The 112,884-nt window shown below is 34.6% G+C and carries 142 protein-coding genes and 4 pseudogenes (1 of these 146 cut by a window edge); 114 read left to right on the top strand and 32 right to left on the bottom strand.

Features of this window, described 5'->3' with window-relative positions:
• Positions 1–812: 812 nt before the first annotated feature.
• On the bottom strand, positions 813–935 hold the full coding sequence (locus tag ACIP9C_RS15875) for a hypothetical protein (RefSeq protein WP_318285805.1): 123 nt from the start codon (positions 933–935) through the stop codon (positions 813–815).
• A gap of 338 nt (positions 936–1,273) precedes the next feature.
• Here ACIP9C_RS15875 and ACIP9C_RS15870 point away from each other — a divergent pair, with 338 nt between their 5' ends.
• The 5 genes from ACIP9C_RS15870 (at position 1,274) to ACIP9C_RS15850 (ending at position 5,763) form a co-directional block, all read left to right on the top strand.
• A complete protein-coding gene (locus ACIP9C_RS15870) occupies positions 1,274–1,786 on the top strand; it encodes a hypothetical protein (RefSeq protein ID WP_401012159.1) in 513 nt (170 codons plus the stop codon).
• Between the two features lie 241 nt (positions 1,787–2,027).
• Complete coding sequence (locus ACIP9C_RS15865; protein ID WP_401012158.1) at positions 2,028–3,209, top strand: multidrug effflux MFS transporter; 1,182 nt, start codon at positions 2,028–2,030, stop codon at positions 3,207–3,209.
• A gap of 366 nt (positions 3,210–3,575) precedes the next feature.
• The gene (locus tag ACIP9C_RS15860; RefSeq protein WP_401012157.1) at positions 3,576–4,298 is read left to right on the top strand and encodes an SDR family NAD(P)-dependent oxidoreductase; all 723 of its coding nucleotides are present in this window, start codon (positions 3,576–3,578) and stop codon (positions 4,296–4,298) included.
• A gap of 567 nt (positions 4,299–4,865) precedes the next feature.
• The gene (locus tag ACIP9C_RS15855) at positions 4,866–5,087 is read left to right on the top strand and encodes a hypothetical protein (RefSeq protein WP_401012156.1); all 222 of its coding nucleotides are present in this window, start codon (positions 4,866–4,868) and stop codon (positions 5,085–5,087) included.
• A gap of 19 nt (positions 5,088–5,106) precedes the next feature.
• Positions 5,107–5,763: a Type 1 glutamine amidotransferase-like domain-containing protein gene (locus ACIP9C_RS15850; RefSeq protein WP_401012154.1), complete on the top strand. Its 657-nt coding sequence runs from the start codon at positions 5,107–5,109 to the stop codon at positions 5,761–5,763.
• A 129-nt stretch (positions 5,764–5,892) separates the two neighbouring features.
• On the opposite strand, the gene ACIP9C_RS15845 is transcribed toward ACIP9C_RS15850, so the two are convergent.
• Positions 5,893–6,123: a hypothetical protein gene (locus tag ACIP9C_RS15845; protein WP_401012152.1), complete on the bottom strand. Its 231-nt coding sequence runs from the start codon at positions 6,121–6,123 to the stop codon at positions 5,893–5,895.
• A gap of 452 nt (positions 6,124–6,575) precedes the next feature.
• Here ACIP9C_RS15845 and ACIP9C_RS15840 point away from each other — a divergent pair, with 452 nt between their 5' ends.
• The 5 genes from ACIP9C_RS15840 to ACIP9C_RS15820 all read left to right on the top strand — a co-directional run bounded on the left by ACIP9C_RS15840 (position 6,576) and on the right by ACIP9C_RS15820 (position 9,856).
• The gene (locus tag ACIP9C_RS15840; RefSeq protein WP_401012151.1) at positions 6,576–6,992 is read left to right on the top strand and encodes a topoisomerase; all 417 of its coding nucleotides are present in this window, start codon (positions 6,576–6,578) and stop codon (positions 6,990–6,992) included.
• A 469-nt stretch (positions 6,993–7,461) separates the two neighbouring features.
• A complete protein-coding gene (locus ACIP9C_RS15835; protein ID WP_401012149.1) occupies positions 7,462–7,863 on the top strand; it encodes a DUF4181 domain-containing protein in 402 nt (133 codons plus the stop codon).
• 315 nt (positions 7,864–8,178) lie between these two features.
• Entirely contained in the window at positions 8,179–8,613 is a 435-nt protein-coding gene (locus ACIP9C_RS15830; RefSeq protein WP_401012147.1) for a YxiJ family protein, read from the top strand.
• 326 nt (positions 8,614–8,939) lie between these two features.
• The gene (locus ACIP9C_RS15825; protein WP_401012145.1) at positions 8,940–9,551 is read left to right on the top strand and encodes a hypothetical protein; all 612 of its coding nucleotides are present in this window, start codon (positions 8,940–8,942) and stop codon (positions 9,549–9,551) included.
• A 137-nt stretch (positions 9,552–9,688) separates the two neighbouring features.
• Positions 9,689–9,856 (top strand): hypothetical protein, encoded by a 168-nt coding sequence (locus ACIP9C_RS15820; RefSeq protein WP_401012143.1) that lies wholly within the window; start codon positions 9,689–9,691, stop codon positions 9,854–9,856.
• A 579-nt stretch (positions 9,857–10,435) separates the two neighbouring features.
• Here ACIP9C_RS15820 and ACIP9C_RS15815 read toward each other — a convergent pair.
• Positions 10,436–11,065 (bottom strand): LysE family translocator, encoded by a 630-nt coding sequence (locus ACIP9C_RS15815; RefSeq protein WP_401012142.1) that lies wholly within the window; start codon positions 11,063–11,065, stop codon positions 10,436–10,438.
• Positions 11,066–11,263: 198 nt separating this feature from the next.
• Positions 11,264–11,407 (bottom strand): YjcZ family sporulation protein, encoded by a 144-nt coding sequence (locus ACIP9C_RS15810; RefSeq protein ID WP_401012140.1) that lies wholly within the window; start codon positions 11,405–11,407, stop codon positions 11,264–11,266.
• 1,009 nt (positions 11,408–12,416) lie between these two features.
• Between ACIP9C_RS15810 and ACIP9C_RS15805 the strand changes: the two are divergent.
• From ACIP9C_RS15805 to ACIP9C_RS15790, 4 genes and pseudogenes are all read left to right on the top strand, one after another.
• Positions 12,417–12,902 (top strand): annotated as a pseudogene (locus ACIP9C_RS15805) (hypothetical protein); the annotation flags it as partial.
• A 600-nt stretch (positions 12,903–13,502) separates the two neighbouring features.
• The gene (locus ACIP9C_RS15800) at positions 13,503–13,661 is read left to right on the top strand and encodes a hypothetical protein (RefSeq protein ID WP_401012138.1); all 159 of its coding nucleotides are present in this window, start codon (positions 13,503–13,505) and stop codon (positions 13,659–13,661) included.
• Between the two features lie 842 nt (positions 13,662–14,503).
• Positions 14,504–15,403: a hypothetical protein gene (locus tag ACIP9C_RS15795; RefSeq protein WP_401012136.1), complete on the top strand. Its 900-nt coding sequence runs from the start codon at positions 14,504–14,506 to the stop codon at positions 15,401–15,403.
• Positions 15,404–16,519: 1,116 nt separating this feature from the next.
• Positions 16,520–16,786, top strand: a complete 267-nt coding sequence (locus ACIP9C_RS15790) for a hypothetical protein (protein WP_401012134.1) — start codon at positions 16,520–16,522, stop codon at positions 16,784–16,786.
• 885 nt (positions 16,787–17,671) lie between these two features.
• Here ACIP9C_RS15790 and ACIP9C_RS15785 read toward each other — a convergent pair.
• The 3 genes from ACIP9C_RS15785 to ACIP9C_RS15775 all read right to left on the bottom strand — a co-directional run bounded on the left by ACIP9C_RS15785 (position 17,672) and on the right by ACIP9C_RS15775 (position 19,402).
• Positions 17,672–17,926 carry a hypothetical protein gene (locus tag ACIP9C_RS15785; protein WP_401012132.1) on the bottom strand — a complete coding sequence of 85 codons (255 nt, stop codon included), beginning with the start codon at positions 17,924–17,926 and terminating at the stop codon, positions 17,672–17,674.
• Between the two features lie 534 nt (positions 17,927–18,460).
• Positions 18,461–18,970: a DUF3231 family protein gene (locus tag ACIP9C_RS15780; protein WP_401012131.1), complete on the bottom strand. Its 510-nt coding sequence runs from the start codon at positions 18,968–18,970 to the stop codon at positions 18,461–18,463.
• Positions 18,971–19,093: 123 nt separating this feature from the next.
• Complete coding sequence (locus ACIP9C_RS15775) at positions 19,094–19,402, bottom strand: hydrolase (RefSeq protein WP_401012129.1); 309 nt, start codon at positions 19,400–19,402, stop codon at positions 19,094–19,096.
• A gap of 481 nt (positions 19,403–19,883) precedes the next feature.
• On the opposite strand from ACIP9C_RS15775, the gene ACIP9C_RS15770 reads away from it, so the two are divergent.
• The 19 genes and pseudogenes from ACIP9C_RS15770 to ACIP9C_RS15680 all read left to right on the top strand — a co-directional run bounded on the left by ACIP9C_RS15770 (position 19,884) and on the right by ACIP9C_RS15680 (position 31,526).
• Positions 19,884–20,111: a hypothetical protein gene (locus ACIP9C_RS15770; RefSeq protein ID WP_401012127.1), complete on the top strand. Its 228-nt coding sequence runs from the start codon at positions 19,884–19,886 to the stop codon at positions 20,109–20,111.
• Positions 20,065–20,310 carry a LuxR C-terminal-related transcriptional regulator gene (locus tag ACIP9C_RS15765; protein WP_401012125.1) on the top strand — a complete coding sequence of 82 codons (246 nt, stop codon included), beginning with the start codon at positions 20,065–20,067 and terminating at the stop codon, positions 20,308–20,310. Before ACIP9C_RS15770 ends, ACIP9C_RS15765 begins: the two co-directional genes overlap by 47 nt.
• Before the next feature lie 357 nt (positions 20,311–20,667).
• The gene (locus tag ACIP9C_RS15760; RefSeq protein WP_401012123.1) at positions 20,668–21,648 is read left to right on the top strand and encodes a DMT family transporter; all 981 of its coding nucleotides are present in this window, start codon (positions 20,668–20,670) and stop codon (positions 21,646–21,648) included.
• Positions 21,649–22,460: 812 nt separating this feature from the next.
• On the top strand, positions 22,461–23,099 hold the full coding sequence (locus ACIP9C_RS15755; protein WP_401012121.1) for a DUF6241 domain-containing protein: 639 nt from the start codon (positions 22,461–22,463) through the stop codon (positions 23,097–23,099).
• 211 nt (positions 23,100–23,310) lie between these two features.
• Positions 23,311–23,709 carry a VOC family protein gene (locus tag ACIP9C_RS15750; protein WP_401012119.1) on the top strand — a complete coding sequence of 133 codons (399 nt, stop codon included), beginning with the start codon at positions 23,311–23,313 and terminating at the stop codon, positions 23,707–23,709.
• A gap of 196 nt (positions 23,710–23,905) precedes the next feature.
• Positions 23,906–24,031, top strand: a pseudogene (locus ACIP9C_RS15745) (phage terminase small subunit-related protein); the annotation flags it as partial.
• A gap of 24 nt (positions 24,032–24,055) precedes the next feature.
• Positions 24,056–24,202 (top strand): hypothetical protein, encoded by a 147-nt coding sequence (locus tag ACIP9C_RS15740; RefSeq protein WP_401012117.1) that lies wholly within the window; start codon positions 24,056–24,058, stop codon positions 24,200–24,202.
• A gap of 257 nt (positions 24,203–24,459) precedes the next feature.
• Complete coding sequence (locus tag ACIP9C_RS15735; protein ID WP_401012115.1) at positions 24,460–24,783, top strand: hypothetical protein; 324 nt, start codon at positions 24,460–24,462, stop codon at positions 24,781–24,783.
• Between the two features lie 65 nt (positions 24,784–24,848).
• Positions 24,849–25,562 (top strand): MraY family glycosyltransferase, encoded by a 714-nt coding sequence (locus ACIP9C_RS15730; protein WP_401012113.1) that lies wholly within the window; start codon positions 24,849–24,851, stop codon positions 25,560–25,562.
• A gap of 669 nt (positions 25,563–26,231) precedes the next feature.
• The gene (locus tag ACIP9C_RS15725) at positions 26,232–26,564 is read left to right on the top strand and encodes a hypothetical protein (RefSeq protein ID WP_401012111.1); all 333 of its coding nucleotides are present in this window, start codon (positions 26,232–26,234) and stop codon (positions 26,562–26,564) included.
• Positions 26,565–26,849: 285 nt separating this feature from the next.
• A complete protein-coding gene (locus ACIP9C_RS15720) occupies positions 26,850–27,056 on the top strand; it encodes a helix-turn-helix domain-containing protein (RefSeq protein WP_401012109.1) in 207 nt (68 codons plus the stop codon).
• A 157-nt stretch (positions 27,057–27,213) separates the two neighbouring features.
• Positions 27,214–28,014: a DnaD domain-containing protein gene (locus ACIP9C_RS15715; RefSeq protein ID WP_401012107.1), complete on the top strand. Its 801-nt coding sequence runs from the start codon at positions 27,214–27,216 to the stop codon at positions 28,012–28,014.
• On the top strand, positions 27,935–28,780 hold the full coding sequence (locus ACIP9C_RS15710; RefSeq protein WP_401012106.1) for a DnaA ATPase domain-containing protein: 846 nt from the start codon (positions 27,935–27,937) through the stop codon (positions 28,778–28,780). Before ACIP9C_RS15715 ends, ACIP9C_RS15710 begins: the two co-directional genes overlap by 80 nt.
• 34 nt (positions 28,781–28,814) lie before the next feature.
• Complete coding sequence (locus ACIP9C_RS15705; protein ID WP_401012104.1) at positions 28,815–29,207, top strand: protein kinase family protein; 393 nt, start codon at positions 28,815–28,817, stop codon at positions 29,205–29,207.
• Between the two features lie 12 nt (positions 29,208–29,219).
• Positions 29,220–29,411 (top strand): hypothetical protein, encoded by a 192-nt coding sequence (locus ACIP9C_RS15700; RefSeq protein WP_401012102.1) that lies wholly within the window; start codon positions 29,220–29,222, stop codon positions 29,409–29,411.
• Positions 29,404–29,628 (top strand): hypothetical protein, encoded by a 225-nt coding sequence (locus tag ACIP9C_RS15695; protein ID WP_401012100.1) that lies wholly within the window; start codon positions 29,404–29,406, stop codon positions 29,626–29,628. The genes ACIP9C_RS15700 and ACIP9C_RS15695 overlap by 8 nt, the downstream gene beginning before the upstream one ends.
• Positions 29,610–29,798, top strand: a complete 189-nt coding sequence (locus tag ACIP9C_RS15690; RefSeq protein ID WP_401012098.1) for a hypothetical protein — start codon at positions 29,610–29,612, stop codon at positions 29,796–29,798. Before ACIP9C_RS15695 ends, ACIP9C_RS15690 begins: the two co-directional genes overlap by 19 nt.
• 363 nt (positions 29,799–30,161) lie before the next feature.
• Positions 30,162–30,977 (top strand): DNA adenine methylase, encoded by an 816-nt coding sequence (locus ACIP9C_RS15685; protein ID WP_401012096.1) that lies wholly within the window; start codon positions 30,162–30,164, stop codon positions 30,975–30,977.
• Positions 30,978–31,124: 147 nt separating this feature from the next.
• Complete coding sequence (locus tag ACIP9C_RS15680; protein ID WP_401012094.1) at positions 31,125–31,526, top strand: YhfM domain-containing protein; 402 nt, start codon at positions 31,125–31,127, stop codon at positions 31,524–31,526.
• A 39-nt stretch (positions 31,527–31,565) separates the two neighbouring features.
• Here ACIP9C_RS15680 and ACIP9C_RS15675 read toward each other — a convergent pair whose 3' ends face one another.
• The gene (locus ACIP9C_RS15675; RefSeq protein ID WP_401012093.1) at positions 31,566–31,802 is read right to left on the bottom strand and encodes a hypothetical protein; all 237 of its coding nucleotides are present in this window, start codon (positions 31,800–31,802) and stop codon (positions 31,566–31,568) included.
• 126 nt (positions 31,803–31,928) lie between these two features.
• On the opposite strand from ACIP9C_RS15675, the gene ACIP9C_RS15670 reads away from it, so the two are divergent.
• Together ACIP9C_RS15670 and ACIP9C_RS15665 are read left to right on the top strand one after the other, a co-directional pair.
• Positions 31,929–32,129 (top strand): hypothetical protein, encoded by a 201-nt coding sequence (locus ACIP9C_RS15670; RefSeq protein WP_401012091.1) that lies wholly within the window; start codon positions 31,929–31,931, stop codon positions 32,127–32,129.
• Positions 32,130–32,175: 46 nt separating this feature from the next.
• Positions 32,176–32,376 carry a LuxR C-terminal-related transcriptional regulator gene (locus ACIP9C_RS15665; protein WP_401012089.1) on the top strand — a complete coding sequence of 67 codons (201 nt, stop codon included), beginning with the start codon at positions 32,176–32,178 and terminating at the stop codon, positions 32,374–32,376.
• Positions 32,377–32,442: 66 nt separating this feature from the next.
• Here the strand turns inward: ACIP9C_RS15665 and ACIP9C_RS15660 are convergent, their stop codons facing one another.
• Both ACIP9C_RS15660 and ACIP9C_RS15655 read right to left on the bottom strand, forming a co-directional pair.
• Complete coding sequence (locus tag ACIP9C_RS15660) at positions 32,443–33,066, bottom strand: DUF3885 domain-containing protein (protein WP_401012087.1); 624 nt, start codon at positions 33,064–33,066, stop codon at positions 32,443–32,445.
• Positions 33,067–33,096: 30 nt separating this feature from the next.
• Positions 33,097–33,894 carry a hypothetical protein gene (locus ACIP9C_RS15655; RefSeq protein ID WP_401012085.1) on the bottom strand — a complete coding sequence of 266 codons (798 nt, stop codon included), beginning with the start codon at positions 33,892–33,894 and terminating at the stop codon, positions 33,097–33,099.
• Between the two features lie 532 nt (positions 33,895–34,426).
• On the opposite strand from ACIP9C_RS15655, the gene ACIP9C_RS15650 reads away from it, so the two are divergent.
• From ACIP9C_RS15650 to terS, 4 genes are all read left to right on the top strand, one after another.
• Positions 34,427–34,789: a hypothetical protein gene (locus ACIP9C_RS15650; protein WP_401012083.1), complete on the top strand. Its 363-nt coding sequence runs from the start codon at positions 34,427–34,429 to the stop codon at positions 34,787–34,789.
• A 33-nt stretch (positions 34,790–34,822) separates the two neighbouring features.
• Positions 34,823–35,266 (top strand): hypothetical protein, encoded by a 444-nt coding sequence (locus ACIP9C_RS15645; RefSeq protein ID WP_401012081.1) that lies wholly within the window; start codon positions 34,823–34,825, stop codon positions 35,264–35,266.
• 343 nt (positions 35,267–35,609) lie between these two features.
• Positions 35,610–35,837 carry a DUF4177 domain-containing protein gene (locus tag ACIP9C_RS15640; protein WP_401012079.1) on the top strand — a complete coding sequence of 76 codons (228 nt, stop codon included), beginning with the start codon at positions 35,610–35,612 and terminating at the stop codon, positions 35,835–35,837.
• A 73-nt stretch (positions 35,838–35,910) separates the two neighbouring features.
• Entirely contained in the window at positions 35,911–36,741 is an 831-nt protein-coding gene (gene terS / locus ACIP9C_RS15635; RefSeq protein ID WP_401012078.1) for a phage terminase small subunit, read from the top strand.
• On the opposite strand, the gene ACIP9C_RS15630 is transcribed toward terS, so the two are convergent.
• Complete coding sequence (locus ACIP9C_RS15630; protein ID WP_401012077.1) at positions 36,692–36,985, bottom strand: hypothetical protein; 294 nt, start codon at positions 36,983–36,985, stop codon at positions 36,692–36,694. The genes terS and ACIP9C_RS15630 overlap by 50 nt on opposite strands.
• A 42-nt stretch (positions 36,986–37,027) precedes the next feature.
• On the opposite strand from ACIP9C_RS15630, the pseudogene ACIP9C_RS15625 reads away from it, so the two are divergent.
• Together ACIP9C_RS15625 and ACIP9C_RS15620 are read left to right on the top strand one after the other, a co-directional pair.
• Positions 37,028–37,531, top strand: a pseudogene (locus ACIP9C_RS15625) (terminase large subunit); the annotation flags it as partial.
• Between the two features lie 239 nt (positions 37,532–37,770).
• Positions 37,771–37,920 (top strand): hypothetical protein, encoded by a 150-nt coding sequence (locus tag ACIP9C_RS15620; protein WP_401012075.1) that lies wholly within the window; start codon positions 37,771–37,773, stop codon positions 37,918–37,920.
• Here ACIP9C_RS15620 and ACIP9C_RS15615 read toward each other — a convergent pair.
• Entirely contained in the window at positions 37,912–38,097 is a 186-nt protein-coding gene (locus ACIP9C_RS15615; RefSeq protein WP_401012073.1) for a hypothetical protein, read from the bottom strand. The two genes, ACIP9C_RS15620 and ACIP9C_RS15615, sit on opposite strands and share 9 nt — an antisense overlap.
• A gap of 396 nt (positions 38,098–38,493) precedes the next feature.
• Here ACIP9C_RS15615 and ACIP9C_RS15610 point away from each other — a divergent pair, with 396 nt between their 5' ends.
• Both ACIP9C_RS15610 and ACIP9C_RS15605 read left to right on the top strand, forming a co-directional pair.
• The gene (locus tag ACIP9C_RS15610) at positions 38,494–38,958 is read left to right on the top strand and encodes a hypothetical protein (protein ID WP_401012071.1); all 465 of its coding nucleotides are present in this window, start codon (positions 38,494–38,496) and stop codon (positions 38,956–38,958) included.
• Between the two features lie 586 nt (positions 38,959–39,544).
• On the top strand, positions 39,545–39,904 hold the full coding sequence (locus ACIP9C_RS15605; RefSeq protein ID WP_401012070.1) for a hypothetical protein: 360 nt from the start codon (positions 39,545–39,547) through the stop codon (positions 39,902–39,904).
• 233 nt (positions 39,905–40,137) lie between these two features.
• Here ACIP9C_RS15605 and ACIP9C_RS15600 read toward each other — a convergent pair whose 3' ends face one another.
• Positions 40,138–40,923 carry a hypothetical protein gene (locus ACIP9C_RS15600; RefSeq protein WP_401012068.1) on the bottom strand — a complete coding sequence of 262 codons (786 nt, stop codon included), beginning with the start codon at positions 40,921–40,923 and terminating at the stop codon, positions 40,138–40,140.
• A gap of 606 nt (positions 40,924–41,529) precedes the next feature.
• Here ACIP9C_RS15600 and lepB point away from each other — a divergent pair.
• Positions 41,530–42,092, top strand: a pseudogene (gene lepB, locus ACIP9C_RS15595) (signal peptidase I).
• 206 nt (positions 42,093–42,298) lie between these two features.
• On the opposite strand, the gene ACIP9C_RS15590 reads toward lepB, so the two are convergent.
• On the bottom strand, positions 42,299–42,649 hold the full coding sequence (locus tag ACIP9C_RS15590; RefSeq protein ID WP_401012066.1) for a helix-turn-helix domain-containing protein: 351 nt from the start codon (positions 42,647–42,649) through the stop codon (positions 42,299–42,301).
• 25 nt (positions 42,650–42,674) lie between these two features.
• Between ACIP9C_RS15590 and ACIP9C_RS15585 the strand changes: the two genes are divergently transcribed.
• The 6 genes from ACIP9C_RS15585 to ACIP9C_RS15560 all read left to right on the top strand — a co-directional run bounded on the left by ACIP9C_RS15585 (position 42,675) and on the right by ACIP9C_RS15560 (position 47,031).
• A complete protein-coding gene (locus ACIP9C_RS15585) occupies positions 42,675–42,833 on the top strand; it encodes a sigma factor-like helix-turn-helix DNA-binding protein (RefSeq protein WP_401012064.1) in 159 nt (52 codons plus the stop codon).
• Between the two features lie 472 nt (positions 42,834–43,305).
• On the top strand, positions 43,306–43,893 hold the full coding sequence (locus ACIP9C_RS15580) for a DUF3238 domain-containing protein (protein ID WP_401012063.1): 588 nt from the start codon (positions 43,306–43,308) through the stop codon (positions 43,891–43,893).
• 95 nt (positions 43,894–43,988) lie between these two features.
• Positions 43,989–44,555, top strand: a complete 567-nt coding sequence (locus ACIP9C_RS15575) for a sigma factor-like helix-turn-helix DNA-binding protein (RefSeq protein ID WP_401012061.1) — start codon at positions 43,989–43,991, stop codon at positions 44,553–44,555.
• Positions 44,536–44,727, top strand: coding sequence for a hypothetical protein (locus tag ACIP9C_RS15570; protein ID WP_401012059.1), 192 nt, complete (start codon positions 44,536–44,538; stop codon positions 44,725–44,727). Before ACIP9C_RS15575 ends, ACIP9C_RS15570 begins: the two co-directional genes overlap by 20 nt.
• 74 nt (positions 44,728–44,801) lie before the next feature.
• Positions 44,802–45,254, top strand: a complete 453-nt coding sequence (locus tag ACIP9C_RS15565; protein ID WP_401012057.1) for a hypothetical protein — start codon at positions 44,802–44,804, stop codon at positions 45,252–45,254.
• Positions 45,255–45,954: 700 nt separating this feature from the next.
• On the top strand, positions 45,955–47,031 hold the full coding sequence (locus ACIP9C_RS15560; protein ID WP_401012055.1) for a hypothetical protein: 1,077 nt from the start codon (positions 45,955–45,957) through the stop codon (positions 47,029–47,031).
• A gap of 61 nt (positions 47,032–47,092) precedes the next feature.
• Here the strand turns inward: ACIP9C_RS15560 and ACIP9C_RS15555 are convergent, their stop codons facing one another.
• From ACIP9C_RS15555 to ACIP9C_RS15530, 6 genes are all read right to left on the bottom strand, one after another.
• The gene (locus tag ACIP9C_RS15555) at positions 47,093–48,238 is read right to left on the bottom strand and encodes a tyrosine-type recombinase/integrase (protein WP_401012053.1); all 1,146 of its coding nucleotides are present in this window, start codon (positions 48,236–48,238) and stop codon (positions 47,093–47,095) included.
• A gap of 15 nt (positions 48,239–48,253) precedes the next feature.
• Entirely contained in the window at positions 48,254–48,610 is a 357-nt protein-coding gene (locus tag ACIP9C_RS15550; RefSeq protein ID WP_401012051.1) for a helix-turn-helix domain-containing protein, read from the bottom strand.
• A gap of 54 nt (positions 48,611–48,664) precedes the next feature.
• Positions 48,665–49,162 carry an ImmA/IrrE family metallo-endopeptidase gene (locus ACIP9C_RS15545; RefSeq protein WP_401012050.1) on the bottom strand — a complete coding sequence of 166 codons (498 nt, stop codon included), beginning with the start codon at positions 49,160–49,162 and terminating at the stop codon, positions 48,665–48,667.
• Positions 49,163–49,239: 77 nt separating this feature from the next.
• Positions 49,240–49,875, bottom strand: a complete 636-nt coding sequence (locus tag ACIP9C_RS15540) for a hypothetical protein (protein ID WP_401012048.1) — start codon at positions 49,873–49,875, stop codon at positions 49,240–49,242.
• Positions 49,876–49,952: 77 nt separating this feature from the next.
• A complete protein-coding gene (locus ACIP9C_RS15535) occupies positions 49,953–50,957 on the bottom strand; it encodes a Kiwa anti-phage protein KwaB-like domain-containing protein (RefSeq protein ID WP_401012046.1) in 1,005 nt (334 codons plus the stop codon).
• Between the two features lie 748 nt (positions 50,958–51,705).
• A complete protein-coding gene (locus ACIP9C_RS15530) occupies positions 51,706–52,065 on the bottom strand; it encodes a helix-turn-helix domain-containing protein (RefSeq protein WP_401012044.1) in 360 nt (119 codons plus the stop codon).
• A 157-nt stretch (positions 52,066–52,222) separates the two neighbouring features.
• Here ACIP9C_RS15530 and ACIP9C_RS15525 point away from each other — a divergent pair, with 157 nt between their 5' ends.
• Positions 52,223–52,432: a helix-turn-helix transcriptional regulator gene (locus ACIP9C_RS15525; RefSeq protein ID WP_401012042.1), complete on the top strand. Its 210-nt coding sequence runs from the start codon at positions 52,223–52,225 to the stop codon at positions 52,430–52,432.
• 204 nt (positions 52,433–52,636) lie between these two features.
• Here ACIP9C_RS15525 and ACIP9C_RS15520 read toward each other — a convergent pair whose 3' ends face one another.
• A complete protein-coding gene (locus tag ACIP9C_RS15520) occupies positions 52,637–53,143 on the bottom strand; it encodes a hypothetical protein (protein ID WP_401012040.1) in 507 nt (168 codons plus the stop codon).
• 81 nt (positions 53,144–53,224) lie between these two features.
• Between ACIP9C_RS15520 and ACIP9C_RS15515 the strand changes: the two genes are divergently transcribed.
• From ACIP9C_RS15515 to ACIP9C_RS15335, 37 genes are all read left to right on the top strand, one after another.
• The gene (locus tag ACIP9C_RS15515; protein ID WP_401012038.1) at positions 53,225–53,464 is read left to right on the top strand and encodes a hypothetical protein; all 240 of its coding nucleotides are present in this window, start codon (positions 53,225–53,227) and stop codon (positions 53,462–53,464) included.
• A 217-nt stretch (positions 53,465–53,681) separates the two neighbouring features.
• Positions 53,682–53,906, top strand: a complete 225-nt coding sequence (locus tag ACIP9C_RS15510; RefSeq protein ID WP_401012036.1) for a helix-turn-helix domain-containing protein — start codon at positions 53,682–53,684, stop codon at positions 53,904–53,906.
• Positions 53,875–54,153, top strand: a complete 279-nt coding sequence (locus ACIP9C_RS15505) for a helix-turn-helix transcriptional regulator (RefSeq protein ID WP_340824285.1) — start codon at positions 53,875–53,877, stop codon at positions 54,151–54,153. Before ACIP9C_RS15510 ends, ACIP9C_RS15505 begins: the two co-directional genes overlap by 32 nt.
• Positions 54,154–54,368: 215 nt before the next feature.
• Positions 54,369–54,677 carry a DNA-binding protein gene (locus tag ACIP9C_RS15500; RefSeq protein ID WP_172771733.1) on the top strand — a complete coding sequence of 103 codons (309 nt, stop codon included), beginning with the start codon at positions 54,369–54,371 and terminating at the stop codon, positions 54,675–54,677.
• A gap of 75 nt (positions 54,678–54,752) precedes the next feature.
• On the top strand, positions 54,753–55,022 hold the full coding sequence (locus tag ACIP9C_RS15495; RefSeq protein ID WP_401012033.1) for a helix-turn-helix domain-containing protein: 270 nt from the start codon (positions 54,753–54,755) through the stop codon (positions 55,020–55,022).
• Between the two features lie 18 nt (positions 55,023–55,040).
• Complete coding sequence (locus ACIP9C_RS15490; protein WP_401012031.1) at positions 55,041–55,406, top strand: hypothetical protein; 366 nt, start codon at positions 55,041–55,043, stop codon at positions 55,404–55,406.
• A 117-nt stretch (positions 55,407–55,523) separates the two neighbouring features.
• Positions 55,524–55,733 (top strand): hypothetical protein, encoded by a 210-nt coding sequence (locus ACIP9C_RS15485; protein ID WP_401012030.1) that lies wholly within the window; start codon positions 55,524–55,526, stop codon positions 55,731–55,733.
• Positions 55,734–55,836: 103 nt separating this feature from the next.
• Positions 55,837–56,487 (top strand): ORF6N domain-containing protein, encoded by a 651-nt coding sequence (locus ACIP9C_RS15480; RefSeq protein WP_401012028.1) that lies wholly within the window; start codon positions 55,837–55,839, stop codon positions 56,485–56,487.
• Entirely contained in the window at positions 56,484–57,290 is an 807-nt protein-coding gene (locus ACIP9C_RS15475; RefSeq protein WP_401012026.1) for a conserved phage C-terminal domain-containing protein, read from the top strand. Before ACIP9C_RS15480 ends, ACIP9C_RS15475 begins: the two co-directional genes overlap by 4 nt.
• On the top strand, positions 57,290–58,567 hold the full coding sequence (locus ACIP9C_RS15470) for a replicative DNA helicase (RefSeq protein WP_401012024.1): 1,278 nt from the start codon (positions 57,290–57,292) through the stop codon (positions 58,565–58,567). Before ACIP9C_RS15475 ends, ACIP9C_RS15470 begins: the two co-directional genes overlap by 1 nt.
• Entirely contained in the window at positions 58,564–59,058 is a 495-nt protein-coding gene (locus ACIP9C_RS15465; RefSeq protein ID WP_340824294.1) for a hypothetical protein, read from the top strand. The genes ACIP9C_RS15470 and ACIP9C_RS15465 overlap by 4 nt, the downstream gene beginning before the upstream one ends.
• Positions 59,059–59,206: 148 nt before the next feature.
• Complete coding sequence (locus ACIP9C_RS15460; protein ID WP_340824298.1) at positions 59,207–59,425, top strand: hypothetical protein; 219 nt, start codon at positions 59,207–59,209, stop codon at positions 59,423–59,425.
• 85 nt (positions 59,426–59,510) lie between these two features.
• A complete protein-coding gene (locus ACIP9C_RS15455) occupies positions 59,511–59,714 on the top strand; it encodes a hypothetical protein (RefSeq protein WP_340824299.1) in 204 nt (67 codons plus the stop codon).
• 109 nt (positions 59,715–59,823) lie between these two features.
• A complete protein-coding gene (locus ACIP9C_RS15450) occupies positions 59,824–60,648 on the top strand; it encodes a DNA adenine methylase (protein WP_340824300.1) in 825 nt (274 codons plus the stop codon).
• A 27-nt stretch (positions 60,649–60,675) separates the two neighbouring features.
• Positions 60,676–62,652 carry an ATP-binding protein gene (locus tag ACIP9C_RS15445; RefSeq protein ID WP_340824301.1) on the top strand — a complete coding sequence of 659 codons (1,977 nt, stop codon included), beginning with the start codon at positions 60,676–60,678 and terminating at the stop codon, positions 62,650–62,652.
• Between the two features lie 14 nt (positions 62,653–62,666).
• Positions 62,667–63,995 carry a hypothetical protein gene (locus ACIP9C_RS15440; RefSeq protein ID WP_340824302.1) on the top strand — a complete coding sequence of 443 codons (1,329 nt, stop codon included), beginning with the start codon at positions 62,667–62,669 and terminating at the stop codon, positions 63,993–63,995.
• A gap of 101 nt (positions 63,996–64,096) precedes the next feature.
• Complete coding sequence (locus ACIP9C_RS15435; RefSeq protein WP_340824304.1) at positions 64,097–64,531, top strand: ArpU family phage packaging/lysis transcriptional regulator; 435 nt, start codon at positions 64,097–64,099, stop codon at positions 64,529–64,531.
• Positions 64,528–65,097, top strand: a complete 570-nt coding sequence (locus ACIP9C_RS15430) for a tyrosine-type recombinase/integrase (protein ID WP_340824306.1) — start codon at positions 64,528–64,530, stop codon at positions 65,095–65,097. Before ACIP9C_RS15435 ends, ACIP9C_RS15430 begins: the two co-directional genes overlap by 4 nt.
• A 232-nt stretch (positions 65,098–65,329) precedes the next feature.
• Positions 65,330–65,773, top strand: a complete 444-nt coding sequence (locus ACIP9C_RS15425) for a hypothetical protein (RefSeq protein WP_401012021.1) — start codon at positions 65,330–65,332, stop codon at positions 65,771–65,773.
• Between the two features lie 264 nt (positions 65,774–66,037).
• Entirely contained in the window at positions 66,038–66,607 is a 570-nt protein-coding gene (locus ACIP9C_RS15420; protein WP_401012019.1) for a hypothetical protein, read from the top strand.
• Entirely contained in the window at positions 66,576–68,381 is a 1,806-nt protein-coding gene (locus tag ACIP9C_RS15415; RefSeq protein ID WP_401012017.1) for a phage terminase large subunit family protein, read from the top strand. The genes ACIP9C_RS15420 and ACIP9C_RS15415 overlap by 32 nt, the downstream gene beginning before the upstream one ends.
• A 3-nt stretch (positions 68,382–68,384) precedes the next feature.
• A complete protein-coding gene (locus tag ACIP9C_RS15410; RefSeq protein ID WP_401012016.1) occupies positions 68,385–68,618 on the top strand; it encodes a DUF6148 family protein in 234 nt (77 codons plus the stop codon).
• A 12-nt stretch (positions 68,619–68,630) separates the two neighbouring features.
• Positions 68,631–70,202, top strand: a complete 1,572-nt coding sequence (locus ACIP9C_RS15405) for a phage portal protein (RefSeq protein WP_401012014.1) — start codon at positions 68,631–68,633, stop codon at positions 70,200–70,202.
• Positions 70,189–70,683 (top strand): ATP-dependent Clp protease proteolytic subunit, encoded by a 495-nt coding sequence (locus tag ACIP9C_RS15400; RefSeq protein ID WP_401012012.1) that lies wholly within the window; start codon positions 70,189–70,191, stop codon positions 70,681–70,683. Before ACIP9C_RS15405 ends, ACIP9C_RS15400 begins: the two co-directional genes overlap by 14 nt.
• Complete coding sequence (locus ACIP9C_RS15395) at positions 70,683–71,090, top strand: phage baseplate assembly protein V (RefSeq protein ID WP_401012011.1); 408 nt, start codon at positions 70,683–70,685, stop codon at positions 71,088–71,090. The genes ACIP9C_RS15400 and ACIP9C_RS15395 overlap by 1 nt, the downstream gene beginning before the upstream one ends.
• 15 nt (positions 71,091–71,105) lie before the next feature.
• Positions 71,106–71,762 carry a phage tail protein gene (locus tag ACIP9C_RS15390; protein ID WP_401012009.1) on the top strand — a complete coding sequence of 219 codons (657 nt, stop codon included), beginning with the start codon at positions 71,106–71,108 and terminating at the stop codon, positions 71,760–71,762.
• Between the two features lie 4 nt (positions 71,763–71,766).
• Positions 71,767–72,084 carry a GPW/gp25 family protein gene (locus ACIP9C_RS15385; RefSeq protein WP_401012007.1) on the top strand — a complete coding sequence of 106 codons (318 nt, stop codon included), beginning with the start codon at positions 71,767–71,769 and terminating at the stop codon, positions 72,082–72,084.
• Positions 72,071–73,186 (top strand): baseplate assembly protein, encoded by a 1,116-nt coding sequence (locus tag ACIP9C_RS15380; protein ID WP_401012006.1) that lies wholly within the window; start codon positions 72,071–72,073, stop codon positions 73,184–73,186. Before ACIP9C_RS15385 ends, ACIP9C_RS15380 begins: the two co-directional genes overlap by 14 nt.
• Positions 73,179–73,823: a phage tail protein I gene (locus ACIP9C_RS15375; protein ID WP_401012004.1), complete on the top strand. Its 645-nt coding sequence runs from the start codon at positions 73,179–73,181 to the stop codon at positions 73,821–73,823. Before ACIP9C_RS15380 ends, ACIP9C_RS15375 begins: the two co-directional genes overlap by 8 nt.
• A gap of 4 nt (positions 73,824–73,827) precedes the next feature.
• Positions 73,828–74,475: a phage tail protein gene (locus ACIP9C_RS15370; RefSeq protein ID WP_401012003.1), complete on the top strand. Its 648-nt coding sequence runs from the start codon at positions 73,828–73,830 to the stop codon at positions 74,473–74,475.
• On the top strand, positions 74,475–75,911 hold the full coding sequence (locus ACIP9C_RS15365) for a glycine-rich domain-containing protein (protein WP_401012002.1): 1,437 nt from the start codon (positions 74,475–74,477) through the stop codon (positions 75,909–75,911). Before ACIP9C_RS15370 ends, ACIP9C_RS15365 begins: the two co-directional genes overlap by 1 nt.
• Positions 75,912–75,923: 12 nt before the next feature.
• Positions 75,924–76,208, top strand: a complete 285-nt coding sequence (locus tag ACIP9C_RS15360; protein ID WP_401012000.1) for a hypothetical protein — start codon at positions 75,924–75,926, stop codon at positions 76,206–76,208.
• A 1-nt stretch (position 76,209) separates the two neighbouring features.
• On the top strand, positions 76,210–76,377 hold the full coding sequence (locus ACIP9C_RS15355) for a hypothetical protein (protein WP_401011998.1): 168 nt from the start codon (positions 76,210–76,212) through the stop codon (positions 76,375–76,377).
• A gap of 80 nt (positions 76,378–76,457) precedes the next feature.
• Positions 76,458–76,733: a hypothetical protein gene (locus ACIP9C_RS15350; RefSeq protein WP_401011997.1), complete on the top strand. Its 276-nt coding sequence runs from the start codon at positions 76,458–76,460 to the stop codon at positions 76,731–76,733.
• Positions 76,734–76,811: 78 nt separating this feature from the next.
• Entirely contained in the window at positions 76,812–77,228 is a 417-nt protein-coding gene (locus tag ACIP9C_RS15345; protein WP_401011995.1) for a phage holin family protein, read from the top strand.
• A gap of 181 nt (positions 77,229–77,409) precedes the next feature.
• Positions 77,410–77,892, top strand: a complete 483-nt coding sequence (locus ACIP9C_RS15340; protein ID WP_401011993.1) for a M15 family metallopeptidase — start codon at positions 77,410–77,412, stop codon at positions 77,890–77,892.
• A 319-nt stretch (positions 77,893–78,211) separates the two neighbouring features.
• Positions 78,212–79,150: an alpha/beta fold hydrolase gene (locus ACIP9C_RS15335; protein ID WP_401011991.1), complete on the top strand. Its 939-nt coding sequence runs from the start codon at positions 78,212–78,214 to the stop codon at positions 79,148–79,150.
• 246 nt (positions 79,151–79,396) lie between these two features.
• Here ACIP9C_RS15335 and ACIP9C_RS15330 read toward each other — a convergent pair whose 3' ends face one another.
• Complete coding sequence (locus ACIP9C_RS15330; protein WP_401011990.1) at positions 79,397–80,464, bottom strand: Ig-like domain-containing protein; 1,068 nt, start codon at positions 80,462–80,464, stop codon at positions 79,397–79,399.
• 325 nt (positions 80,465–80,789) lie between these two features.
• Here ACIP9C_RS15330 and ACIP9C_RS15325 point away from each other — a divergent pair, with 325 nt between their 5' ends.
• From ACIP9C_RS15325 to ACIP9C_RS15250, 16 genes are all read left to right on the top strand, one after another.
• Positions 80,790–81,221, top strand: a complete 432-nt coding sequence (locus ACIP9C_RS15325; RefSeq protein WP_401011989.1) for a BrxA/BrxB family bacilliredoxin — start codon at positions 80,790–80,792, stop codon at positions 81,219–81,221.
• On the top strand, positions 81,209–82,000 hold the full coding sequence (locus ACIP9C_RS15320) for a class I SAM-dependent methyltransferase (protein WP_401011988.1): 792 nt from the start codon (positions 81,209–81,211) through the stop codon (positions 81,998–82,000). Before ACIP9C_RS15325 ends, ACIP9C_RS15320 begins: the two co-directional genes overlap by 13 nt.
• A gap of 238 nt (positions 82,001–82,238) precedes the next feature.
• Entirely contained in the window at positions 82,239–82,799 is a 561-nt protein-coding gene (locus ACIP9C_RS15315) for a biotin transporter BioY (protein ID WP_401011986.1), read from the top strand.
• Positions 82,800–82,824: 25 nt separating this feature from the next.
• The gene (locus tag ACIP9C_RS15310) at positions 82,825–84,303 is read left to right on the top strand and encodes an AMP-binding protein (RefSeq protein ID WP_401011984.1); all 1,479 of its coding nucleotides are present in this window, start codon (positions 82,825–82,827) and stop codon (positions 84,301–84,303) included.
• On the top strand, positions 84,300–85,451 hold the full coding sequence (locus ACIP9C_RS15305; protein WP_401011982.1) for a thiolase family protein: 1,152 nt from the start codon (positions 84,300–84,302) through the stop codon (positions 85,449–85,451). Before ACIP9C_RS15310 ends, ACIP9C_RS15305 begins: the two co-directional genes overlap by 4 nt.
• Positions 85,448–85,825 (top strand): FAS1-like dehydratase domain-containing protein, encoded by a 378-nt coding sequence (locus ACIP9C_RS15300; RefSeq protein WP_401011980.1) that lies wholly within the window; start codon positions 85,448–85,450, stop codon positions 85,823–85,825. The genes ACIP9C_RS15305 and ACIP9C_RS15300 overlap by 4 nt, the downstream gene beginning before the upstream one ends.
• Positions 85,822–86,163, top strand: a complete 342-nt coding sequence (locus tag ACIP9C_RS15295) for a MaoC family dehydratase (protein WP_401011978.1) — start codon at positions 85,822–85,824, stop codon at positions 86,161–86,163. The genes ACIP9C_RS15300 and ACIP9C_RS15295 overlap by 4 nt, the downstream gene beginning before the upstream one ends.
• A complete protein-coding gene (locus ACIP9C_RS15290; RefSeq protein ID WP_401011976.1) occupies positions 86,163–86,984 on the top strand; it encodes an SDR family NAD(P)-dependent oxidoreductase in 822 nt (273 codons plus the stop codon). The genes ACIP9C_RS15295 and ACIP9C_RS15290 overlap by 1 nt, the downstream gene beginning before the upstream one ends.
• The gene (locus ACIP9C_RS15285) at positions 86,985–87,794 is read left to right on the top strand and encodes an ATP-binding cassette domain-containing protein (protein WP_401011974.1); all 810 of its coding nucleotides are present in this window, start codon (positions 86,985–86,987) and stop codon (positions 87,792–87,794) included. It abuts the gene before it with no gap.
• Entirely contained in the window at positions 87,770–88,624 is an 855-nt protein-coding gene (locus ACIP9C_RS15280; protein ID WP_401011972.1) for an ATP-binding cassette domain-containing protein, read from the top strand. Before ACIP9C_RS15285 ends, ACIP9C_RS15280 begins: the two co-directional genes overlap by 25 nt.
• Positions 88,617–89,420: an energy-coupling factor transporter transmembrane component T family protein gene (locus ACIP9C_RS15275; RefSeq protein WP_401011970.1), complete on the top strand. Its 804-nt coding sequence runs from the start codon at positions 88,617–88,619 to the stop codon at positions 89,418–89,420. Before ACIP9C_RS15280 ends, ACIP9C_RS15275 begins: the two co-directional genes overlap by 8 nt.
• A 1-nt stretch (position 89,421) precedes the next feature.
• On the top strand, positions 89,422–89,733 hold the full coding sequence (locus ACIP9C_RS15270; RefSeq protein WP_401011969.1) for a CHY zinc finger protein: 312 nt from the start codon (positions 89,422–89,424) through the stop codon (positions 89,731–89,733).
• Positions 89,734–90,348: 615 nt separating this feature from the next.
• The gene (locus ACIP9C_RS15265; protein ID WP_401011967.1) at positions 90,349–91,236 is read left to right on the top strand and encodes a nucleotidyl transferase AbiEii/AbiGii toxin family protein; all 888 of its coding nucleotides are present in this window, start codon (positions 90,349–90,351) and stop codon (positions 91,234–91,236) included.
• Positions 91,237–91,513: 277 nt separating this feature from the next.
• A complete protein-coding gene (locus tag ACIP9C_RS15260) occupies positions 91,514–92,122 on the top strand; it encodes a YpjP family protein (protein ID WP_401011965.1) in 609 nt (202 codons plus the stop codon).
• Positions 92,123–92,555: 433 nt separating this feature from the next.
• Positions 92,556–92,720: a hypothetical protein gene (locus tag ACIP9C_RS15255; protein WP_401011963.1), complete on the top strand. Its 165-nt coding sequence runs from the start codon at positions 92,556–92,558 to the stop codon at positions 92,718–92,720.
• Positions 92,721–92,986: 266 nt separating this feature from the next.
• Entirely contained in the window at positions 92,987–93,754 is a 768-nt protein-coding gene (locus tag ACIP9C_RS15250; protein WP_401011961.1) for a GNAT family N-acetyltransferase, read from the top strand.
• Between the two features lie 521 nt (positions 93,755–94,275).
• Here ACIP9C_RS15250 and ACIP9C_RS15245 read toward each other — a convergent pair.
• Positions 94,276–95,067, bottom strand: a complete 792-nt coding sequence (locus ACIP9C_RS15245) for an SHOCT domain-containing protein (RefSeq protein ID WP_401011960.1) — start codon at positions 95,065–95,067, stop codon at positions 94,276–94,278.
• A gap of 394 nt (positions 95,068–95,461) precedes the next feature.
• Here ACIP9C_RS15245 and ACIP9C_RS15240 point away from each other — a divergent pair, with 394 nt between their 5' ends.
• On the top strand, positions 95,462–96,742 hold the full coding sequence (locus tag ACIP9C_RS15240; protein ID WP_401011958.1) for an oligosaccharide repeat unit polymerase: 1,281 nt from the start codon (positions 95,462–95,464) through the stop codon (positions 96,740–96,742).
• A gap of 140 nt (positions 96,743–96,882) precedes the next feature.
• On the opposite strand, the gene ACIP9C_RS15235 is transcribed toward ACIP9C_RS15240, so the two are convergent.
• Complete coding sequence (locus tag ACIP9C_RS15235; protein ID WP_401011956.1) at positions 96,883–97,530, bottom strand: FusB/FusC family EF-G-binding protein; 648 nt, start codon at positions 97,528–97,530, stop codon at positions 96,883–96,885.
• A 266-nt stretch (positions 97,531–97,796) separates the two neighbouring features.
• Positions 97,797–98,132, bottom strand: coding sequence for a hypothetical protein (locus tag ACIP9C_RS15230; protein WP_401011954.1), 336 nt, complete (start codon positions 98,130–98,132; stop codon positions 97,797–97,799).
• A gap of 347 nt (positions 98,133–98,479) precedes the next feature.
• On the opposite strand from ACIP9C_RS15230, the gene ACIP9C_RS15225 reads away from it, so the two are divergent.
• From ACIP9C_RS15225 to thrS, 6 genes are all read left to right on the top strand, one after another.
• Positions 98,480–98,878, top strand: coding sequence for a MarR family winged helix-turn-helix transcriptional regulator (locus ACIP9C_RS15225; protein ID WP_401011952.1), 399 nt, complete (start codon positions 98,480–98,482; stop codon positions 98,876–98,878).
• Positions 98,878–99,225: a DUF3147 family protein gene (locus ACIP9C_RS15220; protein WP_401012218.1), complete on the top strand. Its 348-nt coding sequence runs from the start codon at positions 98,878–98,880 to the stop codon at positions 99,223–99,225. The genes ACIP9C_RS15225 and ACIP9C_RS15220 overlap by 1 nt, the downstream gene beginning before the upstream one ends.
• Positions 99,226–99,240: 15 nt before the next feature.
• Positions 99,241–99,726: a GNAT family N-acetyltransferase gene (locus tag ACIP9C_RS15215; protein WP_401011950.1), complete on the top strand. Its 486-nt coding sequence runs from the start codon at positions 99,241–99,243 to the stop codon at positions 99,724–99,726.
• 412 nt (positions 99,727–100,138) lie between these two features.
• Positions 100,139–100,630, top strand: a complete 492-nt coding sequence (locus ACIP9C_RS15210; protein ID WP_401011948.1) for a hypothetical protein — start codon at positions 100,139–100,141, stop codon at positions 100,628–100,630.
• 158 nt (positions 100,631–100,788) lie between these two features.
• Complete coding sequence (locus ACIP9C_RS15205; protein WP_401011946.1) at positions 100,789–101,298, top strand: hypothetical protein; 510 nt, start codon at positions 100,789–100,791, stop codon at positions 101,296–101,298.
• Positions 101,299–101,751: 453 nt separating this feature from the next.
• The gene (gene thrS, locus ACIP9C_RS15200) at positions 101,752–103,674 is read left to right on the top strand and encodes a threonine--tRNA ligase (RefSeq protein ID WP_401011945.1); all 1,923 of its coding nucleotides are present in this window, start codon (positions 101,752–101,754) and stop codon (positions 103,672–103,674) included.
• Between the two features lie 145 nt (positions 103,675–103,819).
• On the opposite strand, the gene ACIP9C_RS15195 is transcribed toward thrS, so the two are convergent.
• The 3 genes from ACIP9C_RS15195 to ACIP9C_RS15185 all read right to left on the bottom strand — a co-directional run bounded on the left by ACIP9C_RS15195 (position 103,820) and on the right by ACIP9C_RS15185 (position 105,772).
• Positions 103,820–104,302: a hypothetical protein gene (locus ACIP9C_RS15195; RefSeq protein ID WP_401011943.1), complete on the bottom strand. Its 483-nt coding sequence runs from the start codon at positions 104,300–104,302 to the stop codon at positions 103,820–103,822.
• Positions 104,303–104,524: 222 nt separating this feature from the next.
• On the bottom strand, positions 104,525–104,689 hold the full coding sequence (locus tag ACIP9C_RS15190; RefSeq protein ID WP_401011941.1) for a Spo0E family sporulation regulatory protein-aspartic acid phosphatase: 165 nt from the start codon (positions 104,687–104,689) through the stop codon (positions 104,525–104,527).
• Positions 104,690–105,217: 528 nt separating this feature from the next.
• Positions 105,218–105,772, bottom strand: coding sequence for a GNAT family N-acetyltransferase (locus ACIP9C_RS15185; RefSeq protein ID WP_401011939.1), 555 nt, complete (start codon positions 105,770–105,772; stop codon positions 105,218–105,220).
• 275 nt (positions 105,773–106,047) lie between these two features.
• Between ACIP9C_RS15185 and ACIP9C_RS15180 the strand changes: the two genes are divergently transcribed.
• Both ACIP9C_RS15180 and ACIP9C_RS15175 read left to right on the top strand, forming a co-directional pair.
• A complete protein-coding gene (locus ACIP9C_RS15180; RefSeq protein ID WP_401011937.1) occupies positions 106,048–106,515 on the top strand; it encodes a GNAT family N-acetyltransferase in 468 nt (155 codons plus the stop codon).
• Positions 106,516–106,543: 28 nt separating this feature from the next.
• Entirely contained in the window at positions 106,544–106,969 is a 426-nt protein-coding gene (locus ACIP9C_RS15175; protein WP_401011935.1) for a GNAT family N-acetyltransferase, read from the top strand.
• A 180-nt stretch (positions 106,970–107,149) separates the two neighbouring features.
• Here ACIP9C_RS15175 and ACIP9C_RS15170 read toward each other — a convergent pair whose 3' ends face one another.
• Entirely contained in the window at positions 107,150–107,887 is a 738-nt protein-coding gene (locus tag ACIP9C_RS15170) for a class I SAM-dependent DNA methyltransferase (protein WP_401011933.1), read from the bottom strand.
• A 460-nt stretch (positions 107,888–108,347) separates the two neighbouring features.
• Between ACIP9C_RS15170 and ccsB the strand changes: the two genes are divergently transcribed.
• Positions 108,348–109,502 (top strand): c-type cytochrome biogenesis protein CcsB, encoded by a 1,155-nt coding sequence (gene ccsB, locus ACIP9C_RS15165; RefSeq protein ID WP_401012217.1) that lies wholly within the window; start codon positions 108,348–108,350, stop codon positions 109,500–109,502.
• Positions 109,503–109,579: 77 nt separating this feature from the next.
• Here the strand turns inward: ccsB and ACIP9C_RS15160 are convergent, their stop codons facing one another.
• The 3 genes from ACIP9C_RS15160 to ACIP9C_RS15150 form a co-directional block, all read right to left on the bottom strand.
• Positions 109,580–109,780, bottom strand: coding sequence for a cold-shock protein (locus tag ACIP9C_RS15160; protein ID WP_010859201.1), 201 nt, complete (start codon positions 109,778–109,780; stop codon positions 109,580–109,582).
• A gap of 372 nt (positions 109,781–110,152) precedes the next feature.
• On the bottom strand, positions 110,153–110,779 hold the full coding sequence (locus ACIP9C_RS15155; RefSeq protein WP_401011930.1) for a response regulator: 627 nt from the start codon (positions 110,777–110,779) through the stop codon (positions 110,153–110,155).
• A protein-coding gene (locus tag ACIP9C_RS15150; RefSeq protein WP_401011929.1) for an ATP-binding protein crosses the window boundary here: on the bottom strand, positions 110,776–112,884 show its 3' portion. It continues 90 nt past the right edge of the window; the window shows 2,109 of its 2,199 coding nt (coding positions 91–2,199); the start codon falls outside the window, past its right edge; it ends in the stop codon at positions 110,776–110,778. Before ACIP9C_RS15150 ends, ACIP9C_RS15155 begins: the two co-directional genes overlap by 4 nt.

Below are 112,884 nucleotides of genomic sequence, written 5' to 3'. Positions count from 1 at the left end.
GGCTTTATCAAATTCCTTTTGAAATTGTGTAGGACGGCAAACATGAGCGTTCAACACAATTGAAATACCAGGTGCCGTTCAACCATAAGAACGTCCATACTTTAAAAGGGATAGAAAGAATGTTAAAACATACGATACTCCAAAGAGTAGAGATTTCAATGACTTTGTAAAGCTAGTAGCATTGCAACAAGACGGCTTAGTTGATTACATAGTTGAAAAAGCTACATGCTGATAAAATTTATCTCATGACATGGGCGACGATGGAGATGACTAGAAGTGAATGTAGTACGCAAGGAAGTTAAATAACGTATAGCTAGTTTAATCAATCAGCAGGATCACATAGCATTTTTCAAATGCAAAGGGTGTTCGAAACGAGAAGATGACCCTAGTACGAAATGCAGAGGATGCAAGGTATATAGCGAACTAAGGAGCATGGGAAAAGAGCGTGAGCAGATTAATAATTTGCGTATGCGTATAGGGTAGTGCGGTGGGGGATTGTGTTAAAAACGACCTCACCTAAATGGTGAGGTTCAAATTCATGGCATAATGCAATAAAAAATTGTTTATTGCTTCACCCATTGATTTGCTAAGAAAGAATGAGGTATCCATTGTGCACTTGTAGCAATAATGTTATTTCCTGCTTGGTCAGTAATGGTATTTTTTAATATTACATATTTATGTTTATGGTCTTGTTAATACAATAAAAATAACAGTAAGCCTTGCTTGCGTTTAGTATGTTGCTGAACAATATGAGGATTAGACGAAAATAGAGAGATTAAAACAACCTTCTATAATTCAACTATATATTAGAATCACTTATTTCTTTCAAGTACTTCGATACGTTTTTCTAATTTCTTGATCTTCATGTCATTAAGTACGGCAATGACTGTAGCTGCTATAGCGAAGGTGAAGACTACGTAAGTGATACCAAGCATTATTATACCTCCTAATTTTTGTTAATTTAATTGTAACACAAAAAAGCCGCATCGTTTGAAAATGCTACAGCTCGAATTGGAAGCTTTTCTGAAAAAGACTAAACACGACATGTCAGATGTAGGGGTGACCTAAAAAGATAGCCTATAACAAAGCGTACAAACAGGTAAAGCCTCCATGTGAACTGTGCCATCCTTGAACTACGAGGATTTGAGAAAGCAATTTACTAGTGATGGGTGAGAATGACATCACCTAGATAGTTTTCTTTAAAGGCAATTTTTTAGTTGGATATTTATGTTAAAATCGGATTGGGTAAATAAAATATTAGAGGTGCGCCAATATGAAAAAATATATAAAATATCTAATTCCCATATGGATTTTCTTATTTGTTGTGTATTTATTTATATTGTTTATTTATCAAATTTCTCTATTTGAAAAGACCACTATTATATTTACTGTCATTTATATTTGTACTTCAACTATGATTAGTTTATTTTTATTAGGTGTAAAATCGGGCAATAAAAAATTAACAAATTTTATATCTATTCTAGCTATTACGATTCTTTTCATTTGCTCAATAGGTGTGGCTGGATATTTTAATAATCATAAACAGGATGATTTCCTGAAGAAAGAGATTTTATTAACTGGTGCATCGAAGGCATTCCAATCACTTAATATAAAAAATGAAAACATTGTATCTATTGAAGTTGGAGAATATATAAAAAAAGAGGGCTTTCCTTTTAGATATAAAGTGAAAGTCGTAAGTTCAGACTCTGAAAAACCCTATTATTTCGAATGCTCGGATTATAAATGTGAAACGATGATAAGGTATACATATCCAGTAGAAGATTGAGGGGAAAATCGGATTATGATGTTTAAAAACTTTTGAAGGTCATGCGACTAAGAAAAAAGATTAAACGCATATAAAAAAGGTACTTCGTTTTATCCCTTTGGATGGTATAATTTTACGTATAATTAATTTAGAAGGAAGTGAATTCATGAGTGATTTAGAAAAAATCAAACTCGTGAAGCCACCATTTCCCAAGCTACGATGTTTTTCTTTCAAACCTATAATTATCTAGGAGAGGATTATTTTGAAGAAAAACATCGGAAACAAAACACCTAGCTTATTACTATTGATTGTATTAGTAGGCTTCCCACAAATTAGCGAAACTATTTTTAGCCCATCATTACCTTCTATTGCAGAAGTGTATGAAACTTCTATGAGTGATGCACAGCTTACGATGAGTGTGTACTTTATCGCTTTTGCCTTCGGAGTATTTTTCTTTGGACGTCTATCCGATAAAATCGGTCGTCGGAAGGCAATGCTTTATGGGCTGTTTTTATATTTTGTTGGTAACGTACTTTGTTTAGTAGCAAATGAAATGGCAGTTTTATTAGTCGCGCGCTTTATTCAAGCGTTTGGTGCAAGTGTTGGCTCTGTCGTGACACAAACGATTTTACGAGAAAGTTTTTCTGGTGTTGAGCGTCATAAATTGTTTGCTCAAATTTCAGCTGCCCTTGCCTTCACACCTGCCCTTGGCCCATTAATCGGTGGTTTTACCGATTATTATTTTGGCTTTAAAATCGTATTTTTAGTGTTAGTTGCTATGAGCATTATTGTATTTTGCTATGCGTATATACGCTTACCTGAAACAGTGCTAACAACAATCGAAATGAAGCCTATACTACCTATAGTGAAACGCATGATTACAAATGCGCGTCTATGGCGCTACGGCGTATTAATTGGCGGTATTAACGGTGTATTATTTAGCTACTATACCGAAGCACCATTTATTTTTACGCAATACTTTACATTAACAAGTGCGGTGTATGGTTTTTTAGGTATTATCGTTGCGCTCGCTTCAATTGCAGGTGCGATGCTATCTAAACGACTTGTTAGCCACACAAAACCTGAGAAGATTATCGTACAAGGGTTATTCATTATGCTCATCGGTACATTGCTCGCTACATCGGTGCATTTTTTTCCGATTGCATTACAAATGCCCACTATGATTGTTAGTGTGTTCATTATTTTATTTGGTACAGGTAGCGCTTTACCAAACTGTTTAAGCTTAGCGCTCGTTGACTTTCAAGACGTTATTGGTTCTGCCAGTGCGATATTTAGCTTAGGTTATTATTTACTGGTCAGCGCTATTATCTATGGTATGAGTATTTTCCATAATGGAACTGTCTTAGCGATGCCACTATATTTTTTAATACTAGGAATTGTTATGCTTTTAATAAGCTTACCCTTACTTAATAAAAAGATGTGAATTCTCACGCTACGTTATAGGGGTCACTACCGAACTTTATTTGAAAGCTACAATAAAGCATCCTCTTTTGAGGATGCTTTTTCTTTTAGTTGAAAGGATGTATGAAATTCATGAGTCGGTACTAAAGCATGCTAATCGTGACTAACTTCGTTGGTAATCAAACAGAGCCATTTTTACAACATCTGCACCCCAAGTGGTGTATAGCAAACTTGAACAAGAAATAGATAATAAAACTAAAGCAAAAGTTATGAATTTCAGTCAAAAGAATGAAGTGAAATAATAATGTTGTAAATATAATAGATGTGATTGTTATGTTGTTTACTTTCTTTAATAATCAAAATGGTAGTTAATGGAGAGGATGATTGGATGAGTAAAAACTTTATTATTTTTGGCGCGAGTCAAGGGCTTGGCGACGCCTTTGTAAAAGGTCTACCCACAGAGGGAGATACAGTGTGGATGGTGTCAAGATCACGACCAGAAAGTTTGGATATAAATGATGGTGTAAATCGCAAATGGCTCTCAATAGATTTATCAAGTCAACAACAAATCTCTTCTTTAAAGGAAACATTAAATGACATTGCAATAGATGTATTAATTTATAATGTTGGAGTATGGGAAAAGCATGGTTTCGAGGATGACTATACATTTGACAAGGATGAAATCGAAGATATTTCCAACTTGATTAATATAAATCTAACTTCTACCATTACATATATTCAGGCGCTTCTACCGAACTTAAGACAAGCTAAAAATGGAAAAATCATTTTAATTGGTTCAACTGCAGGCTTAGATCACACAAACAGTTCACAAGTTTCATTTGCTGCTTCTAAATTCGGCTTACGAGGCATTACAAATGCTCTACGTGAACATTTGAGAGAAGATAAAATTCCTGTCACTTGTATTAATCCAGGGGAGCTAGCTGCCGAAGTACCCTATGAAGAAGGTGCAGAAAAGGCAATAGACCAATATGAAGGTACACGTATACCTGTACAAGATATTGTATCTATTGTGCAATGTGTGATTAATTTATCACCAGTTTCATGTGTTAAGGAAATTATTATCCCTTCAATAACAGACTTAAATGCTTGATCGTTTCAAAATAAGTAAAAGTAATTAGAAAAATACCATAGATTTTAAGCCTTTTACAATCATCTGTGAAGGGCTTATATTATGCAAAAAGGAAGCTGTCCAATGAAATCAGATACATTTGTAGGCGGCTCCATGGCAGGGTTGCTTGTTTTGTTGGTAATAGAAAAGCCCAATGATTTGGGAAACTGCTTCAATGGATAGTTAGTGCCATTGTCATCAAATTTACATGGTGAATGGTAAGTGACCAAAGTTTCGACAAGGTAGAAATTACATGGATGATATGTATCAAAAGAAACTTACTACTCGTATTGATGCTTACATGTATGATTTAGGATTTACTTATAAACAAGATTTCCATAAAGCATTCAAATAGGTAAAGCCACCAAGCGTAACTGTGCCTTTCATGGGATTGAAGAAAATAATTTAGGGAAAATAGTTTTCTTAGAGGTGATCATATTTGTTGTGTATTTATGTTCGGATTTTTGTGTAATACTTTAAAATGAGGTAAAATAAACCATATTAGTATGTTGAAAGACACGAAAAATCATTTAATAGGAGGTTGAGTATATGAATGAAAAGAAAAAGGGGAAATTAGAAATCTTATTCATAGTTTTAATAATAGCACTATTGGTTGCGGCATTTGTTACTTTTTTCTTAGGTTATTACATGGTAGGTTCAGTTTTATTTGTAATCTTTATAGTTATTTTGAATGCTATTAGTAGCTGGAAGAGAATGAAAAATACAGAGTATATTCATTTTAAGAATCATAAACATAATGAGAAGTGGTGATTAAACCCAGGGGGTATATATGAAAACTCACTATTATTTAGGCTGGTTTAACCATACTTTTCCCGACAAATTGGGCAAGGTGTTACAGAGGGATATAACTGATAGAAGATCCCTAGCTATGATTAGCTCGAATCCTTTTTTTTATGAACAAGATGGTGCTGCTGAACGCTCATGGCTTGACCAGGCAGGCATTTTGTTTGATGAATATCATTTAATAAATTATGACGTACATAAGGAAGATGCTCAAACCATAATTCAAAATGCTTCAGTCATTTTCTTGTTGGGTGGAGATACTCTTAAACAAAATGGGTTTCTGATGGATTATGAATTGTCAGCCTTGATTAAAGAAAGCAGAGCCGTTGTTATGGGAGCAAGCGCTGGTGCAATTAACATGTCCGCTAAATGGTTATGTTCGAAAAACTTTGGCTATAAAGTTGAAAAAAGCTCTTTTTACGATGGAATTGGCCTTGGCGACTTTTCTGTCCTGTCTCACTTTGATCTTGAAAATAACATCGAATTGATTCAAGACGAGCTGTCTCCCTTTTCGGAAGAAATGAATATTTATGCGTCGAACAAAGAATGTGCTATACGTGTCAAGGGAGACAAAATCGACATTTTAGGCAATATATATTTAGTTGCCCACTCACAGATTCAGAAATTGGATGAGACGCTTTAGTTGTGGTGAATGCGTATGGCTAAAACTGCAGTGCTTCTACTTTAAACTAACAAATGTAGAGCAACAAAAAATCAAACGTATCAAGTCATTCACTTTGAGTGGCTTGTTTGATCGCAAAAAAGTATATTTTTACCATATTAACTTTAAATATATTTCAGAAAATTTTATGCCTTCTATTGTTGCATTTTCAAAGAGCTCTTCATATCCACTGAATTCTTGAGAATATTGATCTCGGGTTCTTGATAGATAAGATTTGCCATGATTATGGCTTATCCAATATTCATCGTTATTATAATAAAAATTAAGTTCTTCACCCATTGCAATGATGCTTTTGAATTCTAAGTATTCTTTTTCTGTCATGCCTATACCTCCTTTTTAGTATGCCACATCTTTTAGTACCATTCCCAATTGGCTTTTTAATCCTAAAACATTATTGGTATATGAAATTATTCGAAGTATACTACAGCTTGTCTGTGAGCGTAAAGCCGTTGACTATATCATATTGCTAACAACAGAGAGTGAATTTTGCACAGTAATCGTGCCCTAAATCGTGCCCTATGGAGATATTTATGTTTATCTGATGGGGGATTTTACTTAAACTAAAGTGGTTTAGTCCGATTTATGAGGATTTACAACGGTAGGCAAAGAAAAGCCCCAAAACTACTTTGGAAGATTATACTTCACCTAATGACGCAGTTTAATATAAAAATATTTCAGTACATTCAGGAAACTTCTACCAATTGATTTCGTTTCTCTTAGGAGTGGAGAATTAATGTATTATATGTAATTTATTTTTGAAAGGGGATAAAGAGGTGTTTAAAAAAGTAGCTATAATCTCAGGAATTTTATTTAGTTCAATTTTGTTAGTTGGCTGTAATGAAGAGCCGGAAGTGACAGTAATAGATGCTTCTAAAAACGAGGAAAATGATGCAAATCTATCATCAGAAGAATCAAATTTATTATCAAATTTGGGAGATAAAATAATAGTATCTATTACAGAACAAACGGAACTTGATAGAAATTCAATAACAATAATGTTAGGCGGTAATCCTGCTAAAGGAATTATTGATGTATCTGTAGGTATCCCGATGGATGCAAAAGTTGATGATACGATGATTCAACAAATAGTTGAAGATTCTATTAAGAATGTTTTTGAAACAGAAAACGTAGCAATGAGCGAAGAAAATATAACAATAAAAATTGAGAAATACCAACGGAGAAGTTCTTAAAGGATACAAACAACCTTAAAAGTACAGTTGCTTATAAGGTTGTGAAAAAATATACATAAACAAACGGGGGCTAGGATTTATAACGTATACATAAATAAACTTAATTACGTTAGTTTGGACATTCACCCAAAAGTCACGAATATTGTTAAATCAACGTTTGTGACTTTTTTTATGAACATTAATTAAATGGTGTTTTATCCACCTTTTTTACCAGTGTTCTATTAATAATATTAGCAATGTCAACATATATAAGGACCAAGTGTGAAAAAGTGTACTTAAGCTAACGGCTGCTATAGTTATATAACGATCTCAACAATCGGGCGCGATTCTGCATAAGGAAATTGAGATAATGGAGCATTACACTTGAACTGAGGGAAGGGTTAGCAAAAAAGTTTTAGGTAATATTTTACAATTTTTGTATGTTCAATGTTAAAATAAAAGAAAATAGTTTGTATGGAGGGAGAAAGCCATGTTTTGGGTCGCAATCACCATCTATTTTCTTTTAATAATTTGTTCTTTAATTCTCGAAAAATTGGTGAGATGGAAATTTAATCTTGCAAAGGAACTTAAATATAATAAAAGGTTCACTAAAAATCAAACTTTAATAGAAAATTTAATGTTTATTATATTTGTTATTGGTCTATTTATGTCGAATATTACTGTTCTTGAAAAAAATATCTATCGAACATTTAATCCAATCCCTATTTATTTGTGGTCTTCACTATATTTATTTGTATTACTTGGATTTAGAGGATATATGGCAAAAAGAGTTGATAAAGATTCGAGAGTATATTATATCCATTTCGTCTTCTCTGTGTGGTTTCCAATAATAATCATCATAGCCTATCATACTACGAAAATTTTTCTATAACCTTTTTTTAATTAATCAGCGGTAGCTTTAGTTCAATAAGAATCATCTTATAGATAAAACTTTTTTATCTAAGCCTCATAGTACTCATTTTTAACTTCAAGCATTAATTTAATTAAACCTTATATATAACTAAACAAGCGATTCTTTATGAAAACAAAAACTAATTTTACTTTGAGCAGAAATCCATAAGCGTTTATCCTGATTAACAATCATTAAGCAATAATCGTTACCACACCATGCTTTGGAAGGGTTTGTGCTAGCCTACTAAACAAACTTGATAAAATAGATAACGGACACACAAATAAGGGAGAAAGTATGAACACTATTTTAAAACAATTAACTGAAATTGAGGATGAATTAAGAAAGCCATTTCCCACTGAAGAAATTAAAAAAATAAGTGAAGATTTTCGAACAGAATTTTTGAATTTATCCGATGAGGATGAAGTGGATTTCTATGAGGATTTTCGATTCTACTGTTCGAACATAGCAGGAACATTAAGTTATGTTTTAAAAGGAAAGACAAATCAAATTCCAGAAGGACAAATTGACATGCTATATAAGTCTTTTTTTGAATACTATAATCAATATGAATTTCTTGAAGACCGGATCGCAAACTACAATCATTTCTTTCAGGAATGTAAAATCCATGAGCAAGCAAGAAAATTGTTATTACAGCTGTTGTCAAATAACCATTTTCCATTAAAACAACAGATTCTTTACACAAAAATAAATCTGAATTTTGAAAAATGAACTAGAAATTTATACAACAAAATGTAATATAAAAATCCGAAATCAATATTTGGACGTATACCAAAAAGTCACGAAGGTTGTTATATCAACATGGCACGATACTGTAATAAAGATCAGCTTTAGTTTTCATTACCTAATAAGGATAAGTGAATAATTTGGAGGGTCTTATGAACCTGTTAAAAGGATAATTATGTTAATGTGTTTCTGTATTAAAACTTACTTTAACTGACGAGGCATGTTAGTTTTTTAGAGTGCTATTTAGTAATTCATTTCGAATATAGGAGTAATATGAAATATTTCCTGAAAAATTGACTGGAGGATTAAAAATGCAAGGCTTTATACGTTACTGCTCAATTGTAATTCTTATCTTATTGTTATCAGGGTGTGCGGGTGTAGAAAAAGATAAAACGTCCTTAAATGCAAAGTTAACTATTGAGTCATATAACATGAGTGAAAAAGAAAGTCTGCTAATTAGCAAAACAGGGGTAGAGAATATTAAATTTTTTAAACTAAATGGTATATTACCAGAAGAAGATGATTTGCAATTTTCAGTAGAAGTATATAAAAAAGGTAAGTTGAAAGAGGAATTGCTAAAGAGCTGGGGTGCCATCGAAAAAAACTATCAAGATAGCTTTATTTCATTTGGAGTAAGTGATTCTAATCGTCCCTTAAAATTATTATCTGGTATTCCTTCTGGAATTGCTTCGAAAACTTATTCAAGTGGTATGACGTCTTCTTCTTTTAGTAATTTAATAAGCGAAAATGTTACGTTAACGAAAAACAAACCTGTTTATTTGGTGGCATGGCTAGGCACTACAAAAAACGAGCTGCGTTCTGTCAGAAGCAAAAATGGCGAATTGCCTGCAGGCATTGAAGAAGCTGAGCTCGCATTTTTATACAAAGTATTATGGACTGATAAGGACAAGAATTTACATTAGCATCTATTGTATCGGAATAGGGAAAACCGGGTTGCGTTATATAATTCATAGGAGCAATAATTGAAAATTATTGTGTTGCATATGCGGCTCTTTATGAGCGTTTAATATAGATGAGTAGAGAGGGGGATTAAGTGCAAATGGATTATTTTTCATTGATGGCTATTTTATTTGTCGCACTTATTGCAGGTGCTATATATGAAATGAAAAAGAAAAATGATATAAAACTTGAACAAATCAAGTTAGAACGAGAAAAAGTAGCTTTGGAACAAAAAAGATTGGAAATTGAGAATAAAACGGATTCATGATTCAACTGACCGAAAATGCATATCAATAACGCAAATCTATGAAAAAACTTTGTATAAAAACTTAATAAATATTTAAACAAGCCATTCATTCTGAGTGGCTTTTTGGTTTGTCTTTTTTCTCGCAGGAGCTATAAAGAACGGAAACAAATACTATCGAACAGTTTAGGATTCCATCGCTAAATTGGGCAAGGAGGACATGATGAAGAACAATCCATTTAATTTAAAAATCTATTTTAAGTGATTCGGTAGACGTACATAAGTCACTATGCTATAAAATGACAAATGAACAATACGAAACACTATTACTGACCTCGATATTTTACAAGGTTGGCAAAGGATTTTGAAAATGGCCACAACCGAAGCTGCAAAAGAGAAATACGAAAGCCTGTGGCTAAATCCTCACATTATTGAGCGTGGATATGTACAACAATCGCTAATTGGGGCAAATAAAATGTACAACTAGCTACATAGGGCTGTTGTGGTTATTAAATAATTAAAAAATATGCAGTAAAAATAAGAAACAGCCCCTTCACATTTGAAGTGACTGTTCATTAGGGGGCACTGTTCTATCTTACAAGTTTATTGGGGAGCTTTCGTTTGAAGCAGCTTTAACCCCATACAAATAAATATCATTCCTGTTAACCTATTCAGGATTATTCCTAACTTTTGGTTTCCTCTTAGTTTATTCGTAACGTACGAGGAGAAATAAGCAACAAATAAACACCAAAGTAGTCCAGTTGCAGTAAAAGTAAGTCCTAAAATTAAAAAAGGAATATGTCCAGATGCCTTAACATCTATAAATTGTGGAAGAAACGCAATAAAAAATAAAGATACTTTTGGATTCGTTAGACTTGTTAAAAGTCCCTGTATATAAATTTTTCTTAAGTTTAATTTATTTGAAGATGCTTCGAAACCTATATTCGACTTATCAAGTATCATTTTAATCCCTAGATAAACGAGATAAATAACACCAATTATTTTTATGGTATTAAATAATACAATAGATTTTGTCAGTATAAGCGATAAGCCAAAAGAAACTAATAACGTATGAACTAAGGAGCCAGTAATAATGCCAAACACAGAATAAATACCAGCTCGTCTACCTTGTGAAATGCTTCTACCAACAATATACATAGTGTCCGCACCAGGGATTAGATTCATTAAAATCCCTGTTAATAAAAAGACTTCAAAATTAATAATACCGTACACTTTAGCACCTCTATCTCTATTTTTAGGGTGCCCTTATTGATATTAAAGTAAATGAAAGAAAAATAAAAGTGGTTTTTAATTCCATATTGTTCAGCAAAAAGGGTAAACAAGCTAATTTATTTATTGAACAATATGAGGAAAGAAACTATAAAAGGGTCACCGGATTGGGAGGCGACCCTTAGAGCGGAAAATTAATATCTAGTATTTCAAGAAAGTAGCGCCGACAATAATTAGAAGAATAAATAGAACAACGATTAGGGCAAATTGAGAACCATTACCATAACCGCCGCCAGAATAGCCGCCGTTTTCAATGCCACCAACATTTCCACCATAGTATCCCATATAAACACCTCCTTTCTACAATTTATAATATGTTAGCTGTAGAGAAATAGTGGGGTGTTAAACCATTCAGCTATAGGCAATAAAAAATATATTTTTGTGATATTTGAAAATAAAAAAGGGCCACTTGGGATAGGAGTGACCCTTAATAAAAAGTTTCGGAGGTGTAAGGCTAAATAGCTTTACCTTACTATTAATATGTTTTGCTAGCTATGTTTGTATAGTTCATTGCCTTTGGAAACATAAAAAAACTATAGCGTCGTCATACGCTACAGCTCGAATTGGTTATGCCCGTTGACGGTTCTAACAACATCATTATATCACACCGTAGGAGGGTAAACCTACTGGGCAAACAAGGTCAAGTTAAAGCTAGTAAAGAGAATTTACTTCAGTGGATTGAAAATTATCGATGGATGGTTGAAACGATTGAGGAAGCAAGGCCAGTAGCAAAGGTTGATAACACAGTTACATTGGGGCTAAAACAGCTATGTATGGTATTGAGGCAACATTAGGCTAGTGGAACTAGTGATCAGGTGTTTACAGAAGGACAACGCAGAGTTTATGCACTTAATTATCGATTTTAGAATATGAGCAAAAGATTGCAGAGGTACAAAACAAATTCCTTACGTGGTAGGCGATAGAGAAGTTGAAGTTTTTCATAGACTGCTGGATGGGGATAGTATGCGTGCTATTGGTAAGCATATGAAATTATCCAGTACGACGATATTTAGGGTTAAGAACAATATATTCATTCAAATGGTGAAGTAGCCGAAAAGCTGCTTCTTTTTAGTTTTTTTAAAAATATTGTGTCTTCAACTTACATTGCATGTTTATTCAAACCTAAATAGGTTTTAATCCAATCTCATATTTCTTATAAACATATTCTAAAAGAAAATAGTGGGGTGAAATTATGTATAAGAAAAAGAAAATTACTAGAATAAAACCTAACGGATACTGTCCGCCAGTTAAGTACACAGCACTTAATAGTTGCTGTCCTTCAGTCCCTGCCTCTTCGTGTCTTTGTGACTGTTGTGTTTCTCCACTTCAGTCCGTCTTACAGCAGCTTGTTGGGCAAACTGTAATTCTTGGCACTGTTGCAGACGCACCAAATGTACCTCCTCTATTTTTTTTATTCACAATTATTGAAGTGAATGATTTTTTAGTTACTGTTACAGATGGTGCGACCACCTTTGAAGTAAATATTTCTGATGTTACAGGGGTAGGATTTTTACTACCAGGGCCTACTATCAACTTGTTGCCACCTGTTAACTCAGGGTGCGAATGTGATTGTCGTGAACGTCCGATTAGACAATTACTTGATACACTTATCGGTTCTACAGTAAATCTATTAGCGGTTAACGGTTCTATTGCAGCTGATTTTATTGTGGAACAAACTGGTCTTGGGATAGTAATAGGTACTTTACCAATAAGTCCTGAAACAACCGTTAGATTTGCAATTTCAACTTGCAAAATAACAGCTGTAGGGCAGACTACTTGAACAAGGTAGATTAATTCAATCTGTAACAAAAAGAACAAATGTAAAACATGTAAGATAGTTTGTGGATTAAAAATTTGTATTGTAAACTCCCAGTAGGTATGGTGCTGTAGAGGTTCCCTACTTAGGTCTTTATAAAATCCCAAATATTAGGGAAAGACAGAACGACGACCGACCCGCACCCCACGACTTGTTCGGGGCAAGACATACATGGCCGGGAATATAAAAGGCTAAAAACGGAATAAGGATTGGGTCTTATGTGAACTTCCTCAACTTTCCAATTTATTCAGTCAAACTTACTAAACGTGTACGGAAATGCAGCACACAATTCGCTTACAATAATAACTTGGCGTAGCTCTCCCACGCTCCTAGAGGTTAAATCGACAGGTTTACCACAATAAAAAGCCTTCGTCATTATGATGGGCCTTATTCTTTATCTGATATTATGTAATTTGTAGGTAATAAAGCATAACTGAAAAAAATAAACATTACTGAAGTTTAATTGTCTTGTCAGTCGATGTAATCAAATATATCTAAAAGGATTGTAAAAAAATATAAATATATTCTATAATGAGTAAAAATTTGAGAAATTGAGGTGATTTTATGGGTAAACCAGTAGATTATAATCTTTTTCCAGCCTATCAAGACTCACTAGATTCCAGACTCATTGAACGTAAAGAAGAATATATTGAAGAACTTGAAAAAGTAAAAAATGAGGGTGTTGTATTACGATTTGAAAAAGCTACTGAGTTACCCCCTTAATTAAAAAGCATCTATCATTGAGGTGCTTTTTAATTTGTTTTGAAAACTGCATCCAACTGCCAAAAAGCTTTGGAAAAAGAGGGTAGAGTTTGGTGTGGTTTTGAGAGTGGAATTTGTAGAAGAAGATTCCAATTAGTGGACTCTTACATTATCGGTGGTCTACCCTTTAATAGAGGCGGAGTACAATCCCAAGCCGATTTAGCTGTAGAAGAGTAAAACTGTTCGGCTTACAAAAGTATGGATGTCTGTTCTTGATACTAGGGTTCATAAGTCTTATCGCAAGTTAGATGGGCAAAAAGCTGATAAAGACGGCTATTATCACTTTGGTAAGTGGAAATCAAAAGCTTCTAGACTTTGGGGCATAGCATTCATGGATATTCAGTGTAGGTGTTATTCAATTTACTTGGTAAACGGTAAACTACCTGAATATAGACGTGGCAAAGACTATATGGATGATAGGTATCAAAAGAAATTAGTAAGCCAATACCATTCATGAGCTTTAAGGATTGGGAGAAAGAAGTTTAGTGGGAAAGGGTGAGTGAAGTTTATTTGCCCATACTAAGTTTTCAAAATAAAGCTCGATAAAAATCACGGGGTTATTTTTTCTTAGAGATGATTTTATTTTTAGGTATTTATATTAAAATTGAAATGCAATAAAGAAAGAATCTTAATGTATAGTATTTAAACTTTTTTTTAAAAGAATTATAAAGCGCATATATACTAAACTTTTTCCAGGGAAAACATAGGTTAAAAATCTTATGAAAATTAAACCAATATTTTATATAATAGGAAAAAAAGGTTTATTTTTAATATAGTTGAGATATTCACTGGAGGTACATAATATGTTTTTTAAAAGAAAACCGAAAATAAATGAAAAGACAATCAAGGGATTTTTACGGAAATTGGAAAATACCTATATGAATAAGGAAATCGAACAATTGTCGAAAATGTTTCATCCAGACCATCGTGATATCTCCTTTTTAAATCATTTTTCTCTCATGATGAACTTTCAAATTTACAATATTACATCTGAAATTCTCAACCTCGAAGTATTGGAGATGAATGAGGAGGAGGCAAGTTTTACATATACGCGGAAACATATGTTTACATGTATAAATAAAGAGGATGAAAACGGGACAAACCCGAACAATATATCCAGCTACTATGTCCAACTTAAGGTAGAAAGTAAAACGATATGGATTATGAAGTATGCAAGATACAGTGAGCTTTTTTTGGATCTTGAAGGAAAACTTCTACCGAATGAAAAGGCGGTTGTACCACCCGGAGCCGTGTACTTGGACAATATGAAGCGCTTTATTGATATTATCTATCTTGAGCATTTTAAGCCAGCTACCTATCTTACATATACCGATAGTGAGTTCATCGGCTATTATCCTGAAGCGGAGCGTTTTACCTATCGCACATCGGAAAAGCTTACCTTTGATTACTTTCAAAAGATGGAGGCTGGCTCGATAGAAGAGCATACAAATGCGTATATTGAGGGAAATACCCTGGAATATAGTGATATCCTGATGAAGGAGGAGAATTACTCAATTATTGAATCAAAATTCAAGGGCAGCAACGGATTACAGCATGAACTTGTTTTGAGCATGCTTGCCCCAGATGGGTTCTTTATAGTCCGGTTCTTGAAAAGCCACAACGCTCCCATTGAGGAGGAATTGCGCGACCGTCTAATTGAACAGATGAAGATCGCTACGGCACATCTTGACGTTTCCGTTTGATTGGCTGTTATTTTTGAGAGAGAGGAAATTATAAAGTCATCCAAAGTTACCTTTATTGTAAAAAGATTCAAGCAGGATGCTCCCAAGCCAGATTAGATAATTATGTTAAAATTTAGATAATGAAAATTAAGGGAGGGAACAAAATTGTCCATTTGGAAATCGTACATTACTATAATGTTCGAACCCTTAGTTTTTTTAGTAATTGGTTTTATTCTAACTGACAATGTTTTAAGAACGTTTTATGAGAACTTTGGTATTAGTTACACGGGGAATGTATGGATTAATTGGTTCTCAGTCTCTTACATACTGTTTTTTCTTTATACAATTATTCGTGTGCTTTTTATTAAAAAAAATAACAACTTGTTTAAGAAACGTGTAACATCTATTGTCTTTTGGCTTCTTTTTATCGGCTCTGTTTATGCAGTATTTAGACCGTTTGTTAAAGGAGAAAACTCATTTTAATTCAATATTCGTGCGCGATCACAAGGATTAGAGCTCGATTTCATTAGATGGCCATTTAATTGAATAAAATCAAAAAGTAAATTGGACTTTGAGATTGTGAAGAACAGTACTTAAACTCTTCAAAGAGATACATATAAGACGAAATCATTAAAAGGAGATATGAAATGCATATGTATTTAGTAATATTACCAATGATTAGTATGTTGTTAGGTTTGTATTTAGTGTGTCTGGGACTCTGGGAATTACGACTTGGTATAGATAGAAAAAGATTTGTAACCTTTTCTTTTACAGGGCTATTTTTGATTTTTATATTACCGAATATGTTTGGGTTTCTTCAATTTAATTTTTAAAAATTTTTAATAAATATCTTTCTGCTAAATGAATAACGGGACCCTTACTTCTATAATGAGTATAGGATTTTTCTACTTAAACTAACGAAGTAGGTTAGTTGAAGAGCTTCGCATTTAGCAACTGTAAGTAACTAAAGCAAACCAGAAATGTGGTTTGAGCAAGTAAATGATGAACAGTACTTGGAAATAAATAAAGTAATAAAAGTATTAGTTATTCCGTTATAGGTCTCAATTCTAGAAAAGAGATTGCGCTCCTTCTTTAATAATCTGGCCAGTTTGTTAAATAGTGAACAGGGGGTATATGATGCAATTAATTAAGAAATATAGCTTTTTAATATTTACTATGGTTATTACATTAGTAGGTTTTTTTGTATTAACGTTTAGTGTTGATCTGGGAGCAGGTGCAGCTAGTGCTTATTTAGATTCTGTGGTTGGTATGGATACGGCTGAGTTTCATTCCATTCAGTCCAAATATATAATATCAAATATGATTGCAGGTGGAATTCTATTGTTTCTAGGATTAACATTTCTATTTTTCTCCGTCTATAGACTTTCCAAAAACAATAGCTAGGAGATTCAACTTTCGGACGCGGTTGTTGAATGCGCTTCATTTTTCCTTTTTAACTGATGGAGGATTTAACGCAACAGCGATATAACATATCTATTAACAAATACCAAATGAAAGTTTGGAAATACAACAATAAGCCATTTTTAGTGATTAAGGGGCTACGCAACTACTTACTGCTCAATCGAGAGCAATTGGGGAGTTGCGTTCTTCAATTCGCCAATTTGTGGAGATGGCAGATTAGGATGATGAACGACGATTGAAGTTAGGGCAGACCAAGAGAACCCATGATCGGGGCTAAGCTTTGGTTTATGTGTATCGAATTTTAAATAACTAAACAAGCCATTTATCCTGAGTGGCTTATTATTTTGTCTTTTATCTTACAAAAGAAAGTAACTTCTTGTATAGGAGCTTATATGGAGATCTTAGGTCTAACTTATAAAGTCGTTTACCAAACTTTAAAAGAAGTTAAGCAGTCTTGTGTTTACGAATTCATATGTAAGTTTTAACGAAACGAAAAAGAAATTTAGCGGAGAAGAGTAAAAAGCAAAAGGTATTAATCCTCTTGCTTCGTTTCAAAAAATAAAGAGAAACTAAATGCAATAACATTACAATAGAAAAAATAATTGAAGGAGTGGATTTATATATAAATGATGCAATCAATAAACCAAAAGCAAAAATGATTGTGACTACACGCAATATCATATCTGTTTTTTACTAGGACTCCCCTAAAACCTTATAAGATGTAGATACATTCATGATGAACTAAAAAAGGCTAGGAAAGCACGTAAATATACAAAAGAAACTCAATTAATGGGAAGGTGGAATGGTCCGCGAAAATTGGAGGAAATGAAAATCAAAACCGGCAGAAAAAATCTGCCGGATAAAAAATTAATTTAAGTTATTTCCAAAACCATAATTTGCTTTAGGGCCAGAAGCTCCTTGAATGTAGTCTGTTTCAGCATTTTGAATTTGTTGTCTTACTTGGTTCGCATCAGTCTCAGTTCCAAATTCTACGTTGTTCTTTGAATTCATAAAATTTTGATTTGAAAAACGACCTGAAGCTAGTTTTTTGTTAGCTTCAGCTTGCTGGATTTTTTGTCTAATTTGGTCAGAAGTTTGGTTCTTGTTTCGATTTTTTGACATGATTTTCACCTCCTCAAATTAGTCTGTTCAGAAGAGGTTTTATTATCACTAGGAATTATTAATTAATACTCATGAAGTTACTGATCTTTACCAACAACAATATTATTCTAACTGAGTGTTTTATTGTTTAAGGTATTTCAAGAATAATAAAAAGCTATAACGGCGAGGTCGTTATAGCCATAGAAAAATTGTGTGTGAATAGTGACACATATATCCTTTCAGAATTGCTAAATTTTAATTAATAAAAATAAAAAAGAATCACTCCAATTAAGAAAGTGATCCAAAAAATAACTAAACCCTATAAAGGTGCCCATAGGAAGTGCCAAAATAGAGGAGTAGTTGAGTGATATATCAAGCAATTAACAGTCCATTTTATTCTATGCATAAATGGAGGGAGGTGTGACGGTCAACCAATGCCACAACCAAATAAGTGCGTGCGAAACACTCATTAAAAATTTGTGCAGATTAAGATTTCCTATACATTTATGAAGAAAAACCCCAGTTTACTGGGGATTGGTTTGTCAGGTGATATTATTATTTTTCTGGATAATCTACGTGTAATGGCGGTGGAACTAACCAACCTTTTGTCTTATTAAGACGTAACAGTTTAGCTCCAATTTGGGCTTTTGCTGTATGGAATTGGCCATACATCATAGCAATATCTTCTCTAATTGACATTCCCATTGCTTGACTGCATGCCACTAATCCAGCAGCTAGGTCAGCACTAAGAGCTGCGCTTATTTCTGGATCATTAAACTTAGCACCTGCAGGGATATCTTCCAATCTTGCTACAGGTCGTTCAGGTGGTGCAGGAGGTAAACCAATACCATTTGTTTTAAGTATTTTTTCTAATTGTTTTACTTCATCTCTGCAAAGCTCAATTATATCTTCAATAATTTTTTTAAGTTCTTCATCACCTGCGTGATTATAGAACGTTTGATAGCCAGCAATCATGCCGTAGTCTGTCATTAAACCTGTCCAAACACTAAATACTTCACCATAATGCAATGGTTCATCTTTTGGATTTCCACCAAGAATACCCATACTTACACATCCTTTTCTTATTTTTTGCTAAAGCATGGTTAGTATGGGTGAAATATTAAAAATAATTCATATGAAAAATAAGGTTTCTGAACAATTTAAGGAAGGAAACAATTATAACTTAGCTTAGTCTGCTTCAAATCGAATAGCTTGAATATCTTGACAGTCTACGACAATTGTTGAACCAGGTTCTGTTTCTGGATCATTAAAGAATGCACAACAATTATTTTGATCAAAGGTAATAAAAATAACATCTTCTATTACTTGACCACCAAATAAGAAAAGATCAACTTCAGTCTGAGTTTGTAAACGTTTTAATTGATTACAAACACAACCTTTACAGCGATTCGTATCTTTCTCATGATGGCTCTCATTATCATCACAAGAATAGCACTTTTTCCGCATATTGTGTGTAGCTTTTCTGTTAATGCTCATTTTCAAACCTCCTTCCTAAAGTAATCTTGCCTTACTTTATTAATTTATGGTTTGAAAATATAACTTGTTTGGCAATTGTCTAGTAAGCATTGAGATTGTTTTATAAATAAAGAAAATGGTTAATAGACCATTTTCTTTTTTCGTCAAAGTATCTCATAGGAATTTGGGTAAAGGAATTTTTCGTTGAATAACTTGCATGTTGAAGGAACAATTGTTGAATTTACAGATAAAGATAGATATAAGGATAAGATACGGATGTCCACTGGACTGTTAAGTATTAAAGAAACAATATGAAAAAATGTCAATTTAAAAACTTCTAGCATAACGGTCGGTGAGCCGATGGTGAGTAAAAAATCTGTCCGAGATTAACAAAAAAGCTGCAGCGTCGCACACGCTACAGCTCGAATTGGTTTTACCCTTTTAGGTTAGTTAGTAAAAAAAGGATGACATTGTTTAGAGGGCAAACCTAAAGGGCAAACAAGTGCAAATTATAGTAACTAAAGAGAATTTACTTCACTGGATTGAAAATTATCGATGGATGGTTGAAACGATTGAGGAAGCAAGGCAGTCGGTAACAAAGGTTGATAACGACAGTTATATTGGAGCAAAAACAGCTATGTATGGCGTCGAGGCAACACTACCAAAGGCGAGTGGAGGTACAAGTGATTCGGTGTTCGCAGAAGTACAACGCCGAAGTTTATGCACTTAATTATCGTATTAAAGAGTATGAGCAAAAGTTTGCAGAAGTGCAGAACCGTATTTCATTTGTAGAAGGGGATAGAGAGGTTGAAGTCCTTCATAGATTGCTAGATGGGGATAGCATGCGTGCAATTGGAAAGCATATGAGCGTATCAAGTACGACAATTTTTAGAGTAAGAAATAATATTTTGAATCAGATGATGAAGTAGCCCATTGGCTACTTCTACTAACGAAGCAGGTTGTATAATGTTATCTAACATTTATTCAACAATAGGGCCATATTGTGGAGCAACTTTTTTATAAAAAATTTAGATTTTCACTCCTTACAGAAAGCTAGGAATACTATTTATTTAATTAAAAGACAATTGAATAGAAACATAGTTAATTAAATTTGTATTTGTTACAATAGACTTAGATATTTTTATTGTGAGGTGGATTATATGTTTTTTGCTCCATTATTTGAAAACGATGTACCAAATGTACTCTTCCAATCTTAACGGAGAGAACAAAAATAATATTTCTCTCCGTTAGGGCATTTCAAGCCTAAAATTACGGAGGGTATAAATATGAAAAATACAATATTCGGTTCTTTATTTTTAATAATAGCTTCAAGTATTTGGGGAGGTATGTATGTTGTCGTAAAAGTAGTCGTGGACATCATACCACCATTAGAACTTGTATGGTTACGTTATCTTGTCGCACTTGTTGCGTTAACATTCATTGGAGTTGTTACTAAGCAAAAATGGAAAATTAAAAGGGAACATTGGGGATTAGTAATTACAATTTCAATTGTAGGATACGCTATTTCAATTGTTACTCAAGAAACAGGTACCATGCTTTCTAGCGCACAAATGGGAGCTATTATAACTGCTACAACTCCTGCATTTATGGTTGTGTTTGCTAGCTTTATTCTTAAAGAACGTTTAACTTTTAAAAAGGCTATTTCTGTAAGTTTAGCAACTTTCGGTGTAATAATTATTGTTGGAATAGATGATATTAATAAGTCTAGTATGCTAGGCGGAATCTCGCTTATTATAGCTGCATTAACATGGGCATTAATGTCTGTGCTTATAAAACGTTTGCCAAGTGATTACTCGCAAATTGTGGTAACTACCTATGCTACTTTAATTGCTTTTGTTGTTTTAACTCCTTTTGTTATCACAAAATTACCTAAATTAAACATAAACGAAATAACAAACCCTACGATATGGGGAGGATTGTTATATTTAGGAATAGTATCTACAGCTATTGCATTTTTATTGTGGAATCGTGGACTACAAATGTTGAATGCCTCTAGTGGAGGTGTGTTCTTCTTTTTCCAACCTGTAGTTGGAACATTATTGGGTTGGTTAATTTTGGATGAAACTATTAGTATCACATTTTGGATTGGATCTTTCTTAATCCTTTTAGGAGTACTAATTGTTATAAAAGATAATCAGGAAGATCAGAATGACTCAAGTTCAAACAAATCAAAATATGTAAATGAAAATACTCAAATTGATGAAGAAATTATAATGGAACCTTTTGACGATACGATTTTCAAATAATAGATGTGCGTGTTGGAGAAATAATAAAACAAGTTCATTTGCTAAAGTGAACTATCGAAAGTAATGAATCAGTTAACCCTATTACTTTTCTACTTAAGCTAACGGGGGATTTACTAAAAGATGGGATTCCACAGAAATCCCATCTTTTTTCGTCTTGAATTAAGTTATGGATCAGTCCTTATTCAGCAAACGAGTGATTTAATAATATTGTAAACGGAACGATTGGAACAAAAGGAACAGATGTAACAAAAGAAACAAATGTAAAACATGTACGATAGTTTGTGTTTGAAAATTTGTCTTGTAAACTCGGAGGTAGGTTCGGTGCGGTAATTGTTTCTTCCCTTGGTATTTATAAAAACCTCAATATTAGGGAAAGACAGACCGACGACCGACTTGCGCTTGTCAGTCAAACTTACTAAACGTGCACGGAATTGCACGAACACAATTTGATTACATCTACCACGATGCTAGAAGTGAGCTAACTCGACATTTTTACCACAATAGAATAATAGACGAACACAAAACCCCTTGAGCGGATTCGGGGGGGTTACTTCAGAGGTACAAAAAAAGTTAATATAAAGATAAAACCCACATTATTTCGCGTATGAAAATACAAATGTGTTTTTTTGCTACATAAGTTGTTTATTGTATTATTCAATTTTATCAAATCAGCAGATAAATAGAGTATATCGTGTGAATTTAAATATGATTTATTAAGTGAATTGTCACGGGGACGAGAAAATGAGTTCTTGTTTACATGAAGTATTATATATGATAATTTGGTGTAAACTGTTAATTCTGGTGGTGAAATAATGAGGTGGACATATGTTTTAGGTATAGTTGTTTTAACTGCGTCATTGAGTATAGGTGGTACTCTTTTAATCACAGAAAAGATCTATGAAAAAGAAGAGTCTGAACATGATGTAAAAGAATTAGAGAACAATTCAAAAGAAGAGGAAAAAGAAAAATTTGTATCGACGGTGGATGTGAGTGGTATGGGTTGGGAAAATCCTATGTTCTCCAAGAAAATTGATGAATGGAAAAGTGGAGATGAACCCTTCGTTGGCAATCTAGTAGAAGAAGTGATTCAAGAGATGGCACACCAAAAGATTATCGCTGAATCGAAAGAAGGTTCTATTATGATAACGCCAGAAAGGATCGAGACTTTAATACAGATGGTAGAAGAAAACAAAGATAAATATGAGCGTCATAAAATGTCTGATAAATATGCACCTTATGAAACGTATCTAGATATATTAAAACGTTGGAAAAAGGGTGATTTTTCAACAGTTGACGATGATCATAATATTTTAATGTTTATTCAAGGTGGGAAAACACCTGAAGGTTTAGCGACAGGCATTGCTTCGGAAGAACAAGAGAAAAACTATATTTTCCAAGTTTATGCTAAAGAGGTTGTTGAAGTTTTTGGTTCGACAGAAAAGCAGAATTAAATTCTACATTCTTTTACTAGAAGAAGAATAAAGATTACTAACATCCTTCGGGATGTTTTTATTTTGCTTTGAAAACTGCATTAAACAGCCAAAACGCTTTGTGAAGAGCGGTACAAGTTTGGTGAAGTTTTGAGAGTGAAATACTTAAGTTTTAGAAGGAATATTCAACGTGTTATTGAATCTTATAATAGATAATATAGGGGGGATTCGATTGATTTTTGAAATGACCATACAGGTACGCGTTAAAAATATAAATGAAGGGATACATTGGTATCAAACATTATTGAATAAACAACCAGATTTCATTCCACACGAAGGATTTGCGGAATGGGAGATCATCCCTGGTTGTTGGTTGCAAGTTGCAGAAGGATTACCTTCAGAAGAAAGTGGACCTTTGCGTTTTGGAATTGACGATTTAGAAAAAGAGAAAAATAGACTTGATAAGTATTTGAACATTAAGAATTTTGAGATACATTCAAGGGAAGAAGTACCAGTGAAATGGGGTACATTTACTGACCCTTGGGGGAATAGAATTGGGTTCTTTGAGTATCACAATAAGGTAGAAGAAAAACAATGTATAGAAACAATACTAGGAAATAAAGTCTTTTAGAAACTTAATATAAAGATGTATTGTGACACTGTTTTTATAGCAGTGTTTTTTTCTTGGGAATACAACAAGCAACTAGCATTATGGGGTGATTTTACAAAACAAACAAATGACGATGGAGGTGATGGTTATGAGCAATGGCTAGACAAGAAACCAGAAACGTGATGAAGCGTTTCAAATGTAACTTCAAAGCAATGGACAAATTTTGTTGAAGGATATTGCCAAACAACTACAATTATCCGATTCTCAAATTCGAAAGTGTAAGAACCAAGATAAATGGGACGATCATTTGAAAGGTAATGTTACTAAATCCAATGGTAACGTTACTAAACAAAATCGGGGAGCTCTTGTGGGTAATATCAACGTTAAGGGGCATGGTGCACCAAAGCAAAATCAGAATGCTACAACGCATGGCTTTTTCGCAAAGTTCCTACCAGAAGCAACTCTCGAAATCATGAAATCAATGTACGAACGCTCTCCAGCAGTTTTAATCTAGGATCAAATATAGATTCAGCATGCTGCTATTATTCGAGCACAGCGTATTATGCATGTCGAATCAAAAGACGAGATGATAAAAGAGCGTAAAAGAGAGAAGGTGCAAGGAGGTAGGGCTAGTGTCAGAGCGTACACGTCTATCTAAGATGTCTATTGTTGATGATGTGGATTATGAGCTAGAAGAGATGGCAAAGGATGCTAGTTGTACGGTAAGGATTTAGAACCTTTGGATGATAATCCAGAAGAAGATGAAGATTCATGAATCAACAAGAGATTAATAAAATCCTAGATGATCTAGAGAAGGAGGCTGAAAAAGATATTGAAGTGGTCTTTAATAATCGTTTAAAATCCATCCTCGACCAAATGCTACAGATACTGGCTATTACTACTATGGAAAGTGGAAATCAAAATCACCAAGGTTTTGAGGCATTGCAGCGCAAATTACTTATGAGTATTTTTTCCCTTTCTTACACCTATACTTTTAGAATTAAAAAAATAAAAATTAAGTTCTTACTGAGGTTCATACAGCTCTACAACATTAAGAGCATTATCAAAGTATTCTCGCTATATTTTTGCGTATAATGTATAATTTGGAATTAAAGTAATTAAATTGTATTATTTCTAAAAATTATTCTGGAGGTGGAATTTTGTTTTATTTAGCTTTATTTATTGGTGTCGTTTCAATTGTAATTACGGATAAGGTTACTCAAGCTTTTAAATTATCAAGCATTTGGGGGGTGCTTGGTCAAATCGGTGCGTCACTTGTAATCATAATGGTCGGAAACCTTGAGGTTAATCATATTATTCTAGGTAATCATTTTGAATTAGGATATTTGACGGTTCCATTTACTTTATTACTTCTTATAAGTTTTACAAATGTAATGAATATAGAAAAAGTGCAAAATCCTTCAATATTGTTGTTGCCATTCGTTTCTTTAGTTTTTTTCTCAATAGCAGCTTTCTTCATGGGTCATCCTTTTGTTTTAATAACGGGGATTAGTTCCAGTTTAACGCTTATGTTTGTTCTGCTATACTACTATTTTACTGGTAAATTTTTTGTGGGGAGAACACTTACTACGTCAATAGGTTTCATAATAGCCGTGCTTTCAATATCCCTCATTGAAACATCTATTGTAACAATTTATATTCCGTTATTTACTTTAGCACTACCCTTCACTTTATATTATTTCATTCAAGATAAAATTACGAATGTACAATCAATTACAGTTAGCTTTTTAACAGCTATTTTATTTGGTGTATTAATGTACATAGTTCCATTTAATACAATATGGTATTTCATTGCTGGGTTAACGAGTATCTTGGTTATCACTCAATTTTCACGTAAATATCGCTTTATTTAGAAACTAAACTTCTTGTTTAATAACCGGGCGCGATTCTGTAATAAGGATCAGCGCTCGATTTCATTAAAGGACCAGATTGTAGAATAACACCTTTTCACGAAAGATTACTAAAGAACGATTGGGGACTTTTTTTATTTAACTAACAAGGTAAATATTTCAAAAAAGGAAGAACTTTGTATTAAATGGTAACGTCATAATATTTAAGTAATATAAGGGGTGAAATTATGGGATTATGGTATTTCTTGATATTATTTGTAGGATTATTTTTAGTGATTAAGGGGCTACTTGGGAAAAAAAGATTAAGCTCGATACTTATAGGATTATTATGTATCTCGTTCTCAATCTTTATGTTTTCTCCAGGAAGTGATGAAATCATATCGAGATTATTCAATTTGAATTAGAGTGTAGGTAGAATATTTATAGGTATTTTCACTAAGGAAGTTTTCCAACACAGTATTTATTCCACAATCGTACACATTTCTTACGGAATGTGCCTTCCTACATTAAAGGGCCATAATGTTGAATAAGGGATTTAGCCAGATTTATACGGATTCACAACGGTAAGCAAAGAAATATCGCCAAACGACGCTTTGGGAACCTTAAATACAATAAATACCATATATGTTATTATTAAATTGATTTTTAATTAATGTTAAATGGGGTGGAATATTGAAAAAATATTTTTACGTTAGTATTTTACTAGGGGCATTTGCTTTAGCTGGTTGTACGGATGATAAGGCTGATAACAAAGAATTTACAGAAAAATCGCTGGCTACTGAACAATCAACAGCGCCAATTCTTTTAAACTTAACGCAAGAACAAAAAGAAAATTATTACAATCAATATTTAGAGGTTTTAGAAGAAATAAGTGTTGAGTATCCTTCAGCGAATATGGAACTTAGGCCTTTAGACGAATATCTTGATGAACATTGGATTGAACCAGAAGAACTTAGAGAAAGAGTAATTTATTTTTTGGAAAACGGTGTATCGTATCCTATTTAAAAAATAAAAATAAAAATAAAAATTTGTTCAACATACGGATTTTTTATTGCAACAAGAGTTTATAACGTATACAAAACAAACCTAATAAACGTTCCAAAATGCAAGTTTGGACGTACACCAATAAGTCACGAATGTTGTTAAATCAATGTTTGTGACTTTTCATATAAACATTTTTATTCGGCTTAGTGTTGGAATATATGAAACGATATCCAGACTATCAAATCATTAAAATAAGCGGTAGTTTCGCAGTTTGTGAGCGAGAACAAGCATTTTTAGGAGGTAGCTATGATTAAAGTTCGATTCGCCATTTTATTGGCAGAACGTAGCCTAAAAATACGAGATATTCATCATTGGACAGGCATTCCTATGATTACACTTAGAAATCTGTATTATGGACGTTCGAACAGCATCAAAATAAACGATTTAAAAGTGATATGTAAGGTTTTGAAATGCGATGTAGGTGACATTCTACAATACGTTCAGGAGGGCTAATATGCTTGAACTATATAGGTTTAGAAGCGAATTAGTCGATGAACAGTAAAACTTGTCATTTCTTGCGCTTACCCGGGAAATTATTATTTATTTCCTAACTGAAATACCAAACTTCTAACAGCATTTTGTAACACTAAAAAAGGAGAGGCGAGGGCAAATGGGCATTATCCGAGTAGCTAAAAACAATAACTATGTAGTGATGAATCGTACAGCATTAAATGACAGCCGTCTATCTTGGAAAGCTAAAGGCATCATGGCTTATATGCTTTCTATGCCAGATGATTGGGTGTTTTATTTGGACGAATTGATTACGCATGCTACAGAAGGCAAAGATTCGTTCAAAAGCGGACTGAAAGAGCTTAAAGATAACGGCTATGTTGAGCGTAAACCAGTTAGAGATGAAAAAACGAAAAGGATCGTTGCTTGGGAGACAATTGTCCATGAAGCGCCTATCCAACAAGAGGAGAAACCACCAGTAGAAATGCCACCAGTGGAAAAGCCATTAGAGGAAAACCCACAAGTGGAAAAACCACTAGTGGAAAATCCGCCCCTACTAAGTATTGATAATAACCAAGTATTGAATAAACTAAATACTGATATTAACCAAGTACTGACTACAAACAAGCTGCATGCTCAAAAGCTATATGGGTTCTTTTTCAGTCGTCTGCAAAAGTTGCCTAGTAATAAGTTACGAGAAGATATTGATTACTATCTATCGACCTATCAAGATGCAAATCTAGTTATTGAAGCGTTTGAGCGAGCTCTAATAAATGGACGAGTCAGAAATAAAGAAAAATATGCTAATGGTACATTACGCAATTGGAGATATGAAGGCGTAACATCTATGCAACTATTAGCGAAAAAGGAGGCTCAACAACGTGCATCCAATACAGGAAGTACTAGCAAAGGCACAAGCAAAGTACCAAGCATTATTGGACGAAGAAGCAGCCTCGATTAATGACAAACAGTACGAATGTATGAAGTGCAAAGATGTAGGAGGATTATTTGAAATGAAAGTCGATGAAGATGAAGCAAGTATTACTTACGGTAAATCATTTCAAATTTGGGTTGATTGCGAATGCGAGAAAAATAGAATTGTTAGCAAGCTGATGAAGGCTAGTGAAATCACAGAAGAATTCAAAGCAATGACATTTGATAACTTTTTCACCAATGGAGCACCCAAGGTAGTACAAGACATGCACCTATTGGCTACTAAATACTATGCAGATTTTGAACAAATCCAAAAGTCAAAGCAAAACAGTATTGCCTATCTAGGTCAACCAGGATTAGGGAAAACACACTTACTTATAGCATTGGCGAACTTAATGATGACAGAGAAACATAAGTCAGTATTGTATTTTCCATTCGTTGAAGGCTTTGATGATTTACGGTCAGATTTCGAAAAGCTAGAGGCCAAGATGATCCGTATGAAGCAGGTCGATATTCTCTTTATCGATGATTTGTTTAAACCTGTTACAAAGCAAGTGAAAGATGGTCAAAGGATTAAAGTACCACAAGGGAGTGAGTGGGAAATTAAACAGCTTTATTCAGTTGTGAACTATCGTTATATGAATCATAAGCCAGTGTTTATAAGCAGCGAACTAACGTTTGACGAAATGATTGTTCAAATGGACGAAGGTCTCGGTACACGCTTTTATCAGATGTGTAAGCAGTTTTTTATTCATATCAATAAGGATTTAGGGTTGAATTATAGATTAAAGTGAGGGGCGCCTAGCCCCTTGATTGGAGGGCGAACAGATGAGATACAACAAATCTATCGATTGTGGTTGTGGTCATAAAGTTAATCTAGACGACTTCTTAAATCTTGTCAGGAACGAAGCCTTAGACGATGGTGAAATAAGCGATTTACAGGAAGAAATAACGTGTGATGTATGTAATGCCATTTATCAAGTAAGTGCAAGTGCTTATGTACATGTCGATGTTTCACTCGAAAGAGTCGAATTATTAAGCCAAGGCGTTGTGTTGAATGGTGAAACAGTAAGTTTAGATCAATTTGGCATTGGTGAAGAAGTTGCTTTGCCAGATGGCGAATACCAAGCTGGTAACATGGTTTACAAGATTAATGGTGGAGTAGTTTGCAACATTTACAATGCCCAAATCGATGAAAATCAATTAGCTTTGGCTATTTAGGAGGGAGAATGGATGAAGAATGATTATAAACAAATTTTAGCCAAAGTTCGTGAGGCGAGATGTGAGTGGGAACTAAACAAACTCATGAATGAGCTTGAAGAATTCAACAAACAAAATTACAAAACTGCTGCTATCGATATCGCTTTAGAAACTGGTGACCGCAAGGCTTTTAATAGATTGGTGGTGTGTGAAACAAATGACTAAAAATTTCACATGGTATGCACCAAATGGAGAACTGTTGAAATGCCCTGTTCCTGGCTGTCATCACATTGGGACCATCATTACAAAAAAACATTGCTGGCTAGAGCATGGCATGACGAGAGATGAGGTTGGTAAAAAGTATGGGAAGCCTAAGCGCATTTTGACATATAGCAAGAATCAAATTAAAGCGAGGGGTGCGGAATGGGTGAACAATACTTAATCGATCAGTTGGTGTTACACATTGGCCTCTACAAAAAATATCAGTACAAAGAAAACGAGATTGGCTTTTATCAGAACCTAGAAGCTTTACGCGTGCTGAAAGGGTTGAGCACACAGGACGAGGCTTTGGATTATGCTATTGCAGTTACTGAAGAGGTGAAGGCTTCATGAGACTGGGTAATGTTACGAATAGATCATGTCTGAGAGAATATTAAAACTTACCGGTTAGATTCTGTTCTTTCGCTTCTTACCAGTTTCAACACCTATTTCAAAAATAAAGAGGACCATAAGAAAGAAAAATACAATTTTTATATTAGGGTTAGCCGTCCAAAAGCCTAAATAATACAGGAACACAAGGATGATTGATAATAGAGTTTTAACAATCTTTAGAGTCATCCTAAAACCTCCTAACATTTGGAATTGTTGTTTATAAAATAATAGCATAGTTAGGACATTTATAGAACATTGTATTGATTCATTTACTGCACAGTTTGAGGATTAAGCGAAAAATGTGCAATAACAGGAGGTGATTATTTGAAGCGAGTTTTAAATTATGTCGGTTCTAAGTGGAATCTGGCTAGATGGATTGTAAACCAAATGCCCGAGCATGAGGTGTATCTTGAGCCATTTTTCGGAAGTGGTGCTGTCTTATTCAATAAGCCAGCTGGGCGTATCGAAACAATAAATGATTTAGATGGCAAAATCGTCAATCTATTTAAAGTCATTCGCGACAAACCTGAACAACTAGCCCAACAAATTCAACTTACGCCCTATTCAAGACAAGAATACAACGAATCATTTACAGCATTGAAGGGTGAATTAAATGCGTTAGAAAGAGCTAGGGTATTCTTAGTTCGTTGTTGGATGTCTAGGGGAGGGAAAACAAGTGATCGTACAGGATGGCGTCATAACGTAGATTCTACAACATTTAGTGCCCTACCTGATTGGCGTAAGCTACCAGTTATCGTTTTAGAAGCAACAGAGCGATTACAGAATGTACAAATTGAAAATTTAGATGCTGCAACTCTGATACGCCGTTATAACAAAGAGGATTGTTTGATATACAGTGATCCACCGTATTTATTGAGCACACGTACAAAACGACACTATGCTTATGAAATGACAAACGAGCAACATGAAACTTTATTAATGGCTCTAAATCAACATCGAGGATTTGCCATGATTAGTGGCTACAACAACAATATGTACAATGATATTTTACAAGGTTGGACAAGGATTTCGAAGATGGCCACAACCGAAGCTGCAAAAGAAAAATGCGAAAGTTTATGGCTCAATCCTCAAATAATTGAGCGTGGGTATATACAACAATCGTTTTTTGAGAAGGTGTAGGAGGGCAGATATGAATGATCTGAAGAATGTTTAGATTATTGAATGATTTATAAAAAATGTCAGTAAATAAAAGTTTCGGCAGTTTGTAACTGTTTAATGGATTTTAAGTCTAATCTATTAAACAAATAGTGAGAGGTCTGGAATCTAATGAAAAAAAAGTTTATAATATTCGTTTTGTTGTTTCTTGTCGGTTGTAATAATGAAGAGATGAAAACTTTTGAGTTTGCAGATGAAATTCAAAAAATAATTGTGATTGGACAAGGAACAAATGCTAAGTTAGATAAACAAGAAGTTGAAAATGCCACTCAAATAAAACTTTTTGAAGATGCAATGCAAGATGCCACTATATTATCACAACCTCATACAGATGAAGGTCCTTTATATAAGCTTGAAGTGGTATACGATGATAACTCGAAAGAAATCATTGATATATGGTATTACGCGAGTGCAAATACAGGAAGCTTTTATATGAATGAGAGGTATTCTTTGAATGAAGAAGCCGTTCCAGCATTAATTGAACTTTTGGAGTCTTATAAAGAAGAAAAATGATTTACTGAACAATATGAGGAAAATAAGAAGAAAGAGCGACTATAATATCGCCCTAAAAAATTCATAAAACCCCATATTCATAGGGATTGCCCATATAAAGAAACTAAGTAGGGCAATGGGGCCAATAAAGAAATTATAAATCTTTGTCGGCAAGATTTTTCCGAATAACGTTTTGTAGATTGCTACACAAACTACCATTACAAGCGGTAGTAATATCATTGGCGGTATAAAAAATAAAAGACTTCCACCAAGTGATATTCCTGAAAATATATCCATTGAATTACCTCATTATGTATTTTGTGTAAATTATAACATAAAAAAGCCGCAGCGTTGTCACACACTACAGCCCGTCCTCTTAATCCTTATTCTTATCTGCATTATAACACATAGGAGGGCGGAACTATGTTAAAAGAGAAACCTTTAGAATTAACACCAGATACTTTAGATTCTATAATTAGGGACTATCATTGGATGTTTAATGTTATTAAAGAAATGCGTGATGAATTGATTGTAGGGGCAAAAACTGCTCAATACGGAATTGAGGCTACATTACCAAAAGCAACAGGTCATGTAGGTGATCCAATTTTGCAGGAGGCTAATTAGACGTTCGAAAAATATTAAACGTGTTGCGGATTACGAGAGAAAGCTATTGGAGGTCCAATATCTAATTGAAAAAGTCGATGGGGATAGAGAGGTACAAGTTCTGAACTGGATGCTAGACGGTAAATCTCAACGTTGGATAGGTCAACACATGGCATTATCAGCTACTAGTATTAAACGTATTAAGGATAATATTGTAAAACAGATGATTGCTTCGCTGGGAGTAATCCATTCCGAGAGAAGAAAATGAAGGATGTTTTAAAAAAAGAGTGTTAATCTTTTGGATTAACACTCTTTGTATAGTTTATGCAATATATTATGGTTTGGATTGAATATTCCACTCTTTAAAGTAATCTAATAGTTCGTTATGAAACTCCATATCTGTATTTAAGATTTCACAGCCACTATCATCATAAAGATGGAAAATGCATTTTGTATTAGTATTCACTAAAAAGACATCAGGAGCATAAATACTATGTTTTCTTTTTAGTCGAGGATTTTGAGATAAAAAGTCCTCATGAATACATGTTTTTAGCAGTAATTCTAATTTTAAATCCAAGGCTTTACAATATAATTCCATTTGTTGAACCGAAATCTTATCTTCATCGAATAACCAAGTATATTCTTGGAGTAGTAATGAATACTTTTTCTTTTGATTCTTTACATATCTTTTAAAAAAGTTTGGATGTACAGTATTTTTTGTTTCATCAGGGTATGAATTTACAACAACAATGACATCATCTGTTTTTTTAAACAACAAAGCTAAAATTTCAGATACTTGTTTATACTCTATATGAAATCTAGGTAAATTATGTTTTTCATAATTTTGATGATTATCATTACCTAACTCAATATGAATACCTGTTTCCCAATTATGATAAAAATCTGGCGATAATGTTAATCCTTTATAATTTTCTTCCATAAATTTTTTTAATTGCAAATAGAGTCACCTTTTTTCCATATTATTTTATTATTCATCAATGACGTTACCATTCTTATCTAGTGAAGCAGTTCTTTCACTAGCACCTTTTTTCCATACTTTCCATGCTTTTTTCTCACCATTATATCCTATATGACCTGCTGTATCTTTTTCCAGGCGCCATTTCCCATTAGTGAATGGTGGACTAGAGGTTGTTTGCTCAGCTGTTTTTCCATGTTTATTTTTAAACTTTCCTAAATCAACCTGCATGTCACCTGATTTTAAATCATTTGGAATTTTATCAGCAGCCTTCTCAGCGGCTTTTTTTGAAAAATAAACGGAAACTTGGTTATAAAGCCATGAACCAGCCATAATTACAGCACCGCCGATAATAATAGCACCAGTAACAGTTATTGTCACTTGCCCAATACCCGGAATAGCATAGATACCTGCTGCCGCAGCAATAGCATAGCTTTGAATTAAATCATTTCCTGAATATCCAACTGTACCAAGTGAATCAGGGTGATTCGGATTTAAATATGATTCTGGAATATAAATAATTTCTTCTTCAGAGTAATAATTCGGGTCCAAAAGTTCTTTGGGAATATCATTAATACTTTCAAAATCTTCTAGACTTAAAGAAGATGGATTTAGTTTTATATTACTTTCTATTAATTCATTAATAAGTTGACCTTGGTTTAACTCTTCAACTTGTGAACTTGAAAACTCTGGTTTTTCATCGTCTGTAGTTGCTGCGCTCACAGGAGATGGGGTTGCTGCAGAAATCGTACTTAATAGTAGTGCGCTACTTACTACACTAGTTATTCCCTTTAAATATTTTTTGTTCATAATAATCACTCCAATATTACATTTTTGTTAGTAATTACTAACATTTGTATATTATTTCATTATACAATTTTCTTCTCAAGTAACTTTTTTACTATCTCACAAAATGTTACTTTAGTATAATAATGGAGTAATTGGAAATTTCTATTTATCGAGTAGTTTAAATATATTTTGATTGGTATGGCTATAAATTGATTGTTTATGGTTATGTTAAAATTTATTGCTAATAGAATATATATTTAGTTTGTTCATACTAAATATAACTAAACAATAAACAATATGAGGATATGTTACAGATGTGAAAGACGTTACAAACGTTACATTCGTTATACATTAGGTATTTAAAAATTTATCTTGTAAAATCGGAGGTAGGTTCGGTGCGGTAATGGTTCTCTCCATTGGTATTTATGAAATACAAATATTAAGGACAGACAAATCGACGAACGACCTGGCTTGTCGGATTAGTCCGGAGCGCGACATACATGGCCGGCCTATATTTTTTATAGCAAGTGCCTCACCAGCCCTTTGTGGCATTATGAGTGCGGGGAACGATCCAGAGATTATTGAAATTTTAGATTCTGATGACACTTCCGAAACATTGGATGATCTCGAAATTACACCTAGATGTTCAGGCACTCAAATGTGGGAAGCAATTCGTGGTTTAGCGACATTTACAAATTCAACTAATAAAGTTAATAATTATACAAACACTGGCGGTGCAGCGAGGGCAGCAGAGCATTTTAATAAGATGCCAGGCACAACAGTGATTCAAAGCCCAACAACGAAAACAAAAACTAGTGATGGTAGGACAGTTACCATGTATAATTCTACCTCAACAGGTCAAGTTACACTTAGCTATCCTAATGGAACTTTTACTGATAAAGTAAGATATTATTAGCATTGTTTTTAAGCGAGAATAAGGGGGAACTATATGTGCGCTCGTAGACTTCATATTTGGCAACCAGTTACATGTTTACAAAGAGCCCAAATCGTAAATGCTCATTTCAATTATTCTGACTTAGGTCTATGCTTAACATTAATTGATATAAACGGATCTGAAGTTGATATTATTTATGATAAAAATTCTCCAATTCAAGATTATGTTTGGTCTTTCCGATACACAGGAGAAATTCCTAGGTCAGATTTAGTGCCACTGGTCCATGATGCAATTGAACAAGAGACAGTTATCGATAAATCTGCAGAGTGGTTTTATAAAATGAGTACTTCAGATTATATTGAGTGGTTTGATCAATTACCGTGGTTAGGAAGTAAAGAGATTCCAAATGTAGAGCATCATCTATATTGTTATAATGATGGCATTTTTGAAGTGATTAGTGATTATGAACCACGTTTTGTTTTAAGAATTAAAGCATAAGTAAGATTAATTGTAAGAAGCATCCGATTTGGATGCTTTTTTATTATAAAAACATAAGTTACGAAAACTTAGTCAATTCATTTGCATTAATAACATGGTGTAGCTCTACCACGGTTGCTAGAAGTGAGCTAACTCGGCAGTTTTACCATAATAAAAAATAATAGACGAGTGCAAAAAGCCTTCTTCCAGCGCAGGGATGGGGGTTTTAATTATGCTTTGAAAACTGCATCAAACAGCCAAAACACTTTGTGATGAGAAGGTAGAGTTTGGTGTGGTTTTGAGAGCAAAAAGTTATAACACATTTTCCATCCTTTAGTTTATGATTGGGTGGGAGGTGAGTGTAGTGAAAAAATGGGAATATAAAACGATGTATTGGGATGAAATTATCGCAAGTGTACACGATTCAGATGATTTCGATCAGATGTTAAATGAATATGGTCATGATGGATGGGAAGTTGCTTCGATGACCCACCAAGTAACTAGCTCTGCGCTTACAGAGAATAACGGACTTAGTTCTGTGAAAACTAATTCTATCGTGATCGTTTTTAAAAGAGAATATAAAAAAGATTAACCATAGAAAAGATGCTCAATTACTCAATTGAGTGTCTTTTTATTTGTTCTGCTGGAGGTGGTGGTTATGAGAGATGGCTAATTGGGATGAAATTAAAAATGAGTGGGAAACCACAAAGATTACACTTGCTGTTCTTGCTGAAAAACATGATATAAAGCTTGGTACATTAAAGAGTCGAAAGAGCCGTGAAAAATGGTCGAGGGATGCAACAGAAAAGGATGCAACCAAAACACAAAAGGTTGCAACTATTTCTAGTGGAGATGCAACCGACAACGAGATAGAGACAGAAAGTAGAAACCGTGGTGCACCAATAGGAAACAACAATGCAAAAGGAAATAAAGGTAATACAAACGCTTCGCCTCCGAAACGAAACACAAATGCACTAAAGCATGGCTTCTTTCAAAAGTACCTACCCGAAGAAACACTCGAAATCATGGAGGCAATGAACGATCGTTCTCCAGCCGCCCTAATCTGGGATCAAATACAAATCCAGTATGTTGCTATCATTCGAGCTCAACGTATTATGCAAGTTGAATCAAAAGAAGAAATCATAAAAGAGCTCAAGCGAGAGAGGGTGCAAGGTGGTAAAAATCCTACGCACGAAACTGAATACAACTTCCAATTTGCATGGGAGCGACAGGCGCAACTACTCACTGCTCAATCGAGAGCAATCGGGGAGTTGCGTTCTTCTATTCGTCAGTTTGTGGAGATGGCTGATGTTGATGATGAGCGTAGACTTAAACTAGAGCAGATGCAGCTGAATATTGATAAAACGAAATTGGAGATTGAAAAGCTTGGTTCAAATCAACAAAATGAACCTATAGAAATTCAAATTGTCAGCAAAAAAAGCAACCTTAATTGGCTGCTTTTTTGTCGTTTTGTTCAATACCAAGGGCCTCTTTAAGTGAAGCTTGAAGTATCTGTGAAAAATTTAATCCGGCATCTTCAGCTGCGTCTCTTAACCAGCGAGGTAATGTACAGTTTTTTGTTACAGCTTTATTTACAGCCTGATTACGAAATGGGGGCATGTAAACGTCAATAAAGATAATGCGATCTGATTCTGCATGCAAAACGATATCTGCAGGATTTGATGGATTGGGCAGAGATGTTTCATTTTCTTCTAATTCAAGGATACGAAAAGCTAACATATCTTTCGCTTTTTGGATACCTTCTGTAATATCGTCAGCTAAAATAGCTGTTCCAGCAACCTTTTCTTACCTGAAAGTTATATCGAGCAGCTAGATGAGTTGGCTCTATACGATCCTGATTTACATAGGATTGCACGTAATGGACGCTTTGGTGTAAATGGTCAATTAGTGCTTCCGCAATTTGAAACGAAGCCCCATGAACAGGTAATGGATGAAATAGCGTTTATACGAAAACCAATTCGAAAAAACGGGATGGACTTTGGTTTTGTTGATTCTTACAATGCTGTTTTGCGGATGGTAGTGGACCATGATAAAAAGTGGTTGTATATCTATGAAGAGTATTACAAGAGGGGTATGACGGATGACAAAACAGCTGACGAACTTGAAGCGTTAGGTCTTAAGAAGTCAATTATTAAAGCGGATAACGCAGAGCCTAAAACAATTGCCTACTTCAAACAAAGAGGCTTTCGTATGTATCCATGTAAGAAGCTAACACGTGTAGAGAATACAAAGAAGATGAAACGTTTCAAACGAATCATTTGCTCTACATGGATGACACGTACCAAAAGAAATTAGCAGTTCGTATAGATGCTTACATGGAGGATTTAGGACTAACGTATAGGCAGGCGTTTAACAAAGCTTACAAAGAAGTAAAGCCACCAAATGTGACGATACCTTATGTCAGTTATAACGAGTGGAGAAAGAAATTTAGCAGGGAAGTGTAGTCTTACGAAGTGCTAGAAGCAGATGCAATATAAAAATCAAAAAATTAAAGGAGTAGAAAAATGGAATCTAAATCAATAAATGAAATGTCAGTAGAAGAAATACTCCGCCAACAACTAGTATTGTTAGCGGAGCGATCTCAATCAGCGCTTGATGAGGAACTAGCCCGATTGACAAATTCAATGATAGAAATAGCAAATTACTTAGAATGAGAATTTTTTCCCTTTCTTATTTTCTTTCATTCTCTGTGTAATTTCATAATAGACTTCATCGTATTTATCAACTAATTGAGATGGTGTTAAATTAGAAATATCTTGTTTCTCTAGATAAAGCATTGTCAAAGCTGCAGTTTTAGTAGAAGGGAAAGAACTTAGTTTTACATCACTCATTATTTACACCTCCTTCCTCCTGTACAATATTCGATAGAGAGGAGGGAAAGCCTTTAGTAAAGTTTTGATGGTGTTGGGAGAAAACTCTATTAATTTAGTATTCGAGATTTATGTAATACATTTGTTTGTATAAGCATCATTAATTTAGTTCTCAAAATAAAGCTTGAAAAAAATCACCTCGTTAGTTTTTCTTAGAGGTGATTTTATTATTGGTTATTTATGTTAAAATTGAATTGGTTTTGAAGTTTTGTTTAAATGTTATTCAACAATCGGGCCATATTGTTGAATAACATGCTTTTAAGAAGTGTTGCCAAACGAAGGATTGGTAACTATCTAAATTGTAGGTGACATTATTTAGTATAATATTTATAAAATAACATTATAAGGAGGAATAGTATGAGCCTTTATCGTTATTTTGCTTCAAAAAACCCCTTACCTACTATTCAAAGAAAATCCCTAGAGGAAGATTTCTTATTATATAAAAGTGTCGCAGTTGAAGCAAATTTTAAAAAATTAAATATAACTTTCGAGGAATATCATTTTGGTTTACGGGGACAGTTTGAAATTCTTCCTTGTAGAAAAAATCCACCTATAGCAGCAGGAGGGCAAATTCAAAAGCCTTATATTTATAAGGTGAGGGGGACTGTAAATGAAACAACTTTTATGCAACTCGTTGACTATATTAAGGAACATGTTGAAGAACAAAATCGCGTGGAGTTTTGGTCAATATGGCACGGTGATAAAGTGCCTTCTAAAAACATGCATCGAATAAATCCGCAGCAAATAACAATTGAAGATTTACATTTCTTAAATGAAAGTGAAAATAGCTGTATTAAATTTTTTCCTAAAAATAATAAGTAAAGTTACCAAACGAGGGTTTAAATGAACTTACGGTTATTGCATGGTCTAAGTAGTGATTAGGTAAATTTTAAAACTAAAAAGAAATTCAATCTTATATTTTTTACTAATTACTTTTGGGAGGTGTTGTGAGTGTGGAGATAATACTGCTAATCCTTATAGTATATGGGGTTTTAATTTGGACCTATTTCAACCCAGAAAAAAGTTTAATACAGGGAAGGCGTGGGATGTACAAAGAAGAACCTCAATTAACTGAAAGTGCAATTCGTAATACAAAAGCGAAAGCCTTAATCAGTATTATCGTGATAACGCTAATTATTATTATTTTTATAATTACATAAATTTTGAATAATTAATAAAACTTATACCATAATCTGGCGCGATTCTGTAATAAGGATCAGCGGTCGTTTTCATTAAAGGGCCAGATTGTAGTATAACTCTCAACAAGAAATATTTGGATATTTATGTTAAGGTTTAATTAAGTTTGTGAAGCAAAGTACTTAAACTAACGGGACTGTTTAGTTTAAGAAGCGGGTACTTTTTGTAGGGCGTCGAATTAATTTCTAGAAAAGTAAAGGAGGAGGGTGGCATGAAAAATAAGAATAAAAAATTATTGATTTACTTATTTTCAATCGTGGTCATAATGATTATTTCTTTTGGTATTTATCAATATTCGACTCATTTTTCAACTCGTGATGAAGCAATTGAAAAATATATAACAACTGTGTTTGAAAATGATTCTACACAGTTAATAGATGTTGTTGAAACAGAAATTTCTAATACTTATTATTTGCTATTAAGAACAAATGGTTCAGATGTTATTAATACGACATCAAACGTGAAAATCCAAAATAACATATTTGGTTGGCAAGTCACTGCTGGGTACGAAAGTGCGAATGTAGATTTTAGTAAACATCTAATAGATAGAGAAACTAAAACATTAAAATAATTGTGTGAAGGATGTCAATTACTGAATTTAAGGCTACGTAAAGAGAGAGAAGCTCTTAGATTTATCCAAATACAAAAATCAGATTTATTATGATTCTTTTTAAGGTTAATAATGTAAAAAACACCCAAACATTGCTTTGGGGAGATTTTTTATTCAACTAACGAAGCAAAGTGTTGAAGAAGAATGAATATTTAATATAACAGCCTTATCAAGTTATTTGATAAGGCAAAGGTTCACTTTTTTTTAGATTTTTCATGTTCATTTCTTTGTTTTTGCTGTAACCAATAATCTGGTGGTTCATACTCAATTAAAGAATAATCAAGTTCAGCTCCATCCGTTGCTAGTTGAACTAATAAATACTTCTCTATATTACTTGGGTTTATATCACTTGTTTTAATGCTAATAACATCAACTCCATTTCGTTTAGGTGTTCCAACAACAACAATTTGATTCCCTTTTGTATAAACATCTGTGATATTTGTTTGAAATACAACTATATACAGGTCAAGGTCTGTTTCATTTATTTCAGTAGGAAAAGCTATACCCACATTCTGCTGAAAATTTAATTCAGCAGAAATTCCAATGGCGTAAAAAGGAAATATGCGGTGTTGAGCATAATGGATTCTAGAGGGAACGTAACTCCATCTCCCACCCCCATATGTGCTATGCCATTGTTCTTCGTATATTGGTCTAATATAGTCTGGCTCCCTAACTATTACATTGAATGGAATTTTTGTTCCTTCTTTTATTGCTACTGGAATGGGAAGGTCATCAGTAGGAAAATGCTGCTCTGCCCCTTTATCAAAGGGAAAGGGTGAATCAAGAATAGTGGTGGGTTTAGGTGGTTCGAGGCTATCTAAACGTTGTTCCAATTCCTGAATTTGTTTGTGTTTACTTTGATCACTATTCGTTTGAGAAGAGGGTAACTCAATCGAGTTTACATTTATGGACTTACTGTAAACAAACAAGTATAAAATAATTGAAAAACAAATAATATAACTAATCTTAGTTTTTAACATATTTTAGTCACCTCACCATATTATCTGTTTTTATGAGGATGTTATGCGTAAGATTAGTCGTTCAACTAACGGGTGCATAGTGCAATAAGGATTTATATCGTATATATAAATAAACCTAATAACGTCCCAAATAAAAGTTAGGGAATCAAACCACGCTGTGAGAAGGTTTTTAAAGAAATCTATTGAAGTGTTCTAGAGATACTTATTAAACTATCGAGATAGGTGAAATATTGTAAAAGGGAGTGAGTTTTATAAAAAGAGATGAGAGAGAAAGAGATAAAGATTTACCCTGGATTCCAGAAAGGAACATGGTAACTGGATTTACTTTCAGAGGATTTTTTATACTCATAATCCTTATAATCATTGGAAGTTTAATAAAATATTTATTTTTTTAACTTCTAGCATAAAGTATGCAAAATAAATCTAATATACGTTCCAAAATGAAAGCTTAGACGTACACCAAAAAATCACGAATGTTGTTAAATCAACGTTTGTGACTTTTCATATGCGCATTAATTATTCAGCTTTTTATGCAGAGAGCAGTTTGACTGGCTTAGAAAAAATGGTTTATAATTGATTTAATGGTAATTAAAGGAGTTTTTAGTTTTGAAGGAATCTAAGAAAAAGGAATTATTAGACTGGGTTAAGTCTACAGTAATAACGTGTGTTATTGTTATCGCTACGATGACATTTATTGTTTCCCCAACTAGAGTAGGTGGTGCTTCAATGATGCCAACATATGAAGATGGAGACTTCGTTTTAGTAAATAAAATTGGTAAGAAAATTTCTGGTATTGAAAGATTTGATGTTATCTTATTCATAACCCCTAATGATGAGCTTTATATTAAACGTGTCATAGGATTACCAGGAGACCTATTGCTTATGAGAATGACACCCTTTATGTAAACAATGAAGCCTTGGAAGAACCATATTTAGATTTGCATAAAAAACAACTACTAGACACTGGTAGACTAACAAAAGATTTCACTTTACAGTCTTTAACAGATCATTCAACGATACCAGAAGGCTACTTATTTGTTTTAGGTGATAACAGGAGAAACAGTATTGATAGTAGATATACTAATGTGGGATTAGTACCATTGGATAAAGTATTAGGGAAAGCCAACGTTAGATTTTATCCATTTGACAGTGTAGGTATTGTTAAATAATTCGTTTATCAGAGAGCCTATAATTACAATAACGGATATTTAGTGTTACAACGATTTATAAAGAATACAAAACAAACCTAATAAACGTTACAAATCACAGGTTGGACGTACACCAAAAAGTCACGAATGTTGTTAAATCAACGTTTGTGACTTTTCTTGTGACATTTTTTATTCAGAGAGCAATTTGACTGGTTAAATTTTGATTATTAATTTTCATGTTTTAAAATTTCCCAAATATCACGTAATCTCTGAACTGCCTCTTCTTTCGAATATGGAAGTTCTTTGTAAAACTTCTGGAGTTCTGGATTGTTAGCAAAGGCTTGAAAGTCTGCATCTTCTTCTTGAGGAGTAAGGTTTTGTTTTTCTGTACGACCAAGAAGGTAATCAATTGAAACATCAAAAAAATCAGCAAATCTTTCTAATGTTTCGAAATCAGGTTCACGTGAACCTTGTTCATAATTTGCGATTTGACCTCTAGAGAGGTTCATTAATTCAGCCAGTTTATACTGACTTAAATTTTTTTCTTTTCTTAGTTTAGCTAAATTTTGTCCGAACATTTAGTTCACCTCACAATTAGATATAATGCCAGAAAAGGAGGTTGAATTTATTAAATATAGGTATTTTAACGATTGGACTATTGTTAAGATTGCTAGGAAGATGAATTATAGTCAGCAAATGATATATGTCATTAGTAAAAATGCATTGAATAAAATTTATCACGGCATTAGTCACTTATTATAAAGTTCTAAAAGAATTTTAGATTATTGAAAAGATAAAAATTAGTTTATGTTTTACACCACTTCACCTATGACATTCATAAAATCAAAAAATTATCAAAAAACGAACATTGACTATGACCAGGTTCACTTTAAAGTGATAGCCTGGTCTTTTTTTAGTAGAGGGGGTAAAACAGAATAAATTAATATAATGCTTAAGTTTTTTACTTAATGTCTTAGGTTTTATGTATTGCTAGATAAATTGTTAGTTAAAATAAAAAACCAGGCACGGTTATAGTACCTGGTTATTCTATTAGTTAGAGATATTTAGAAGGAATATGAAAATTTTTAGAAATTTATTTCTTTGACGTTAAAAGCTATATAAATAATTGAAAAATATTATTAAATAAATTATTTCTAAGGTTGTAATTTTTAAAAAATATTCCCTTTTTAATATGAGGTGAAATAGACCTTATAATTTTTAAGGAGGAATATATATGGCAAATTTAGAATTAAGATTACGCACTTTTATTCCATATGATAAGGTGCATTTCAGTAATACTTCAGGCGGTGGAGGTTCAACTTACTATGGAGGTGATAATCGTAGTGAGCAATGGGAAGGATCTTACCGTACGTTACAAAGATTTGTAATTGATACTTCAAAAAAGGATTATTCGGTTCAAAGTTTTAGAGATACAGGAGTAACTAAACAACTTTTGTATCTAAATGGTAAATTAATAAAGACTAATGAAAAAAAAGCTCCGGTTACTGGTATTACTTATACTAAACGAGTAGTTAATGATAATCTTTATCTTGATTGTCAATTAGATTCAACTATCCCGTTTGTACCATATGCTCCAGCTGTTAACTATGATTTCACAATTAAAGTCACACGAGCAGGTAGTGTGCGTATTACAGGAAGACATGATGGATTCCCTGCTTATGAGTTTTGGCGCAAGCTAGATGGAAAATCTCCACAATTAGTTTATTTACATGACCCACGTAAAACTGGTCATACAGTTAATGCACTGTTCCCACCAATGGATATTACAGATGTGAATCAAGGACTTTCTTTTGACGCATAAAAGTTATAAGCAATTAGAAAAAGGCCATAGCATTTCGCTATGGCTTAATTTTTTTCTCACAAAAAGAACGTGCGTTCCTTTGAGAGGGGGATAATATGAGTTTTCATTTTAATTTTGAAATGTTAAATAGTTCATTGTTTAAAAACTTTTTAAAGAATCACAGTAATAATAAATTATTCACTGATTATCTATGTAATTCAACTGATGAAAACAAGGATTTATTAGATAAAGCATTTAAAAAGTATGTTAAAAAGGCGATAGCAGTATCTTATCTTAAGAAGGTCATTCATTATGAATCACGTAGATTTGATAAGAATATTCGAAAAAAAGATAATAAGGAACTATTAATTCTAGACGAATTAAACTCGCTAATAATCGCTTCTTTAAAAGATATTGAAGCAGAAAATAAATTAAATCAAATCGAAGTGGGTTATAGGAATGGTTGTATTACTAACCAATTATTAGGCAAAGCAATTTATACTCTATCTGAACGTCAACAAAAAATACTTTATTTCTATTATGTATTAAATCTCAGCGATATAGAAATAGCGGCAATATTCGATGTGTCACAACAAGCAATTTCAAAAAGTCGTAAACATATCATTTCAAAGTTAAGAAGAGTATATGTAGGGAGGCAGTTCAATGAAGACAAAAAATTTTGATGAGCAAGAAATAGAAGAAATACTTAAAATCATTGAACCTATGGTGAATTATGCCTTATTGCAAACCAGTCCGAAGTATAGGGAAGAGTTAAAACAACATTTATTTGAAATGGCTCTTAAATACTTAGCTAAGGTTCAATTTAAAGAACCAAAAAGTCTATTTTTTGATTAATAGAATTTTTTTCTAAAACGAAAATATTTTATAATAAATATTGACAACTATATTTCCATAAAGGAGGGTTAGTTTTGAAAATTAAATGTGTTCTGAAGGGGATTTTTATAGGTATTGTTAGCTCACTTTTTATACCATACTTTTTTTCTAGTGTAAGCGAATCTTTAGCAGGTGGTCGAATGAGTTACTGGGGTGAGAGTTGGTTATATATAGCCTTGTCTATTCCTATGATTATATCCATGGCCATAATGGGATATTATCTATCTAGTCAAAATAATGTCCAAAATAAAAAAATGTGGTGGATTAGCCTTTTTGTTACTTTAATTGTTAGCTTATTTACTGGAACGCTGGGTATTTTAATTAGTGAAATGATATTACGTGGTAATTTAAATACTATTAATCTTGAAGGATCGTTGATATGGGGTGTCATTTACAGTATTGTGCTCTTACCGATAACTGTACCTTTGGGCAAGTTTATTTTAAGTTCATTGTATTTGTGGATTCAAAAAAATAAAGTAATGATTTAAAGAATATATGGGAGTTACTACTTTCCATGTTTCAAATTTCTAGCCATAATTTTTTGTTTTCATATTTCTTCTGGTTGCCGAACCACTTAGTAGGAATTGCAAAACTAAATTGCTAGGGCAATTTTGTTACAAGGCGTTTAAATTACTAACCTGCTTTTTACACCAAATATATGATATACAAATAAATCAAAAAATATCAAAATCAAGCATTAGCTATGATATTAATAAATGAATAAAAATAAATCGAAAAGTATAAATAAAAACTGCTTAAGTCATTTTTTTACACCTAAAAAAAGCAACCAAAGCAACAAAAAAGCAACCAAAAATCTGAATGTAGGTGAATATCGGTGAAATCGAAACATTATACAAGTGTGAAAAACCTTGCTATAATGGGCTTTGTGATTACATATGAAAGAGGGTAAAAGCATGAACGCTTACGACGAATGTATGCGTTCATGCTTTTTCTGTGTCTTGATATAGCAGGGTTTGTAGGGGTTTTTTGAGTTTGGTTTTTTGGAAAAAGTCACGGAAAGTAAACATTTATTCTTGGTTTTTCTGTCCAAGTTAAACAAATGAAATTAAAGATATTTTATAAAATTTCTATAAATATAAGTTGCTGTAATCGATACTAAAAGATGAGTGTCGATTTTTTTATGTATAATAATTGTAATAAATGTTTTTTTAGGAAAGGAATATACATATGAGAGAAATAAATTCATTGTGTAAAGATATAATTAATTTAGGTGATTCAAATAGTCAGGAAATTAATTCAGTAGCTTTTATTTCATTAAAACGTGCTTTGCAATCATATTTTTCCACGTATAAAAGTATTTCTTTGTTTGGTCGAACAGTATTAAAAGATTGTTCAAAAGAGGATTTTACAAGAATTCCAAATAGAGATTATATTGAACAATATTCTGAAACTATAGTGCATTTCCAACACTTTTTTGAACTAGTTTGCAAGGACATCTTAAGAAAAGAGCATGAACTTTTAGTTTTAAGAATTGATAATAAACATGACGTGCTTTACAGACTTTTGCAACAAGAAAATGTTGCTCCATCTGAATTAGAAGGAATAAAGACTATTGATGTTGGTGTAGCAATTGATAGACTCTGTACTTTGATTAAAGAAAACTTTCTTGATACGACTTATAGTTTTTTTGCCGAAGTAAATAATAGTCATGCGTTAAAAGCGTTAAATCGACTAAGAAATGAAATTTGGCATAAGGGCAGTTTTGTTATGCAATACAATTCACTTGATTTATTTGTCGGGGGATACATTTTGCCTTTAGTAGAAAAAATAATTAATACCCCAGCGTATTTTGAAAATATACCATTTTGGAAGTATCACAAACTTTCTTTAGAAATTGATCCGATAAGTGAAATTATTCAAGAATGTAATTTGAATACTCCCTCAATAGAAAAAATTGCTTTCTTAAAAGAATTAGGACGTGCAGCATATAACAACCCTTTACCTAAAAATCATTCCGCTTTCAGAAATAGAGTTGTCGGTCGTGCTATCAATTCTGCAAGTTATGAATTATTTCAACCATATGAACTGAAGGATTTTGTTGAAAAATGCCCAGTATGTGGAGTGGATTCATTAGTGAAATATATCCATACTGAAACCTATGAAGATAATAATGGGCGTAATTATAATTATAGTTACGTTGAATATATTAAATGTCAATGTTGCAATTTTGAGTTACATGATGGGGGGATGGAAAATCTACTGAAATTCGGTTATGAATTACCTAATTATTGGAGTGTATTCTGATTCAATAAAAATTAAGAGATATTACATTAAATCTTGTAATATCTCATTTCCTAATTATTTATTAGCCCAACAACTCCGTAAACTTATCGTGCATCTTCTCAGTAGCAGCAACCCGCATCCCAGAAGTAACATGCAAATAAATCTTTGTAGTAGTATCAGAATTCTTATGTCCAACTCGATTCATAATAAAATTCAAATCCACCCCAGCCTCTGCCAGTAGACTAATATGTGTATGGCGGAGGATGTAGGTGCGGAATTGTTTGTTAATGTCGGTTAGTGCGCCGATGCGTCGGACGGTTTGGTTGAGCATTTTGACGGTAGGGGGGATGCCCTCCTTATCACCAAATACAAAGTCGGACTTAGTCCATTCGCGATATTCACGCCATTGGTAAAGCTGCTTCAATTTCTCCACGACAATATCATCAATTTCGACGGAGCGGACGCTGCCTGCTGTTTTTGGGGGAGTGAGCTCGAAGTCACCCCTTAAACTTTTCTTTGCATACACTGTTTTGTTGATGTGTATGACTTTCTTCTCTAAATCGACATCCTCAAAATTTAACGCAACAGCTTCGCCTGGTCGCATTCCTGTAAAAGCGATTACGTAGATCAACGTGCGATATATAATATTACGATGTTTGTCCACATAACTTAATAATTCCTTCAGTTCATTTGTTTCTAAATAAAGTTTTGCTGTATCCTCACTGCTAGCTTCCTCTAACGTCATTTTCTTCTTTGGCACAAAAGTTGCCTCTACAGGGTTCATTTCAATCAATCCAGATTCTTTGGCATAGGCAAATAACATTTTGGCTGTATTATGAGTGCCACGCAGCGTATTATAGGCTGTTCCATTAGCAAATAAATGATTGAGTAAACTCTGTAATTCGATAGACGTGATTGCGGTCATTTTCTTTTTGGCCAAGTATCGATTGAGTAGGGTGATGCAGTAGGCACGATGTTCGTTGGTTGTTTCCTTATTGCCTTTCATACGGTAAAGCTTTAACCAATCTTGGCTGAATTCTTCAAACGTTATCTTCGCATCAAAGTAATAGGCTTTGTTTAATTCAGCTATAGCTTTTTCAACTCTTTCACGTGCTTCCGTTTTACTTTTACCACGTCGTGTGATTTGACGGCGTTTGCCAGTGGCTGGATTACGTGGACCTTCACCAGTGCACCGCCAAGTTGTCTTATTAATTTGAACGAAATGCATTAGTTGTCACCACCTTTATGAAAGTACTTCCCAAATTATTTTTAGTTTCTCGACGTCTCTCTCATTACAGTAGGGAAGAGACTTGTACCATTGCTGTAATGAGGGGTTGTGGGGAAAAGGTTCTTTTAATGCAGGATTATAAGTAGGGTCATCGGACAAACCTGCAACCTCAATTAGGTTTATGTAATCATATTGATAGGCTGTGGCAATGCGTTGCAATGTTTCTGGCGTAGGTTTTATCGCATTGCCAGTACGACGATCCGTTCCTCTTTCAAGCATAGCCAAGTAAGAAAACGTAATATCCATACGTTTTGCTGCATCACGTAAAGACTCATCACCACGTAGTTCCTTTAATAACTCACCTAAACTCAAAATCGTTCACCTTCATTTCATTTGTTTTGAATGCATATACCATTCTGCTTCCAACTATAAAATAGAGTTATCGTTCTGCCTATTCCAATTCAGCATAAGTAACTTTTTACTGCGATACTGCTCCAATCGTTTGAATGCAAAGTCATATTCCACATTAAATAGCCGTTGTACATTCTCGACAGTCAGTTCAGTAGGCTCTAGTTCATCCAACATAAAAGAGGGGACACAGGCATGGTACATAAAGTTATTTGCCTTATATTCTTGGTATTCACGGAAGAGGGGATACATATAGAATTGATCCCCAGAATGTAGTAATACATGTGCTAACTCATGACAAAATTCTTGCCACTGTTGTTGCATGCTACTAGATTGGTTTAAAAATATGAAAGGTTGATTGTTGGCGAATAAAGCTTGGCTAGAATCTGACCAGAAAAAAACTTTGATTCCAATTCTTTCTGAAATTACTTGAAAATCCAGAAAGGCAGGGATGGTAATACCCATTCTTATGTATAAATCTTTGATGTAATCTTCCAGATGATTGTTGCAAAACATAATAGCACCTCATTACTATTTAAAGAACGTATGTTCTTTTTTGTGTACATTAAAACCCCGCTATTTTAGTAGAGGGGCTATAGGTAATAATATATAAATACAAACAACAAGCCGAGAACTGATAAAATGAAAAGTAAAATTTTCCTGAAATAAGTCTCTAATTCGCCAACATAGATAATAAATTTATTATTTATTTCTATTATATTACTTGATTTGTCAAAATCCTGGATATCAAGAGGTCGGAAAGTTAATAATACAAGGTTACTTTTTCCTAGTGTAGATGTATTATAAATATTGAAAAATAAGTATACAAGAATATTAGAAGTTAAATTTTCTGTTCGATACAAAAATATATTTAACAATATGAATAATACAGCAAGTTCCACTATTAAATAGCTTAAATTTTCGGTAGTGCTTAATGAAAATGTAAAAAAAGGTAGGAGGAAAAAAGCGAAAAAATCTCCCATTGTATTTTTTCCTAATTCTTCACAATTAATATTGATATCTTCTGTGAATTTTTTATGATGTTTCCAAAATATAAGTAATAAAATGAGTAAAATATTTATGGCAACAGATATTAATAAAGTGATTTTAAGAAAAAATTCTAAAGAAGAATCATTTGCTTTGGCTCGCAAAAGCAAAATAAATATTAATGGTAACTCTGCTGCTAACAGGTAAAAACTATAAAAGAAAAATTTAATTAGCTGTTTCAATATCATCACCTTTCTTTTATAAGTTTATATGTTGTATTTAAATTATACACTAAAACAAACGTTCGTTCTAATTTATGTTATTTATTCGTTGTAGTTACTTTGTTCTTCGGTTTTGTTGATTTCTTTTTATTCTTCCGCGTTATTGTTTCTCTCGAAGGATACATAATAAAAGTATTAGCTAAATTAAATCCAGTTCTATCCGATAGAAGTCTCACTAATATTTTGATTCCTTCTTCATCTAATATGTGAAAATTATTTTGAGTAGAATCATAATTAAAATGAACTTCATATTCTGTAGTTATTTTTTGAATATCAGCAGCATTACTTTTTACAAATTTTAAGACAGCATTTGGATCTTTATCGATTTTAGTAAGGGCATTAAAAAATCTATACTTACCAAAGGAAGTCTTATAAGATGACATGTTAGAAATTATAGCAGACTTTTCTAGCATTTCTATTACATCATTTACATACGTCGTTAAGTGTTGTTTATACTGGAAAATTTCAATAAAACCTTTGTAATCTATTACATAAATATCTTCATTTATAAAGATACAAGTTGGAAATGGGTTAAAAAGATAGATATCATCAATATTCACTATATTGAAATCATCGTTACCATTAAATTTGAAAGCCTTTTTTTTGTTTGGTACACCAATACGATCTTGCCTAGAAAAAATTAGAACATTATTACCTGAATTAGTTTTAAAGTGACTTATTATAAACTTTAAATTAGTAGGGGTAGGGATTTTAGTGGCTGTTGTGATTGAATTATTGGATCCAATTATAGTGCCAGTTGTAATTTTAAAAACGTCTAAAATTTCTTTAGAGAATTTTAAACCATCCTTATCTTTAGGTGGGAAAATATATACCTTGTCATCAATCTCTTTTTCAGTTTCGAAAGTATCTAGGGGTAACTCGTATTTATCTGCTACATTACTTTTTAAATCTTTAAGGAAATTACTATCTAAATTTGCACTATGCATAAATAATTGTTCTTTATTTGGTGAGTAGCTCATTAAATAGTGGGCTTGTAAATCGGTAAGCATGTCAAAATCCTTTGGTAGTTTATCTTTAAACATAACTGTACTGGCCTCCATTGAAATACATTTAGTGGTGTTGAATTAAATATAAAACTCGAATTAAGTATGAAGAATATTAATTAGAAAAAATATTTTTCATTAATTTAGAGAAATTAGTCTTATTGACTTGCGTAAATATAACTAGATAACCAACAAAAAAATTTATGTAAGACTCGCATATTTATCTTCTGAATGGTTTTACATTAGCCCTGCCAACTACGTTGGTTATATAAATTTAAAATATCTTACTTAGTTAATCCAAATCTACTTCTCAAAACTTAGGCAACTCCTTTTTTATCTTCTCCTTAAAATTTCCCTTTTTATAAACTGTATTTAACCTTTTGTCCTCGTGCTTTTCATATTACTTAAATGCAAGTTTTTTGGCGCTGACTTCTATGTAGTAATTATAATTATTAAGGACATGTCTTTAATAATTATAATTAAATGTAGTATAAGCAATTATTCATCCACTTTACGCAACCCATTTAGATAAAAATCATGTCTTCAATTATTTAATTTTAAAGCTCTAACCACTTAACAAACATTCAAAACACTATTTTTTTATATACAATACAGCTTATTTAGTTTTTTAATGAAAATCAGTAAACCAGAAATTGAAACACTAGAATTTTTCTGAAACAATATTTGGTAGTTGAAAATTAATTAATCTCTACTCAATTTTTAATTATTTAACTTTAAAAAAAAAGAAAAAAATAAAATTGTTTTTTCATTGTAATTCGTTAGTTGCTTAAATCTCTCCACTATCCTTTAAAATCTCCCACATCTTACGTAACTTCTGTAAATCCTCTTCACGGCTCTTAGGTAACTCTTTATACCATTTTTCAAGAGATGGGTCATTAACGAATGCTTGGAATTCTGCTTCTTCTTTTTCTTGTGGAGTAAGTGCTTGTTTATTTGTACGACCCAGTAGGTAGTCTGTACTGACTTCGAAAAAATCGGCAAGTCTTTGTAAAGTATCAGTATCAGGAGAACGATTCCCACTTTCGTAACCTGATATTGAAACGTGAGTAACATTTATTTTTTCAGCTAATTGTCTTTGAGTTAATTTTTTTCCAATGCGTAAAGCTTTTAAACGAGTACTTAGCATGCTCTCACTCCTTGATAACATTATAGTTTAACTAATCGTTAAACGGAATAGATTTGACCAAAGAAAATAGAATTTAACTAAAAGATAAAAATGTGGTTGATTTTAACTCTGTGTTAAATTATTATGTATTTAACACCAAGTTAAATGAGGTGATGAAGTGAACTTAAATAAATTAAAAGTATTACGTGAGAGAAAGCGTATTTCCTATCAGTCAATGGCGAATATGTTGGATGTTTCATTTCAGTATTACTGGATGATTGAAAATGGAAAACGTGGACTTTCATATGAAATGGCAGTCAAAATAGCGAAGGTATTGGATACAACGCCAGACTATATTTTTTTAGACAGTAATTTAACCAATGGTTAAATAGTTGAGGAGGTAGGAAGTTTGTGAAGGAGCATGATAAAACCAAGATAAGTGTACATGAAAAGGAGGCCTCTGCTAGAACAGAGGCTGAGCTAATATTATTGCTTTATGTTATCGAACAAGGTATGCAGTCATTATTGCTTAGAGACAAATACCTTCGAATATTAATAGCCACTCAAACAGCAATACTCCTATATCTGTTGATTAAATGAATTTATCTATGATGGAATCGATTATTTCTCTTATTTCTGTCGCATAGGCAGAAATTATGATAGTTGCTATCCAACCGAAAATGCTAAGGATGAAAGTTGTGTAGCGTTTGAATGAATGGTTGAGTAGAAATGAAAAAATTGAAGCAGGTAAATAGAAAATATCTTTTACTGCATATTTTGGATTGAAATATTTTTTCATTAAATATGAATTACGATCAAAAGTTTCTATTAATTTTATATAGGTGTTAAATAACTTTTCCTCATTTTTGAAATCTTTATATGAAGGAGAGCGAAAGCGAACACTACCAATTAATTCATTGCTTAAAGAACGATTTTTAGCGATTAATTCAAAAGCTAATAATCTTTCTTCTTCTGTTTCCTTAGCTTTATATGCGTCATAAAGACTAATAAGATAGTTTAATTTGATATTTTCCCGTAGCTTTTTTATAGGTCTTCTTAAGTAAAAGAAAGCAATTAGAAGTATTCCTATTATTTTCATAAGACTTCACCACCTTTCACTGTCATTATTCGACAGTGAGGTTAGTAAATCCTACAACTAAATTGAAAGGAGGTGAGAAAGATGCGTAAACAAACTTTCAAAGAGTACTTGTTACGAAAGTACCCACCAAATGTAAGGAGTTTGGAAGAGGCATATTCTTCTAACGTTTGGAACGATTGTACTTTAGAAGAAGCGATAGAAATGTCTAATAAAGTGATTGAGCTTTTTAAAGGAGTAAACATGACGTACACAGATGCATACGCCATGCTTGGGTTCATTCGTATGGATTTAGACTATCGCTCTGAGCGCGTGAAGTTCTAGTCATTCGCATAGTAATAAAGCCTTGTAAATTTTATAGATTCACAGAAAGGTAGAATTCAAATGCTGAACAACACTACAGTAGAGGAAGATTAGCACCAGTGAAGGTGCTAATCTTACCAACTAATATAATTGATGTTTGGTGTTTTCTCAGAGTGATCTCCGTAAGATTCAAGCCTATGAACAAATTGATATTTCCTAAAAAAAGGGTGGCTATATTGTGTTTTGTTTAAAAACTATTAGAAGAACAAAAGGAATATCCCGTTATCAGTTAGCGAAACTATCAGGTGTTAAAGATTCTACAATCCAAATGATTGAAAATAGCGGGGATCCAAATCCTACATTCAAAATAATGTGCAAACTAGCAGATGCATTAGAAGTGAGTTTGGATGATTTAAGGGGAGGTGAGAAGTTTGGGATGGAGCATGACAAAACCGAAGCGTAAGAAAAAGCGTAAAAAGCCATTCCCTTCGGATGAATTTCGAAATGTAAAAGGGGTTAAACGTGAGCGGATGATTGCTGAAAGGAAAGCGAGACAACTCACGCAAGCACAGTTAGGAAAAATGGTTGGCTGTTCAACTGCAATGATAAGCGCTATTGAGAGTGGTCGAGTTAAGCCAGGATTAGAGGTTTCATTGCAGTTGGAGGTTGTTCTGGAGACATCACTTTTTGAATTATTTCCGGATTTATAAAAAAAGTACTTGACTTCGAGGGGGAACATTTTTTCCAGTTAAAAAATAAAAAATGAATAAGTATGAAAGTTTATGAAAATCCATTATTTGTAAAGTAGTCAAATATGAATGAATTCGAATATTAATGAAAATAAATGCATGTATTTTTATTCCTCATTTGGAAAAAAGGCAATTTGGTAATATAAAATCAAACCTTAAATGAGGAGGTGAGGGGGATGTATAGCGAGGAGTTTAAAGCGGAGATAAAAGAGGAATTTCGCAAGTTGCTTCGAGAGGAGTTGGAGAAGACATTTACACGAAAGCCATTAATTTGTGAGTTACCGATTTTATTGACTCGTAATCAGTTGATGGAGTTATTCAATATTAAAAGTACAAAAGCGTCTGCATTATTGAGGCGAGACGATTTCCCGAAGTTTTATGAAGCCGGTCGGGTCTTAATTCCTTCAAAAGCATTGTTGCAATGGATTGATGAGCATACTGAATGGGTTCAAACACATACCAAGTATTTTCAATCCGTTGGTTAATGTTTCATATGAAAATTTTAAAACAAAACAACGTAATATTGTATTCCGGTTTGGAATGTGAAAGGTGGTGAGACGATGAAAATTGGCGCCATTTTGCAAGCCTGTCGTGAACGTGCGGGGCTGTCACAAGAAGAACTAGCATTCCGGATGAACCGATCACAGTCCTGTATCTCAAAATTTGAGAATAGTGTAAAGATTCCTGATGCCCTCACCTTTATGGAATGGTTTAAGCAAACAAATACGCAAGAGGTTGCTGTCGCATTTTTAATGGGGATGGACGGGCTAACGATTTTACAAACATTGCTACCCATGGTTGGTGGGTTTGTATGTTGGATTATTTTATGAAATTAGAAAGGAGAAACTATGGAAAAAATCAAAGCGTTTTTAGCTTATCAAGAGGCAACTAAATTCACATTGCATAGGGTGGCGAATGCCAATTTAGATATTTGTTATTCAAATTTTAAAATGATGGAATTGTTATCTATGTTAAAGGAAAAGCATGAAATGGCACAGAATGCAGGTGTTTTAGCGATAGATTTTTATGATGGGATCTGTAATGTGCAAGTGTCGTATGACGATTTTCAACGTTTAACAGAAGGCGTTCAGGACATTCACATTGAGCCGTCTCTATGTTCTGAGTCTTATTTTGAGTATTTAAATGCTGAGGTAGAAGGCATTCATTTAGTAGCTGTTCGTTCGATTGAAAAAGAAAAAATGCAAGCGCAATAGCACCTGCATAAAGGTTGAACTGTAGCTTTGGCGGGTCACAGTTCAAAAATTTAATAAAAATCTTGTCCTTTTATTATGGACAAGAAATGGATAGAAGTCAATAAAGGAGGAACGGATATGAAAGAAGTTTTAGAGAAACTAAATACATTTCTGGCGCAGGAAGAAGAGTTGTTACGGGATTATGCCGTCGATGTAGCGGAAGCTTACGATAGTTGTTTGTATGTAAGCAATCAAAAGGATTACTTCGCACAAAAGGGGCGAGTTACTGCTATAAGAGATGCTATTGAATTAGTGGAAGATTTAGAGAATCAATTACAAATGGTGTGATTTATTTTTAGAGTTCATCAATTGTCTAGTGAATTTGATGTTGCAACCTTGCACTCATAGGGTGGCGGCAATTTGTCGCCACCCTTATGAAAGGAGTAGTGGCATGGATTTAACAGATATTCAACATGCAGATAAAAAGGTGTTAACAACGGCTCAAATTGCTGAGGCGTATGAAGTGGACAGTAAGTCGTTAATCCGCAATTTTCAACGAAACAAGGAGCACTATCAAGAAGGTACGCATTACTTTGCGCTTACAGGGGAAGCACTGAAACAATTTAAAGGTGGGCGACAAAATGACGCCACCCTCAAATTTGTATCATTGCTATACCTGTGGACCGAAGAAGGGGCGTTTTTATTAGCGAAGTCACTCAGTAGCGACAAGGCGTGGGAGGCATACCATCTGCTTGTTGCGCAGTATTACAAACTGACAAACGAATTACAGCAAGTCCAGCCCGTTGCATTGCCGTATGACGAGAAACGCTTATTAGCCTTGGAGCAACGTGTACAAGAAATTGAACAACAGCTACATGGAATCACCCTACATACAGGCGAGCAAAAGCGTTTACGACAAGCGGTGACTGAACGTGTTAATCAATTGTGTATGGTGCAAGCGCGCCGTCCAGCCTTTTTCGCATCTCTTTATCGTGAAATCAAACGACGCTACCAAGTGGTGTCGTATCGAGATGTTCCACAGTGCAAGCTACAAGATGCTTTGCATTTTATTTCCACATGGAGAGGAGGGGCGGATACATGAATCTACTCATCAATGAACCGCCTTTACAATTGCTGCCTAGTTTAGCTGCTAAGGTGGGCTTGAATGAGGCGATTGTATTACAGCAATTGCATTATAAATTGCTGATTTCTGCACATGTCTATGACGGGCATAAATGGGTGTTTAACAGCTATCAGCAATGGAAAAAGGAGTTTCCGTTTTGGTCTGAAAAAACGATTAGGCGTACGATTAGAAAACTTGAGGAGAATGGCTATATCATTTCAACGGATCAATACAACAAATATAAAATCGACAAGACGAAATGGTATCGGTTAAATTATACAAAACTTGGTTATATAACGATGGGACAACATGACCAATCGAGCGAGTCAAAATGTCCTGACACATGTGGACAATATGACCCTACACAGGGGGACAAGTTGACCTCATCAAGTGGGGACACTTTGACCGCACCAATAACCAAAGATATTAAGAGTAATAAAAATAATAATAATGTCGAGCAACTCGACATTGTGCATGAAATTATTGCTCACTTAAACAAAACTGCTCAGAAAAACTTTAAAGCCACAACATCTGCTACGAAGCGACTTATCCATGCTCGACTGAAGGATGGCTATACGTTGGAGCACTTCAAATGTGTCATCGATATAAAGGTCAAACAGTGGCTGCATAATCCGGACATGAATAAATACTTGCGTCCGAATACGTTGTTCAACCCTACGAAATTCGAAAGCTACTTGAACGAAAAACAGAGCATACTAACAAAACAAACTCATTTGCCTGAATCACTCGATTTAGATTTTAGCAAGGGAGAGGATCTGTAATGACATACCAAAACATTAGCATCGAGCTAGCTGAAAAAAGTCTACTGGGAACGATGCTCCATGAAAATTATTTAATTGCAGATAGCAACTTAGAGGCAGCCCATTTTATTTCGCAAGTGCATCAAAATATTTTTACGAGCATGTTACAGCTTGTCAGTGAAGGTAAAGCCGTTGACTATATCACATTGCTAACAACAAGAGAGCCGATTGAACTTGGTGGGGCAAATTATTTAGCTGAGCTTGGGAGCTTTGCGAGTGCAACGAAATTTGAGGAATACGAAACCATTGTGCTGGAGAATTGGCGAGAGCGATCTAAGCGTCGAATCATGGAGCAAGCACAGCAAGAAGATTGGGGCATAGCAGAAATTCAACATGCACTGGACAAGCTAACGACGCAATATACGACTACGAATACGAGCATTAAAGCCTACTTAATGCAAATGGCGAAGCGACCTTTCGAGCAAGAAAACAGCAAAACAGGTGTGCTTACAGGGCTACTTGATTTGGATAAGCTGCTAAACGGTTTTCAAGATGCTGAGCTCACGATTATTGCAGCTAGACCCTCGATGGGGAAAACGGACACGATGAACCATATCGCACTAAAAGCAGGATGGGATGGCTATTTACCAATCATCTTCTCACTGGAAATGAGTCGCACTACGCTCATTGATCGGCTTATTGCCGCAACAGGCAATTTTAATCGCTTAAAGATGCGCAACCCCTATGAGTATTTTACAGACGGTCAAAAAGAAAAGTGGATGTCAACGCTCGGCATGCTTGATAATGCCAATATCGAAATTGATGATCGAGCCGGGATGACCGTCCCACAGATTCGAGCAACTGCTCGTAAAATCATTAAGGCCAACCCTGATAAAAAGCCCATAATCTTAATCGATTACTTACAAATCATTCGAGTCAGCAACCCGCGCGATAATCAAACACAAGCAATTGGCCAAATCTCATGGGATTTAAAGCAAATGGCAAAAGAATTTAATTGCCCTGTTATTTGCCTAGCTCAACTCAATCGCAGTGTCGAGCAACGTCAGGACAAACGCCCTGTAATGAGCGACTTAAGAGATTCAGGAAATATCGAACAAGACGCTGATGTCATCGCATTTTTATATCGGGATGATTACTACGCCAAAGAATCCGAACGAAAAAATATGTTGGAATTTATTATCGCTAAGCACCGAAATGGACCGACTGGGACAGTATTCGCAAGCTATGTAAAAGACACGGGTCGATTGTCGAATATAGCCTGGAGTGTTGCAAGATGAGCTACCTTATCACGGTAAAGGAGATTTTGGAGTATGCGACTGAGTTTGAATTGAGTTGGTTTGCACACCAAGTCTATTGGGCTGTGTCTACAAATCAAATTCAGTTGGAGGATGATTCTAATAAATTGCTAGAGGTGGCCTATGATGTCGCGGCAGTACGTGAAATGACAAACCGAAATGTCCTTGGCATTGGACGTATTAAGCTATACGTAGTCAAAAGCTTTGGACAATATGCGTTTTACTTTGCTAGTGATCCACTTGAAGTCAACATGCTGCATCGAGCGTTATTTGGTGAAGTGCCAGGAGCCATTACGGAAGCCCATCGATTGTTAACAAAGGTGATGTATTTTGCTGATTTGAATTTACAAACTTCACTGTTAGAATACCGCAAATCTATTGTCCAATATCCGGCATATCTTGGCCATGCAGAGGCAGGACAATATACCTTGTATCGCCTAGATTTGCACAAAGGGGTGAGAGAGATTGTCTAAGCAGGAACGTGAAGAAATCATTGCGATTATCATGCTAAGTAAAAACTGCGCTGAGGAAATGCTTCGCAATATGTCTTATGAAGAGCTAGTAAAGACGTTGGATGAATGATAAAAGTGATTTTAGCTTGAAGAAATGAGAAGGATGAACATGGATAATGTGAATATTTATGAAATCATAGGCGTTTCGCTGGATCCTATTTATCAGGCACTTAATCAGCTTCATGATGAAGAAGAAATCCTTATCGGCAAACATATCATTCGCATAACAGCTGAATTTTACGAGATTGAAAATGATTGCTTGCATGAATGCTTTAAAGAAAAAGAACGTTGCTATCAAGTGTTAAGCAATTTAGTCATGTTCAATTAAAAAAGCTATGGCGGCAACCATAGCTTTTAAAATATAAGCTCCATTGCTCAATTAAACTATAATAATTATAGCAGGAGGGGTTAATGTGAGCAATAAACTTACTAGTTTGAATGGCATGAATGATGGGATTTACATTATACAACAGGGGACAATCATTGCAATTTTGAAGCCAAAGGAGTTTGGTCAGGATTCTATTCAATGGCAACATGGCAAGGTATTTGAGGTATGTGAAAGCAAACGAAGACGAATTGGTAAAAAAATAACGCTTTCGACATCTAATAATAAATGAAGTAACAATATTAATCTAAAAAAATTAATAAAATTACGTACTCTCTATCAAATAAATCCGATGTAATTTTTTTTACTAGGTGGTAGTATATTGGTGAGGAGTTAATAATATGACAAATATACCGAATGCACCAATTACACCTTTTTTGACTTGGGTTGGTGGAAAGAGATGGTTAACTAATAGTCATAATAGCCTTTTTCCGGAAAAGTTCAATGTATATATTGAACCCTTTTTAGGTTCAGGTTCTGTTTTCTTTTATCTTAAACCAGAGGAAGCGATTTTAGGAGATTTAAATCCAGATCTTATTTTAGCTTACCAAGCATTAAAAACAAATTATTTCGAGGTACAGGATAAATTAAGATACCATCATCGACACCATAATAAAGAGTATTACTATAAAATGAGAAAATATAAGCCTCGTAAATTAGCTTATAAAGCAGCTAGATTTATATATTTAAACAGGACTTGTTTCAATGGTATCTATAGAGTTAATAGGAATGGTGAATTTAATGTACCGATTGGCTCGAAAAAAAATGTTCTACTCGATACGGATGACTTCCAAAGAATATCAAACGTCTTACAAAATACTGAACTGGTTTATTCTGATTTTGAAAACTTAATAGATAGAGCACAATCTAATGATTTTATATTCATTGATCCTCCATACACTGTTAATCACAATAATAATGGTTTTATTCAATATAATGAGAAACTTTTCTCTTGGGAAGATCAAGTTAGACTATGTAATGCACTAGTCCGCGCAAGAGAAAGAGGAGCTAAAATTTTAGCAACTAATGCTAATCATGAATCAGTGAGAGAATTATATGAAAATGCTGGTTTCAGTTGTTCAGTTTTATCAAGATTTTCAGGAGTATCATCTAATAACAAGGGTCGTAGTAATTTTGAAGAACTGATTATTCAAGCAAATATTTGAAATTTATAAATAAGGATGGTTTTGTAAATGAATTCTGTTCAAAATCTAGTTGATAGAGCAAGTTTAAGCAGTAATCCTTTAAGTATTTTACAAACCTTTTTAGAAGAGCAAACTAATCTTCAGCAGAGTAATATTAAAAATGGACTAAGATTTGTTGGGTATGTATTAGAGTTAGGATATGATAAAGCAAAAATTATAACTTCAGATCCATATAAATTATCAGTTGGTGGAATACCAAGAGGAAGTTTTTTAATTTTAGCTATTGATGATAAAAACAAAAGTTCAAATTTACCTCCTCATTTTACATTATTAAGAGTAAAGAGTGTCTCGCCAACACCCTTATCGAATCAAGTCCAACAAACATATTTTGAACTTCATAAAAAATCAATGCCTGAATTAGACGCATGGACCCAGGGAGAATTGCAGTGGGGTGCTTTGGAATGTGATGTCCTAGGAATGTTCTACCCAAATCCTGACATTTCTAGCAAAATAGAATTTTCAGGAGATGTGAACAATGTTGTAAGTGCCCATAACTATAAGGTGTACTCACCAGATTTATCTTTGTTGACTTTAATAGTAAATGGAATTGTTAATCCTATTAACCAACATTCAATAGGTCATCTAAGGCCAACAGAGTGTCAATTAGGGCTAAATACTTCTCTTTTGCCTGAAGTATTTATCTCTATGGAGGATTTTAAAGGTCGCCGAACTGCTATGTTTGGTAAAACCCGATTAGGTAAATCTAATGTGGTTAAAGTTATTGCCGATTCTATGATTAGAACTACACAAAGTAATAGGACAGTTGGTCAATTAATCTTTGATATTAATGGAGAATATGCGAATGATAATCCTCAAGATGGGAATAAATCATTGGCAAGTGCTCATCCTTCAGTTTGTAATGTTTATGCCATTACACCAAGACCTACTACACCATCAAAGGAACTTAAACTAAATTTTGCTGAGCAACCTCATACAGCATTACCAATATTGAAATCATTTTTAGAAAGAGATAACGAGACAGCTCACTATGTTAGAGATTTTGTGAATATTAGCCTCACATCTATCCCAGAAATAAAAGCTGCATCACCTAAGGATAAAACAAGGCTAATACGTAAAACTCTATTTTTCTGGGCAATATTAAAAAAAGCTAACTTTAAATTAGATGAGAAAAAATTATTGTCATTGCAATTGGGGGATAGAAATGCATCAGGATTTAACCCAGGATTTAAAAAAGATTTAAGAGAAGCTATGTATAATATTTCGCCTGCCCCATCAGCTCCCTCAAATCTTAATGAATTACTAGACGAATTAAAAATGCTAGTTGATTTTAAAAACCAAAATCCAACTTCTCCATTACTAAAAAGTTCTAGTGGATCACCATTATTAGATTCAGTAGATGAAGCTTTGTTAAATTTCTTATACCCTTTAAGTGGATCTGGACCAAAAATCTTAGCTAATTACCGAAACTATCATTCGCCTGATGCAGGTGATTTTGTTACTGAAATAATCAAATTATTGAATGATGGTATGACTGTAATTCTAGATTTAGGAAATGCTTCTGGTGAAATTCGCCAATATTTTTCTGATCTATTATCTAATGCTATATTCACGGAACAGGAGAAAAAGTTTGTCTCAAATTCGTTAGGAGATCATTTTATTCAATTATATTTTGAAGAAGCTCATAATCTTTTTCCTTCTAGTAGTAAAGAAAACACTACTGTTTATCACCGTTTTGCTAAGGAAGGTGCAAAATTCCATATCGGTATGATTTACTCAACCCAGTCACCATCCACTATTAGCAAAGAACTTTTAGTTCAAACTGAAAACTTTTTTGTGGGGCACTTGGCCTCGACTGATGAAGCAAATGCATTGGCTAAAGTTCAGGCTACATTTGCTGGGTTGGAAGAGGATATAAAAAAAGCCCGAACACCAGGATATATGCGAATATTAACTACTTCTCATAGATTTGTAATTCCTGTACAGGTAAAAAAATTCACAGTTTAGGGGGAGAAGTTAAAATGGCTTATAATGCAGGGAGCGGTCTTCCTTTTGAAGCAGCTTCAAAGTTAGGACATCTTTCATTAGTAAATAGTCCATGGATTCAACAATTAGTAACAGATTTTGATACGGTCTTAACAGAACCATCTAAAAGTCTATTAAGTAATTGGAACAACTATTCTAGTGAAGGTACTGCTCTTAATAATATTTGGGTAGTGGATGGATCTTTTGTACCCGTAAAGTCTGGGAGTTATCCCTCTAAAGAGGTAGCATTTATTAAAACTGCAATTCTTAATCTATCGAGTTATCAACTTGGAAAAATAGATAAACAATATCCTCACCCAATGGATTTACAGAAATTAATGAAAGATAACGCTTTGTTTCATTCAACAGTACTTCCTCTAAGAAATATTAAGACGAGCAGAGGCACAAATTTTGATGCAGTTAGACATATTATTTATGAATCCCTCTTGAAAGATGAGAAGGGGGCTTATTTCGAAACCTTAAAATGGTTATCGTATGAAAAATGGCAGTCTGTTCATAAAAATTCACCTAATTTCAATTGTCCTTACTGTGAACATGAACAAAGTTTTTCTTTTGATAGCAATAACAAGTACTGTGAAAATTCTATGTGTAATCAAAAGCTTTTTTTAACAGATATGATTGGATTTCATCTTGAAATGTCAGAAGAAAAGGCTCCTGATAGTTTAGCTTCTGCTTATATGTCAATAATGGAACATCTTATGTTATTCACTCTAATAAGAGTTCATTGGAATCATAATGATAAAAATCTGATAAAAGATACTCTTTTTATTAAGGATGGCCCACTTAGTTTAAATAGTCAATATGTTAAATTAGTGGATCCAATACGAAATTTTTTGGAGTATGCTAAAAATCAGAGTCGCCCTATTAATATTATTGGACAGGAGAAAAGTGGGAAGTTTGTAGATCATCTATCGACTTTTGTCCAACATATAAAACCAAAAGATTTTGGTGAACCAATGAGCTATTTAGTATTATCACATGAGTATGTAAATACTCATGTTCAAGATAGACCAACTAAAATAAATTATGGTAAACGATCAAACTGGGGAGAGAAGATATTTGTTAAGTATGATCCAACTACATTTTTAGTTTTAAATATTCCAACTGGATTTTATCTAGATTTAAAAGATGCACCAGGTGTTAATGATTTAATAGGCTTAGACAATATTTTAGCAACTTTACCTCAAATCATTAGTCACAGGTATTCAGGAGGATTGTATCCAATTGAACTTGCAAACGGGATAGCTTCATTATCAAGTTACCCATCTTCAAAAATATTAGAAAGATTTCTTTCTAGTATTTAAAAAAACCCTTTACGGAAAATACCGGAGGACAACTTTTGATTGTAGCGGACGCTACTTTCTTATGTTGTCCTCTTTTTATTTTACTAAAGGAGTGATAGATAGTGGATATCTTAAAAAACATCGATGGAAAAGCTACTCAAAAGGCCATTGAAAATATCTTACGACAATATCGTACGTATCAACTGACAACCCCTGAGGATTTGTTGCCGACGATTACAGCAAATTATTCGTTAAACATGCCATCCTATAGTGGAGGATTTCAATCAAAAGTTGAAGAAGCAGCAATACGAAATGTAGAGTATTACAAGCAAGCGAAAGCCTTTTTTGAACGATTTAATCGTGCATTTTATAAGCTGACGCAAAAAGAGCGACAGATTATTGTTATGGCTTGTTTAGAGGAAACACCTTTGTATAATTATCAAATTTCAAAAAAGCTTCATATTAGTGAGCGTACTTTTTATCGCATAAAGGCACAAGCATTGTATAAATTGGCATTAGCATTGCGCGTGGAGGTATATGAGGTGAAGAGTCAATGAATTTTGTCCAGCCAATACGTGATATAGACATGATTCGTGATGTTCGTAAAACATTGCAAGACAATCCACGTGATGAGTTGCTCTTCTGTTTTGGTATTTATACTGGGCTAAGAATAAGCGACATTTTGCGTTTAAAGGTGGGAGATGTTCGTCATAAGCAAGTGTTGTTTATAAAAGAGTCAAAGGTGCAGAAAAAGAAGCAGAATAAGACGAAACGCATTCCGATTTTAAAAGAATTGCAAAAAGTGCTCATTCCGTACATTGAAAATAAGGAAGACTGGGAATATTTATTCAAATCACGACAAGGTAAAAATAAACCAATCACAAGAGTGAGGGCATATGCTATATTACGAGCAGCTGCTTTAACTAATGGCTTAGACGAAATAGGGACACATACTCTACGTAAGACCTTTGGTTATCATGTGTATCAAGAAGAAAAAGATGTGGCGTTGCTGCAGGATATTTTTAATCATTCAGCTCCCTATATTACATTGAAATATATTGGGATAAATCAAGATGCAATCGATCAAGCTTATCAAAAATTAAATAAAAGATTGAAATTTTAAAATAGCACTGATGTTGGTGCTATTTTTATTTTGCCCATTTTAGGAAATGGTTTAACATCTTGAAATAACAAACACTTTTACACACTAAAGACATTTACAAAATAAGGACATGTAAAGCTCACAATCTGAATGGCGTGTAAAGTGTTGAGAAATCTAGCTTTTTAATACTATCTGCACATTAACAGAATGTAAGATATGTTAATGTGGTAAATTAATGGAGGGAGATGATTGTATGGATATTCTTGAATTGAAGAAACTTATTTTTTCCAATAAAGATGTAGAATTAATGCTCTTTTTGAAAAAAAATCTAAATGTAAAAGATCACTCTAATTCTATTGGAAACTTAAAATTAATTGATGATATGGAAGAAAATGATAGGAGGTTTTTGATAGCAAGATTGGAGAGCATATATGAAAAAGCTTCATTAGCAAAGGTTGCGGCAACATGTAATACTTTAATAATAACGTTAATTATTTTACTTATTACTATCATTTTAAATGTTAAGATAGAATTCGATGAAATAATTCCTGGTCTTAGTATAGATAAAGCGGTAGTAATCATAATGATTTTAATAATATTTATATTAATTATAGTTACATATAAGTTTTTTAATATAGAAATATATGAAAAAGCTGATGCTAAATATTATTTGTCATTATTTAAAAGAGATTATTAAAAATAAGTGGCAGACTTTTGGCAGTAATTTGGCAGAATGTTGGCACACTCTTTCAAGATAAGCATGCTATTATGGTAGTATGCAATATTTATCAAACAACATAAAGACAGGCGATGCGGCACATGCTGCGTCGTCTTTTTTTGTCTTAGGTTCTTCTACCCAATAACGCCAGCCTGCGGGTCTCCGAAGCCCGAAAAAGGGCTAGATATATTGTCAAAAAAGGTGTTCCTTCCATCCTGTAAATCAAGTGAGGTGAGTGCATGGGTGACGGCGAAAACGAAATTGGATGATCGAACGATTGTCAATACGAAAACGATTGCCAAAATGTTTAATATGACAGAAAGAAATGTTCGTTATTTAGTTGAAGAAGGTGTGATTGCGCGTGTTGCTCATGGCCGCTATGATCTTATCGATACCGTCAGTCGCTACATTACTTTTTTGAAAATGTCCTTTGATGGCATTGATGAGAACAAGGTGATGGAGTCATTAGATTATGAGAAGTGGCTGCATGAAAAGGCGAAGCGAGAGAAGGCTGAAATTGAGTTGGCGCATCTAAAACGAGAAATGCATAAGGCGGATGAAGTGGAGAAAATTCAAAATCATATGGTCATGGCGTTTCGTTCAAAGATGTTGTCGCTCCCTTCAAAGTCTGCATTACTTTTAGCGAGTAAGGATGACCCGAAGATGATAGAGGCATTACTGGAAAGAGATATTCATGAGGCATTAGCTGAGCTTGCTGAGTATGATGCAGCACAGTATTTTACAGAGGATAATGTTGAACTAGAATTGGATGGTGATGAAGATGGTCCAAAAACAGACAATGAGCTTATTTAAAGAAATTGCTAGTCTAGTAGCACCTCCTCCAAAGCTTACGGTATCGCAGTGGGCAGATAAGCATCGTGTATTATCCAAGGAATCGTCAGCTGAGCATGGGCGATGGAATACGGAGCGTGCACCTTATCAAAGAGAGATTATGGATGCAGTCAATGATCCTGGGGTTGAACAAATTGTCGTGATGTCGTCTGCACAAGTTGGGAAATCCGAAATATTAAACAATATTATCGGTTACTATATCGATTACGATCCGTCACCAATGCTTTTAATGCAGCCAACGCTTGAAATGGCAGAGGCCTATTCTAAAGATAGGATAGCCGCCATGATACGGGATACACCAACATTAACGAAGAAAATTAATAGTCCAAAGGCGAAGGATGGAAATAATACGTTGCTACAAAAGAAGTTTCCTGGTGGCCATTTAACGCTTGTTGGAGCCAATTCACCTGCAAGTCTATCTTCTCGACCTGTTCGTTTAATCCTTGCTGACGAGGTAGACCGGTTCCCTGCATCTGCAGGTGCAGAAGGAGATCCGTTAGCACTTGCGCAAAAGCGGACAAAGACTTTTTGGAACAGTAAATGGGTATCTGTATCAACACCAACTATAAAAGGTGCATCGAGAATTGAAGCTGAATATGAGGAAAGCACAATGGAACAATGGTGTGTATCTTGTCCGAGTTGTGGGTTATTTCAACCGTATAGTTGGCCACAAATTCGTTTTCAGACGGTGACGATGGAATGTGTGCATTGTAAGGCACAACATAACGAAGTGGAGTGGAAGTCACGTCCTGGTAAATGGATTGCGCGAAATCCTGAAGCATCTAAGCGAGGTTTTCATCTGAATGCATTAGCATCACCTTGGGAGAACTGGGCAAAGATTATTGCGGAATTTAAAGAAGCGAAACGTAAAGGGCTAGAAACATTTAAAACGTGGGTCAATACAACGCTCGGGGAATCTTGGGAGGAAAAAACCAATGACCAAGACCATACGAAACTTGTTTCCAGACGTGTTCGTTATGATTGTGAAGTGCCTAAGGATGTATTAGTGCTGACAGCAGGCGTCGATGTGCAAGATGACCGTCTAGAAGTGGAGATAGTCGGCTGGGGAGTGGATGAGATTTCCTGGGGAATAGCTTATAAAATATTTTACGGAGATCCGGCGCAGCATGCTGTATGGAATCAAGTTGATGCATTTTTATTAAAGGATTATATACGGAACGACGGTGTAAAGCTTTGTGTTGCTGCCACTTGTGTGGATTCAGGTGGGCATTATACAAGTGAGGTCTATGATTTTTGTAAAGACAGGGAGCATCGCCGAGTATTTGCGATTAAAGGGAAGGGCGGTAATGGCGTCCCTTATATTAATAAACCGTCAAAGGTGGGGAGACAACAAGTGCATTTGTTTACGCTTGGGGTGAATGAAGGGAAGGATTTAATTTATTCTCGATTGAAAAATGAATACGAAGATAAGCCTGGTTATTGCCATTTTCCGTTAGAAGCGGATAAAGGGTATGACGAGGCTTTTTTTATTGGCTTAACGGCAGAAAGAAAAGTGACACGCTTTTTCAAAGGCGTGCCGCGTATTGAATGGGTGAAACGTTCTTCCAATATCCGCAATGAACCGCTTGATTTACGAAATTATGCAACAGCTGCTTTACGTATATTAAATCCGGATTTGAACTATCTTGCTGAACACAATTTAACGAGCAATATTTATACGCAAACAACGAGGCGTAAAAAACGTAAGCGGAGAGTGATTTCTAAAGGAGTGTAGAAGATGGCTTTTACGGTTGATGAATGTAGAGTAAGGTTAGCTATTTGGTTGGAGGCAGAGGCGAAAATCGCCATTAATCAGAGTTATTCGTTAGAAAATAGACGTTTTGACCGTGCAAATTTGGCGCAAGTCAGGGACCAAATAAAGTTTTGGAGAAGCGAGTTAGCTTTAGCAGAAATGCGAGAGCTTGGTCGAAGCCGTAGACGAGTGATACGAGTTGTTCCGCGTGATTTGTAGGGGGTGTGACAAGTGAACATATTGGATAAAGCGATTGAGGTTGTTTCGCCTGAAAGAGCTTTGAAGCGCGCAGGTGCTCGAAAGCGACTACAAATTATGAATTCAGGTTATGCCAATAGTGGCGCCAATAGGCGTAAGAAATCGATGATTGGTTGGATTTTTAAAGGTGGTTCCACGAAAGAAGATATCGATGACAATCAAGATACATTGCGTCAACGATCTCGTGATCTATATATGAACACCCCACTTGCTACTGGCTCAATCAAAACGATACGAACGAATGTTGTAGGCTACGGTTTGATTTTGAACAGCCAAATTGACCATGAGTTTTTAGGTTTGTCTATTGAGGAAGCGGATGCGTGGGAAACGACGGTTGAACGTGAATTTGCGCTATGGGCCGATTCAATTATGTGTGATGCATTGCAAATGAATAATTTCTATGAACTGCAGCAACTAGCATTTATATCGTGTTTGATGAGTGGAGAGGTGTTTGCAACGTTACCTTATCGAAACCATCAGCAACATTGGTACGGATTGCGTGTGCAGTTGCTTGAAAGTGACCGTATATGTAGTCCAAATGGAGCAAGTAAAAACATTATCAATGGCGTGGAGCTTGGTCGATATGGGGAAGTTGTTGCTTACCATATTTGTGATACACATCCTTTAGCGGAGAGTACCGGTCAGAAAAAATGGGTGCGTATTGACAAGTTTGGTCAGAAGAGCGGACGTCAAAATATATTGCATTTAATGGAGTCTGAACGGCCAGAGCAACGAAGAGGTGTGCCAATCCTTGCGCCGGTAATTGAGAGCTTAAAACAGCTTGGAAGATATACTGACGCGGAGTTAACGGCTGCACTTGTGTCTTCCCTGTTTACAGTTTTCATCGAAACAAAGGATGAGTATGATGCGCCTCCGTTAGGGTCAGCCATTAATGAACAAGAACAAGTGGATAAAGAGGATGAATTAAGCTATGAACTTGGCGCAGGTGCCATTGTTGCACTTGCAGAAGGTGAAAAAGCAAATACCTCCAATCCAGCACGTAATAATGCCTCATTTGATCCATTTGTTGTAGCGGTTTGCCGTCAAATTGGAACAGCGTTAGAGCTCCCTTATGAAATATTATTAAAACATTTTACATCCAGTTATTCAGCCTCACGGGCTGCACTTTTAGAGGCGTGGAAGATGTTTAAGATGCGGCGCACGTTTTTAGCAAATGATTTTTGCCAGCCAATTTATGAGGAATGGTTAACAGAAGCGATCCTTCTTGGCAGAATTCAAGCACCGGGTTTTTTAGACAATCCATTAGTGCGAAAAGCTTATTGTGGTGCTGAGTGGAATGGGCCAACACAAGGACAACTCGACCCATTAAAAGAAGTACAGGCTGCGATGTTACGTGTGGAAAATGGCTTTAGTACAAGAGCACGTGAAACGGTTGAACTAACAGGTGGTAACTACTGGCTTAATCACGCACAGCGTGAGCGTGAAGAACAAGCACGTCGCGAGGCGGGGCTCGATTTGAGTTATTTAGAAATCATGAAAAATGTTGTACAGGAGAAGGGGGTGAGAATAGATGATGAGGATTGACCTTCGTGGCGCGATTGTACCAGACGGAGAACAATGGATTTATGACTGGTATGGTATTCCTGCTGTTAGCCCTAAACGCATTATGCAGCAAATAGATAAAGCTATCTCAAGTAACGAAAAAGAGCTGATCGTTAATATTAATAGCCCTGGTGGATCTGTTTATGCAGCTTCTGAAATATGGTCACATATTAAAAAGTTTCCTGGTGATTCTGTAGCCGAAATTACTGGTGTTTGTGCAAGTGCAGCGTCCATTATTGCAATGGCTACAAAACGAACGGTTATTGCTCCTGTTGGCGCATTAATGATTCATAATGCCTCGATTATTGCACAAGGTGATTATCGTGAAATGGAAGCGAATGCGGGCATGACGTTTGATGTAATCGGGTTTGGCCGTTTGAACGGAAAATATATCGTAACGAGGGTACAACATCACAAAAGCAAAATAACACTCGATTTACGTAAATGTTTGGAGGGGTACTGATGCGTGTGCAAGTTGGCGAAGTCACATCCATTGATTCAACAAAGGGAACAGCACGGGTCAAAATTGAAGAGCAAGACAACAAAATATCAGCTCCGTTGCGTGTGTTATATCGCGGGACTTTAAAAAATAAGGATTTCTGGATGCCGAAGATTGGTGAACATGTACTTTGTTTGTTTACAAAACAAAGTGAAGGCTTTATTGTAGGGGCTTTTTATTCAGAAGGCACACGGCCACCATGTAGCGAACCAGAGAAACGATGTATCGAGTTCGATGATGGTAGTTTGATTGACTATGATGGTAAGACGCATACATTATATGTCAATATAGTTGGTGAAATCAATATCCAAACAAAAGGATCAGTTACAGTAAATGGCCAATTACTTTCACCAATTGTTAGTACTTCATAAAGGAAGGGATTCGAAATGGCGACAATCGGTAGCTTTGGCGATGTACTATTTGAAGTTTCCACAGATAAAACCCTGACATTTTATGATTTAGAGAAAAAAAGCAGTGCCAAGTGGGAAGAGCATGATATTCAAGGCAACAAGACAAAATTAGAGTTTAATGGTTCGGGGCTAACGGATATTACGTACAACCTTTTATTGCGTGCTGAACAAGGCATCAATCCTGTAAAAGAACTGTCGAAGTTAGAGAACATGCAACATAAAGGGGAAGCACATCACTTTATCTTAGGACAAAAACCAATCGCGCCAAACAAATTTGTAATAGCGGAGTTATCGGCAGGCTTACGAAATATTGATCCAACAGGAAATGTGTTTTCTGCAGAAGTAACGGAGTCTTTAAAAGAGTATGTGCAAAGCAAAACGGTCGTTAAAAAAACAACAGCAAACACGCAACAAAAAGCAGTTACCAGTAGTAAAAAAGCACTCGGAACGATGACCATTACGGTGAAATCGGTGCATATACGAAGTGGCCCAGGTATCCATCATAAGGTGCTAGGGTATGCCATGAAAAATCAGCTATTGACTGTTTACGGTGTGAAAGATGGTTGGTATAGCATTGGTGGAGGAAAATATATTACAGCGAATAAGGCTTATTCTACGTTTAAGAAAGGGTGATGAGATGTACATAGTTGAGCCGACAGAACCAATGAAAACAATCGATTTTGGAGCGACAGGTGTAGAGGAGATTCTACAGAATGTCGCTTTTATTATGGCCACAGCTAGTATGAGTTGCCCACTGGACCGTGAGTTTGGGTGGGATAAGACGGTAATCGATGTGCCTATTCCAATTGCAAAAGCAAGAATAGTCGCCAATTTAACCGAAGCGATTCACAAATTTGAACCACGAGCAATCGTTGTAGCTGTAGATGTTTTAGGAGATGGTCTTAAAGGACGTTTGATGCCAAGAGTGAAGGTGAGCATTCATGAGTCGCTTTAATTTACCTGATTTATATTTTTTAGAAAAAGCGCCCGAGCAAATTGAAAGTGAAATGTTGATGCATGTTAGAGAAAAAACAGGGCTAACTCTGCAACGTGCAGATCCAAGGTTGAAATTTATTCAGGCTTTGGCTGCATTTGTGTCCATAGAGCGCAACAAATTAGAACACGGTTTGCGCCAGAATCGCTTGTCATATGCCGAGGATGACATGCTCGATCATATGGGTACAGAAATGTCTACAGAACGTCTACCAGCAAAATATGCACAGACCACAATGGCTTTTAGTTTAGAAGAAGATCGTGTGGATGCCCTGACAATTCCTGCGGGAACAAGGTATCAGGTTGGCGATGTTTATTTTGAGTCAAAGGAAGCCCATATCATAGCGCCAGGTACCCACACTTATACAGTTGAGGCTACTTGTACGGAGCCAGGAGAAATGGGTAATGGCTTTTTAGTCGGTGAAATCGCCACATTAGTAGAGCCATTACCTTATGTGATATCCGTCCAAAACACAACCGTTACTAGTGGTGGTGCAGATGAGGAAAGTGATGATGCCTATGCAGAACGAATTCGATTAGCACCCGAAAGTTTCTCCGTAGCTGGTCCCAAAGGGGCTTATATTTATTGGGCTAAAGCTGTTAATCAAAATATAAGTGATGTAAAAGTAGAATCACCGATAAGCGGAGAAGTGCATGTCTATATTCTTATGGCAAACGGAAAGCTTCCGGTAGAAGAAGAGTTGACTTTAGTTGAAACGAAAATGAGAGATAACCAAATTCGACCATTAACTGACAAGGTATTAGTAAAAGCACCATCGATTGTTAATTACACAGTATCAGTAGAGTATTGGATTGCAAATCAAAACAGTATAGTTTCTCCGATTATCGAAAAGCAAGTGAATCAAGCTTTTGAAGGGTATCTTATATGGCAACGTTCAAAAATGGGGCGAGATGTTGATTTTTCAGAGCTAATAGCACGTCTAAAACAAGCCGGGGCAGCGCGTGTATCTGTAAGTTCACCTATGTTTATTGAAATTGCAGATACTCAGGTTGCAAATGAATCATCAACGGAAATAACGTTTAAAGGGCTAACAAATGACTAGTGACTTATTGAAATTGTTGCCCCCTAGTTTAAGACAAGACCCTGTGCTTGAAGCCATTGCAGAAGCTACGGAAATGCAATTAAAACAAGCTTATCAGGAAGCTGGAGTTGTTAGCAATTTAGTCAATATTGATGAGATGCCGGATGAGTTACTTGATTTATTAGCATTTGAAAAGCATGTTGATTTCTATCAGGCTAATTTGCCGATTGACCAGAAGAGAAAACTAGTGAAATCTTCAATTAGCTTGCATCGTAAGAAGGGTACGCCTGCAGCTATTCATCTAGTATTTAATAAGCTTGCTCTTGATAGTAAATTAAAAGAATGGTTCCAGTACGGAGGAGAACCTTATAACTTTAAGATTGAAGTTAACATCGAGGATAAAAGCATTAGTGAGGAAACGTTTAGCTCCCTAATCACGATGATTAATGAATATAAAAATATCCGTTCACATTTAGAAAAAATAGATGTTTTCTTTACTACAAACTGTAAAACGCAAGTAGGAGCTTGTTCAATTTTTGGTGAAGAAATATCGGTTTTTCCATGGCAAATCGCAAATATTAATACAAAAGGTACTTATCGTTTTGGAACAGGACAGCAGTTCTTTGATACAACAACGATTTTCCCAAAAGGGGGGTAACTAAGTGGCTGAAAACTTTTATACCATTTTAACAAACGCGGGTATGGCGGCATTTGCAAATGCACAAGTTTCTCAAAGTAAAGTAGATTTTTCTGTTATAGCTGTAGGTGATAGTAATGGCGCTTATTATAATCCTGTAGCTGCTGCTACCAAGCTTGCTAATGAAGTTTGGAGAGGACCTATTAATTCGATTTCAATTGATGAAAAGAATCCAAATTGGTTAGTTATAGAGGCTGTGATTCCTGCAACAGCAGGAGGATTTAGTATAAGGGAAATCGGTGTTTTCAATCCAGCGGGCGTTCTTTTAGCTATCGGAAAGGTGCCAGAAACGTATGAGCCCGCAGCGGAACAAGGAAGTTTAAAAGATTTATATTTACGGATGATTCTAGAAGTATCTAATGCTAGTGCTGTGACACTAAGGGTAGATCCAGCAGTTATATTTGCAAGCAAGAAGTATGTAGACGAAAAAGTATCTTCTATATCTCAAAATACTACAAGAATTATGGAACAAGTAAGTGACATTACTGCACATATGAAAGATATGACGAAACACAACCAATTTGTGGAAGGTAATAAAAAATATCAAATAATCCTTGGGTGGGATACAACTTTTAATTGTCCAACTATGGATTATCAGGAGGTGGTTGAATAATGCCTTATAAGTTGCCAAGTTTTGAAATACAAGCACTGATAAAAACTGCAGTTGATTCAATAAAAACAGTAGTAGATGGAATGAAAAGAACGACTGATGCAACTAAAACAGTAGTAGATAGTACGAAAAAAACTGCTGATACGACTAAAATAGTAGTGGATGGTATTAAAGGAACAACAGAAACAACTAAAACAGTAGTAGATGGAATGAAAAGAACAACTGATACAACCAAAACAGCAGTGGATGGTATTAAAGAAACGACTGAAACAACTAAAACAGTTGTAGATGGAATGAAAAGGACAACTGATACAACCAAAACAGCAGTGGATGGTATTAAAGGAACAGCTCAAACAACTAAAACAGTAGTAGATGGAATGAAAAGAACGACTGATGCAACTAAAACAGTAGTAGATAGTACGAAAAAAACTGCTGATACGACTAAAATAGTAGTGGATGGTATTAAAGGAACAACAGAAACAACTAAAACAGTAGTAGATGGAATGAAAAGAACAACTGATACAACCAAAACAGCAGTGGATGGTATTAAAGAAACGACTGAAACAACTAAAACAGTTGTAGATGGAATGAAAAGGACAACTGATACAACCAAAACAGCAGTGGATGGTATTAAAGGAACAGCTCAAACAACTAAAACAGTAGTAGATGGAATGAAAAGAACGACTGATGCAACGAAAACAGTAGTGGATGGTATCAAAGGCACAACAGATAGAACGAAAACAGTAGTAGAAAATCTAAATAATAAACAAGATTCACTGTTGCTCAAAATTCAAAATGGTGATTTAAAACAAAATATTGCTGTTTTTGATAAGCCTGGTACTTATTCTTGGACATGTCCAGAAAGCGTTACTGTTATTGTTTTAACCATGTTTGGTGCTGGTGGTAGTGGTGGTGTTACTGTAACAAATTCCTACAACACAACTTCAACTGGTGGTTATGGAGGAGCATCAGTTCGTAGAAAACCGATCAAAGTTACTCCGGGAAATACGTATAGATTAGTAGTTGGTACTGGCGGTGCTGGTCTTACAAATGTTTCTACAACCACTCGTGGTAATGCTGGCGGTGCTACTTCTGGTTTTGGTATTGTATGCAATGGAGGTGCTGGAGGTCTTCAAGGTAATGCAAAACAAGCAACCGGTAATTCTCCATTATGCAACAAAGGGACGACACCTAATTTTATAACGCAGTCAACTTCAATTCCTTTTGATAGGTCTAGTACAATTTATGGATTAGGTGGTTCAGGCGAGACAAACATTGCTTTGAATATGCTTGGAGGGGGAGCAGGGTTTGGAGATGGCGGAAATGCGCACGACACATCTACCCCAATTGCTCCTGGAGCAGGTTCGGGAGCAGGCTCTGGTGCGACTAGTGGGTCGACTCTGAAAGGCGGAGATGGCATCATTATCATTGAATATTAAAGGAGACTACAAATGAAAAAGTTTGTTCAAATTGTAGATAATACAGCATACTGGATTTTCGATGCAGAAGAATTACCCCCATATCCAAATGTTGAGGATTTTTTAGAAATTACAGGTCTTGAAGGAATTGAAGAAGGGTTTTTATACAATAGTGAAACGGGCGAGTTCACATCTCCTGTCACTACTATGGCACCACCAATGAATTCACAACTGACAGTTGAGGAAATGCAAGCACAAATACTATTAAATGTTGAGTATCTAGTATCAAGATCTGAATTAGGATTAGGAGGAAAATAAGATGAAGGTATTTGAATTATGTAAGTTTTTAATTGACCGTAAGCGATATGAGCATACGGCTATGTTGAATAAAGTCAATGTCTTTTATGCTAATAATCAATTAGAAGATCAAGAATACACAGAGCTATTAACTATAATGGATGCACAACAAACGCAAGCAGATGCTTAGCGTTATTTTTATTGTCAAAAAGTTATTAGAGCAAACTTTACTTCTTTGTGATTACATTGATAGAGAAAGGAGTGAAGTTTGTGGTAAATATCGTTAAGTCAACTGAATACTGTGATATCTTGAAACAAGTTAAAATTCAGGATGGAGAAAATGTGTATGCAATTGAAGAAATTTATGTAAAAGCCCTTAAAAGAATTGAAGTTCGTTTCGCCTGGTATAAAATAAATGAAAATGGTGTATTGCGATATATTAAGAATGCATTAGATTTAGAAAAAGAAAGTTTGTTTGAATTGTTGAAAATGTCCATCGAAGAAGGGATTTTCGCGAAAGAACAATTCCATGCTCTGTCTAAATAAATTTAACTAAAAATAATTTTATTGCCTTCGACAAACATTAGTGGAGGGCTTTTATTTTGCAAAAAAGGAAGGTGTCCGATGAAAACCGACACATTATATACATCACTCGTAGGCGGCTCCATGGCAGGAGTCGCTTATTTTGTTGGTGGGATTGACCATTTAATCAAAGCACTCACTATTTTTATGTCCATTGATTATATTTTAGGAATCATGGTTGCATTTGTTGTGAAAAACGTTGATAGCAGAAAAGCCTTGAAAGGGCTATTTAAAAAGCTAGCGATGATCTTGATGGTGATTGCAGCAGTGCAACTGGACTTGGCAACCGAGAGTGGAAACTTTATGCGCAATGCCATGATTCTTTTTCTAATTGGTATGGAAGGTATCAGTATGATTGAGAATCTTGGAAAGCTGGGGATGAAAGTGCCGAAGTTTTTAACAAATGCTTTTAAACAACTTCAAAACGACAATGATGATAAAAAAGGTGATAAACAATGAGTGTTACAACTACATGCCGAGATTTAGGTGAATTACTACCAGTGGCGCAAACGGCCTGCAGATTGCTCTTTCAACAGTGCTATAAAGCAGGAATCAAAAATATCTTTGTTACGGAAACATACCGATCGCAAGCACGCCAAAATTATCTATATGCACAGGTAGAACAAGACCAGGGAAAGTTGTGACGTGGACACTGAAGAGTAACCATAATTTACGATTGGCATGGGACATTGCCGTAGCTCCTCCTAAACCCTTATATGAGGTAGATACATTAACAAAAGTCGGGGCAATAGCTCGTAAGTTAGGTATTACATGGGGCGGTGATTGGACACGCAGAATTGACCGTCCGCATTTTGAAGTGAAGTCGAATTGGAAGATACCTAGAGGCTACAAATTAGAAGGAAAGGTAATCGTACCAAGCAATAGTAAATTGAAAGTCCAATTAATTGTAAAAGACAAGAAGGAGGAAATAAAGGTGGCAAATACAACATGGAATCCAGGTTCACCAGCAATGAGAACGGAGACGGAGAACTTTATTGCGCAGGCTGTCAAGGATGGTATTATCAAAGCTTCACACTTGAAGGATTTACAAAGTGGTGTCATGACAACGGATCGTTTGATTGGATTATTCATTGCAATACATCAACGACGAGCAACTAAATAAACGGTAAAGTGCAGATCCAATTTATATGTGCTTGAGTTTTCCTGTTTTGAAACTTTATTGTTATATTTAGGTATTTTTAGTATAATTTATAAAGGTGTTTATCAGAAAAATGAGTGGGATATACAGATTAACACCATTAAGTTACCAATCGATGCTTTAAGTATATTTTTTTTCAACTATCTTAAGCAGGTTACTATAAGTGCGTTTTTTTACTTGTGTTAAACAATCGGAGTATTATGTAGAAGAAGTTAATGGATAATTTTCAACAAACAGAATTAAGAATATGGGTGTCGACTATGAAATGAGGATTAAACGTATTATGTTAATAATATTTGTAGTTATTATTTCGTTTTTTGTGTTGATTCTTTCTGTGAGTTTTATCAATCATAAAATACAATTGTCAAAAGAAGAAGAACTATTTGTTCCAATTGGGCAACTTGTAGAAGTTAATGGTCATCAAATGCACGTTTATACAGAAGGAAAAGGAGAAGATACTCTTGTTTTTATGTCTGGTGGTGGCACGAGCTCACCTGCTTTAGATTTTAAATCTCTTTATTCCTTGTTTAGCGATAAATATAAAATTGTTGTTGTTGAAAAGGCGGGTTATGGATTTAGTGAAGTCACAGATACTGATCGAGACATTGATACAATCCTAGCTGAAACAAAGGACGCTCTTATTAAATCAGGTGTTGAGGAACCATATATTTTATTTCCTCATTCTATGTCTGGTATTGAAGCCTTGAAATGGGCGCAAGACTACCCTGATGAAATAAAAGCTATTATTGGATTAGATATGGCAGTTCCAGCGGTATATGAAGAATTAGATATCAATATGTTCCTCGTTCGATTAGGAGCTTTAGCTGCAAACACTGGTTTAACACGATGGATTCCAAAGCTATCGCAAAGTGACACAATAAAATATGGAAATTTATCAGATAAAGATAAAAAGTTGTATAAAGCAATTTTTTATCGAAGAACGTTAACTAAAGATATGATTAACGAAATAAATAATATAAAACCAAATGCGCAAAAAGTTAAAAAAGCTGAAATATCAAGGATTCCTACACTTTTGTTTACATCGAATGGTGAGGGAACTGGTTTTGATAATAAAACATGGAATAGAATTCAAAATGACTTCATTAGTATGACTAATAATGGTAAATTAATTGAGTTAGATTCATCTCACTATGTTCATAGTATTGACTACGAGCGAATAGCTACGGAATCTGAAAAGTTTATAGAAAGTTTAAATCGTTAATAGCGAATAATTAATTATTATGTAGTACTAATGTTCAGGAAATGAGCACGTTAGTTCAACAAGGATTTAGTAAGTATAAAAAATATATATAACGTTAATTCAAGCTTCATATTTGAAAGATATACAAAATGGCGTGATGACTACAGATCGGTTAATCGGATTGTATATTACAATTTAGCAAAGACGTAATAAGTAAAATCGAAAGACCGCTCTACCACTTAATCATTGTGGAGGGCGGTCTTTTGATTAATACTCTCTTACTTCAAATGAAGCAATCTTGTCGTGTACAATATATTCAGTTACTTTTTTATAAGGTGAGATAGTTTTTGTGAATTTGAAAGTTGAAGTACTTTGGGCACTTTCAAACCAATTAAAGTAATTATTTAAAACAGTATTAGTTACATCATATTCTTTTGTAATACCGTTTACTAAAGTAATACTCAAAATTGCACTGGAAGATTCATTGTTTGGTTTCTTAACAATAACTGTAGCAGTCGCAACTAATTCTGTATTTTTGACTTTAGCAGTAATAATTGCCTCGCCTTCACGAATGGCAGTTACATTACCGTTCTGGTCTACAGTGGCAATTGATTCATCACTTGTTGACCAAATTACATCTACGCTGTCTGGAGTGACTGTTGCAGTTAGTTTTTCTGAATTACCCTCAAGCAATTCTAAATTATTTTTGTCTAATGTAATAGAATTTTCAATAAATACTTCATCAACAAGACTACCATCTGAATCGATATCAATAGCGTCTATTCTAAGATTGAACGTCTCTACAATAGGTGAGGTACTTGTTACCATAACTTCAACTTTATGAATACCAAAGTTTAATCCCTCTTTTTTAAATGCCAAGATTTGAGATTGATTTGAACCAACGCTTTGAAGATAACCTTGATCAATTCCGTCTATTTTAACTAAAGCGTCTTTTGAGTAAGATGTTGCTCTATATGTAATAATATTTAATTTACTTCCTAAAAACCAAAATTCCATTTTAGCAGATACATTTTTCTTTGCGCCCATACTTCCTTTTTTATAATCAGAAGTAGCAGTATTTATTGTGTGCCTTGTCCATTTATCTTTTTCGTATATGATTTTGTTATGATTATCATCATATCTCTTCCAGCCAATTTCAGGTTGTGTAAGTCTATCCCCAACTACTGCACTATTTTCAGGAGTGTTATTTAAATTAGTAATACCTTCTTCATAATCCACACCTTCTGCTGCTGATGCACTTTCGACACTAAAACTAACTATTGCTAATACCATTAATGTAAGATAAATAAAACGTTTTTTGAATAAATTAATCACTTATGTATCCTCCTTCAAAATATCTAAGGGCATTATTCCAACTACCCCGCAGTAACAACTTTAACCATTAATAATTTAATTTTCCATAATAAAAATCGACACTTTTTGATAATAAAAGTGTAATACTAAGAAACAAATCCATTTTTTAGGTGTGTAACAACCCACAACTAATGCCACTTCGTTACACAAAAAAAGTCACGAAAGTCACGAAAAAGTCACATTTCTCCCGAAAACATGTGATTTTGGGCGAAAACAAGTTTTTGTACATTCGTAAGAAACCTTGCTATAATGGGCTTTGTGATTACATATGAAAGAGGGTAAAAGCATGAACGCTTACGACGAATATATGAAACAAGTAGTGAAGCCAATGCGTGAAGAGTTGGTGGAGGCTGGGTTTAGTGAATTGACAACGGCTGATGCTGTAAATGAATTTATGGCGGAGGCAAAGGGAACTTCTTTAGTTGTTATCAACTCAGTATGTGGATGTGCGGCTGGGTTGGCTCGTCCAGCAGCACGTGAAGCGGTAGCTACGGTAAAACCAGATAATCTTGTAACAGTATTTGCGGGGCAAGATCCTGAAGCTACTGCTGCTATGCGTGGTTTCTTTGAGGATGTGCCAGCAAGCTCGCCGTCGATGGCTATTTTAAAAGATGGGGAATTGGCTTATTTTATTCCACGTGAACAAATTGAAGGTTTTCCAGTGGAGCAAATTACAGCGCATTTAACAGGCGTTTTAGAGCAAACATGCGAGAAATAAAAACGATTGTGACTACAGCGGGCAGACCAGACAACTTGTCGATGGTGCTCGCTGATTTTGTGTGTGACACGTTACATGTCCCGTTTGTGGCTCGTAATAAGCGCTCCATTCGTAAAATTTCGGAGGAAATGCAGGCAAATGTTATTGTTGCAGGAAAAAATCGCTATGAATATTATGCTTTTGGCGCAGAAGACCCATTTTTCTTTCATCCAAATTCAGCGGCATTTCGTTTAAAGCGAGTGGCGCGCGGAGAAATTGAACCGTTTTTAGAGGCCGTAAAGTTGGAAAAAAATGATAAGATATTGGATTGCACGCTAGGCTTAGGTGCAGATGCGATGTTAGCTGCTTTCATTGTTGGGGAATCTGGGCGTGTGGTTGGGCTAGAAGCAGATCCTAATGTGGCGTTTATTGTGGCACACGGAATGGACACATATGATACATCGGAGCTTCCTTTAACTGCTTGTATGCGACAAATTGAAGTTGTACAAGCTGAAGCTATAGCATATTTAAAATTACAGCCCGACAATGCATTTGATGTCGTCTATATGGATCCGATGTTTGAAGAAATTATAGAGGAATCGAATAATTTTCAAGCACTTCGTACTGCTGGAGCACACTTAACATTAACCGATGAATGGGTAACAGAAGCGTTACGAGTTGCAAAAAAGCGAGTTGTTTTAAAGGCTCACTTTCGGTCGGCATGGTTTGAAAAATATCATTTTTCAAGATTGACACGTTTAACTTCAAAATTTCATTATGGCGTTATTTTGAAGCAATAAGTCCAAAATCCACTTAGTTATACTTTCAGGAACAGACTGATCTTAATGTCTGTTCTTTTTTTTGTAAAAAATCACAACATTACAATAGAAAAACAATCACTTAAAAATAGTATAACAATATTTGAGTTAACTTCGTACAAAAAATAAGTTTACACAAATAGAATTTAGCGCTATTATAATTCACATACAAGGAAACCGGTTTTTTTGCATAAATTTTTTATAAAGTGAGGTTTTTTATATGACAACTAAAGAAATGGTATATGCGGCACTTTTTGCAGCATTAATAGCGGCACTAGGATTGATTCCTCCAATTTCAGTGGGCTTTATTCCTGTACCGATAACAGCACAAACTTTAGGTGTAATGTTAGCAGGAGGTTTTTTAGGAAAGAAAACTGGGGCAATTAGTCTCGTACTGTTTATTGTTTTAGTGGCTTTAGGTTTACCTTTATTATCTGGTGGACGAGGTGGCTTTTCGGTATTAGTTGGTCCCTCAGCAGGATATATTCTTAGCTGGCCGATTGCAGCTTTTCTAATTGGCTATGTAACTGAAAAAATATGGTCTTCTATTAAAACTTGGAAATTATTGATTATTAATTTTGCATTTGGTGTATTACTAGTTAGTTTAATTGGAGCACCAGTTATGGCATTGATTACACAAACGTCCATTTGGGCTGGTTTAGTAGGAGCGTTAGTGTTTTTACCAGGTGATTGTATAAAGGCAATTATCGCGGCAATTATCGTCTTGCAAGTAAGGTCAGTTAGTCCAATAGAACAAAAGCTAAATAGTGAAGTAGAATAAGATGTTTTTAAAGGTGTGTGAAGAAATGAACATCATCGAGCCCATTATAGAACATGCAGTTCGTCAGCCGACGGAAATTGCGTTAATTCATGAGGAACGGTCTTATACATATGAACAATTAGTAAGTGCTATGAAAAAAATTGCGAAGGGCATTCAATGTAGTGGAATTGAGCAAGAAAAAATTGCGATTTTATCTAGCAATCGAATTGAATTTGTGGAAGTTTTTTTAGGGATTATGTATGCAGGTTGTGTACCGATTTTACTTGATCCAAAGTGGAGTTTACATGAAATTGAGTTGGTCCTGAACCAAGCTCAGCCGAGGATGATTTTTCTTGAGTGCATACATGAAGAAAATTTGCATATTTTCAAACAAATGGACAAGTATGTATTTTCGGACAAGCAATTAGCTTCTTACGATGAATGGTTTTCTACATTAACAGAAGAAGCTACGGTTAATAAAGCGAAAGACCCGTTATTTATAGGCTTTACCTCAGGTACAACTGGCATGCCAAAGGGTTACGAACGAACACACAATTCTTGGCTGAAAAGTTTTATTGCGACAAAAGAAGCATTCCAGTTAAATACTTTAGAACATTTCCTAGCACCAGGACCATTCGTGCAGTCACTGTCATTATTTGCGCTAATGCAAAGCTTATATTTTGGTGGGACGTTTTATATTATGACCGCTTTTGAGGAGAAAACGGTAGTTAAGTATTGCAGGGAAGTGCCTAATATGATTTTATTTCTTGTGCCAACAATGATTGAAAAGCTACTTAGGTTAGATAGTCTGCAAGAAATGCATGCACAAGCAATCATTTCTTCCGGAGCTAAATGGTCAGAACAATCGAAATCACGTGCGAAAAAGGTCTTTGGCACAACAAAGTTATTTGAATTCTATGGCTCTTCTGAAGCGAGTTATATTAGTTATTTAGATGTCCACCAAACGATGCAAGAACATATAGTTGGAAAACCTTTTAGTGGTGTAGAGATTTCCATTCGAGATAACGAACATCGTGAAGTGGCAAATGGCGAAGTTGGATTACTCTATGTTCGTAGTGAAATGATGTTCACTCGTTATTTTCAATTACCCGAAGAAACAAATGCAGTATTTCATGAAGGCTGGTTAAAAACAGGAGACTATATGATGCAAGATGACTCGGGTGCATTGCATTTAATTGGTCGTGCCAAAAACATGCTGATTACGGGTGGCTTAAATGTGTATCCAGAGGAAGTGGAAACGGTGCTAAAACGACATGGTGCAATTGATGACATGATAATAGTTGGTGTGCCAGATGATTACTGGGGGGAACGGCTTGTTGCCTGTATTAAATGGCAAGATGATCGAACGCTTTCAATAGAAGAAATTCAGCAATTTGGCGCTCAGTTTTTAGCAAGTTATAAGCTACCGAAACAATTAGTAACAGTGCAGAAGTTTATCTTTACAAGCAGCGGAAAAATAGCTCGTAAAGCCATGAAAGATTGGTTAATGGAGGAATTGTCATGAGAGATGCAGTAATCGTGATGGCAAAACGAACACCAATTGGCAAAATGGGGGGGCAGCTAGCCACACTGGAACCAGAACATCTAGTAGCCCCATTAATAAGAGAAATAATAAAAGAAACGGCATTGCCAAGCGATTGTATTGATGATGTCATTTTAGGAAATGTTGTCGGGCCAGGAGGGAATTTGGCCAGACTTGCTGCTTTAGAAGCAGATTTACCTTTTTCTATTCCAGGGGTTACCATTGATCGTCAATGCGGCTCAGGGCTAGAAGCAATTAATATGGCTGCCAGATTTGTTCAAAGTGGAGCAGGAGACGTTTATTTAGCTGGTGGTGTAGAAAGTACAAGTCGTGCGCCTTGGAAAATGAAAAAGCCGAGTACATTAATGGCTATGCCCCAAGTTTATTCACGTGCACCGTTTACTCCTCAGCGTTATGGCGATCCTGACATGGGTATTGCGGCTGAAAATGTAGCGATGAAATTTTCGATTTCACGACAAGCACAAGACAATTACGCATACAAAAGCCATCAAAAAGCGATTCAAGCAAGGAAATCAAATCGTTTTGCCGATGAAATAATGCCTCTACATGTAAATGATGGATGGGTAACTATAGATGAGTGTCCAAGAAAGAATACAAGTGTCGACAAGCTTCAATCATTAAGACCTGTATTTATAGAAAATGGTACTGTCACTGCAGGAAATGCATGTCCGCTAAATGATGGCGCAGCACTTGTATTGGTCATGTCTTTAGAAAAATGTCGTCAATTACAATTACAGCCGATACTCCGCATTGTCGATACACAGGCTGCAGGTGTCGATCCAAATTATTTAGGGATTGGTCCAGTTCCGGCTGTACAAAAACTATTGAACAGGCAACAACTGAATGTCCAAGATATTGACATAGTTGAATTTAATGAAGCCTTCGCTTCACAGGTACTTGCTTCGATACAAACATTACAAATTCCTGAGGATAAGGTGAATCGAGCAGGTGGCGCAATTGCCATTGGTCATCCTTATGGCGCATCAGGGGCTATTTTAATCACGCGATTATTTTACGAAATGAAATATCAACCTTATAAAAGAGGGCTTGCAACATTAGGAATTGGTGGAGGAATGGGGCTTGCAACGCTTGTGGAGGCAGTTGGATGAGATTAACTAAGAAAATAACTGTAACTGCTGAGTGGATTCAGCGCTATGCTAAAAGTATAGAGTCACCGTTGCAATATCTTCATGGCAAGCTCATTGCCCCTGCGACCATGCCAATTGTATTTTGGCAACTATTTGATCGAGCGATTCTTAATAACCAAAAGCCAGTTCTCCATGGGTCGCAGCAATTTTTTTATCATGTGCCAATTCAAGAAGGAATGGTACTACATTGTGAATTAGCGTTAAGTCATAAAGAGCATAAACAAGGAAAACAAGGACCAATGACTTTTTATACTTATACTTTAAACTGTTTCGAACGAGGGACAGAAATTGTGCAATTAAAAACAGTATTGATTCACGTAGGTGCTGACATATGAAAAAAACCGTTACTGCAAAACAGGTTCACTATTATGCACAAGTATCAAAAGATGATGCAGCCATCCATGTTCATGATGAGGCAGCAAAGCAAGCGGGCTTCGAACGCCCGATTGTGCATGGTATGTATTTAATGGGGCTTGCTCAAGCATTGTATATTAAAGATCATCCGTTAAAATGGGTCGTTCGCTATGATATGCGGTTCCAGAAACCACTACTAATAGATGAAGAAGTGACGTTTCGATTTATTGAAAAGCACAATACGATAGAAGTATCCTTATTGACCACCAACAACGACTTAATCGCTTTAGGATTTTTTGATGTGAAGGAGTTGAGATAATGAAGAAGGTCGCATTTATTACAGGGGCAACAAGAGGGATTGGTCGCAGTACGGCTATTCATCTAGCTAATAATCAATATTGTGTCGTTGTAAATGGCACGAACCAGCATTTAATTAATGAAGTCGTCCAACAAATCAATGCTGATGGAAATAGGGCAGTTGGGTACTGTGCAGATATTGCTGATGTTGAAGCGGTGTCTAGGATGATTGAAGCTGTGATGGTAAAGTTTGGCCAAATAGATGTTTTTATTCATAATGCCGGCAATTTACGAGATGAAAAATGTATGCGAATGACAACGGAGCAATGGCAAGAAGTCATCAATGTCCATTTAAATGGAGCTTTTTACTGTATTTCGTGCGTACTGCCTCATTTACTCGAAAGAGGAGGCGATATTTTATTGATGACGTCAACTGCGGGACTAATGGGCTCCAAAGGCCAACTCAATTATAGTGCGGCGAAGTCAGGCATTCTTGGGATGATGTGGACATTGGCGGAAGAGTTGAAGCCATTTAATATTCGTGTAAATGCCATTTCACCTGCTGCATTAACGGATATGACGAAGCCTGTGATTGATTTTATATCAAAAAAATATGCAGAGCGCAATGAACCGTTTCCTGATTATTGGAAGGTGGGTACTCCAGAGGATATTGCCCACTTTATCGGTACATTATTAGCACAGCAAGATGCAAATCTAACGGGAGAAATATTTGGGGTAAATGGTACAACGGTTACGAAATGGACGAGACCACAGCAAAGTATTTCTGCCACTAGTCCAGAGCGTTTTTTCGCGATCTATGCTGAGCAAAAGGGAAGTGGTTAAATGCTAGTATTTGAGCATGTCGATTTTTATCATAAAAAGAATGCTCCGATTTTAAAAGATATTCATTTTACCATTCAAGATGGTGAATTTGTATCAATTGTCGGCAAAAATGGATGTGGCAAATCAACACTTGCAAAATTAATGATTGGCTTATTGCTTCCGAAAAACGGAATTGTACGATTTCATCATTTGGAGACAAGTAATGCTGTAGATTTAAAAGAAATCCGACAACAAATAGGATTTATTTTCCAAAATCCTGAAGATCAATTTATTACAACGAGTGTGCGAGATGAAATCATTTTTGGGCTTGAAAATATTCGCTTACCAAAGGAAGAAATGGATCAGCGTGTTCACTGGGCTAGCAAAGCAGTAGACATGGGAACATATTTAGATTACATGCCACATGAATTATCCGGTGGGCAAAAGCAACGTGTTGCGATTGCGGCAATTTTAGCAATGCGTCCACAATGCATTATTTTTGATGAGGCAACGTCGATGTTAGATCCGATAGGAAGGGAACAAGTATTAGCCCTCATGCAATCCCTGCATCAATCCGGTTTAACGATTATCCACATCACACACCATATGGATGAAGTAATGCAAACAGATCGTGTACTTTTACTTGATAACGGTCAAATTTGCTTCGATGGACGTCCGATAACTCTATTTGAAACAATCAATGTAAGAGATTTTTCCTTAGTGGAGCCTATGTCTGTTAGAATTCATCAATTGGCAAATGAAGCATGGTCATTAACAGCGGACTGGGAAGGAGCGATTCGTTTACTATGGGATACGAACTTAAAAACGTAACAGTTGAATATGAGAATCGAACAGCTTTAAAAAATATTTCGTGTTCCATATCAGATGGTAAATGGATTGCAGTCATTGGAAAAACTGGAGCAGGTAAGTCAACCTTTGTTCAATTATTTAAGGGATTAGTAGATTTTAAAGGGGAATATAGACTACATAATAACCTTATTACGCTAAGTAGAAAAAGGCAAAAAAAAGAATTACAGGAAATTGGCTATGTTTTTCAATATCCAGAACACCAGTTTTTTGAAACGACAGTTTATAAAGAGCTAGCATTTGGATTAAAACAAATGGGACAATCTGAAAAAGAAATACGAGCTCGTATTTCAGCAATTCTTACAAAAGTTGGTTTAGATGAAACCATTTTGACGCTTGCTCCTTTTCAATTGAGTGGAGGACAAAAGCGGCGTATAGCGATTGCTTCTATATTATTAATGCAGCCAAAGTTACTTATTTTGGATGAACCTACGGCTGGACTTGACCCACTTAGTAAGTCAACGTTACTAGATTTTTTGAAGAAATGGCAATTAGAAACGAATCATACCGTTCTGTTTGTTACCCATCAAATGAAAGATGTTGCTGAGTACGCTGATGAAGTCATTGTTCTACAAGAAGGAGAAATACAAGCACACTTAAATACCAATCAATTGTTTTTACAGCAGGCTCATCTAGTAACAAGAGCAGGACTAACAATGCCGGAACAATTACAACTATTAAAAGTTGTGGAACAATTACTTGGGGAGAAAATTGCAGTAGCTAACTGTAAGGAGCAAACCATCTTCAACGCTGTTAAGCCGTATTTACAGTTTAGGAGGAAGCTCGATGCGTAGTTCTATTATAATTGGACAGTATGTCGACAAGCAGTCCATTTTTCATCGATTAGACCCTCGAATTAAAATTATCAGTATTTTTATGCTGATGTTAAGCTTCTTATTATTAGATACAGCGATGAGCTATGTTGTCGCCACTTTATTTGTGTTTACTCTAATAATTGTTTCTAAAGTTCCTTTTGTTGTGATTTTAAAAGGCTTGAAGCCATTATTCTTTATCTTATCCTTTACGTTTGTTTATCATCTGCTTTTTACTAAAGGACATGTAATATTGTCCATGGGATTCATTACAATTACGATTGAAGGTATTGAAGGAGGAATACGGTTTGTCTGGCGTATTTTGCTCCTTGTTTTATTAGCTTCATTATTAACCCTTACAACGAAGCCACTTATTTTAGCTAAAGGTTTAGAAAAATTGCTAAAACCGTTAGCCAAGCTCCGTATTCCGATTGAACAATTTTCATTAATGATTGTTATAGCCATTCGATTCATTCCAACTGTTTTAGAGGAGTTGAATCGAATTATACTAGCTCAAAAATCTAGAGGGTTTGACATTAAATCATTACCTTTTATGAAGCGTGTTTTTGCGTATATTCCAATTGTTATACCGCTGCTGTTTACAACTATACAACGGGCAGATCAATTAAGTGATGCCATAGATGCTAGAGGATATGGCGATGGTAAAAATCGTACGAGTTATATGGAATTACATTATGAGATAAAAGATATGGTAGCAATGTTAGCAACAGTGTTGTTCATTTTTGTATTAATTATTATTAAATGGAGAGGAATTTAAAATGGAGATTTTCGGTCCAGTAATTGATGATGAAACGAGATGTATACATTATCATACAGAAAAAGATATTATCGCGATAAAGTTTGCATGTTGCGAGCGCTATTATCCGTGCTATAAGTGCCATGAGGAACATGCCCAGCATGCCATAAAACGCTGGCAGCAAGCACAATTTCATACAAGGGCAATACTTTGTGGACATTGTAAACATGAATTGACGATTTATGACTATATGCAGTCATCATCTTGTCCACAATGCAAGAAGGCTTTTAATGCTCGTTGCGCAAATCATTATCCTATTTATTTTGAAATGTAAGTTGGATAGACTAAGTTTGAGAAGCGATACAGATAAAGTGTTTTACTTTTTAAATACTTTATGCTATAATAAGAATCGTGCTATTTTGGGTAGCAACATTCAGTAATCTGGCATTCTGCTTTTTGTTTTTTAGGATACTTATTCACACTGGCGCATGCTTTGGGGCTGCAAGGACGCAAAAGAAGGTTGGGTTTGCGTTGCTTAAGTTAGAGGGCACACAGTGGAATTTTACCGCGGTGATGAAACGAAAACGTTTCGAAATAATATTCCCCAGATGATTGGGTTGAGACTTTACAATTTACAGAAATGTTACCTATTAAATACTAAAGGGGTAGCTTCGCAAACGCGGAGCTACCCCTTGTCCAATTTTTTAGATAATATTAACAAAAATAATAAACATCTGTCATTTGGCACCTGCTTTTTTAGAAAAGTTAGGTGCATTTTTCGTTTTATTTTCCTAAATAACGACAAAAAACGACAAACAATCTCTGGATTATATTACCGTTTACTATTGTGGGAAAATAAGTAATAATGAAGTACAGAGTTTTTTAAAAAATCAAATATATGCTATTTTGATTAAAAAATTCTGAAAAATGATTGAAGTGAGGGTGGCATATGAAACAAGTAAATGAGGTATCAATACCTGTATTGGACCAATTAACAGATGTAGCTCAGCAACAACAGAAAAGCTTGGAGGTATTTGTAACGCTCTATTCCCACGAAAGGTTATTAGTGCGCTTAGCGGCTTCTTCCTACGAGGATCAGTACTGGCTGTATGGAGATCGTTTAATCGGTGCATTAACAAATAATTATGAAAAATCTTCTACAGGAATTACATTGTGTGCCAAAAAAATGGCCAACAAAGATAGCATCATAAAGCATGCTTTCAAAGAAATTTGCTCGGTGAATGTACCAGAGGATGGAATTGAATTTGTTAGCGATAAATTAGAAATTACAACTAGTGATGACGATCAAATTCATATTAGAATTCCTGCACAATTAGGACAAATAACAACATACATAGAAATAAAGATTAACCTTTTTGATAGAATTGCAATGGCTCCAAAAACGATAGCGCTTCAGACGATACTAGATAATTCGCCAATTGAGTTATTTGCTTATCCAACAGAGCTCATGATTGCACATAAATTTAACTTACTATATCAATATCCAGCATGCGAACAAGCAATAAAAGAATATTATGATGTATATTTATTAGCAAGTACACAGAATTTTGAAGGCCGAGTTTTACAAGAGGCTATATCAGATACATTTGACCGACATAAAACAACACTAGAAAAATATCCATCAATGTTCTCTAAACAACTTTATTTAGACGCTACTAACAACAAGAGATGGCAACAATTAGTTAATCAACAGACGTTACCATTTGATAAAGTTCAAAAACTTGTTCATCAATTGTTAATGCCAATTTATGAGGAAGTAATAGTAGAGAATGAATTTTTTGAAAATTGGGATTTCAAGCAAGGAGATTGGCGATAAGAAAATGAAAAATCCGCGAGCTCTAATAAAGTTCGCGGATTTTTTAAAAAAATATGAATTAGTCCGTGAAGCATAAAGAAGTTAAGTAACCTAACATTAATAAAAGACCAATACCCATTACGATTGACATACTTTGTACCTCCTTTTAAAAAACGACACATTTATACATAAATTATTGTACAATGAAATATAGAAATATGAAACCTTTTATTGGTTGGAACGTATTATATTATGAGTAGAATTACCAATTTGTACATAAAAAAGAAGGTGTTAATTAATGAAAAAGTGGGTTCAAAAAAGTATCGTAATTATGGTTGCGTTTTTAACATTTGGATTAATTACGCCAACACATGAAATTTGGGATGCATTCGATCATAATCCATCAAATCGTGCTTCCATTGGTCCATCACCTGGGACAAGCACTGCACTAGCAGCTGAACCAGAAGCAATAGCAGAAGAAGCGACCGAAATACAGCAAGATGCGATTGACTATGGTGCGTTACTTGTCGATGCAGCGAAAGAGCAGTCATATGTGAAGTTTGGGACAAAAATTGGTCCTAAAATTAGCAATGAATTTGACTCCATTATCTTCCCGAAAATGGAAGAGGCAATTGCGATGACAGTTGCAAATGTAGATGATGGATCACTGGCAAATCTCACAATTACAGAAAAACCAAGTGGTAACTACGGAGAGAAAATCTTCAATATCGTTAATAACGAAACAGGAGATGATTTAATCCGCTTCCACGTACGCACTGAAAAGCGTCCGCAAGAAGGCTATTACTATAACTTCCACTACCACAGTGCCCAAGACAACTTTATGGCTCATAACAATCTTGGTGATATTTATTGGGAAAAAAACACACCACCGAAGTGGTTGTCATAGCATACCCGAAACACTCGTATTGAATACGAGTGTTTTTTTGTGTGGAAACGTTGATATATCAATGTTTGTAGAAAATCACTAAAGATGAAATTAATATAATAATGCAGGAAGGGGAGGAGAGAAAATACGTGTACCCCAAAAAGTACCCCAAAATCATCATTTTTTGATTTCATTAGATTCTTACGGAAAGACAATGGAAGACATGAAAAAAATCATTACTAGCCAAAAGAAACATATCAATGCCGAGCTTGAAACGATTCCAGTACGCATTGATGAAAACTGAAAAAGGTACGATATGTAGGTACCAAAAATACTTCGTTAGATTGGAGCAAAGCTTAATAATCCTATTTGGGCTCCTATTGCTGAGGTATTAGCGGACCATTTAGGTTACATCAAAAAACAAAATGAACAGATTCAAAAGGAGGAACCAATAGTGACAAACAGACTAACGTCAACAGCTAAAGAGGATTTGAAAGGATTGTTAAAGGAGACATATCAAAAAGGTATCTTAAAAGTGGACCATAGTCAAAAAGTTTGTACGATGACTGATGGTGAAGCTTTAGGATTATTGATTTCAGTTGTGAAACGAACTTTATAAATAAAAATAAACCACGAAATCATGATAATTTTCGTGGTTTATTTACATTTATTTAAAAAACTTAATTTTTGTATTATAAGATGTACAGTTACAAAAGTTGTTTATTTTTCACTAATTGATCAGAATGAGAAGTACATAGTCAAGCCCTTTTGAATTTTCTGAATATTATGGGAGGATATAAAAACTGTGAACAATGTATTAATATAATTAAATTGCTCTTATAATAAAAAGAGCGCGTGCTGTATTTAATTGGAAGGGGCAAAAAAATGATTACAAATCAACAATTAGTTATTAACAATCTTGAAGAAAAAATAAGAATATTCACTCATGCGGTTAATGGAAAATTTATCGAGGAAGAAGATTTCGTTATGGCGAATACAGAAGTACCCACTGATACATTTAATATACTTTTGCCGAAAACTTCACATATAAATAATGTATCTAATATTAGAAATAGCATTGAAAATATGTCACTTAAAGAATATCCCTTTAGTACTTGGATTGACTCCAGTTTTTTGAATACTGACTGGCAAGATTTGATGCAGGAATATAACCTACAAGAAGCAGAACGTAATGTAATGATGAAACTTGAAAATACTTTGAATGTCGGTCAAAGAAATTCTCATCAGCTTATGATTACTCATGTGAGAAATTTGGATGAACTTAATGATTATAAAGAAGTTTTTATAAGCCTTTTTGGGGGTACACCAGAAAAAGATGCATTAGAAAATTATTTTAATAAGTTTTCTGAAGTAAATTTAGGTTCAGAAATTCGAATGTTTATCGGACGTGTTGGTGAAATAACTGTATCTACTGGTTTACTAATAGAAAGCAAAGAAAGTTATGGTATTTATGATGTAATGACAAAAGAAACATTTAGAGGTAAAGGATATGGCAGTGAAATGTTCCAATACCTTCTTACTCAAACAAGAGATAAACAGAAACCTGTGGTATTACAAGCATCAGATGATGGGAAAAACATCTATAAGCGCTTTGGGTTTATAGATGTTGGAGAAATGGTTGTATTTGAATAAGGATAGGGCAATTAAAAAAGTCACTCATTTGAAAACTAATGAGTGACTTCCTTCTTATTTGAAATCGTTATGTGTAAAAATGTAATGTACCCCAGAAGTACCCCAAAACAGTAATACAAAATATACAATATTATTAAAAAAAGAGCGTGATATACTATAAATGCTTGGTAATAATGTAATCTATTAATTAAAAAACAAATAATATAAAGCCACTTGAACTCTGGGAAAAAAACACACCACCGAAATGGTTGTCATAGCATACCCGAAACACTCGTATTGAATACGAGTGTTTTTTTGTGCGGAAACGTTGATATATCAATGTTTGAGATAAATTTTTAAGGGACAACTTATTAATGAATTGCAGAGGATGGTCTCAATTAATAGATCATTTCAATCCGTGTCGGTCCTCCTAGGATACTTTCAATATTAATTTTGTCATTTTTACGAGCGATATCCTTCCTTCTTCAAATAGGGGCGGTTGTTTTTTATGGATAAGAAAAAGCGTTCATGTGAACGCTTCATTAAACTTGTAAAAGTTCGATTTTCTTTTCTTCAAATTCTGCTTGTGTTATTGCACCCATATCCAATAGTTGTTTATACTTCAATATCTCATCTGCTGCAGAAGTTGTTTGCCCTTGATGCCTAATTGCTTCAACGGTAGGTTGTTGTTGACTACAAATTAATTCTAAAATAGATAGACATTCATGAGCTGCATTATATGCATTTTGATATAGCACTCCACTTTTTTTCATATCTGTCTCAATGAAGTGAACATAAACAACTGGGTTGTAAATATTATTTAAAGTAATTTTTAATTTTAAACTACTACAAACACCTTTAATTTTCTTTTTGCCGGTTACTGCACCTACGATTGCACCAGTATCTCCAAATAAAGCTCCACCAACAAGAGCACTACCTAAGCCACCGGAAATTATAGTCTCGCCATCTTCCAGTAATTCAAAATTGATGATATCACTATAGTTATAAACAGTAGATTTATTACGTTTCCCTAAAATTGTGGATAAAATAAGCCATTTTTTATTGTTATCATCAAATTCAACAAAATTTCCAACTCTTTTTGTAGGATTAAATGCTTTTAAATCTCGTTTATTTTCTTTTTGTGTATGGATTGCATTTCTTATATCTTCGACGGTCATATGAAAAATATACTTTTTATTAAGACCTAATTTTTTTAGGTTAGCTTCTTTATAACAAGAAGCACACACCCATTCTTTATTAGCTATTCGAAACCGATTTAAACCCACTTCTTGTTCACATACACCACATACTTGTTTTAAACTAAAAAAGCCCATGTTTAACCATCCTTTTTTAAAAAAATTATTTGTAAGTATTAAAATAGCCACTTACCTATTAGATGTCTAAATATGCCTATTAACGATCCTGCTATATTAATACAATAATACCATTTAATAAACACTTAAGTATAATGTATTTATAAGGGGATGGATATAAACTGAAAAATTAATAGTTTCTTGAATTTTGATGGGTTCTCAAAAGAAAGTATATTAATGTTAATTTCTATAAACTATTAAGAGTGATAGAAGAGAAATAGAAGGCTTAAGCTGTCATTTTCATTTTCTGTAAAATTGGAAACTATCTATAAAATTTACAAAAAATATGATATACTGATTTTGTTTTATAAAAATCAACGAGGAGGGGAAGTAACATCTATAAGGTGTGATATGTATGAGCAAATTGAAACAAAGTTTTGGAAAATTAAATAAAATTGATATGTTCTCTCCATATTTCTTTTTGCCATTTATTCTACTGTTATATTTTTTTATCAGTTTATTTGATTGGCATAAATTTGAACATTTCGGTATACATGTGTCTATATGGCCAGCTGTAATAGTAGCTGTTATTTGTTATTACATAGGTGTATTGATAATTGATAAACTTGAGTGGACAATTCCATCGTTTGGACTGTCCTTCTTAGGGAAATATGTGATTCATTTTATAGTTGTCTTGACAGTGCTTGGGTTAGGCTCCTATTTAATGATGATTTTTAGTGGTAACTTAGGGATAACAGACGAAGCAAACCGCCGTAATTTAGACCCCAAGTTAAACTTCTTTAGCCAATTGCTATGGTTTGGTGTGCTATTACTCTTGTCCTATAAAATGATTTTGGAGAAGACGATGACATGGAATAAAGCGATCGTATATGGTTCAATATTTGCGGTTGTCATGTTTTTATTTCTATTAATGGGCTACCGAACGCCTCTTATCATTATGTTATTTACCGGCATCATTATTTTTCACTATGTTGTAAAAAGAGTGAAGTTAACATGGTTCCTAACAGCATTGGTCGTAATTGGTGTAGGATTCTCATTGTTTGGATTTATACGAGTCCTTACAGAAGATACATCAATTGAATTTAATAAGCGTGAGCAACCTGATGTAGAATTAACAGCTGAGGAAAGAGATAAACTATTAACAGCTGAACAAAAAGTAAACTTAGTACCGAAATGGGTTCGAGCATTAAATGCTGAAGCTGTCACAAGTCATATCGTTTTAAGTACGATAATTGAATACACAAAAGAAGAAGATTACTTAAAAGGTGAAATTCATAAAGGAATATTTAGTACAATTTTACCTGGTGAACAAATTTCACCTCGCATGAGGGTTACAGAGGTCGTCAACTCGATTACGAGCGAACGCGGTGTCAATGTTACACGTGAACAGCGAACAACAACCCCAACATTTATTGGTCAATTATTTTTAGATGGGGGCTATTTGCTAGTTGCGATTGGTTTCTTATTATATGGTGTCTTAATTTCATTAATTTATAATAAAGTAAAGCAAAATGGTATTCGCAGTTTCCACACGGTCGCTTACGCATTTACGATTACCGTGTTTACCGTTTCTATGCATACAGGTTTACTCGACTTAATCATTGTACTTATGCTCGGTTTCGTCATCATTGCATCGTCCATTATGACGAACGATAAACGCGAGCTTTACTATTAAAATACAAAAAACTATCCGCTAAAGTTAATGATAACTAGCTTTAATAGATAGTTTTTTTGTGGAGAAAACTGAGGAGATGATGGATTGTATGTTAACACAACAAAAAAAGCCTTCCCCGAAGTGGAGAAGACTATTTATGATCAAGTAATACGCTCAAAAAACGTAATTGTTTTATTCATATTTGTCACGTGTTGATTACACGTATCGCTGTCAGCACAAATGTAATTACTATGGTTCGTATAAGTGCCAACGACATTCCCTTTGATGGAAGTTGTAAATAGTCCAACATCAGCGTGACGATTACAAATTGCACATATACCACGCACCGTATTATTTGCAAAAGTGCCTTTGATTGCTTTTAGCTTATCGTCTTGCTCAAGAATGACATATTTACGATGTGTACCAGGATCATCCCAGGCGAAATAACAAATTTGCTGAAAATCTAATCGTTCTAGATTTGGCAACTTTAGCTTTTTTTCTTTTTTAAACAAGCTTTTTATAGTACTTGCTGTAAGTGGCTTAAATGGGATGACATATGACTTCAGGTCTTGTAAATACGATTCACCTGCTGCACGCTCTGTTACTGAATAAATGGGCTCAATCAGTTGGGCTTCTGAAGTTGTCATGACAACATTTTCAGAAATCTCTTTTTCGACAAGGCCACGCACAGTTTGAATGACATTTGTATCTTTTGAAGTAGCTAATGTTAGTAAAATTTTATTCATTTGTTGACTAAGTAAATTATAGTTTGCAACCGTTAAAAACGGCTGAATTGCTTGTTTTTCCATGTGAAATCACTCCTGTAAATTAGGCTTTTGTATTTGTGGCCTAAAGAGATCATCCATTTGTGGAGTTAACCTAGACCTCTTCGACCTGTAGATAGGCGGGTCTAGAGCAGGCATTACAATAGAATGCGACCATTTCGATTCCTCCTTGTAAAGAGAACTACTATTATTTTAACATTTTAAGGCAATGAAATAAAGGAAGAGGTGGCGTTTTTCTAAAATAAAAAAGGACTGTGCTAAGCAGCCCTAAAACCGTTTCACTATTGGATTTATGACACCATAGACATAATAAATTTCCCTGAAAGCATGAAAATTGCATAGACTAGTAATGAACCTATAACAGCAATGCTAGGCTTATACCAGTTTGTTAAGAGGAAGGCGAGTACAGTGAAAAGTAACATGCCTACTGCTCCAAAAACTGTATTTTGTAAAACGCTATGAAAAGTGTCTGCTTTCATATTCTTCATTTGCATACCCATATTAATGAGCGTCAGAATTGGCAAGGCAGTAATAATGCCCGATAAAAATAAATATTTTGACTGACTTAAAAGCAATGCAAGCACCATAATGGCTCCACCGACAAAAAAATACACCAAATATAACACGCGTAACCCTCAATTTCGTATTCTCTTCTAGATTTAGTAGTGTAATAATACTGCACATAGTACATGCTTACAAGAGCCTATCAATGTTAGTAGAAAAAAGTTATTAAATAAAGGAATCAATTTGAAATAACTAGCGATTTTCAGCGCTGAGGTGAAAAAGATTTTATGACTACTTACGTTTAAGGTTCTCAATGATTATTGTTGTTCGATTCCAATTTCGTTAAACAATAAACTACGACAATAGAACGATAGCTAAAAATTATCGTATATTCATAGTATTCTCTTTTAATATATCGTTATATACGATATAATCGCTATTGACGATATATTAAAGGAGCATAAAAGATATGATACACGATATTAACCATTATTTCACAAATATTTTTTATCATCTCCATACAACACATGAAGATGTGATTTCCCATCAAAGTGTGCGTATTTTACAGATGATTCAAAAGGAAGATGAAGTGACAGTTCGAGATATTGCAGCGTTACTGAATATTTCACAAAATACAGCTTCAGAGCATATAAAAAAGCTTGAACGTCATGGCTGGGTTGAAAAGATTCGAGCAACCGATGATCAACGCAAAGTTAAGCTCTATCTTACGGATGAAGGGCGAAGTGTTTTAAAGAAAAATACGGAATTAGACGATAATAAGCTTAAGCAAGCATTGAACCTATTAACCGAAAAAGAACAACAAAGTATAATGGAAGCATTTCGGCTATTGAGTGAGGTGTCGAAATGATGTATACACTCGTGAAAATTATTAGTTCCGCCGCAATTATCGCTTTAGTGACAGAAGTTGCGAGAAGATTTCCTGCATATGGTGGTGTGATTGCCGCGCTACCACTTGTCAGTATTTTGAGTATTATTTGGCTAACAGTTCAAAGCGAACCAAATGAGCATATTCAACGCTTTATGGTAGGGGTTATCGTTGGACTTCCAGCAACGATGGTCATGCTTTTTGTTATGTATATGGCGATGAAATCATCTATTCATATTGTATTTGCTATAGCGCTTGGAGTCGCATCATGGGCAATCTGTTTAGGCATTCAGAAAGCCATTGCTGGAGTATTTCATATTTCAATTTAAAGTAGGTGAAGTAAAGTGTCAGTTATAAATATTTCACAAGTGAATAAAAAGGATGTTATCGAGTTTTTTCAAGCACATTGGGGAACTACAGAAATGGTCATTTCCAGTGGGATTTATGATTGTAGTAAGTTAGAAGGCTTTGCTTTTCTTGATGAAAGCCAAAAAATTGTAGGTCTAGTAACTTACATAATCCGAAACAATGAATGCGAAATTATATCTCTCGATAGTGCGGAAGAGGGAAAAGGGATCGGTACATTACTTGTTCAAGCCGTAGAGGATCAAGCCCGCCAACATCATTGTACAGTTGTTTCACTCATTACAACGAATGATAATTTACATGCATTAAAATTTTATCAAAAACGTGGCTACTACCTTGTAGAAATTTTACGAAATGCAGTAGAACGTGCAAGAGTTCTGAAACCCGAGATTCCGCTAATCGGCAATGACGGTATTCCTATTCGTGATGAAATAAGGCTAGAAAAACCATCTGTCTCGGTTTGAGACAGATGGTTTTTTATTAAAGTAAATATAAAGGATACTTTAAAAGCTCATTTGTTAAATAACCTAATAAAAAAGGTAAACCTATTAAAATCATGATTAATCTAATAACAAAGGGTGCAATTCTTATTGTTTTAAACAAACATCTCCCTCTCTAAACGATACTTTCGAACTGGCGCTTTTTTAAAATGGAGGCTGATTGCATTAAAGGGCTCTTTTTCTAATTCTTAACAGAGCCTGCACGCGGGGTCATACCTTAAAATTAGTAAGTTAAAAAGTATCTGTATCGACTGAACTATTGTTTTCTTAGAATACAAATTGCAAGATGAAATATCGTTGCCAGTAGAGAGAATTATGTTCCACTGCTTGCCATTTCTCGCTATACTTATGTTGAAGTTTGAAAGTGAGGAATCCAATGAAAAAAATATTATTTATCCTATTCTTTAGTGTGCTAGTAGTGGTAGCGGCATTTGTAATTTATTTGAAAAGTAATCCGCCACTTGTTATTAATGGGTATACAAGCGCTGATGGTAACCCTACTAACCGTTTAATCGAAATTGAAAATAAAGGTATAAGAGAGCTACAGTTACAAACGATTCTTGTCGATGAAAAGTACCCTGAAAGTGCTAAGCTTATTGTCAGCAAATCAGAACCATTTGAAATAGGTACAAAAATTGAAAACAACCCAAACATGACATTTCATAAATTAACGCAAGTAAGGATTTTCCCAAGTCAATACATAGACAGACAGGCGATTGGTAAACAACCGCAACATTATGCAATACAAGTAAATGCTACAACGATTCAAAAGGTAACCATTCAATATAACTATTTAAAGATACCATTTACATTAACAGCGGAGCTTCAACCAAATAACGAGCAAGAAAATGATACCAAATTAAAATAGATAAAAAACGAAGCAGTCATCATTTACGCTTACCTAAATTATTTGTCATATCGTTTATGCCGATGTCATTTCATAAGATTGTTTGATGAAAAAATCCCTTTATTCCTAAATCATGGTAATCTAATGGTAATAGTTATTGCGATGATAGGAGGGGTCTAATGGGATTAGTAATAGTTGGTGTCGTACTTGTACTTAGTATTTTAGGTACCATTTTAGTTGTTGTTAAGAAGCAGTCTAAAGGTGATATAATGCTCCAGGTTGAAGCAATATGTGAAGGAAAGAATGAATTGGACCAGGCCATTATGAAGATATATTTTACGTTTTCAATCGGAAAACTTGCCAGTCGTAGTAAAGAAATTATCGGTAGTATAGATTGGTCAGAAGGATGGATGCCAGTCAGCTACAATTTGAAAGAACATGGAAGTTATAGGGAAGACAGAATCCCTACATTGATAGAAGACAAATACACTACTTTTGATATAGATGCGACGAATGCAATTGATAGTCAAGGTAGTGGTGAGGGCTATATTGTTCTTGTATTAGAAAAACCGACGCATACAATGCTGTCTAGAGCAGGTGTTATGCTGGTTGTAACTGCTAACTTAGTGTCCTATCAATTGTCAGAATCTATAAGCTGGCATAATGAAGTAGTAGTCAACCATTATTAACTCATAAGGATGGAACTTAACAATAAATGTGCAATCCCAAAAAAAAATTTTTAGTAACAATGTATGCGTTTTACACGCAGTGATATCAATAAACAGGTCATATTAGTTAATGTGAAAAATAATTTTCAAATATTGACAAGTATTTAAATGTCCGATATAGTAAATACCAATTTCATGAAACAATGAAAATAGCCATGACAAGGACAAGAGATTTGATGAACGATTTACAGAGAGGGAAGCCTAGCTGAAAACTTCCTATTGCCGCATCATTTTTTACTACCTTGGAGCAGTGCTTGGAAACATGCACCGTAATTGCGACGTTACAGCAAAGTCAATGAGCCGCTAGTGCATCTAGTGGGAATTTGGGTGGAACCACGGGTAAATTACACATACTCGTCCCTATTTTGGGACGGATATGTGTTTTTTTTATTTTCTAGAAAAGGAGAAAAGAACATGTCAAATCAAGTATTAAACATTCAGTTTCCGGATGGAAAACAACAAGTATTTACAAAAGGTGTTACACTAACCGACATTGCACAGGCGATTAGCCCCGCACTGCGCAAAAAAGCAATTGTAGGAAGTGTGAACGGAACCATCACTGATTTGACGCGCCCTATATTGGCAGATGCCCAAATCAACCTATTTGATGCTAGCTCACGCGAGGGAATCGAGGTTATTCGTCATTCCACTGCTCATTTATTAGCACAAGCTATTAAACGAATCTATCCAAATGCGCAGTTTGGGGTAGGGCCAGTTATCGAGAATGGGTTTTATTACGATATCGATTTACCAGAATCCCTTGTACCAACAGACTTACAAAAAATAGAAAAAATGATGAAACGAATTGTTCAAGAAAATATTGAAATACATCGAAAGGAAGTATCGCGAGCAGAAGCTAAACAGCTGTTCCAGCATGATAAATTAAAGTTGGAATTACTAGCTGATATTCCCGAAGAAGAAATAATTACAGTTTATGAGCAAGGTGATTTTTATGATTTATGTCGTGGGCCGCATGTTTCGTCAACAGGTAAATTGCAACACTTTCAATTAATGCAAGTTTCTGGAGCGTATTGGCGCGGCGATAGCCAAAATAAAATGCTGCAGCGCATTTATGGTGTTTCATTTGCTACAAAGGAAGAATTACAGGATTACTTTGTATTTCTAGAAGAAGCAGAAAAACGCAATCATCGTAAATTGGGGAAAGAACTTGAATTATTTATGTTTTCCGAAGAAGCACCAGGCATGCCGTTTTATTTAGCAAATGGTCAAATCATTCGAAATGAATTAGAATCCTTTTTACGAAATCTTCAAACGAAGTATGACTATCAAGAGGTTCGTACACCATTTATGATGAACCAGCGTTTATGGGAACAATCGGGACATTGGGACCACTATAAAGACAATATGTATTTTACACAAGTAGATGCTCAAAGCTTCGCTTTAAAGCCTATGAATTGTCCTGGGCATATGTTGATTTTCAAAAATGCAAGACATTCATACCGTGATTTGCCGATTCGGATGGCGGAATTTGGGCAAGTGCATCGACATGAATTTAGCGGTGCATTAAATGGTCTATTACGTGTACGAACATTCTGCCAAGACGATGCCCATATTTTTGTCACACCTGAGCAAATAGAGGATGAAATTAATTTAGCGCTGAAGATTATTGATCATACGTATCAAGTTTTTGGCTTCCAATATGAAATTGAACTTTCGACTCGTCCTGCTGATTTTATGGGAGATATTCAGCTTTGGGATAAAGCAGAAAGAGCATTGGAAAATGTTTTAAATAATGCAGGGTATGCTTATAGAATAAACGAAGGGGACGGCGCATTTTACGGACCTAAAATTGACATTCACATAAAAGATGCTATTAAACGCAGTCACCAATGTGCAACAATTCAACTAGATTTCCAACTGCCTGAGAAATTCGATTTAACATATTTAAATGAACAAAACGAAAAAGTAAGACCTGTCGTTATCCATCGTGCTGTATTTGGCTCAATTGATCGCTTTTTAGGCATTTTAATTGAACATTTTGGCGGTGCATTTCCGACTTGGTTAGCACCACAACAAGTAATTGTGATAGGGGTTGCTAATATCCATCAAGAATATGTTCAACAGGTTGTACACATACTTGAAAAAGAACAAATACGTGTCCGTGCAGATAACCGCCAGGAGAAGCTCGGGAAAAAAATAAGAGAAGCACAGATGAAGAAAACACCGTATATTCTAGTATTGGGCGATAAAGAGCGCGACAATCAAAGTGTAACTGTACGCAAATTTGGTAATCAAGAGTTAAATGAAAAAACATTACAGCAGTTTGTTGATGAAGTCAAACAAGAAATTTTGCAAAAAGCTTTACCTACTAGTTAATAATAAAGAAAAGCCTGGTTGAATATTACAATCAGGCTTTTTCTCATTTCAAATAAAAATAACCTATTTATTAAAAATAGCAAAGATTATGCTTCTAGTAATGGTTATTCAAGCATAGTATATAGTAGATGTACTTTATAAAGTATCAAAGTGGCTTATCTGCTTTTAGTACTGGTGAATACGTACTACTACCTAATAGTATATTATTCGTTTCTGCATCAATCACTATATATTTATGAAATTCTTCTTGTGCGTTTTGGCGATATGAAGCTAAAAAATATACTTGTCTGTTTGGATGAATCATAATGTGATTTGAGAGATCTAATTTTCTACTGTTGTAATTTATTTGCATATTAAAAATTTTATGAGTATCAGGCACATCTTTAAATAGAATTTTTTGGCGAACGTTTAACGATGCATCTTTATACTCCTCATAGATGGATTTATCTAGTTGCTTATAAAATGCGTCTTCAACAAGAAATGATTGAAAGTGATTACTAGGGTATTGAAGCGTAGTGTCAGATGTTGTGATAGGTTCACAAATAGTAGTTGTCGACTCTTTTGGTAAAGTCTCTGTGTGTGAAAATAAATTAGAAATAACGACCAAGGTTAAAAACAGTACTTGCATAATTTGGCCTCCTATAATTAGTGTTATAGGTAGATTTCCCAATTTTTTGTTATGTATACGTTTCATTACAGTAACATATTGAAAACTAAGGAATATCGAAAAGGCTCTTTAACAAGTAATTAGACTGAACGAAAAACCAGCCACGTAAACATTATTTCTGACTGGTTTTATCGAAAACGGGATTACATTATAAAATTTATTTATAAATACTCCTCCTTTTTATTAGGATGCTTGTTTTAAATATTTGTTTAGTAAAACATCAAGTTCTTGGCTACAATCTACTACGGCGGGGTGTGTAAATCCTAAATCTTTTGCCTTTTTATACATAATTCTTCTTTTAATCTCAATTTCAAACTTCAAGAATTGTTTAAGCAATAAATGTACCAACTTATTCTCCTCCTAATTTTTTTCCGCATATTCTTGATTTAAAATTCCAATGACTTTGATTCAGCTTTTTCATTGTATATCAGTTAAAACAAAAAAATTGTCACATTGTGTATTGAAATTGAAATTCGTAATTTAGTCACAAATTAGTCTAAGTAACTATAAAAATAATGTGAATTCTAGTGAAAATTTTTTACCCCTTTGTTAGATTAATAAGTTATGTAATTAGCGAATTGACAGTGTTTTTACTTTAAATAATGTTAAGAATTAAACATTTTTTGTATGTGTCTTTTTGACTATAGAGAATAATCTATCTAACTAGAATAGTTGATGCAAAACGTTACAATATTTCATTTCTTGTCGCAATTTATCAAATTCTATTATTTGCTGTTTAATTATTAGGAATAATTCTTTTTCTTAAAATTACTTGACATATATAGACTTTTTAAAATGATCAGAAAGCGAAATCAAGATCAGGTACACTAAAAATGAGTAACGCACACATTCATTATTTTGAATGTGTGCGCTTTTTTAACTAAGTGGGGGCCACTCTTCACGTAATAGGCCGAATAAGATTATATCGTGAAATTTACCGAAGCGGAATATTTCATTACGAAGGGTACCTTCTTTGGTAAATCCACATTTTTCATAGGAACGTATCGCTCCTACATTAAAGCTGAACACTTGTAGTTTAATTTTGTTTATTGCAATGTAGTCGAAGATGAATGTGATGAGAGTCTGCATAGCATCAGTACCTAATCCTTTACCATGCCATTTTTCACTCAAAGATATTCCTACTAAACATGTGCTATTAATCCAGTTAATAGAATATACACCACATGAACCAATAAGCTGTTGCGTCGTCTTTTCAAAAATACCAAAGAAAAATTCTTCCTTTTTTCCACTAATACTTTGAAAGAATGTAGAATGATCTTCTACTGTATGTGGGAATGGAATTTCATCATTAGCAAGTAATAAAGTATGTTTTTCACTCTCTACCTTTATAAATTCTTCTAAATCAGAAGATGCCATTTGCTTCAAAATAATTGATTGTCCATTAAGAAAATCTTTAAAATATTGTTCCATGTAAATTCTCCCTTGTTCAAGGGCTGCAGTGTAAGTTTTACATCCCTTTGAAATTAATTTGTTCCAAACATTTCTACTGCTTTTAGTGCAATCATAGTCGCATCTCCTTTAAATTGAATAGTATAATAATAGCATAGTTTGGAATTTAAAGTAATAAAATGAAAAAATAACACAAAAGTGTGTTGGTTAATTAGTAAATTTTAAACGATGGTTATCTGCTATTAATTGCTAAAATATGTTAGGGTTATTTCAGAGTAAATGGAAGAAGGGGTAAAATGCGACTAAAATTTTATGAAGTATCCGATCACTCATTGATTGAGCAATACACGTTAACTAAAGAGCAGCTTCGCTATACGATGTCCCCACAGGCAAGTATCGAATTAATTAAAACTGATGAAAGTCGACATGCAGTGTTAGCGATGAAAGAAGGGAAGCTCGTTACTTTTTTTGTTCTTCATGAAAAGGAAGGGGTAAAACCTTACACTGGAAATAATCAAGCTTTATTAATTCGAGCATTTTCAACGGATGTTAATGAACAAGGTAAGGGGTATGCAACTGAAGCATTACATTTATTGCCCTCGTTTGTGCAACAACATTTTCCTACCATTAACGAACTAGTTTTAGGTGTGAATTTTCCTAATATTGCGGCGCAGGCTCTATATAAAAAATGTGGCTTTGTAGATGAAGGCATCAATGCAGTAGGAATTAATGATGAGTTGAAAGTAATGAGTTATTATTTATAATCTATCAAATAAAATAAGGGTGAATGAAATGATGCCAGTAATAGAGGCTAATATAGAACATATTGCTGTCCTCTGTACAATGGACGAAGAAGTCATAGGGGATAATTCAAGAAAAGATATGATAATAAAAGCAATTGAAGAAAAGCGTTGCCTTATTCAAAGAACGCACAGCGGTATAGCAGGATTTTTAATTTTTACGACTAATTTTTTTGAATGTAGTTTTATTTCATTGGTCATTGTTAAACCATCTGAACGAAGAAAAGGGGTGGCTTCATTACTACTAGCTAGTTTTGTCAGTATGGCACCAACACCAAAAATTTTCTCCTCTACAAATCATTCAAATTTGCAAATGCAAAAAGTATTTGAAGTAGCTGGATTTAATAGAAGTGGCTATATTGAAAACTTGGATGATGATGATCCCGAAATCATTTACTTTAAATCAAAAGTTGATTGAATTTGGGAAGTAATTGTTTAAGTGTCTGTCACTTAGCATACACACCTAGCATAATATGATTACTATATATAAATCCACTTAGCTTTCAGCGGGTACAGTGTATGCCGCAGGAGTCTAAGTGGATTTTTGCTTGAAGTATTCAGAATTGTTTGAGTGCCTGTCACTTATTCAACGGAAGATTTACTGCTTCTTTGCTCGTACTAATAAAAAGGAAGGTTTCCGTAATTCTTTTTTTAGTTTTGGAAGAGCTTGTATTGCTTCGATAGAGGGGATAGGTTCTTCAATTTTCTCAATAGTGAGTCCATGTACAATTAATGTATTGAGTATAGTTGATAGCGTCCGATGATACTTTATAACACCTTCAACTAACCAGGTTTGCTCCCGTACACCTTCTGCTTGATAATCATCAATTGCATAATGACATAAATCACCATCCTCGTCGCAAATCCAATTATCCATATATTTACGTGCTGTAACAATCGGGTGTTCTATTGAAAAAATGACTACACCATCTTTGCGAAGCATGGACGATACTTTAGCAATTACTGCATCAAAATCTTCTATATAATGTAGAGCGAGAGAGCTTGTAATACAATCAAAGCTATTTGCAGGAGCATTAAATTTCTCAAATGATTGTAAGCAATAATAAATGTTTGGATGTGCATGCAATGTTTTAGCGACAGCAAGCATATTTTTCGACACATCTATCGCTGTTACATGCTTTGCTTTGTTCTCAATACAAAACGTTGCAAATTCCCCCATACCACAGCCTATATCAAGTAACTGTAAATCATGTAAATCGGGCAGTAATGCTTTAAATGCTGGCTGCTCAAGTAATTGATTATAATTGAATGGTAATGATCGTAATTGTCGGTATTGCTTAAAAAAATTTGGATTATCATAAATATTCTGCTGCATGTAAAACCTCCGAATTATTTTACATAACGTTATGTTTCATTTGCGCATTTTTATTTTCCCATATAGCCAAAGAAAGAAATAGACTTATAATATAATTTTTGGTAATATGTAGATAGAGGCATATCTACTTTCATAAAGACCAACTTTTTGCGTATGTGAAAAGTTGGTTTTTTTGAGTTTGTATATTACATGGGATGATGATTGTTTTTTATTTAAGTGAATGGTACCAAATGTCTGTGTCATTAGAAATCCTAGAAGTCATAAAAGATGGTATCATCCTGTTTGTATTCATTTGCTTCTTCTTGTATTGTCACATTTTTGTAATAACTACCATTTAGAGGAATAATTTACAACAGAAAGAAGGCACTTAATGTAACGGGTTACGTTCTTTTTAAGGAGAGGCATTCACAGCTTCTACCAAAAAAGGATGTTGGAGGTCGTTATGTTGGGAACTGAAAAAATATTAAGTATGAGTGGGTATTCATTATTTGCAGCTTTTATTTTACTGTTAATTGCCATTTTACCGTTTGGACTCGCAGTAAAATCATCAGGACGTACGTTTAAGAGACTTGGTCTTATACTTACATATTCCGCCTTTGTCTTACAATTATGCTATTTTATTTTAAGATGGTTTGCAGTGAAACACGCTCCAGTTAGTAATATGTACGAGTTTATGACGTTTTTTGGCATTATGCTAACGGCTAGCTTTCTCATTATTCATTATTTGTATAAGCAAATTGTTGTAGGGTTATTTGTAATACCCGTAGTATTAATGATTCTCGGCTATGGAAGCGTTTTTACAAATGAAGTTACACCACTTGTACCTTCATTACAAAGTAATTGGTTAACAATTCATGTTATGACAGTTGCTTTTTCTAGTGCTATTTTATCTATCTCATTTGCAACGGGGATAATTTATCTGCTAAAAACGTTGGATGTTCAAAAACGATCACTTAGTACGATTATGTTAGAATTTGTCATGTACTGTTTGCTTGTTGTCATTGGCTTTAGCGGCGTATCGACTGCTTTTACTATAATGAAGGATGACGTACATCTTCAATTTGAAAATACACACGGCAAGGAAGAACAGGTTGTCTATACGATGACACCCCTTATTGTCAATGCCGGAGCGTTAAAGGAAAATGGAGATTCTACAGGATTATTGAAAGTACCTCAAACTATAGACGCAAAAAAGTTAAATTCTATCGTCTGGGCATTTATCGTGGGGACCCTTTTATATGGTATCATACGGATTCTCTTTAGAAAGTCGATTATTGTTTTATTAAAGCCGCTGACAAAACGTGTACAGCCTGCATTAATGGACGAAATTTCTTATAGAGCCGTTGTGATAGGCTACCCATTGTTTGCTTTAGGTGGTTTATTGTTTGCAATGATATGGGCACAAATTGCCTGGGGAAGATATTGGGGTTGGGATCCGAAAGAAGTTTGGGCACTTATTACATTTTTATTTTATGCTGCTTTTTTACATCTACGTCTTTCCAAAGGATGGGAAGGGGAGAAAACTGCATGGTTATCTATAACTGGATTTGGCATTATCGTTTTTAATCAAGTATTCGTTAACTTGGTGATTGCGGGACTCCATTCTTACGCGTAGAGAAATAATTATAAATGAAAAGAGACATCCATAAAGGATGTCTCTTGGAGTTTGAACTGTTAATTCTTGAAAAAGAATTAAAGTTTTACAACGTTTGTAGCTTGAGGGCCACGGTTACCTTCTTCAACGCCGAATTCTACTTTTTGTCCTTCTTCAAGTGTTTTGAAACCTTCAGATTGGATTGCAGAGAAGTGTACGAATACATCGTTTCCACCTTCTACTTCGATGAAGCCAAAACCTTTTTCTGCGTTAAACCATTTTACTGTACCTTGAGTCATTTAAAAAACCTCCAAAAATAAATTCAACAATCATATTCCTTCATTCTGTATAAAATAAACACATAATCAGAAGATCGCACGAACACGTTACTATTGAATACGTGGATTCATTGTTTACGATGAAGTAATTTAATTATTACTTTCATTATATAACAGATTCATACATTTATCCAGCAAATGCCGTTTTTTAGTAAGAAAAAATTACATAATATTGTTTCTAAGTATAAGGATTGACCCATTTACTGAAAGAAAAGAGGTATAAACAACCTATTTTGTTAATAAAAAGCGATAAATTGAATGGGTTTTATACCATTATCACATTTGTTGAGACTATGTAAACTTATACAAAATTTTTAGGTAGCCTGTATGATTTTAGTCAATCCATGCTTTTTCTTTTGCAACAATTACTGCCTCGGCACGTGATTCCACTTGCAATCTTACAAAGAGTTTAGATAAATAATTTTCCACTGTACGTTGGGTAACCCCAATTGCAGAGGCGATGGCTTTATTTGTACAACCTTGTGCTACGAGCTGCAAAATTTCCTGTTCTTTATGACTTAGTAGTACTTCCTGCTTGGCATTGGAACGATTCGAGTGCTGTTTGACAAAGTCCAAAAAATCAACTGATAATAAAATTTCCCCGCGCAAAGTAGCTTGTATTGTTTGAATAACTTGTTCTTTCGTAGCAAGCTTTGATAAAAGTCCATCCACTTTTTTTTCAACAAGTAGCTCGTAATAATCGGATAATTCATAGCCTGTATAAAGTATAATCATTGCTTCAGGTTGTATTTTCTTAATCATTTCAGCAAGCTGAATGCCATTTATCGGTTTCATATTAATATCAATTAAAAAGAGCTGGAAAGTTTGAGTCTCCATTCTGGAAGCGACATTAGCACTTTCTTGCTCCGTTTCAATATGGACATTTTCTAAATCTTGTAATAATGTTTTCGTTCCGTCTAAAACGACAGGATGATCATCTACAATCAATATATCAATCATTTGTATGGTTCCTCACAATCCTCTTGAATTTGAATAAAAACATGCATGCCATCATTTGGTTTGGAGGTAATGGTCATTTCTCCGTTAAACGCTCGAACACGTTCTCGAATTCCATTAATGCCCATAGAAGCGGATGATTGCATTAAATCTTCAATGTTGCAGCCGATACCATTATCGTCGTATTGGAGAACAAAACCATTGTTAATCGCAAGTAGCTTTAGCGAAACCTTCGATGCATCTGCGTGTTTAATCGCATTATTGAGCAGTTCTTGAACTAGGCGATAGACGACTAAATGTAAAGTTGCATCTTGAAACTGAACTCGGTCAATTTGAGTATTTAACAGAAAGTTAGCTCGAATTTTTACTTTTTGTACAAGTTTTTTTAAAGCCATTTCTAAACCAAAAGTATCGAGTAACGGGGGACTTAGATTTTCACAATACTCTCGTAAATCTTTAGTGGCATTAATAAGTTGTTCCCGAATGTCTAAAACTTTTTTTTCTTCAATAATAGGGGAGCTTGCAATAACATCTAATTCCCTTGCCAGATGGAGTTGCTCCTGTAAAATAGTGTCATGTAACTCCTGTGCAAGAATACTTTTTTCTTTCTCAATAATATTCCATAATAATTTATCGAGCCAGGGAAGTTGAGTGTTATTCGTGTCTTTCATGTGCTGTATATCGCGTACTAAATCTTCAATATGCTTTAAATTGTCGATAAACATAGAGACATATAAAGCAAGTAACTCCAACCAAAGTAGCTCTTCTTTTTGTAAAGTGTGCCGTATCCTGATAAGAATCTTTTCATCCACTGTATCATGGATAAGTAGTTGTGTCATTTGGTTCTCAATTTGGATGCCACCTTGTGGAAACTGAACATCCTCGGTTATTATTTCAAGGGTAAATGCTGTAGTACCAAGTTTTTCGGTAATTTCACTTTTAAGTTTATTCAGTAACTCCTGCTGATTTTTTGCATTTCCCATGCGATTAACAGCCGCATATAAATTATGTACATAATCACCAGATGACGAAAATATAATTTTTCGATGTTTAAAATCAAGTTGCTCTTTTATATAGAAGCTTGTAATAAAACCTACGAAAAGAACAATAAAAACAACAATTAGCATTGCAATTGTAAGCTGTTCAACTAACAATAATGCTAAAAACGTCGTTAGTATAAGTGAGATAAAAAAGGCAAGTGATGAATAATAGCGAAAACGAGATAATTGGTACTCAATATCAAACAATCGTTCATTTAACTGAATGAAAATAAAGGAAAAAGGAATAAACAAAATAAATAAAACACTTATTTCAGGCTGAATGATTGCTTTGTTAACTAAAATTTCAGGTACAACAAATAATAATAAAAACGGCAAAAAAGGTATAATACATGAAATGGCGATTAATCGTATTTTCGCTAACCGTGTTCGTAAATAGCTAGTTAGTAATATAAAAATAGCGTATAAAATGAGTAATGCAAATAAACCTAGCGTAACATTAGGCGTGATGTTCCTAAATTGGGGCACAAATAATTCAATGACATAGCAAGATGGAATGATGACTAAAGGAATAAAATAGAGCCACCTCGTATCTAAGTACGACCATTTTATAAGTAAATAACGAAAATACAGTTGTAAAAAATGAATAATTAATACTAAACATAAGACGATACAAACTCCATTGACAATCATGCCAACTACATTCCCTCGACTTGAAGCACCAGTGCTTGTGTAAGCTAACGAACATGTTAACAGAAATAAAATTAATAATTTTGTTATGAAATTATCTTTATTATGTTTCCATAAGTAGAAAGCAACACAAAAACAAAGGATGAAATAAAACATCGGAAAAACAATATGTGTATAAAACTCTTCAGGAAGATCACGGTGCTTTACTTCAATTGTATGTACTGTACTATCTGCTTTTAAAATCGACAGCTCATTTGCACTGGCGACGTAACTATCTCGTTGGGACGATACAAAACCTTTTGTGGATTGTTGATCAATTGTAAGAATAGTGTCTCCTTGATCAATATTCTGCTGTTGTGCCCAACCTATATAATAAGGATGAATTACGACTGGGAGCTCATTAGACGTATCGACTAAAAT

The sequence above is a fragment of the Lysinibacillus sp. NPDC093210 genome, from assembly GCF_044753985.1.
Lineage (GTDB): Bacteria > Bacillota > Bacilli > Bacillales_A > Planococcaceae > Lysinibacillus.
The sequence above is the reverse complement of the archived record's forward strand: the minus strand, read 5'-3'. Positions and strand labels throughout refer to the sequence as shown.

Excerpts from the sequence above, each read along its gene's own strand:
- ACIP9C_RS15875 (WP_318285805.1), bottom strand. The coding sequence starts at position 935 with ATGCTTGGTATCACTTACGTAGTCTTCACCTTCGCTATAGCAGCTACA.
- ACIP9C_RS15870 (WP_401012159.1), top strand. The coding sequence starts at position 1,274 with ATGAAAAAATATATAAAATATCTAATTCCCATATGGATTTTCTTATTT.
- ACIP9C_RS15860 (WP_401012157.1), top strand. The coding sequence starts at position 3,576 with ATGAGTAAAAACTTTATTATTTTTGGCGCGAGTCAAGGGCTTGGCGAC.
- ACIP9C_RS15855 (WP_401012156.1), top strand. The coding sequence starts at position 4,866 with ATGAATGAAAAGAAAAAGGGGAAATTAGAAATCTTATTCATAGTTTTA.
- ACIP9C_RS15850 (WP_401012154.1), top strand. The coding sequence starts at position 5,107 with ATGAAAACTCACTATTATTTAGGCTGGTTTAACCATACTTTTCCCGAC.
- ACIP9C_RS15845 (WP_401012152.1), bottom strand. The coding sequence starts at position 6,123 with ATGACAGAAAAAGAATACTTAGAATTCAAAAGCATCATTGCAATGGGT.
- ACIP9C_RS15835 (WP_401012149.1), top strand. The coding sequence starts at position 7,462 with ATGTTTTGGGTCGCAATCACCATCTATTTTCTTTTAATAATTTGTTCT.
- ACIP9C_RS15830 (WP_401012147.1), top strand. The coding sequence starts at position 8,179 with ATGAACACTATTTTAAAACAATTAACTGAAATTGAGGATGAATTAAGA.
- ACIP9C_RS15825 (WP_401012145.1), top strand. The coding sequence starts at position 8,940 with ATGCAAGGCTTTATACGTTACTGCTCAATTGTAATTCTTATCTTATTG.
- ACIP9C_RS15820 (WP_401012143.1), top strand. The coding sequence starts at position 9,689 with ATGGATTATTTTTCATTGATGGCTATTTTATTTGTCGCACTTATTGCA.
- ACIP9C_RS15810 (WP_401012140.1), bottom strand. The coding sequence starts at position 11,407 with ATGGGATACTATGGTGGAAATGTTGGTGGCATTGAAAACGGCGGCTAT.
- ACIP9C_RS15800 (WP_401012138.1), top strand. The coding sequence starts at position 13,503 with ATGGGTAAACCAGTAGATTATAATCTTTTTCCAGCCTATCAAGACTCA.
- ACIP9C_RS15795 (WP_401012136.1), top strand. The coding sequence starts at position 14,504 with ATGTTTTTTAAAAGAAAACCGAAAATAAATGAAAAGACAATCAAGGGA.
- ACIP9C_RS15790 (WP_401012134.1), top strand. The coding sequence starts at position 16,520 with ATGCAATTAATTAAGAAATATAGCTTTTTAATATTTACTATGGTTATT.
- ACIP9C_RS15785 (WP_401012132.1), bottom strand. The coding sequence starts at position 17,926 with ATGTCAAAAAATCGAAACAAGAACCAAACTTCTGACCAAATTAGACAA.
- ACIP9C_RS15780 (WP_401012131.1), bottom strand. The coding sequence starts at position 18,970 with ATGGGTATTCTTGGTGGAAATCCAAAAGATGAACCATTGCATTATGGT.
- ACIP9C_RS15775 (WP_401012129.1), bottom strand. The coding sequence starts at position 19,402 with ATGAGCATTAACAGAAAAGCTACACACAATATGCGGAAAAAGTGCTAT.
- ACIP9C_RS15760 (WP_401012123.1), top strand. The coding sequence starts at position 20,668 with ATGAAAAATACAATATTCGGTTCTTTATTTTTAATAATAGCTTCAAGT.
- ACIP9C_RS15755 (WP_401012121.1), top strand. The coding sequence starts at position 22,461 with ATGAGGTGGACATATGTTTTAGGTATAGTTGTTTTAACTGCGTCATTG.
- ACIP9C_RS15735 (WP_401012115.1), top strand. The coding sequence starts at position 24,460 with ATGAATCAACAAGAGATTAATAAAATCCTAGATGATCTAGAGAAGGAG.
- ACIP9C_RS15720 (WP_401012109.1), top strand. The coding sequence starts at position 26,850 with ATGATTAAAGTTCGATTCGCCATTTTATTGGCAGAACGTAGCCTAAAA.
- ACIP9C_RS15715 (WP_401012107.1), top strand. The coding sequence starts at position 27,214 with ATGGGCATTATCCGAGTAGCTAAAAACAATAACTATGTAGTGATGAAT.
- ACIP9C_RS15705 (WP_401012104.1), top strand. The coding sequence starts at position 28,815 with ATGAGATACAACAAATCTATCGATTGTGGTTGTGGTCATAAAGTTAAT.
- ACIP9C_RS15700 (WP_401012102.1), top strand. The coding sequence starts at position 29,220 with ATGAAGAATGATTATAAACAAATTTTAGCCAAAGTTCGTGAGGCGAGA.
- ACIP9C_RS15695 (WP_401012100.1), top strand. The coding sequence starts at position 29,404 with ATGACTAAAAATTTCACATGGTATGCACCAAATGGAGAACTGTTGAAA.
- ACIP9C_RS15690 (WP_401012098.1), top strand. The coding sequence starts at position 29,610 with ATGGGTGAACAATACTTAATCGATCAGTTGGTGTTACACATTGGCCTC.
- ACIP9C_RS15680 (WP_401012094.1), top strand. The coding sequence starts at position 31,125 with ATGAAAAAAAAGTTTATAATATTCGTTTTGTTGTTTCTTGTCGGTTGT.
- ACIP9C_RS15675 (WP_401012093.1), bottom strand. The coding sequence starts at position 31,802 with ATGGATATATTTTCAGGAATATCACTTGGTGGAAGTCTTTTATTTTTT.
- ACIP9C_RS15670 (WP_401012091.1), top strand. The coding sequence starts at position 31,929 with ATGTTAAAAGAGAAACCTTTAGAATTAACACCAGATACTTTAGATTCT.
- ACIP9C_RS15655 (WP_401012085.1), bottom strand. The coding sequence starts at position 33,894 with ATGAACAAAAAATATTTAAAGGGAATAACTAGTGTAGTAAGTAGCGCA.
- ACIP9C_RS15650 (WP_401012083.1), top strand. The coding sequence starts at position 34,427 with ATGAGTGCGGGGAACGATCCAGAGATTATTGAAATTTTAGATTCTGAT.
- ACIP9C_RS15645 (WP_401012081.1), top strand. The coding sequence starts at position 34,823 with ATGTGCGCTCGTAGACTTCATATTTGGCAACCAGTTACATGTTTACAA.
- terS (WP_401012078.1), top strand. The coding sequence starts at position 35,911 with ATGGCTAATTGGGATGAAATTAAAAATGAGTGGGAAACCACAAAGATT.
- ACIP9C_RS15630 (WP_401012077.1), bottom strand. The coding sequence starts at position 36,985 with ATGTTAGCTTTTCGTATCCTTGAATTAGAAGAAAATGAAACATCTCTG.
- ACIP9C_RS15620 (WP_401012075.1), top strand. The coding sequence starts at position 37,771 with ATGGAATCTAAATCAATAAATGAAATGTCAGTAGAAGAAATACTCCGC.
- ACIP9C_RS15615 (WP_401012073.1), bottom strand. The coding sequence starts at position 38,097 with ATGAGTGATGTAAAACTAAGTTCTTTCCCTTCTACTAAAACTGCAGCT.
- ACIP9C_RS15610 (WP_401012071.1), top strand. The coding sequence starts at position 38,494 with ATGAGCCTTTATCGTTATTTTGCTTCAAAAAACCCCTTACCTACTATT.
- ACIP9C_RS15605 (WP_401012070.1), top strand. The coding sequence starts at position 39,545 with ATGAAAAATAAGAATAAAAAATTATTGATTTACTTATTTTCAATCGTG.
- ACIP9C_RS15600 (WP_401012068.1), bottom strand. The coding sequence starts at position 40,923 with ATGTTAAAAACTAAGATTAGTTATATTATTTGTTTTTCAATTATTTTA.
- ACIP9C_RS15590 (WP_401012066.1), bottom strand. The coding sequence starts at position 42,649 with ATGTTCGGACAAAATTTAGCTAAACTAAGAAAAGAAAAAAATTTAAGT.
- ACIP9C_RS15585 (WP_401012064.1), top strand. The coding sequence starts at position 42,675 with ATGCCAGAAAAGGAGGTTGAATTTATTAAATATAGGTATTTTAACGAT.
- ACIP9C_RS15580 (WP_401012063.1), top strand. The coding sequence starts at position 43,306 with ATGGCAAATTTAGAATTAAGATTACGCACTTTTATTCCATATGATAAG.
- ACIP9C_RS15575 (WP_401012061.1), top strand. The coding sequence starts at position 43,989 with ATGAGTTTTCATTTTAATTTTGAAATGTTAAATAGTTCATTGTTTAAA.
- ACIP9C_RS15570 (WP_401012059.1), top strand. The coding sequence starts at position 44,536 with ATGAAGACAAAAAATTTTGATGAGCAAGAAATAGAAGAAATACTTAAA.
- ACIP9C_RS15560 (WP_401012055.1), top strand. The coding sequence starts at position 45,955 with ATGAGAGAAATAAATTCATTGTGTAAAGATATAATTAATTTAGGTGAT.
- ACIP9C_RS15555 (WP_401012053.1), bottom strand. The coding sequence starts at position 48,238 with ATGCATTTCGTTCAAATTAATAAGACAACTTGGCGGTGCACTGGTGAA.
- ACIP9C_RS15545 (WP_401012050.1), bottom strand. The coding sequence starts at position 49,162 with ATGTTTTGCAACAATCATCTGGAAGATTACATCAAAGATTTATACATA.
- ACIP9C_RS15535 (WP_401012046.1), bottom strand. The coding sequence starts at position 50,957 with ATGTTTAAAGATAAACTACCAAAGGATTTTGACATGCTTACCGATTTA.
- ACIP9C_RS15530 (WP_401012044.1), bottom strand. The coding sequence starts at position 52,065 with ATGCTAAGTACTCGTTTAAAAGCTTTACGCATTGGAAAAAAATTAACT.
- ACIP9C_RS15520 (WP_401012040.1), bottom strand. The coding sequence starts at position 53,143 with ATGAAAATAATAGGAATACTTCTAATTGCTTTCTTTTACTTAAGAAGA.
- ACIP9C_RS15515 (WP_401012038.1), top strand. The coding sequence starts at position 53,225 with ATGCGTAAACAAACTTTCAAAGAGTACTTGTTACGAAAGTACCCACCA.
- ACIP9C_RS15500 (WP_172771733.1), top strand. The coding sequence starts at position 54,369 with ATGTATAGCGAGGAGTTTAAAGCGGAGATAAAAGAGGAATTTCGCAAG.
- ACIP9C_RS15495 (WP_401012033.1), top strand. The coding sequence starts at position 54,753 with ATGAAAATTGGCGCCATTTTGCAAGCCTGTCGTGAACGTGCGGGGCTG.
- ACIP9C_RS15490 (WP_401012031.1), top strand. The coding sequence starts at position 55,041 with ATGGAAAAAATCAAAGCGTTTTTAGCTTATCAAGAGGCAACTAAATTC.
- ACIP9C_RS15485 (WP_401012030.1), top strand. The coding sequence starts at position 55,524 with ATGAAAGAAGTTTTAGAGAAACTAAATACATTTCTGGCGCAGGAAGAA.
- ACIP9C_RS15480 (WP_401012028.1), top strand. The coding sequence starts at position 55,837 with ATGGATTTAACAGATATTCAACATGCAGATAAAAAGGTGTTAACAACG.
- ACIP9C_RS15475 (WP_401012026.1), top strand. The coding sequence starts at position 56,484 with ATGAATCTACTCATCAATGAACCGCCTTTACAATTGCTGCCTAGTTTA.
- ACIP9C_RS15470 (WP_401012024.1), top strand. The coding sequence starts at position 57,290 with ATGACATACCAAAACATTAGCATCGAGCTAGCTGAAAAAAGTCTACTG.
- ACIP9C_RS15465 (WP_340824294.1), top strand. The coding sequence starts at position 58,564 with ATGAGCTACCTTATCACGGTAAAGGAGATTTTGGAGTATGCGACTGAG.
- ACIP9C_RS15460 (WP_340824298.1), top strand. The coding sequence starts at position 59,207 with ATGGATAATGTGAATATTTATGAAATCATAGGCGTTTCGCTGGATCCT.
- ACIP9C_RS15450 (WP_340824300.1), top strand. The coding sequence starts at position 59,824 with ATGACAAATATACCGAATGCACCAATTACACCTTTTTTGACTTGGGTT.
- ACIP9C_RS15445 (WP_340824301.1), top strand. The coding sequence starts at position 60,676 with ATGAATTCTGTTCAAAATCTAGTTGATAGAGCAAGTTTAAGCAGTAAT.
- ACIP9C_RS15440 (WP_340824302.1), top strand. The coding sequence starts at position 62,667 with ATGGCTTATAATGCAGGGAGCGGTCTTCCTTTTGAAGCAGCTTCAAAG.
- ACIP9C_RS15430 (WP_340824306.1), top strand. The coding sequence starts at position 64,528 with ATGAATTTTGTCCAGCCAATACGTGATATAGACATGATTCGTGATGTT.
- ACIP9C_RS15425 (WP_401012021.1), top strand. The coding sequence starts at position 65,330 with ATGGATATTCTTGAATTGAAGAAACTTATTTTTTCCAATAAAGATGTA.
- ACIP9C_RS15415 (WP_401012017.1), top strand. The coding sequence starts at position 66,576 with ATGGTCCAAAAACAGACAATGAGCTTATTTAAAGAAATTGCTAGTCTA.
- ACIP9C_RS15410 (WP_401012016.1), top strand. The coding sequence starts at position 68,385 with ATGGCTTTTACGGTTGATGAATGTAGAGTAAGGTTAGCTATTTGGTTG.
- ACIP9C_RS15400 (WP_401012012.1), top strand. The coding sequence starts at position 70,189 with ATGATGAGGATTGACCTTCGTGGCGCGATTGTACCAGACGGAGAACAA.
- ACIP9C_RS15395 (WP_401012011.1), top strand. The coding sequence starts at position 70,683 with ATGCGTGTGCAAGTTGGCGAAGTCACATCCATTGATTCAACAAAGGGA.
- ACIP9C_RS15390 (WP_401012009.1), top strand. The coding sequence starts at position 71,106 with ATGGCGACAATCGGTAGCTTTGGCGATGTACTATTTGAAGTTTCCACA.
- ACIP9C_RS15385 (WP_401012007.1), top strand. The coding sequence starts at position 71,767 with ATGTACATAGTTGAGCCGACAGAACCAATGAAAACAATCGATTTTGGA.
- ACIP9C_RS15380 (WP_401012006.1), top strand. The coding sequence starts at position 72,071 with ATGAGTCGCTTTAATTTACCTGATTTATATTTTTTAGAAAAAGCGCCC.
- ACIP9C_RS15375 (WP_401012004.1), top strand. The coding sequence starts at position 73,179 with ATGACTAGTGACTTATTGAAATTGTTGCCCCCTAGTTTAAGACAAGAC.
- ACIP9C_RS15365 (WP_401012002.1), top strand. The coding sequence starts at position 74,475 with ATGCCTTATAAGTTGCCAAGTTTTGAAATACAAGCACTGATAAAAACT.
- ACIP9C_RS15360 (WP_401012000.1), top strand. The coding sequence starts at position 75,924 with ATGAAAAAGTTTGTTCAAATTGTAGATAATACAGCATACTGGATTTTC.
- ACIP9C_RS15355 (WP_401011998.1), top strand. The coding sequence starts at position 76,210 with ATGAAGGTATTTGAATTATGTAAGTTTTTAATTGACCGTAAGCGATAT.
- ACIP9C_RS15345 (WP_401011995.1), top strand. The coding sequence starts at position 76,812 with ATGAAAACCGACACATTATATACATCACTCGTAGGCGGCTCCATGGCA.
- ACIP9C_RS15335 (WP_401011991.1), top strand. The coding sequence starts at position 78,212 with ATGTTAATAATATTTGTAGTTATTATTTCGTTTTTTGTGTTGATTCTT.
- ACIP9C_RS15325 (WP_401011989.1), top strand. The coding sequence starts at position 80,790 with ATGAACGCTTACGACGAATATATGAAACAAGTAGTGAAGCCAATGCGT.
- ACIP9C_RS15320 (WP_401011988.1), top strand. The coding sequence starts at position 81,209 with ATGCGAGAAATAAAAACGATTGTGACTACAGCGGGCAGACCAGACAAC.
- ACIP9C_RS15315 (WP_401011986.1), top strand. The coding sequence starts at position 82,239 with ATGACAACTAAAGAAATGGTATATGCGGCACTTTTTGCAGCATTAATA.
- ACIP9C_RS15310 (WP_401011984.1), top strand. The coding sequence starts at position 82,825 with ATGAACATCATCGAGCCCATTATAGAACATGCAGTTCGTCAGCCGACG.
- ACIP9C_RS15305 (WP_401011982.1), top strand. The coding sequence starts at position 84,300 with ATGAGAGATGCAGTAATCGTGATGGCAAAACGAACACCAATTGGCAAA.
- ACIP9C_RS15300 (WP_401011980.1), top strand. The coding sequence starts at position 85,448 with ATGAGATTAACTAAGAAAATAACTGTAACTGCTGAGTGGATTCAGCGC.
- ACIP9C_RS15295 (WP_401011978.1), top strand. The coding sequence starts at position 85,822 with ATGAAAAAAACCGTTACTGCAAAACAGGTTCACTATTATGCACAAGTA.
- ACIP9C_RS15290 (WP_401011976.1), top strand. The coding sequence starts at position 86,163 with ATGAAGAAGGTCGCATTTATTACAGGGGCAACAAGAGGGATTGGTCGC.
- ACIP9C_RS15285 (WP_401011974.1), top strand. The coding sequence starts at position 86,985 with ATGCTAGTATTTGAGCATGTCGATTTTTATCATAAAAAGAATGCTCCG.
- ACIP9C_RS15280 (WP_401011972.1), top strand. The coding sequence starts at position 87,770 with ATGGGATACGAACTTAAAAACGTAACAGTTGAATATGAGAATCGAACA.
- ACIP9C_RS15275 (WP_401011970.1), top strand. The coding sequence starts at position 88,617 with ATGCGTAGTTCTATTATAATTGGACAGTATGTCGACAAGCAGTCCATT.
- ACIP9C_RS15270 (WP_401011969.1), top strand. The coding sequence starts at position 89,422 with ATGGAGATTTTCGGTCCAGTAATTGATGATGAAACGAGATGTATACAT.
- ACIP9C_RS15265 (WP_401011967.1), top strand. The coding sequence starts at position 90,349 with ATGAAACAAGTAAATGAGGTATCAATACCTGTATTGGACCAATTAACA.
- ACIP9C_RS15260 (WP_401011965.1), top strand. The coding sequence starts at position 91,514 with ATGAAAAAGTGGGTTCAAAAAAGTATCGTAATTATGGTTGCGTTTTTA.
- ACIP9C_RS15250 (WP_401011961.1), top strand. The coding sequence starts at position 92,987 with ATGATTACAAATCAACAATTAGTTATTAACAATCTTGAAGAAAAAATA.
- ACIP9C_RS15245 (WP_401011960.1), bottom strand. The coding sequence starts at position 95,067 with ATGGGCTTTTTTAGTTTAAAACAAGTATGTGGTGTATGTGAACAAGAA.
- ACIP9C_RS15240 (WP_401011958.1), top strand. The coding sequence starts at position 95,462 with ATGAGCAAATTGAAACAAAGTTTTGGAAAATTAAATAAAATTGATATG.
- ACIP9C_RS15235 (WP_401011956.1), bottom strand. The coding sequence starts at position 97,530 with ATGGAAAAACAAGCAATTCAGCCGTTTTTAACGGTTGCAAACTATAAT.
- ACIP9C_RS15225 (WP_401011952.1), top strand. The coding sequence starts at position 98,480 with ATGATACACGATATTAACCATTATTTCACAAATATTTTTTATCATCTC.
- ACIP9C_RS15220 (WP_401012218.1), top strand. The coding sequence starts at position 98,878 with ATGTATACACTCGTGAAAATTATTAGTTCCGCCGCAATTATCGCTTTA.
- ACIP9C_RS15210 (WP_401011948.1), top strand. The coding sequence starts at position 100,139 with ATGAAAAAAATATTATTTATCCTATTCTTTAGTGTGCTAGTAGTGGTA.
- ACIP9C_RS15205 (WP_401011946.1), top strand. The coding sequence starts at position 100,789 with ATGGGATTAGTAATAGTTGGTGTCGTACTTGTACTTAGTATTTTAGGT.
- thrS (WP_401011945.1), top strand. The coding sequence starts at position 101,752 with ATGTCAAATCAAGTATTAAACATTCAGTTTCCGGATGGAAAACAACAA.
- ACIP9C_RS15195 (WP_401011943.1), bottom strand. The coding sequence starts at position 104,302 with ATGCAAGTACTGTTTTTAACCTTGGTCGTTATTTCTAATTTATTTTCA.
- ACIP9C_RS15185 (WP_401011939.1), bottom strand. The coding sequence starts at position 105,772 with ATGGAACAATATTTTAAAGATTTTCTTAATGGACAATCAATTATTTTG.
- ACIP9C_RS15180 (WP_401011937.1), top strand. The coding sequence starts at position 106,048 with ATGCGACTAAAATTTTATGAAGTATCCGATCACTCATTGATTGAGCAA.
- ACIP9C_RS15175 (WP_401011935.1), top strand. The coding sequence starts at position 106,544 with ATGATGCCAGTAATAGAGGCTAATATAGAACATATTGCTGTCCTCTGT.
- ACIP9C_RS15170 (WP_401011933.1), bottom strand. The coding sequence starts at position 107,887 with ATGCAGCAGAATATTTATGATAATCCAAATTTTTTTAAGCAATACCGA.
- ACIP9C_RS15160 (WP_010859201.1), bottom strand. The coding sequence starts at position 109,780 with ATGACTCAAGGTACAGTAAAATGGTTTAACGCAGAAAAAGGTTTTGGC.
- ACIP9C_RS15155 (WP_401011930.1), bottom strand. The coding sequence starts at position 110,779 with ATGATTGATATATTGATTGTAGATGATCATCCTGTCGTTTTAGACGGA.